General features: G+C 63.5%; 92 protein-coding genes, 1 tRNA gene and 1 riboswitch (1 of these 94 only partly in view). Of the genes, 44 read left to right on the top strand and 49 right to left on the bottom strand.

Translation table 11 applies throughout. The features are described 5' to 3' along the window. On the bottom strand, positions 1-19 hold the beginning of the coding sequence (locus tag NKH02_RS12400) for a hypothetical protein (protein ID WP_352867760.1). 278 nt of this gene lie to the left of the window's left edge; 19 of the gene's 297 nt are visible here — the first part of the coding sequence; its start codon is at positions 17-19; the stop codon falls past the left edge of the window. Positions 20-307: 288 nt separating this feature from the next. On the opposite strand from NKH02_RS12400, the gene NKH02_RS12395 reads away from it, so the two are divergent. After that, positions 308-2,275: a M23 family metallopeptidase gene (locus NKH02_RS12395; RefSeq protein WP_352879056.1), complete on the top strand. Its 1,968-nt coding sequence runs from the start codon at positions 308-310 to the stop codon at positions 2,273-2,275. Between the two features lie 30 nt (positions 2,276-2,305). Here the strand turns inward: NKH02_RS12395 and NKH02_RS12390 are convergent, their stop codons facing one another. Beyond that, positions 2,306-3,865, bottom strand: a complete 1,560-nt coding sequence (locus NKH02_RS12390; protein WP_352879053.1) for an MFS transporter — start codon at positions 3,863-3,865, stop codon at positions 2,306-2,308. A 152-nt stretch (positions 3,866-4,017) separates the two neighbouring features. Here NKH02_RS12390 and NKH02_RS12385 point away from each other — a divergent pair, with 152 nt between their 5' ends. Next, the gene (locus tag NKH02_RS12385) at positions 4,018-4,650 is read left to right on the top strand and encodes a TMEM175 family protein (protein ID WP_352879050.1); all 633 of its coding nucleotides are present in this window, start codon (positions 4,018-4,020) and stop codon (positions 4,648-4,650) included. On the opposite strand, the gene NKH02_RS12380 is transcribed toward NKH02_RS12385, so the two are convergent. From NKH02_RS12380 to NKH02_RS12345, 8 genes are all read right to left on the bottom strand, one after another. Continuing rightward, positions 4,624-6,144 (bottom strand): L,D-transpeptidase family protein, encoded by a 1,521-nt coding sequence (locus tag NKH02_RS12380; RefSeq protein WP_352879120.1) that lies wholly within the window; start codon positions 6,142-6,144, stop codon positions 4,624-4,626. The two genes, NKH02_RS12385 and NKH02_RS12380, sit on opposite strands and share 27 nt — an antisense overlap. Before the next feature lie 150 nt (positions 6,145-6,294). Further along, a complete protein-coding gene (locus NKH02_RS12375) occupies positions 6,295-6,660 on the bottom strand; it encodes an MmcQ/YjbR family DNA-binding protein (RefSeq protein ID WP_352879048.1) in 366 nt (121 codons plus the stop codon). A 60-nt stretch (positions 6,661-6,720) separates the two neighbouring features. Next, positions 6,721-9,327, bottom strand: a complete 2,607-nt coding sequence (gene clpB, locus NKH02_RS12370) for an ATP-dependent chaperone ClpB (RefSeq protein WP_352879045.1) — start codon at positions 9,325-9,327, stop codon at positions 6,721-6,723. A gap of 222 nt (positions 9,328-9,549) precedes the next feature. Continuing rightward, on the bottom strand, positions 9,550-10,467 hold the full coding sequence (locus NKH02_RS12365; protein ID WP_352879042.1) for a DUF4167 domain-containing protein: 918 nt from the start codon (positions 10,465-10,467) through the stop codon (positions 9,550-9,552). 307 nt (positions 10,468-10,774) lie between these two features. Then, the gene (gene prmC / locus NKH02_RS12360; protein ID WP_352879040.1) at positions 10,775-11,653 is read right to left on the bottom strand and encodes a peptide chain release factor N(5)-glutamine methyltransferase; all 879 of its coding nucleotides are present in this window, start codon (positions 11,651-11,653) and stop codon (positions 10,775-10,777) included. Beyond that, entirely contained in the window at positions 11,646-12,725 is a 1,080-nt protein-coding gene (gene prfA / locus NKH02_RS12355) for a peptide chain release factor 1 (RefSeq protein WP_352867779.1), read from the bottom strand. Before prfA ends, prmC begins: the two co-directional genes overlap by 8 nt. A gap of 10 nt (positions 12,726-12,735) precedes the next feature. Continuing rightward, on the bottom strand, positions 12,736-15,006 hold the full coding sequence (ptsP, locus tag NKH02_RS12350; protein WP_352867781.1) for a phosphoenolpyruvate--protein phosphotransferase: 2,271 nt from the start codon (positions 15,004-15,006) through the stop codon (positions 12,736-12,738). Positions 15,007-15,089: 83 nt separating this feature from the next. After that, a complete protein-coding gene (locus NKH02_RS12345) occupies positions 15,090-16,343 on the bottom strand; it encodes an aspartate kinase (RefSeq protein WP_352867783.1) in 1,254 nt (417 codons plus the stop codon). Positions 16,344-16,602: 259 nt separating this feature from the next. On the opposite strand from NKH02_RS12345, the gene NKH02_RS12340 reads away from it, so the two are divergent. Beyond that, positions 16,603-18,444 (top strand): CHASE3 domain-containing protein, encoded by a 1,842-nt coding sequence (locus tag NKH02_RS12340; protein WP_352879038.1) that lies wholly within the window; start codon positions 16,603-16,605, stop codon positions 18,442-18,444. 27 nt (positions 18,445-18,471) lie between these two features. Here NKH02_RS12340 and NKH02_RS12335 read toward each other — a convergent pair whose 3' ends face one another. Continuing rightward, a complete protein-coding gene (locus tag NKH02_RS12335; RefSeq protein ID WP_352867788.1) occupies positions 18,472-18,708 on the bottom strand; it encodes a putative glycolipid-binding domain-containing protein in 237 nt (78 codons plus the stop codon). A gap of 256 nt (positions 18,709-18,964) precedes the next feature. On the opposite strand from NKH02_RS12335, the gene ubiG reads away from it, so the two are divergent. Continuing rightward, a complete protein-coding gene (gene ubiG, locus NKH02_RS12330) occupies positions 18,965-19,714 on the top strand; it encodes a bifunctional 2-polyprenyl-6-hydroxyphenol methylase/3-demethylubiquinol 3-O-methyltransferase UbiG (RefSeq protein WP_352867791.1) in 750 nt (249 codons plus the stop codon). A 115-nt stretch (positions 19,715-19,829) separates the two neighbouring features. Here the strand turns inward: ubiG and NKH02_RS12325 are convergent, their stop codons facing one another. Next, a complete protein-coding gene (locus tag NKH02_RS12325; RefSeq protein ID WP_352879035.1) occupies positions 19,830-20,744 on the bottom strand; it encodes a DMT family transporter in 915 nt (304 codons plus the stop codon). 97 nt (positions 20,745-20,841) lie between these two features. Here NKH02_RS12325 and NKH02_RS12320 point away from each other — a divergent pair, with 97 nt between their 5' ends. Continuing rightward, a complete protein-coding gene (locus NKH02_RS12320; protein WP_352867960.1) occupies positions 20,842-21,327 on the top strand; it encodes a MarR family winged helix-turn-helix transcriptional regulator in 486 nt (161 codons plus the stop codon). A gap of 4 nt (positions 21,328-21,331) precedes the next feature. On the opposite strand, the gene NKH02_RS12315 is transcribed toward NKH02_RS12320, so the two are convergent. Genes NKH02_RS12315 through NKH02_RS12300 form a run of 4 tightly spaced genes read right to left on the bottom strand, consistent with a single transcriptional unit; the run spans position 21,332 to position 23,729 of the window. Then, entirely contained in the window at positions 21,332-21,757 is a 426-nt protein-coding gene (locus NKH02_RS12315) for a DUF1178 family protein (RefSeq protein ID WP_352867796.1), read from the bottom strand. Further along, positions 21,754-22,620, bottom strand: coding sequence for a carbon-nitrogen hydrolase family protein (locus NKH02_RS12310; RefSeq protein WP_352879032.1), 867 nt, complete (start codon positions 22,618-22,620; stop codon positions 21,754-21,756). The genes NKH02_RS12315 and NKH02_RS12310 overlap by 4 nt, the downstream gene beginning before the upstream one ends. A gap of 11 nt (positions 22,621-22,631) precedes the next feature. Then, positions 22,632-22,901: a glutaredoxin 3 gene (grxC, locus tag NKH02_RS12305; protein ID WP_352879029.1), complete on the bottom strand. Its 270-nt coding sequence runs from the start codon at positions 22,899-22,901 to the stop codon at positions 22,632-22,634. Between the two features lie 27 nt (positions 22,902-22,928). Beyond that, entirely contained in the window at positions 22,929-23,729 is an 801-nt protein-coding gene (locus tag NKH02_RS12300) for a ComF family protein (protein WP_352879027.1), read from the bottom strand. A 64-nt stretch (positions 23,730-23,793) separates the two neighbouring features. On the opposite strand from NKH02_RS12300, the gene NKH02_RS12295 reads away from it, so the two are divergent. After that, positions 23,794-24,666 (top strand): methyltransferase domain-containing protein, encoded by an 873-nt coding sequence (locus NKH02_RS12295; RefSeq protein ID WP_352879024.1) that lies wholly within the window; start codon positions 23,794-23,796, stop codon positions 24,664-24,666. Between the two features lie 89 nt (positions 24,667-24,755). On the opposite strand, the gene NKH02_RS12290 is transcribed toward NKH02_RS12295, so the two are convergent. From NKH02_RS12290 to argJ, 5 genes are all read right to left on the bottom strand, one after another. After that, a complete protein-coding gene (locus NKH02_RS12290) occupies positions 24,756-24,935 on the bottom strand; it encodes a Flp family type IVb pilin (RefSeq protein ID WP_352867806.1) in 180 nt (59 codons plus the stop codon). Positions 24,936-25,044: 109 nt separating this feature from the next. After that, positions 25,045-25,359: a hypothetical protein gene (locus NKH02_RS12285; protein WP_352879021.1), complete on the bottom strand. Its 315-nt coding sequence runs from the start codon at positions 25,357-25,359 to the stop codon at positions 25,045-25,047. A 122-nt stretch (positions 25,360-25,481) separates the two neighbouring features. Beyond that, positions 25,482-25,904: a (deoxy)nucleoside triphosphate pyrophosphohydrolase gene (locus tag NKH02_RS12280; protein WP_352879019.1), complete on the bottom strand. Its 423-nt coding sequence runs from the start codon at positions 25,902-25,904 to the stop codon at positions 25,482-25,484. An 8-nt stretch (positions 25,905-25,912) separates the two neighbouring features. Beyond that, positions 25,913-26,665, bottom strand: a complete 753-nt coding sequence (locus NKH02_RS12275) for a GNAT family N-acetyltransferase (RefSeq protein ID WP_352867813.1) — start codon at positions 26,663-26,665, stop codon at positions 25,913-25,915. 29 nt (positions 26,666-26,694) lie between these two features. Then, positions 26,695-27,936, bottom strand: a complete 1,242-nt coding sequence (gene argJ / locus NKH02_RS12270; protein WP_352879017.1) for a bifunctional glutamate N-acetyltransferase/amino-acid acetyltransferase ArgJ — start codon at positions 27,934-27,936, stop codon at positions 26,695-26,697. A gap of 498 nt (positions 27,937-28,434) precedes the next feature. On the opposite strand from argJ, the gene NKH02_RS12265 reads away from it, so the two are divergent. Beyond that, positions 28,435-29,034 (top strand): TetR/AcrR family transcriptional regulator, encoded by a 600-nt coding sequence (locus NKH02_RS12265; protein ID WP_352867818.1) that lies wholly within the window; start codon positions 28,435-28,437, stop codon positions 29,032-29,034. 81 nt (positions 29,035-29,115) lie between these two features. Here the strand turns inward: NKH02_RS12265 and NKH02_RS12260 are convergent, their stop codons facing one another. Further along, positions 29,116-30,033 carry a peptidylprolyl isomerase gene (locus NKH02_RS12260; protein WP_352879014.1) on the bottom strand — a complete coding sequence of 306 codons (918 nt, stop codon included), beginning with the start codon at positions 30,031-30,033 and terminating at the stop codon, positions 29,116-29,118. 248 nt (positions 30,034-30,281) lie between these two features. Here NKH02_RS12260 and secA point away from each other — a divergent pair, with 248 nt between their 5' ends. Further along, entirely contained in the window at positions 30,282-33,014 is a 2,733-nt protein-coding gene (gene secA, locus NKH02_RS12255) for a preprotein translocase subunit SecA (RefSeq protein WP_352879011.1), read from the top strand. 366 nt (positions 33,015-33,380) lie between these two features. Here the strand turns inward: secA and NKH02_RS12250 are convergent, their stop codons facing one another. Beyond that, positions 33,381-33,635: a hypothetical protein gene (locus NKH02_RS12250; protein ID WP_352867824.1), complete on the bottom strand. Its 255-nt coding sequence runs from the start codon at positions 33,633-33,635 to the stop codon at positions 33,381-33,383. 94 nt (positions 33,636-33,729) lie between these two features. Between NKH02_RS12250 and NKH02_RS12245 the strand changes: the two genes are divergently transcribed. Then, positions 33,730-34,152 carry a hypothetical protein gene (locus tag NKH02_RS12245; protein ID WP_352867826.1) on the top strand — a complete coding sequence of 141 codons (423 nt, stop codon included), beginning with the start codon at positions 33,730-33,732 and terminating at the stop codon, positions 34,150-34,152. A 23-nt stretch (positions 34,153-34,175) separates the two neighbouring features. On the opposite strand, the gene NKH02_RS12240 is transcribed toward NKH02_RS12245, so the two are convergent. After that, positions 34,176-34,451, bottom strand: coding sequence for a DUF6471 domain-containing protein (locus NKH02_RS12240; protein ID WP_352867829.1), 276 nt, complete (start codon positions 34,449-34,451; stop codon positions 34,176-34,178). A 105-nt stretch (positions 34,452-34,556) separates the two neighbouring features. On the opposite strand from NKH02_RS12240, the gene NKH02_RS12235 reads away from it, so the two are divergent. After that, complete coding sequence (locus tag NKH02_RS12235) at positions 34,557-35,957, top strand: lipopolysaccharide biosynthesis protein (protein ID WP_352879008.1); 1,401 nt, start codon at positions 34,557-34,559, stop codon at positions 35,955-35,957. Next, the gene (locus tag NKH02_RS12230; RefSeq protein WP_352879005.1) at positions 35,957-37,237 is read left to right on the top strand and encodes a GNAT family N-acetyltransferase; all 1,281 of its coding nucleotides are present in this window, start codon (positions 35,957-35,959) and stop codon (positions 37,235-37,237) included. The genes NKH02_RS12235 and NKH02_RS12230 overlap by 1 nt, the downstream gene beginning before the upstream one ends. A 42-nt stretch (positions 37,238-37,279) precedes the next feature. On the opposite strand, the gene NKH02_RS12225 is transcribed toward NKH02_RS12230, so the two are convergent. Further along, positions 37,280-37,364: transfer RNA gene (locus NKH02_RS12225), tRNA-Leu, on the bottom strand. Positions 37,365-37,602: 238 nt separating this feature from the next. Here NKH02_RS12225 and NKH02_RS12220 point away from each other — a divergent pair. After that, complete coding sequence (locus NKH02_RS12220) at positions 37,603-38,190, top strand: YqaA family protein (protein WP_352867836.1); 588 nt, start codon at positions 37,603-37,605, stop codon at positions 38,188-38,190. 35 nt (positions 38,191-38,225) lie between these two features. Beyond that, entirely contained in the window at positions 38,226-38,744 is a 519-nt protein-coding gene (locus tag NKH02_RS12215; RefSeq protein ID WP_352867839.1) for a disulfide bond formation protein B, read from the top strand. A gap of 270 nt (positions 38,745-39,014) precedes the next feature. Here the strand turns inward: NKH02_RS12215 and NKH02_RS12210 are convergent, their stop codons facing one another. Next, positions 39,015-39,572 (bottom strand): HNH endonuclease, encoded by a 558-nt coding sequence (locus NKH02_RS12210; RefSeq protein ID WP_006328497.1) that lies wholly within the window; start codon positions 39,570-39,572, stop codon positions 39,015-39,017. Positions 39,573-39,700: 128 nt separating this feature from the next. Further along, complete coding sequence (locus NKH02_RS12205; RefSeq protein WP_352879003.1) at positions 39,701-40,342, bottom strand: DNA-3-methyladenine glycosylase family protein; 642 nt, start codon at positions 40,340-40,342, stop codon at positions 39,701-39,703. Positions 40,343-40,415: 73 nt separating this feature from the next. On the opposite strand from NKH02_RS12205, the gene gluQRS reads away from it, so the two are divergent. Further along, positions 40,416-41,291, top strand: a complete 876-nt coding sequence (gene gluQRS, locus NKH02_RS12200) for a tRNA glutamyl-Q(34) synthetase GluQRS (protein WP_352879118.1) — start codon at positions 40,416-40,418, stop codon at positions 41,289-41,291. A gap of 150 nt (positions 41,292-41,441) precedes the next feature. Next, on the top strand, positions 41,442-42,317 hold the full coding sequence (locus NKH02_RS12195) for a DMT family transporter (protein ID WP_352879000.1): 876 nt from the start codon (positions 41,442-41,444) through the stop codon (positions 42,315-42,317). Positions 42,318-42,414: 97 nt separating this feature from the next. On the opposite strand, the gene NKH02_RS12190 is transcribed toward NKH02_RS12195, so the two are convergent. Next, complete coding sequence (locus NKH02_RS12190; protein WP_032906951.1) at positions 42,415-43,266, bottom strand: YihY/virulence factor BrkB family protein; 852 nt, start codon at positions 43,264-43,266, stop codon at positions 42,415-42,417. 55 nt (positions 43,267-43,321) lie between these two features. On the opposite strand from NKH02_RS12190, the gene NKH02_RS12185 reads away from it, so the two are divergent. From NKH02_RS12185 to NKH02_RS12155, 7 genes are all read left to right on the top strand, one after another. Further along, the gene (locus tag NKH02_RS12185; RefSeq protein WP_352878997.1) at positions 43,322-44,188 is read left to right on the top strand and encodes an SDR family oxidoreductase; all 867 of its coding nucleotides are present in this window, start codon (positions 43,322-43,324) and stop codon (positions 44,186-44,188) included. 23 nt (positions 44,189-44,211) lie between these two features. Further along, complete coding sequence (locus tag NKH02_RS12180; protein WP_352878994.1) at positions 44,212-44,403, top strand: twin transmembrane helix small protein; 192 nt, start codon at positions 44,212-44,214, stop codon at positions 44,401-44,403. Positions 44,404-44,427: 24 nt separating this feature from the next. Next, positions 44,428-45,009, top strand: a complete 582-nt coding sequence (locus NKH02_RS12175; protein ID WP_352878991.1) for a cob(I)yrinic acid a,c-diamide adenosyltransferase — start codon at positions 44,428-44,430, stop codon at positions 45,007-45,009. 27 nt (positions 45,010-45,036) lie between these two features. Then, positions 45,037-45,837, top strand: coding sequence for a rhomboid family intramembrane serine protease (locus NKH02_RS12170; protein ID WP_352878988.1), 801 nt, complete (start codon positions 45,037-45,039; stop codon positions 45,835-45,837). A gap of 182 nt (positions 45,838-46,019) precedes the next feature. Next, entirely contained in the window at positions 46,020-46,769 is a 750-nt protein-coding gene (locus tag NKH02_RS12165; protein WP_352867864.1) for an electron transfer flavoprotein subunit beta/FixA family protein, read from the top strand. A gap of 157 nt (positions 46,770-46,926) precedes the next feature. Beyond that, positions 46,927-47,856, top strand: coding sequence for an electron transfer flavoprotein subunit alpha/FixB family protein (locus NKH02_RS12160; protein ID WP_352878986.1), 930 nt, complete (start codon positions 46,927-46,929; stop codon positions 47,854-47,856). Positions 47,857-47,972: 116 nt separating this feature from the next. Next, a complete protein-coding gene (locus NKH02_RS12155; protein WP_352867869.1) occupies positions 47,973-48,851 on the top strand; it encodes a 3-hydroxybutyryl-CoA dehydrogenase in 879 nt (292 codons plus the stop codon). Between the two features lie 301 nt (positions 48,852-49,152). On the opposite strand, the gene NKH02_RS12150 is transcribed toward NKH02_RS12155, so the two are convergent. Next, entirely contained in the window at positions 49,153-49,791 is a 639-nt protein-coding gene (locus tag NKH02_RS12150) for an NrsF family protein (protein ID WP_352867871.1), read from the bottom strand. Between the two features lies 1 nt (position 49,792). Next, a complete protein-coding gene (locus NKH02_RS12145; protein WP_352867873.1) occupies positions 49,793-50,344 on the bottom strand; it encodes a sigma-70 family RNA polymerase sigma factor in 552 nt (183 codons plus the stop codon). A 203-nt stretch (positions 50,345-50,547) separates the two neighbouring features. Here NKH02_RS12145 and NKH02_RS12140 point away from each other — a divergent pair, with 203 nt between their 5' ends. From NKH02_RS12140 to NKH02_RS12130, 3 genes are all read left to right on the top strand, one after another. Continuing rightward, the gene (locus NKH02_RS12140) at positions 50,548-51,555 is read left to right on the top strand and encodes an iron ABC transporter substrate-binding protein (protein ID WP_352878983.1); all 1,008 of its coding nucleotides are present in this window, start codon (positions 50,548-50,550) and stop codon (positions 51,553-51,555) included. A 172-nt stretch (positions 51,556-51,727) separates the two neighbouring features. Then, on the top strand, positions 51,728-53,308 hold the full coding sequence (locus tag NKH02_RS12135) for an ABC transporter permease (protein WP_352867964.1): 1,581 nt from the start codon (positions 51,728-51,730) through the stop codon (positions 53,306-53,308). Next, positions 53,305-54,387 (top strand): ABC transporter ATP-binding protein, encoded by a 1,083-nt coding sequence (locus NKH02_RS12130; protein WP_352878980.1) that lies wholly within the window; start codon positions 53,305-53,307, stop codon positions 54,385-54,387. Before NKH02_RS12135 ends, NKH02_RS12130 begins: the two co-directional genes overlap by 4 nt. Positions 54,388-54,425: 38 nt before the next feature. Here the strand turns inward: NKH02_RS12130 and NKH02_RS12125 are convergent, their stop codons facing one another. The 5 genes from NKH02_RS12125 to NKH02_RS12105 form a co-directional block, all read right to left on the bottom strand. After that, positions 54,426-55,235 (bottom strand): phosphodiesterase, encoded by an 810-nt coding sequence (locus tag NKH02_RS12125; RefSeq protein WP_352879116.1) that lies wholly within the window; start codon positions 55,233-55,235, stop codon positions 54,426-54,428. Positions 55,236-55,297: 62 nt separating this feature from the next. Beyond that, positions 55,298-56,398, bottom strand: coding sequence for a sn-glycerol-3-phosphate import ATP-binding protein UgpC (locus tag NKH02_RS12120; RefSeq protein WP_352878977.1), 1,101 nt, complete (start codon positions 56,396-56,398; stop codon positions 55,298-55,300). Positions 56,399-56,416: 18 nt separating this feature from the next. After that, positions 56,417-57,331: an ABC transporter permease subunit gene (locus NKH02_RS12115; protein ID WP_352878974.1), complete on the bottom strand. Its 915-nt coding sequence runs from the start codon at positions 57,329-57,331 to the stop codon at positions 56,417-56,419. A gap of 7 nt (positions 57,332-57,338) precedes the next feature. Then, positions 57,339-58,223 (bottom strand): carbohydrate ABC transporter permease, encoded by an 885-nt coding sequence (locus NKH02_RS12110; protein ID WP_352878972.1) that lies wholly within the window; start codon positions 58,221-58,223, stop codon positions 57,339-57,341. Positions 58,224-58,334: 111 nt separating this feature from the next. Further along, positions 58,335-59,687: an extracellular solute-binding protein gene (locus NKH02_RS12105; RefSeq protein ID WP_352878969.1), complete on the bottom strand. Its 1,353-nt coding sequence runs from the start codon at positions 59,685-59,687 to the stop codon at positions 58,335-58,337. Positions 59,688-59,931: 244 nt separating this feature from the next. Here NKH02_RS12105 and NKH02_RS12100 point away from each other — a divergent pair, with 244 nt between their 5' ends. Next, positions 59,932-60,972 carry an endonuclease/exonuclease/phosphatase family protein gene (locus tag NKH02_RS12100; RefSeq protein WP_352878967.1) on the top strand — a complete coding sequence of 347 codons (1,041 nt, stop codon included), beginning with the start codon at positions 59,932-59,934 and terminating at the stop codon, positions 60,970-60,972. A gap of 63 nt (positions 60,973-61,035) precedes the next feature. On the opposite strand, the gene tlpA is transcribed toward NKH02_RS12100, so the two are convergent. Next, positions 61,036-61,725 (bottom strand): thiol:disulfide interchange protein TlpA, encoded by a 690-nt coding sequence (tlpA, locus tag NKH02_RS12095; RefSeq protein WP_352878964.1) that lies wholly within the window; start codon positions 61,723-61,725, stop codon positions 61,036-61,038. Positions 61,726-61,760: 35 nt separating this feature from the next. On the opposite strand from tlpA, the gene argH reads away from it, so the two are divergent. From argH to lysA, 3 genes are all read left to right on the top strand, one after another. Beyond that, a complete protein-coding gene (gene argH, locus NKH02_RS12090) occupies positions 61,761-63,161 on the top strand; it encodes an argininosuccinate lyase (protein ID WP_352878961.1) in 1,401 nt (466 codons plus the stop codon). A gap of 117 nt (positions 63,162-63,278) precedes the next feature. Beyond that, positions 63,279-63,485: a lipoprotein gene (locus NKH02_RS12085; protein WP_352878959.1), complete on the top strand. Its 207-nt coding sequence runs from the start codon at positions 63,279-63,281 to the stop codon at positions 63,483-63,485. Between the two features lie 72 nt (positions 63,486-63,557). Further along, on the top strand, positions 63,558-64,826 hold the full coding sequence (gene lysA, locus NKH02_RS12080; protein WP_352878956.1) for a diaminopimelate decarboxylase: 1,269 nt from the start codon (positions 63,558-63,560) through the stop codon (positions 64,824-64,826). Between the two features lie 32 nt (positions 64,827-64,858). Here lysA and NKH02_RS12075 read toward each other — a convergent pair whose 3' ends face one another. Next, the gene (locus NKH02_RS12075) at positions 64,859-65,161 is read right to left on the bottom strand and encodes an ArsR/SmtB family transcription factor (RefSeq protein ID WP_352659115.1); all 303 of its coding nucleotides are present in this window, start codon (positions 65,159-65,161) and stop codon (positions 64,859-64,861) included. Positions 65,162-65,211: 50 nt separating this feature from the next. Here NKH02_RS12075 and NKH02_RS12070 point away from each other — a divergent pair, with 50 nt between their 5' ends. The 3 genes from NKH02_RS12070 (at position 65,212) to NKH02_RS12060 (ending at position 69,386) form a co-directional block, all read left to right on the top strand. Next, on the top strand, positions 65,212-66,153 hold the full coding sequence (locus tag NKH02_RS12070; RefSeq protein WP_352878953.1) for a threonine/serine dehydratase: 942 nt from the start codon (positions 65,212-65,214) through the stop codon (positions 66,151-66,153). A gap of 219 nt (positions 66,154-66,372) precedes the next feature. Beyond that, positions 66,373-68,961, top strand: coding sequence for a TIGR02302 family protein (locus tag NKH02_RS12065; protein ID WP_352878950.1), 2,589 nt, complete (start codon positions 66,373-66,375; stop codon positions 68,959-68,961). A 206-nt stretch (positions 68,962-69,167) separates the two neighbouring features. Next, positions 69,168-69,386 carry a glyoxalase superfamily protein gene (locus tag NKH02_RS12060; RefSeq protein WP_352878948.1) on the top strand — a complete coding sequence of 73 codons (219 nt, stop codon included), beginning with the start codon at positions 69,168-69,170 and terminating at the stop codon, positions 69,384-69,386. Here the strand turns inward: NKH02_RS12060 and NKH02_RS12055 are convergent. Further along, positions 69,365-70,246 carry a LysR family transcriptional regulator gene (locus NKH02_RS12055; RefSeq protein ID WP_352878945.1) on the bottom strand — a complete coding sequence of 294 codons (882 nt, stop codon included), beginning with the start codon at positions 70,244-70,246 and terminating at the stop codon, positions 69,365-69,367. The genes NKH02_RS12060 and NKH02_RS12055 overlap by 22 nt on opposite strands. A gap of 223 nt (positions 70,247-70,469) precedes the next feature. Between NKH02_RS12055 and NKH02_RS12050 the strand changes: the two genes are divergently transcribed. Further along, positions 70,470-71,417 carry a DMT family transporter gene (locus tag NKH02_RS12050; RefSeq protein ID WP_352878943.1) on the top strand — a complete coding sequence of 316 codons (948 nt, stop codon included), beginning with the start codon at positions 70,470-70,472 and terminating at the stop codon, positions 71,415-71,417. Here NKH02_RS12050 and NKH02_RS12045 read toward each other — a convergent pair whose 3' ends face one another. The 3 genes from NKH02_RS12045 to NKH02_RS12035 form a co-directional block, all read right to left on the bottom strand. Continuing rightward, positions 71,418-71,789, bottom strand: a complete 372-nt coding sequence (locus tag NKH02_RS12045) for a response regulator (protein ID WP_352878940.1) — start codon at positions 71,787-71,789, stop codon at positions 71,418-71,420. 74 nt (positions 71,790-71,863) lie between these two features. Continuing rightward, positions 71,864-72,406: a hypoxanthine phosphoribosyltransferase gene (gene hpt, locus NKH02_RS12040; protein WP_352867923.1), complete on the bottom strand. Its 543-nt coding sequence runs from the start codon at positions 72,404-72,406 to the stop codon at positions 71,864-71,866. A 20-nt stretch (positions 72,407-72,426) separates the two neighbouring features. Then, positions 72,427-73,068 (bottom strand): hypothetical protein, encoded by a 642-nt coding sequence (locus NKH02_RS12035; protein WP_352878938.1) that lies wholly within the window; start codon positions 73,066-73,068, stop codon positions 72,427-72,429. A 195-nt stretch (positions 73,069-73,263) separates the two neighbouring features. On the opposite strand from NKH02_RS12035, the gene ftsE reads away from it, so the two are divergent. The 3 genes from ftsE (at position 73,264) to NKH02_RS12020 (ending at position 75,723) form a co-directional block, all read left to right on the top strand. Beyond that, on the top strand, positions 73,264-73,923 hold the full coding sequence (gene ftsE / locus NKH02_RS12030) for a cell division ATP-binding protein FtsE (RefSeq protein WP_010911739.1): 660 nt from the start codon (positions 73,264-73,266) through the stop codon (positions 73,921-73,923). After that, the gene (locus NKH02_RS12025; RefSeq protein WP_352878936.1) at positions 73,916-74,911 is read left to right on the top strand and encodes a cell division protein FtsX; all 996 of its coding nucleotides are present in this window, start codon (positions 73,916-73,918) and stop codon (positions 74,909-74,911) included. The genes ftsE and NKH02_RS12025 overlap by 8 nt, the downstream gene beginning before the upstream one ends. 86 nt (positions 74,912-74,997) lie before the next feature. Beyond that, positions 74,998-75,723 (top strand): YdcF family protein, encoded by a 726-nt coding sequence (locus NKH02_RS12020; RefSeq protein WP_352867930.1) that lies wholly within the window; start codon positions 74,998-75,000, stop codon positions 75,721-75,723. Between the two features lie 4 nt (positions 75,724-75,727). On the opposite strand, the gene NKH02_RS12015 is transcribed toward NKH02_RS12020, so the two are convergent. Beyond that, positions 75,728-76,378: a pyridoxamine 5'-phosphate oxidase family protein gene (locus NKH02_RS12015; protein ID WP_352878933.1), complete on the bottom strand. Its 651-nt coding sequence runs from the start codon at positions 76,376-76,378 to the stop codon at positions 75,728-75,730. A 21-nt stretch (positions 76,379-76,399) separates the two neighbouring features. Continuing rightward, positions 76,400-76,870 carry a nuclear transport factor 2 family protein gene (locus NKH02_RS12010; RefSeq protein WP_352878930.1) on the bottom strand — a complete coding sequence of 157 codons (471 nt, stop codon included), beginning with the start codon at positions 76,868-76,870 and terminating at the stop codon, positions 76,400-76,402. Positions 76,871-76,992: 122 nt separating this feature from the next. On the opposite strand from NKH02_RS12010, the gene NKH02_RS12005 reads away from it, so the two are divergent. Beyond that, on the top strand, positions 76,993-77,895 hold the full coding sequence (locus tag NKH02_RS12005; protein WP_352878927.1) for a LysR family transcriptional regulator: 903 nt from the start codon (positions 76,993-76,995) through the stop codon (positions 77,893-77,895). 116 nt (positions 77,896-78,011) lie between these two features. Next, entirely contained in the window at positions 78,012-78,800 is a 789-nt protein-coding gene (locus NKH02_RS12000) for a lysophospholipid acyltransferase family protein (RefSeq protein ID WP_352867935.1), read from the top strand. A 22-nt stretch (positions 78,801-78,822) separates the two neighbouring features. On the opposite strand, the gene NKH02_RS11995 is transcribed toward NKH02_RS12000, so the two are convergent. The 3 genes from NKH02_RS11995 to NKH02_RS11985 all read right to left on the bottom strand — a co-directional run bounded on the left by NKH02_RS11995 (position 78,823) and on the right by NKH02_RS11985 (position 81,130). Then, a complete protein-coding gene (locus NKH02_RS11995) occupies positions 78,823-79,449 on the bottom strand; it encodes a LysE family translocator (protein ID WP_352878924.1) in 627 nt (208 codons plus the stop codon). A gap of 90 nt (positions 79,450-79,539) precedes the next feature. After that, positions 79,540-80,487 (bottom strand): aldo/keto reductase, encoded by a 948-nt coding sequence (locus NKH02_RS11990; RefSeq protein WP_352878922.1) that lies wholly within the window; start codon positions 80,485-80,487, stop codon positions 79,540-79,542. A 121-nt stretch (positions 80,488-80,608) separates the two neighbouring features. Continuing rightward, entirely contained in the window at positions 80,609-81,130 is a 522-nt protein-coding gene (locus NKH02_RS11985) for a gamma-glutamylcyclotransferase (RefSeq protein ID WP_352867940.1), read from the bottom strand. A 151-nt stretch (positions 81,131-81,281) separates the two neighbouring features. Between NKH02_RS11985 and NKH02_RS11980 the strand changes: the two genes are divergently transcribed. Continuing rightward, a complete protein-coding gene (locus tag NKH02_RS11980; RefSeq protein ID WP_352867943.1) occupies positions 81,282-82,280 on the top strand; it encodes a DUF2125 domain-containing protein in 999 nt (332 codons plus the stop codon). 10 nt (positions 82,281-82,290) lie between these two features. Next, a complete protein-coding gene (locus NKH02_RS11975) occupies positions 82,291-83,214 on the top strand; it encodes a sugar kinase (RefSeq protein ID WP_352867945.1) in 924 nt (307 codons plus the stop codon). Positions 83,215-83,221: 7 nt separating this feature from the next. Here NKH02_RS11975 and NKH02_RS11970 read toward each other — a convergent pair whose 3' ends face one another. After that, positions 83,222-84,157, bottom strand: a complete 936-nt coding sequence (locus tag NKH02_RS11970; RefSeq protein WP_352867948.1) for a prephenate/arogenate dehydrogenase family protein — start codon at positions 84,155-84,157, stop codon at positions 83,222-83,224. Positions 84,158-84,163: 6 nt separating this feature from the next. Next, the gene (gene hisC, locus NKH02_RS11965; protein ID WP_352867949.1) at positions 84,164-85,273 is read right to left on the bottom strand and encodes a histidinol-phosphate transaminase; all 1,110 of its coding nucleotides are present in this window, start codon (positions 85,271-85,273) and stop codon (positions 84,164-84,166) included. Between the two features lie 135 nt (positions 85,274-85,408). Further along, a riboswitch (SAM riboswitch) is annotated at positions 85,409-85,486 on the top strand. 112 nt (positions 85,487-85,598) lie between these two features. On the opposite strand from hisC, the gene metX reads away from it, so the two are divergent. From metX to NKH02_RS11945, 4 genes are all read left to right on the top strand, one after another. After that, positions 85,599-86,768, top strand: coding sequence for a homoserine O-acetyltransferase MetX (gene metX, locus NKH02_RS11960; protein WP_352867951.1), 1,170 nt, complete (start codon positions 85,599-85,601; stop codon positions 86,766-86,768). Continuing rightward, the gene (gene metW, locus NKH02_RS11955; RefSeq protein ID WP_352867954.1) at positions 86,765-87,379 is read left to right on the top strand and encodes a methionine biosynthesis protein MetW; all 615 of its coding nucleotides are present in this window, start codon (positions 86,765-86,767) and stop codon (positions 87,377-87,379) included. The genes metX and metW overlap by 4 nt, the downstream gene beginning before the upstream one ends. Before the next feature lie 11 nt (positions 87,380-87,390). Continuing rightward, positions 87,391-88,191 carry a Stf0 family sulfotransferase gene (locus NKH02_RS11950; protein WP_352879114.1) on the top strand — a complete coding sequence of 267 codons (801 nt, stop codon included), beginning with the start codon at positions 87,391-87,393 and terminating at the stop codon, positions 88,189-88,191. A 136-nt stretch (positions 88,192-88,327) separates the two neighbouring features. Further along, positions 88,328-89,320, top strand: coding sequence for a glycosyltransferase (locus tag NKH02_RS11945; protein ID WP_352878919.1), 993 nt, complete (start codon positions 88,328-88,330; stop codon positions 89,318-89,320). Between the two features lie 62 nt (positions 89,321-89,382). Here NKH02_RS11945 and NKH02_RS11940 read toward each other — a convergent pair whose 3' ends face one another. After that, positions 89,383-89,697, bottom strand: coding sequence for a DUF1330 domain-containing protein (locus tag NKH02_RS11940; protein WP_502913804.1), 315 nt, complete (start codon positions 89,695-89,697; stop codon positions 89,383-89,385). Positions 89,698-90,000 lie beyond the last annotated feature (303 nt).

The following is a 90,000-nucleotide window of genomic DNA, read 5'->3' as shown; positions in this document are numbered from 1 at the left end:
GCACGGGTTGGACGGCCACGAAGGAGCCCTATTGCCGCCGCATTGCCGTTCGACACCAAGGCCAACGAAGTGGGCGCCGCGCCAACCGCGCGGTGCCTCTTCAAGAGCCTCATAGAGGCGTGCGCGATGAGCCTTGCAATAGAGGGTGCATCGCCGCCCTTTGTAGAGCGCTCTATAAGAGAAGTGCGCGAGGGGGAATTCGGTCGAAGCCTGGCGCTTCGTTGACTTCACCTGCCATGACAGGCAAATGTCACGGCCACAACAAAGCGACAAGCCGTTCCGCCCGGGGAAGAAGCAGCCTTTCTGGATGCCAGACACGGAAGATGTCATAGCCAAACTCGGCAACGAGCCGCCGCTTATCGCGGACGGCCGCAGCGGCCCGCCCGACCGGCGCGAGGTTTCTGCACGCTGGCTGTCGGGAACCTTTCTCACCGGCGTGACCTCGAGCGTGCTGATGGGCGTGGCGCTGTTTGCCGCCCTTGACGGCCGCCAGCAGCTGGCCACCCCACCCGAGATCGCCGAGTTGATCAGTCTTGCCGGCAACGGCGATTCCGGCGAGGTCGCCAAGACGACCAGGCTGGTGGCGCCGCGTCAGATCGCCAAGGCCAAGGACCGCCGGCGCATGGAAGTGTCGATGGTGACAAAGGTCGGCGACCGCGACGTCATCCACACCATGCCTTTCGTGCAGATCAAGATGGCACTCGCCGCGGGCCACACCACCAGCCGCGCCTACCCGCCCTTCGATCCGATGCAGGTGTTCGGCGACGATGGCGACGACGGTGCTCAGCCGGCGTCAGCCTCGGCCGCCTCCGGCCAGATCTACGGCGCCAAGGTCGAAAGCGAGATGAGCCTGAAGACCGTCGATTTCCCGGTCGAGACGGCTTCCTTCGACGAAAAGAGCGACCTGTCTGCCGACGAGGTGGAAAAAGTGGTGCGCGAGGCCGGCACCGATCTCAGCGACGGCGCCGTGCAGGTTGCTTCGCTTCACTATGTCGACCCGCAGCGGTTCGGCGAGGCCTTTGCCGAGAGCATGGCGGGCTCCTATGACGTCAAGATCGTGCCGGAGAACGTCTCGGTGGCGCCGCGCGCCGCCGCCGACGACCAGGCGCCGGCTTTCGCCGAGGAAATCATCCCCTTCACCAAGGATCTCGATGTCACCGAGGCTTTTGCTGATTCGGGCTACACGGGTGAAGACGCCACCGGCATGGCCGAAGCGATCGCCAAGCTGTTGAACGCGACAGCGCTCAAGGCCGGAACCGTGCTGCGTGTCGGGCTTGAGGTTCATGGCGATACCGCCAAGGTCGTGCGCACCAGCGTCTACGACAGAACACAGCACATCGTCACCATCGCGCTCGACGATCGCGGCCAGTATGTGCCGGCGCAGGAACCCGATCCGAATCCCGAATTGCTGACGGCCTTCGATGATTCGTCGGCTCCGGTGGTGGTGCGCGGCAACCTGCCCAACATCTATGACGGCATCTACCGCACAGCCTATTCGTACGGCATGTCCAAGGCGATGACCAAGCAGCTGATCAAGCTGCTGGCGTCTGGCGTCGACTTCCAGTCCCGGCTCAACCCCGCCGACCGCATCGAAGTGCTGTTTTCGCAGCCCGATGGCGACGACCAGACCTCGGACAGCTCCGAGCTTCTCTACGTCTCGGCGACGTTCGGCGGCCAGACGCGCAACTTCTACCGCTTCCAGATGCAGGACGGCAGCACCGACTATTTCGACGAGAACGGCTCGAGCTCCGAGCAGTTCCTGCTGCGCAACCCGTTGCCCAACGGCAGATTTACCTCCGGGTTTGGTGCCCGCAGACATCCGATCCTTGGCTATGTCCGCATGCACACCGGCACCGATTGGGCCGCTCCCATCGGATCGCCGATCATCGCCGCTGGCAATGGTGTCGTCGAGAAGGCGGGTTGGTCCGGCGGCTATGGCAAGCAGATCATCCTGCGCCATGCCAACGGCTACGAGACATCATACAATCACCAAAGCGCCTTCGCCAAAGGCATCGAACCCGGCGTGCGCGTGCGCCAGGGGCAGATCATTGGTTATCTCGGCCAGACCGGTCTCTCCACCGGTCCGCACCTCCACTACGAGCTGATCGTCAACGGCACCAAGGTCGATTCGATGCGCGTCCGGCTGCCGGTCGGCAAGGTGCTGAAAGGCGATGACCTCGTCGCCTTCAAGCGCGAGCGCGAGCGCATCGACGATCTGCTGAAGCAGGAAGACAGTGACTCGCTGAAGGTTGCGAGCGCCAAGATCGACGGTTGATCCCGTCGGCCTCCATCCTTGCTGAATTTCTCAGCCTTGCGGATTTTCGGCATCCCGCGGCCATGGCAGCGGTTGCCCGGAAATGGTCGTCCAGGCGATGACAGCCGAAAGCAGGCAAAGCAGCGCTGTCACCGCGGAGACAGCGGCAAACGCAGCGTCGCTCGCGGCAAGCCTTGCCGCGTCGACGGCGGGTGCAAGCGCTACCGTTGCCGGTTCGCCAAAGCCTGGCACGCCGGGCGTTTCATTGCCATCCAGCGCATGCGCGTAGACCCAGGCGGCGAGCGAGCCCATTGCCGCCACCGCGATCAGGCCGCCGATGCGCGAGACGGCATTGTTGATGCCGGAGGCCGCACCCGTATCCTTGTCTTCCACCGCCGTCATGATCGCGGTCGACAATGGCGACACGACCAGCGCCATGCCCAGCCCCATCAGCGCCATCAGCGGAAATGTCCCCGTCCAGAAATTGTGGATGCCGGCATGGGCGAGCAAGGCAAGTCCGGCAAAGGCGAAAGCCACGACGAGGCTGCCGCAGGCGATCGGAAAACGCGGGCCGATCCGGTCCGACAACTGGCCGACCGGCCCTGACAAAAGCGCGATCGATGCCGACAGCGGCAGGAAGATGAAGCCGACCTCGGCCGTACTCAGTCCCCAGCCGGCGATCAGCAGCATCGGCAGATAAAAAAGATTGGCTGACAGCGCGAAATAGAGGAAGAACGTCGCGACATTGGCGCCGGCGAAAGCGCCGACGCGAAACAGCGACAGGTCGATCATCGGCTCGCGCTGCCGAAGTTCGAAAAAGACAAAGACGACAAGCAGCGCGACACCGGCTGCAATGCTCGGCCCCGACATGTGGTCCTCGCCGCTGGCACTTATCGAGGTTAGTCCATAGGCGAGCGCGCCGAAGGCCAATGTGGCGAGCGCGGCACCGCCAAGGTCCAGGCTGCGTTTCTCCGTCGCCGCATCGGCTGGAACCTTGGCCAGCAGGAGATAGATCGAGATCAGCCCGAGCGGCAGGTTGATGGCGAAGATCGCCCGCCAGATGCCGTCGCCGAAGGCCGACAGCACGAAGCCGCCAAACACCGGGCCAAGCGCCGTGGTCAGTGCCGACGCCGCCGCCCAGATGCCGATGGCGCGGCCGCGTTCTTTCTTCGGATAGGCCTTGGCGATGATGGCGAGACTGCCCGGCACCATGATGGCCGCACCGATGCCCTGCACCGCGCGAAATCCAATCAGCACAATTGCATTCGGCGCCAGCGCACAGGCAAGCGAAGCGGTAACGAACAGCGCAATGCCTGCCACGAAGGCGCGGCGCAGCCCGAATCGGTCGCCGGCGGCACCCCCGGCAAGGATCAGCGCCGAGAGCGTCAGCGCATAGGCATTGGAAATCCACTGCGCTTGCGCCAGGCTGGCGCCGAGGTTGACGCGGATCGCCGGCGTGGCGATGGCGAGGATCGAGCCATCGATGAAGCCGAGCGCCGAGGCCAGGATGGCCGCTATCAGCACAAATCGCCGCTGCGCTTGCGGGCAGAAGGTTCGATTCGTGCCCGGACTGGTCAGCGGGACGGCGGCGGCGGCACTTGGTGAATGCATGAAACCTTGCTTAGACCTCCAGTGCATCGGCAACAACCAGCCAGTGGCTTGCTGTTGTTGAAACCAGCCACATTGCCGGGATTGTGCCTGTTCTGATGCAAACGGCGGCAGCCATGTTAGGTTTCCTGGGAATTTGCAACGGGGAGAAATCGATGAAGCGGCCACTTGAAGCATCGGCGGAAGGACGCGGCCGTATCGTCGGCATCACCGACGGGGTGTTTGCCATCGCGCTTACCCTGATCGTTCTCGAAATCAGGGTGCCGGCGCACGAGGCGATCCATTCCGAAGGCGAGCTGCTTGCCGCGATCGCGGCACTGGCGCCACGCTTCCTGACTTACGCCTTGAGTTTCCTGACGCTGACCATCTTCTGGTTCGGCCAACAGGCGCAGCATGGTCTGATCGCCAGATCCGACCGACGGCTTGCGACGTTGAACCTCTGCTTTCTCGCCTTCATCGCCCTGCTGCCGTTCTCGACCGACCTTCTGGCCGACTTCCTCGAGTTCAGAACCGCCGCGCTGGTCTACTGGCTCAATCTGCTGATGCTCGGCGTCACCCTGTTCGCCAGCTGGCGCTATGCGGAGAAGAACGGCTTCCTGGCAGAGGGCATCGACGCGGAAACGAAACGCACGGTCTATCTGCGCATCGTCAAGGCGCAAATCCTGTGGGCGATCGGCGCCGCACTGTCATTCGTCAATCCCTTGCTCGGCATCGGCTTCATCCTGGTCGTGCAGTTGATCTATGCCGCCGCACTTCGGAGTTCACTGCTGCGCAAAGTCATCGGCTGAAGGTCCGCCGACAAACTCCACCGTCACGCCCGGCGAAACCAGCTTGGCCAGCTCACGGGCATCCCAGTTGGTCAGGCGCACGCAGCCATGGCTTTCAGTCTTGCCGATCTTCGATGGGTCCGGTGTGCCATGAATGCCGTAGGTCGGCTTGTCCAGCGCGATCCAAACCGAGCCGACAGGACCGTTCGGGCCTGGCGGAATGGTCAGGACCTTGTTGTTTTGACCCTGCTTGAAATTGATGCTGGGGTTGTAGGTGTAGTTCGGATCGAGCGCGACGCGCGACACCGCATGCGTGCCGGACGGTGACGGCGTATCCGACGAGCCTATGGTGGCGGGATAGGCTGCCACCAGCTTGCCGCCGGCATCATAGGCGAAAACCTCTTTCTTGTCCTTGTCGGCGACGATGCGAGCCACCGGCGTCGACACCAGCCTGCCGAAATTGGCGACCTTGATGATCGTGCCGGGACGATTGAAGTTGAGGTCCGGGTTGAGCGCCTTGAGATAATTCTCGTCCATGTGGAAGCGCTCCGCCAGCGCTTCGGTCACCGACGTATAGCCCATCCGGTCGAGCTGCGCCTTTTGGCTGTAGTCTTCCGGGATCGAGGCGACATACGGGCCGGCCGCATCCTCCGGCGTGATCGTGTAGTTGGCGAAAGCGTCGCCGCCGGATTGCGCCAGTGCCGACTGGATGCCGACAGCATCCGTCGATCGCAGATTGCTGCCGGTGATCTGGTTGTAGGCGGCGAGTGCCTTGTCGACATTCGAACCGAATCGCCCGTCGATGACGCCAGGCGAAGCGCCACCCCGGTCGAGCAGCGCCTGCAGCGCCGCGACGTCCTGGCGTGCTCCCAGCGAAAGCGACGGGTCGATGGTCTTGCCGCCGATCTTCGGCGGCAGTCCCGCCTGATCCTCGGGCATGGCCTGTTCGGTGGGTGCCGCGGGCTCGACAGAGTCTATCGAGGCCTCGTCCAGCGGCTGACGCGTGATGGTGCGCGGCTCTGCCGGCTGCGGTGCATCGGGAAAATTGTTGTCGTAGCTGCCATCGTCCTGCAGTGGCGGCGGATAGGCTTCCACGGAATTGTCACCGTTAGGATCGTATTCGTCCGCCGGCGGCGGGATGACCCGGCCTTCCTCTTCCAGTTGCTTGCGGCGGAACCGCGCCATGTCTTCCGGATCGTCGAGATAGTAGCGGTCATTGTCATCGGGGGCGCGGCCCAGTTCGCGCAGCCGTGTCTCGCGACGCAGCACTCGACGGTCGAGCCGCGTCTGCGGCGGTTGGATGGCGATGACCTTGCCGGTATCGGCATCGACAATGACGCGGTTGCCCCTGGCGTCGTAATAAATGTCCACATTGCCGTCCTGCGCGAGCAGGACGCCACCGTTATTGGCGGCACGGACAATCGGTGGTGCGCTGTCCTGCGTCGGCGCGGCAAGGGCATTGGAAGATAAAAACCCGCCGGCAAGTACCGAGAGGGTGAAGATCGTGCGCAGCATGGTGGCGAAGCTCTCCGGTCCGTAATTGCCGCCGCCCGGCAGTGTCCCTGTAAGGCGAACCCCTTCGCCAGCAAACCAGTTAGTCACCATATGGTTCCAATATGAACCGGGCATGAAGATGGCGGTTTCCGGCGCATCGGCGAATATTATCTAGCTTGCGGCAAGTCCCAATTCCTTGCGCACCTGCTTGGTCAGCTTCAGGGCGACAAGGCGATGGCTCTCGCGCAGATAGTCCTTCAGCGCACTATCATCCATGCTCTGGCTTGTCCGACGCTGGATCCATGTCATGCCGCGCGAGGCAAGATAGGGCGCGGGCCGCAGACCCGGCTGCTCCTTGAGCACATCATAGGCGATATCGGAGCATTTGAAGGTCACGAAAAGTTGGTCGCCCTGGTCCCAGCCGCCGATCGCAAAGACCTTGGCTCCGACCTTCCAGACATGGGCACCGCCCCACTGGACGACATGGGTCGTCGAGGGCAGCGAGGCGCAGAAGCTGTTGTAGTCGTCCAGCGTCATCAGTGCTCTCGTTTTTCGTATGAAAACGCCGCGCGTCCAGAATGGACGCGCGGCGTTGGATCAGGCCGCCGCTTCCGCCGCGACGATCGTCGGCTTCGAGCGGAAGTTCAGCCGGTCGGAACCGGCTGTCGCCTTGACGGTCGAGCCGTCGAGAATGTCGCCAAGCAGTATCTTCTCCGCCAGCGGATCCTGCAACTCCTTCTGCATCACTCGCTTCAGCGGCCGCGCGCCATAGGACGGGTCGTAACCCTTGGCTGCCAGCCAGTCGATCGCCTCCTGATCCAGCGAAAGCGTGATCTTGCGGTCGACAAGCAGGCTCTCCAGCCGCTTGAGCTGGATCTCGACGATGCGGCCCATATCCTGCCGGCGCAGCCGGTGGAACAGGATCACCTCGTCGACGCGGTTGAGGAATTCCGGCCGGAACGATGCCCTCACCACGCCCATCACCTCGTCTCGCACGGCGTCGACATCCTGGTCCTCGCCGAGATTGACGAGATATTCAGCACCGAGGTTCGAGGTCATGATGATCAGCGTGTTGCGGAAGTCGACCGTGCGGCCCTGCCCGTCGGTCAGGCGGCCGTCATCGAGCACCTGCAACAGCACGTTGAAGACATCGGGATGCGCCTTCTCGATCTCGTCGAACAGCACGACCTGATAGGGCCGGCGCCGCACCGCTTCGGTCAGCGCGCCGCCTTCCTCATAGCCGACATAGCCGGGAGGCGCGCCGATCAGCCGGGCAACCGAGTGCTTCTCCATGAACTCCGACATGTCGATGCGCACCATGGCGCTCTCGTCGTCGAACAGGAAGCTCGCCAGCGCCTTGGTCAGTTCGGTCTTGCCGACGCCTGTCGGCCCGAGGAACATGAACGAGCCGATCGGCCGGTTCGGATCCTGCAGGCCCGCACGCGCCCGACGCACGGCTTTCGAGACGGACTGCACCGCTTCGCCCTGGCCGACGACGCGCTTGCCGATCTCGTCTTCCATGCGCAGCAGCTTGTCGCGCTCGCCCTGCAGCATCTTGTCGACCGGAATGCCGGTCCAGCGCGAGACGATATGGGCTACGTGGTCGGGAGTGACCACCTCTTCGACCATGCCGACCTTGCCGTCCTGGGCCTCGGCCTCCTTCAGCTTCTTTTCCAGTTCCGGGATCTTGCCATAGGCAAGCTCGCCGGCGCGCTGGAATTCACCCTTGCGCTGGGCGATGGCAAGGTCGTTGCGCGCCTCGTCGAGCTGCTTCTTGAGGTCAGCGGCGAGCCCGAGTTTCTGCTTCTCGGCCTGCCACTTGGCGGTGATCTCGGCCGATTCCTCCTCGAGGCCGACGAGTTCCTTTTCCAGGCGGGCGAGCCGGTCCTTCGAGGCATCGTCCGTCTCGACCTTCAGCGCTTCGCGCTCGATCTTGAGCTGCATGATGCGGCGATCGATCTCATCCAGTGCTTCGGGCTTGGAATCGACCTGCATACGCAGTCGCGATGCGGCTTCGTCGACGAGATCGATCGCCTTGTCCGGCAGGAAGCGGTCGGCGATGTAGCGGTTGGACAGCGTCGCCGCCGCCACCAGCGCCGAATCCGAGATACGCACCTTGTGGTGCTGCTCGTATTTTTCCTTCAGGCCGCGCAGGATCGAAACGGTGTCTTCCACCGTCGGCTCATCGACGAACACCGGCTGGAAGCGGCGGGCAAGGGCTGCATCTTTCTCGACATGCTTGCGGTACTCGTCGAGCGTGGTGGCGCCGACACAGTGTAGTTCACCGCGCGCAAGCGCGGGTTTCAACAGGTTCGACGCATCCATGGCGCCGTCCGCCTTGCCGGCGCCGACCAGCGTGTGCATCTCGTCGATGAACAGGATGATGTTGCCGCTGGCCGAGGTGACTTCGGAGAGCACGGCCTTCAGCCGCTCCTCGAACTCGCCGCGGTATTTGGCGCCGGCAATCAGCGCGCCCATGTCGAGCGCCATCAATTGTTTGTCCTTCAGCGATTCCGGCACGTCGCCATTGACGATGCGCAGCGCCAGGCCTTCGGCGATCGCCGTCTTGCCGACGCCCGGTTCACCGATCAGCACCGGATTGTTCTTGGTGCGGCGCGACAGCACCTGAATGGTGCGTCGGATCTCGTCGTCACGGCCAATCACCGGATCGAGCTTGCCGGCACGCCCATCCGCGGTCAGGTCGCGCGCATATTTCTTCAGCGCGTCGTAGCCCTGTTCGGCACTCGCTGAATCGGCGGTGCGGCCCTTGCGGACGTCGTTGATGACCTGGTTGAGCGCCTGCGCGGTGACACCAGCCTTGGCCAGGATGTTGGCGGTCTTGGCCGATTTCTCCATGGCGAGCGCCTGCAGCAGCCGCTCGACGGTGACAAAACTGTCGCCGGCCTTCTTGGCCAGTTCCTCGGCAGTCGAGAACACTTTTGCCAGCGGCTGCGCCAGATAGAGCTGGCCATTGCCGCCCTCGACCTTGGGCATCGCCTCGAGCGCCGTCTCGACGCCAAGCTTGACGTCGCGGACGTTGCCGCCGGCGCGCTCGATCAGCGATGCGGCCAGGCCCTCGTCATCGTCGACGAGCACTTTCAGGATGTGTTCAGGCGTGAACTGCTGGTGGTTGCGGGAGAGCGCCATGGTCTGCGCGGACTGGATGAAGCCTCGCACGCGCTCGGAGTACTTCTCAAGGTTCATATCTGTCTCCTTCCATCACCGGCCCGCTTTGCGGCACCGGATCAGATTGCGGTGACGAATCCGCCCATTCGAGCCGGATCCTGTTCAGCCGAGATATGGTGCATAGGCCATGCTGTCTCAAGGCGCCTTGATGTCGGTCAACGCATAATATTCCATCGCGGCACAAAACAAAAACGGCGGGGATTTCTCCCCGCCGCTCAAAGTGTTTGAAATGTCGTTCGATCAGTTGTCGATGTCGACAATGGCCGGTTCAGCGTTGCCGCCGTCGGCCGGGGCCGCAGCCACCTCGCCAGCTTCGGCATTGTCGCCACCGCCCTCGACCTGATTGGCGTTGACGCGCGGACGGCGCGGACGCCTCGGGCGACGGGCAGCACCGCTTTCGGCGGCCGCCTCATTGAGCTCGGCCCGGGCGGCAAGGCCCGCTGGCGAAAGGTTCTCGAACAACGGAGCAGGTTCGGCCGCCGCAACGGACTCGGTCGGCGAAGCGGCTTCGCCCTGAATTGCGGGCTCGTTGCTCTGGGGCTGACCACCTTGCTCGGCGGACGATGAATAGTCGCGCTGGCCGCTCTGGCCGTAACCGCCATTGGGGCGACGATCGCGATGGCGTCCACCATTGTTGTCGCGGCCACCAATGTTGCGCCCGCTATTGTCGCGGCCACCTTCCCGGTTGAGCGCAACCTCGGCCGGCATGCCTTCGATGACCGGCTGCGGGCCGGCGCCATGGTTGATCACCGGCACCTGGGCGTCGGAAACAGTGTTGTTGTTGCCGGTATTGTCGAAATCGTCGCGATCCTCGTCGCCGTCATCATCGAAATCATCGCGATTCTGCTGCGTGTTCTGGATCGGCATCTGCGCCTGCGCGGCCGCGATGATGCGATTGTAATGTTCGGCGTGCTGGAGATAATTCTCCGCCATGACCCGATCGCCGGAGCTTTGCGCGTCGCGGGCAAGGGTGGCGTATTTTTCGGCGATCTGCTGAGCCGAACCGCGGATCTTGACGTCCGGGCCATTGCTCTCGTAGTTGCGCGTCAGGGGGTTCGGCCCCTTGCGGTTGTTGTTGTTATTGTTGTTATTGTTGCTACCGCCGCCGCCACTGTTGTTGCGACCGCGCATGCGCCTGTTCTGCTGTTGTGGCCTCATCAAACTCTCTTCATTGTCATCTTGAAATTTTCGAAAACTCTTCACGAACGGAGGCGCTCATGCAGCCAGCCGCTTCGTCTCTTCACCGGCGTTCGCCCGCATCAATTGCGTTGGCGCCACGTGCCATCCTGTTCCGGTTACATCACTTGCCGGACGATTCCCGCACGAAGCTTGGGCATCGGTTGCGCAAGAAGGCAGCTATTTCCAAGGAAAACCGAATCGCTAAGAGCACTGCCTGCTTCGTCTCATCCGGTTAAGGCGACCCTAGCCGCATTCCCCGGCATTGCCAAGCGCTTTTTGCACTGCGTCAAGGCTTTATCCTTTCAAAGACAAGAACCCTGTCGTTTCCGCCAAAATCCCGAAAAGCACCGCCCGGCACGTAGCCGGCAGCAGTGAATATCTCCGAGACTTGGTCGTGCTGCGTGTGGCCGATCTCGACCGCAATCCTGCCTTCAGTTTCCAAAAATCTCGCCGCCTCCGCAGCGATGATCCTATAGGGGTTCAGACCGTCCGCGCCGCCATCCAAGGCAAGGCGCGGGTCGAAATTGCGGACTTCGTCCTGCAGATTTCCAATGTCTTCGGAGGGTATATAGGGAGGGTTTGCGGCAATTACATGGTACCGGCCCGAAACTTTTTCGAACCAGTCCGACTGGAGCGCTGTGAACCGCCCTGCAAGGCCCAGTTGCCCGGCATTGCGGGTCGCCGTCGCCAGCGCGCCCGCGGACAGATCGACACCGGTGGCGATCGCGGCCGGCACGGCGCTGAGCAGCGCCAGCGCGATGGCGCCGGTACCGGTGCCTAGATCGAGGATGCGGCATGCGCCATCCCGGACCGCAATTGCCTTGACGAAAGGCAGCATCGCGTCGACCAGCGTTTCGGTATCCGGCCGCGGCTCCAGCGTTTCCGGCGACAGCGACAGGCGCAAACCATAGAATTCGCGATAGCCTAGGATGCGATGCACCGGCTCGCCGCCGGCGCGGCGCCTTAAGGCGGCATCGATTTGGGCAACGACGCCAGCGTCGACCTTGCGTTCGGGGTCCGCGATGGCTTGCGTACGCGTGGTGCCGGAAAAATGCTCGACGATCAGCCGCGCATCGAGCGCCGGATCATCGGTAGCGGCAGCGGCAAGCCGAGCCTGCGCTTCCCGCAGCAGCGGCCCGAGCGTCTCGGGCAGTTGATCAGCCATCGATACCGATGTCGGCAAGCAGCTTCGACTGGTGATCGGCGATCAGCGCGTTGATGATCTCGTCGAGCTCGCCCATCATCACCCGGTCGAGCTTGTAGAGCGTCAGGTTGATGCGGTGGTCGGTGACGCGGCCTTGAGGGAAATTGTAGGTGCGGATGCGCTCGGAGCGGTCGCCGGAGCCAACCTGCGACTTGCGTGATTCGGAGCGCTCCTCGTCGGCCTTGCCACGCTCGAGGTCATAGAGGCGGGCGCGCAGGATCTGCATGGCCTTCGCCCGGTTCTGATGCTGCGACTTCTCCGCCTGCACCACCATGATGCCAGTCGGCAAATGAGTGATGCGCACAGCCGAATCGGTGGTGTTGACGTGCTGGCCGCCCGAACCCGAGGCGCGCATCGTGTCGATGCGGATGTCTTCGGGCCTGATATCTATGTCGACCTCCTCGGCTTCCGGCAGCACGGCGACGGTGGCGGCCGACGTGTGGATGCGCCCGCTCGCCTCGGTCGCCGGCACGCGCTGCACGCGGTGCACGCCGGATTCGAATTTCAGATGCGCAAAGACGCCCTTGCCCGACACCGTGGCGATGATTTCCTTGTAGCCGCCGGCGTCGCCGTCGCTGGCCGAGGCCGTCTCGAAACGCCAGCCGCGTTCGGCGGCGTAGCGCTCATACATGCGAAACAGGTCGCCGGCGAAAAGCGCTGCCTCATCGCCGCCGGTGCCGGCGCGGATTTCGAGAATGGCGTTCTTGTCGTCGGCGGCATCCTTGGGCAACAGCAGGATCTGGATGTCCTTCTGCAGCGCCTCGATACGTTCCTCGACCTCCGGCAGGTCGGCCTCGGCGAGCGCCCGCATCTCGGCATCGGTGCCCTTGTCGGCAAGCATGGCTTCGAGGTCGGCCTGCTCATGCTCGGCCAAGCGCAGTGCCCTGACCTTGGCCACCATGTCCTGGATTTCAGCATATTCGGACGCCATCCGCACATAGGCATCCGGGGCCGGGCCAGCCGACATCTGCGCTTCGAGCATCTCGAAACGCTTGACGACTTGATCCATACGATCGCGGGGCAGGTTGACCATGATGAGGCTGCTACAATGGAATCGAACGGTCGTCGGCAAAGGCCTGCAGCAGCGCCCGCATCGGCAAACCCTGTGCCGGCGCCATCAGATTGTCGTCGAAGAATGCCTCCAACTCATCCAGCGGCAGTTCCGTCAGCATCGCCTTGACCGGGCCGATCGAGGCCGGCGACATCGAGATCGAGCGGAAGCCGAGGCCGATCAGCGCCATCGCCGAGATAGGTTTTCCGGCGAGTTCGCCGCACAGGGTTACCGGCGTGTGGTTGCGGACACCGGCATCGGCGATCTGCTTCAGGACGCGCAGGAACGGCGCCGACAGCGTGTCGAAGCGGTTCGCCAGTTGCGTGTTGCCGCGGTCGACAGCCATGACGAACTGGAACAGGTCGTTCGAACCGACCGAGACGAAATCGACCGCTTTCATCAATTCGTCGAGCTGGAACAAGAGCGACGGCACTTCCAGCATCGCCCCCAGCTTCAGGCTGGTCGGCAAATGATGGGCAAAGCGTGACAAATGCCGCACTTCGCGGTCGATGATCTCGCGTGCCTGGGCGATCTCGCCAAGCTCGGTCACCATCGGCAGCATCAGCTTGAGCTCACGCCCGCCGCTGGCTTTGAGCAAGGCGCGGATCTGGGTGCGCAGCAGCCCCGGCCGGTCAAGCGTCAGGCGGATCGCCCGCCAGCCAAGCGCCGGATTCTCTTCCTGGATGGAGCCCTTGAAGTAGGGCAGCACCTTGTCGCCGCCAATATCGATGGTGCGGAAGGTGACAGGCTTGCCGCGCGCCGCCTCCAGCACGTCGCGGTAGAGTTTTTCCTGGGCCTCGGCCCGGGGAAATGTCGAGGCGACCATGAACTGCAGCTCGGTGCGAAACAGGCCGATGCCGGCCGCACCCGATTCGACGAGCTGCGGCAGGTCGACGGCAAGGCCGGCATTCATCAAAAGATCGACCTGGACACCGTCCCTGGTCGTCGACGGCTTCTTGCGCAGCTCGCGATAGACCTCTTGCCGGCGCGCCCGGAACCGCACCTTTTCGGCATAGGCGGCTTCGAGATCGGCCTGCGGCCGCAAATGGATCACGCCCTCTTCGCCATCGACGATAATGGCGTCGCCGTTTTCCGCCATGGAAACGGCGCCCTTCATCTGGCCGGCGACAGGGATGCCCATGGCGCGCGCGACGATGACGACGTGGCTGGTCGCGGCACCGTCCTCGAGCACCAGCCCGCGCATCTTGTCCCTGGGATAGTCGAGCAGTTCGGCGGCTCCCATGGAGCGGGCGACGATGATGGCGTCCTTCGGCAGCGATGCGGCGACATCCTCCGGACCACGCCCCATCAACTGGCGCAGCAGCCGGTTGGCGAGGTCGTCGAAATCACTCATCCGTTCGCGCAGATACGGATCGGTCATGTGCAGCATGCGGGCGCGCATGTCGCTCTGCACCTTTTCCACGGCAGCCTCGGCGGTCAGGCCGTTGCGGATCGCCTCCTCCAGCCGGCGCACCCAGCCGCGATCGTTGGCGAACATGCGATAGGCTTCCAGAACCTGGCGATGCTCTCCCTCGAAGGCGACGTCGCGGCGTTCCAGCATGTCGTCGATGGAGAGCCTTAGCGAGCCGAGCGAGGTTTCGAGCCGGCGGACCTCTTCCTCGCTGTCCTCGTTGAACAAATTGGTGACGACGATGCGCGGCTCGTGCAGCACGACATGGCCAAGCCCGACGCCTTCATTGAAGGACAGGCCAGTGAAGCTGACCGGGCGGCGCAGATCAAGTTCGAGGCCTGGCCTGGTCAGCCGCGCCAGATCGCCGGTGGCGATCATCTCGGCGATCACCATCGCCGTCGTTTCCAGCGCCTCGACCTCGTCGTCGCGGTAATGGCGCATGGTCTTGTTCTGCACCACCAGCACGCCCAGCGTGCGCCCTGCCCGCAGCACCGGCACGCCGAGGAAGGAGTTGTAGATCTCTTCCCCGGTCTCCGGCAGGTAGGCAAATGCCGGGTGTTCCTGCGCATTGGAAAGGTTGAGCGGCCGCGCACTGGCCGCGATCGTGCCGACCAGGCCTTGCCCCAATCGCAACTGCGCCAGATGGACGGCGTTCGGGTTCAAACCCTCGGTGGCGTAGAGTTCGAGCACCGAATCGGAGCGCAGCACATAGAGCGAGCAGACTTCGGCGACCATATTGGAGGCGATGTCGCGCACGATCCGGTCAAGCCGCTCCTGCGGCTCCAGCGGCTCTTGCATGAGCTCGCGGAGCCGTTTCAGCAAAACGCGCGGGCCACTGGCCTGATCACGCATCGCGGCTTGTTCTCCAATGGGCATTCTGCCCGACGCAGTTTCCACCGCGACCGGCGCACACGCAACAACTCAAATCGTTCTCGCTACTGCTTATCCAGACCGTAGACGGAATGCAAAGTACGAACCGCAAGTTCGGTGTACGGACCGTCGATCAGGATCGAAATCTTGATCTCCGAAGTCGTGATGGCACGGATGTTGATCGACTTGTCTGCCAGCGCCTTGAAAGCGGTGGCGGCGACGCCGGCATGGCTCCTCATGCCGATGCCGATAACCGAAACCTTCGACATGCCCGCCTCCGACTGCACGACATCGTAGCCGATCTCGGCTTTCAGCCGCTCAAGCACGGCCAGCGCCTTGTCGACATCGCCCGACGGCACGGTGAATGTCATGTCGGTAGACTTTCCGTCCTCGGATATGTTCTGGACGATCATATCGACATTGATGTTGGCCTCGGCCAGCGGTCCGAAGATGCCGGCGGCAACGCCCGGCCGGTCGCCGACCCGGCGCAGCGAAATCTGCGCTTCGTCCTTGGCATAGGCAATTCCGGTGACGACCTGCTGTTCCACGATCTCTTCCTCGTCGCAAATGAGCGTTCCGGGCGGATTGAGCAAATCCCCCATTCCGGGCGCGTCGGGATCGTCGAAGGACGACCGCACGAAGGTACGCACCCTGTGCACCATGGCAAGCTCGACCGAACGCACCTGCAGAACCTTGGCACCGAGCGAGGCCATTTCAAGCATTTCCTCGAACGATATCTTGGCCAGACGCCGCGCCTTGGGCTCGATGCGCGGATCGGTGGTGTAGACCCCGTCGACGTCGGTGTAGATGTCGCAGCGATCGGCCTTGACCGCCGCCGCGATGGCAACCGCGCTGGTATCGGAGCCGCCGCGGCCTAGCGTGGCGATGCGATTGTCCGGGCCAATGCCCTGGAATCCGGCGATCACCGCCACCTGGCCCTCGCCGAAGCGCTTGATCAGGAACGCGCCGTCGATATCGAGGATGCGCGCCGCGCCATGCGCATTGTCGGTCTTGATCGGGATCTGCCAGCCCTGCCAGGAGCGTGCATGCACGCCCATGTTCTGCAAGGTGATTGCCAGAAGGCCGGCCGTGACCTGTTCGCCGGACGCGACGACCGCGTCATATTCGCGTGCGTCGTGCATCGGCGAGGCCTCGCGCGTCCAGCCGACCAGTTCATTGGTCTTGCCGGCCATCGCCGAGACGACCACCGCCACCTGATGGCCGGCGTCGACCTCGCGTTTGACGTGACGCGCCACATTGCGGATGCGGGCGATGTCTGCGACGGAGGTTCCGCCGAATTTCATCACGATGCGCGCCATGGAAGCGAAATGCCTTTGACTGAAACCGGACCCCAGCCCAAAAGCGGAATCCCGAAAAGCGGAAGACCGGCTGACGCCGGCCGCTGAATGCGCGCCTCCTTAGCCAAATGACGAAGGTTTCGCAAGGCTGGCGGCGGATTGCCGGCTTCAAGAAGGTTGGCATATTGCGTTCCGCCGCCGCGCCGCTTACGAAATACTGCCCTTTGGGGGAATTCCTGTTGGCTCGGTCTGGCAAATGATTGCTCGTCTTCGACGCGCCATGCGATGGCAATCGCTCCCGCTCTTCACTGGCTTCGCGGTGTTGGCGCTGATCGTCGGCAGCCGCGCCATGCTGGTCGAGGGCCAAAGGGCCAATCGCGCCGCCGCGCGAGAGGCAAGCGAGTATCAGGAATTGCTTTCCGGCCTGCTTTCGCTGGCGCAAGACGCGGAGGGCGGCCAGCGCGGCTATCTGCTGACCGGCGAGAAATCCTATCTCGAACCCTATCGGCGGGCTGTCGGCGCAATTCCGGGGCAACTTGCACGCATCGACAGCATGACGGCCCCGGACGACCAGGTCGTCCAGCAGATCAACCATATCAAGGACGCGCTTTCGCAAAAGCAGGCTGAACTGGCCGAGACGATTGCGCTGTACGACCAGGGCAATGCGACGAAGGCGCTGGATCTGGTCCGCAGCGGCCAGGGCAAGGCCGTCATGAACGAAATCCGGACCAGCATGGATACGATCCGACGCATCGGCGCCGCCGCCGTCGCCGCGCGCGACAGCCGTACCGACCAGGTCGAAGCCTGGCTGCGCATCGTTTCATTGGCGGCGCTGCTGGCGATCTTCCTGCTTGGCGCCTACACGATCAGGCAATCGCGCCGCCGCTTCCGCGAGGTGGTCCTCGCCCAGGAAGAACTGATGCGTAAGAACATCGCGCTCGGCCATGAGATCCAGACACGCGAAAAGGCCGAATCCCAGATACGCCAGATGCAGAAGATGGAAGCGGTCGGCCAGCTGACGGGCGGAATCGCCCACGATTTCAACAACATGCTGGCTGTGATCATCAGTGCCATGAACCTCGCCCAGCGCAAGCTCGCGCGCGGCGAACACGACATCGAAAAATTCATCGAAGCGGCGGTCGACGCGGCAAACCGTGCCGCCAATCTGACGGCCCGGCTTCTCGCCTTCTCGCGCCAGCAGCCGCTGGCGCCGCAGATCGTCGACGCCAACCGTCTGCTGACCGGAATGTCGGACCTGATCCGGCGGGCGCTCGGCGAAACCATCCGCATCGAAACCGTGCTGGCGGGCGGCTTATGGAAGATCCATGCCGACCCGAGTCAGATCGAGAACGCCATTCTCAACCTCGCCGTCAACGCGCGTGACGCCATGGGCGATGGCGGCAGGCTGACCATCGAGACCGCCAACAGCCATCTCGACGACAGCTACGCCGCCACCCATGCCGATGTCGAGGCGGGCCAGTATGTGATGATCGCCGTCAGCGACACCGGTTCGGGCATGGCCCCCGAAATCATAGCCAAGGCTTTCGAGCCCTTTTTCACCACCAAACCGGTCAACAAGGGAACCGGCCTGGGACTGAGCCAGGTGTTCGGTTTCGTCAAACAGTCGGGTGGCCACGTCAAGATCTATTCCGAACCCGGCGAAGGCACGACGGTCAAGATCTACTTGCCGCGATTCTTCGACCCGGAGGAGCCTGTCATGCCGAGCGGGCGCGGCGAGAACCCTGCGGCTCCGATCACCGAAACGATCCTTGTCGTCGAGGACGATGCCCGCGTGCGCGCCTCCACCACGGATGCCTTGCGCGAACTCGGCTACACCGTCATCCATGCCGCAAGTGGCCAGGAGGCGTTGCAGAAGCTGGCGGAAAACCCCGGCATCGCACTTCTGTTCACCGATATCGTCATGCCGGTCATGAACGGCCGCAAGCTGGCGGAAGAAGCGGTCGCGCGCATGCCGCGGCTCAAGGTCATCTTCACCACCGGCTTCACCAGGAACGCCGTGGTCCACAATGGTGTGCTCGACCATGACGTGCACTTCCTGGCCAAGCCCTTCACCATCGAACAGTTGGCGGCGAAACTGCGCGACGTGCTGGACACGAATTAGGCCGTATCGGAAATGATCCTGGTCGCTTCAGCCTGACGCAGCCGAGCTTGTCCACAGGCCGGGATAATCGACTACGAACCCGCGCGGCGAAACCTCGAGGACCTTGTCATAGCCGAACATGGGCGCGGCATAGGCGTAGCGAGCCTCATCGAGACGGCGGTAACTCTGTTCGAGGCGCACCAGCTTGATCTCGGGGAAGGTCAGGTAGGCGGCCGGGGCGGGCGTCGCCTCGCCGATGCCGAGGTCGAACCGGCGGATCGCCAACAGCTTCGATGCGCCCGGCGGGCCAATTGTGTTTCGATGAGGTTCCCGACAGGTGACATGTCCTGACTGAACCTGTTGCTTTGGCCGCATCGAAAAATGCTGCCTTGACATTCGCGGTGTCACGCCCGACTTCCTAGCGCATGACCCGAAATCGGAGTCGATTTCGAAAAGGATCATGCGCAGAATCTAAAGTGCTACAGCGTCCTTTGCGCATCCAAAAGGACGCGCGGCGCTATAGTGTCGAGGAGACCAACCGATGCCAGAGCCCCGACGATCGACGATCGATGCCGGAGAAGTGGAACGCTTTTCCGCTCTTGCCGCCGAATGGTGGAACCCGAACGGCAAGTTCCGTCCGCTGCACAAATTCAATCCGGTCCGGCTGTCCTATATCCGCGACCAGATAGCGACGCGCTTTGGCCGCGATCCGCGCGCGGCAAGACCATTCGAGGGCCTGCGCATCCTCGACATCGGCTGCGGCGGCGGCCTGTTATGCGAGCCGATGGCGCGTCTTGGCGCCGAGGTGGTGGGCGCGGATGCCTCCGAAACAAACATCGAAGTGGCGAAGCTGCACGCGGCCGAGGGCAATGTCAGCGTCGACTACCGCGCCACGACGGCCGAGGACCTTGCCGACGCCGGTGAGAAATTCGACGTCATCCTCAACATGGAAGTGGTCGAGCATGTCGCCGACATCGATCTGTTCGTCGCCAAATGCGGCGAGATGGTCCGGCCGGGCGGCATCATGTTCGTGGCCACCATCAACCGCACGCTGAAGGCGCTCGGTCTGGCTATCATCGGCGCCGAATACGTGCTGCGCTGGCTGCCGCGCGGCACCCACCAGTTCGGCAAGCTGGTGCGCCCGGAAGAGCTTGAGAAGGCACTTGGCAGGGCTGGCCTCACCGTCATCGACCGCACCGGAGTCACCTACAATCCGCTCGCCGACCGTTGGGCGCGCTCGAAGGACATGGACGTCAACTACATGGTGCTGGCGGAAAAAAGTTCGGTCTGACCCTATTCAGAATCGAGCGGCCGATAGCCGCCGCGCCAGTAGATCACCTTGGGCGGCTCGGCCGACACCGGTGGCGAAGAGAACGAAACCGGCGCCGGCTGAGGCGCGAAGGCGCTCACGCCGCCTGGCTTTGCGCCTTCGTGCTGATCTGATTTTGTGCACTGGTGGTGATGAAAACGCCGGCGGTGATGATGACTGCGCCCGCCCAGGTCAGCAGCTGATAGTGCTCGCCCAGAAAGATCGTGCCGGCAAACAAGCCGACGGCCGCCGCCACGTAGCCGATCTGGCTGAGGTAGACCGGACCGCCGACCGCCTGCAGCCGGAAGAAGAAGGCGAACATCGCCGACGCCGACGCAGCCTGCGCGACGACCACCATCGGCACGCCGCTCAGGGGAGCGAAGGCCTCGACGCCGAACAGAGCAAGAATTCCGACAAGCAGTATCGCCGCCGATGCCAGATGGCTGCCGACGGCAAGCTCGATGGGGCCGGTGCCTTCAGGCCAGTCGACCGTGCGGTAGATGTTGCCGGCGGCAAGGCTGACCGGAATCAGCAGCCCCATCACCACCCAGAACAAATCGGCCGGCTCGCCGGCCTCGCCGCGCGTCACCGCCACCATGATGGCGCCGACAAAGCCGACGGCAATGCCGACAATGCCCAGCACGTTCGGGCGCCGGACACGCAGCAGGATCGAGAACACCAGCGTGATGACCGGCGACAGCGTGAACATGATGCCGGTGTAGCCGGCGCCAAGATGCGGGATGGCCGAGAACATCAGGAGATTGGGCACGGCATAGGAGACCGTCGCGGTGACGAAGAAATAGCGCAATTTGTGCGCGGTGAGTTGGACACGCTGGCCGCGCAGCAGCAAGGAGCACAACAGCACGCCGCCGGCGCCAAGTGAGATAACGAAAGCCCAGACCATGGCCGGCACGCCGGCCGCCGTGGCGAGCTTGCCGAAGGGCAGCGTCAGGCCGAGCAGGCCGCCGGTGACGACCAGCAGGCCGAGCGCCGAATCCCAAAGAAATTTCATAATCGAACCCTGTCGCGAGCGGCCCTTGGCCAGCATTGCATCTTGCGGTAAGATAATGGAAAGATTCTTAACGTCAAGATATATGATGGTGAGACTGTTGGACAGGGCGGCAAGAGCGATCGAGCAATGGAAGCGGGAGCGGCCCGATCTGGACGTCTCGCCGATGGCCGTGCTCGGGCGGCTGAACGAGGCCTCCTCGCTGATCGCCCGCGAGCGGCTGGCGCCGTTGTTTGCCCGTTACGGACTGCAGTCCGGGGAATTCGATGTGCTGGCGACGCTGCGCCGCTCGGGATCACCTTACGCGCTGACGCCGACCGCCCTCTATGAAGCGACGATGGTGACGTCCGGCGCCATGACCAACCGGCTCGACCGGCTCGAAACGTCCGGATTGATCCTGCGCGGACCACATCCCAACGATCGGCGCGGCATTGTCGTGCGGTTGACCGAAAAGGGTCTCGCTTTGATCGACGAGGCAGTTACCGCCCACGTTGCCAACGAGCACGAGATTCTAGCGAGCCTGACACATGCAGAAAAGGAAACGCTCTCTCGGCTGCTTGAGAAATTGATCGGCAGCGTGAGCTAGCCGGTCAATTTCGATCATCCGGGAACACCGGAATCGGCATGAACTCGACGCCGTCCTCGGCCAGGCTCTTGGCCTCGTCCAGCGTCGCCTCGCCATAGATGCCGCGCGCGTCGCTTTCGCCGAAATGGATTTTTCGGGCTTCCTCGGCGAATTTGTCACCGACATAGTCGGCATTCTCGCGCACCTTCTCGGCCATCGCCTTCAGCTGCGCCAAAGCCTGCTTCTGCGCCTCGCCCATGGCGAGCGCGATCGTTTCCTGCTTGCGCGCCGTGGAGACGGCCGGCGCCATCAGCGCTTTCCGCACCTTGTGCGAGCCGCAGGTCGGGCAATCGACAAAGCCGCGCTTCTTCTGGGTGTCGAAATCGTCGTTGCTGCGAAACCAGCCTTCGAATTCGTGCTCATGCTCGCAGATCAGGGCAAAACGGATCAAGAGGCCGCTCCCCTGAGACGCGGCGCCTCGCCCAGGCCGGCATTGACAGCAAAATCCCGCGCATTTTTCAAATTGGGGATCTTCTTGCGCGCGGCAAGCGACTGCGCCGGGTCGATCTCCGCGACGATCACCGCCGGCTCGTCATGCGCGGCTTCCGCGATGATACGGCCCCACGGATCGACGATCAGCGAATGACCGTAGGTCTCGCGGCCGTCTTCATGCAGGCCGCCTTGCGCGGCGGCAACGACATAGGCGCCGTTCTCGATGGCGCGCGCCCTGAGCAGCACATGCCAGTGCGCCTCGCCCGTCTGGCGGGTGAAGGCGGCAGGCACGGAAAGCAGGTCGGCGCCAGCCAGTGCCTCGGCGCGGAACAATTGCGGAAAGCGCAAATCGTAGCAGACCGCGAAACCCAGTTTCGCGCCGTCGATCTCGGTGACGACGGCCTCGGTGCCCGGCTCGTAGGCGGCGGATTCGCGCCAGCTCTCGCCATTGTCGAGATCGACGTCGAACATATGGATCTTGTCGTAGGTGGCGAGCGTGGCGCCATCCGGGCCGAACAGCAGCGCCCGGTTGGCGAGCTTGCCATCGGCGCGCAGGATGGCGGTCGAGCCGATATGCAGGAAGACGCCGAACTCCTTGGCCAGCTTGCGCGCGGTCGCGACGACGACATCTTTGTCCTCGGACGTGAAGGACGCGGCTCGCGCTTGCCTGTCGCGGATCAGCGCGCCGGTCATTTCCGGCGTCTGGATATAGATGGCGCCTTGGCTTGCCGCTTCACGTACCAGCCGTTCGAGATCGACCGCGTTGCGCTCGGGGCTTTCGCCTGAACGCATCTGGATTGCAGCCGCCTTGAAAACACCCATCTCAATCTTCCTCAATTCGTCGCGCCGTTGGCGAGCAGTTTGTCCAGCCGGCCTTCGGCTTCCAACTCGTGGAGGTCGTCGCAACCGCCGACATGCGTATCGCCGACGAAAATCTGCGGAAAGGTCGAGCGGCCGTGGGCGCGGGAGATCATCTCCTGGCGCAGCTCCGGCGAGAAGGAGGCATCGTGTTCGGTGAAGGCGACGCCTTTGCGTTCGAGCAGCCGCTTGGCTGCCGTGCAATAGCCGCACATCATGCGGGTATAGATGGTGACATCGGTCATGACGAAATTCCGCTGTTCGTTGCCGACTTATATAGTCGTGGACTCGTCCGCCCGGAAGTCCCCCGGCAACACGCGCGCGAAGGTCAGCACGTCGACGGCGGCCGCACCTCCTCTTTTCAGCGCCTTGGTGGCGGAACGCACGGTGGCGCCGGTGGTGTAGACATCGTCGATCAAAAGCACTCGGCGGCCGGCGATCTCGATTTCCGCCTCGGCGGGCACGCGAAAGGCGGCCCGCACATTCTCCTCGCGCTCAGCCCGCTCCAGCCCGACCTGCTGGCGGGTGAGTTTTACGCGCCGCACCGCCGAGGGCGCGAAGGGCAATTCGCTGAGCGCCGAGACCGCCCTTGCCAGTTCCGCCGACTGATTGAACCGTCGCCTGAAAAAGCGCCGCCAGTGCAGAGGCACCGGCACCACCACATCCGCCTGCGCGATGAGATCGGCACCGGCGCGCACCATCCAGCGCGCCATCCATGGCGCGAGATCGGTGCGATCCTGGTATTTCAGCCCCTGCACCATCTGGCGGGCGACGCCGGAATAAGCGACCGCCGCCCGCGCCCGCTCGAAAGGCGGCGGATCGGCAATGGCCTCGGCGGACAGAAAGCCTTCGCCCATATGGTGGGTGAACGGCGTGCCCATCACCGGGCACCATGGCCGTTCCAGCAGCCTGAGCTTCGGCCAGCAGGCGCCGCAGAGCACGCCGGGCTGCGAGACATGCCGCCGGCAGCCGGCGCACACCGGCGGAAATAGGATGCGAGCCGGCCAGCCGAGAGCCGATCGGGCGAGACTGCGGATCTCGATGGACTTGATCTTGGGCATCGGATCGGCCACGTGGTTGGTCCTGCGCGTCACTATATCCACTATCTTAGAGCATGGACAAACAAGGATCCGCCCGTTGCAACCGATAATGGATACCTCTCTGTGGCTGGTGCACAAGCGGCGCGCGCTTGCCCAGCCGGCCGACGGCGCGGACTTCCTCATGCGCCGCACCGCCGAGGATCTTGCCGACCGGCTGGGTGCCGTCGAGCGCCGGTTCGGCAAGGCGGCTGTGCTGTTTTGCCAGACGTCGGCGGCAGCCGAAATACTCGCCGAGAGCGGCAAGGTCGCCGACATTGTTCGCGTCGAGACGGACACGGCTTTCCTGAACGGCGGCGCCGGCTTGATCGCACCGCTCGAAACCGTGCCGTTCGAGCCGGAGAGCCTCGATCTGGCGGTCTCGCTTCTGTCGCTGCAGGCGATGAACGACGTTCCCGGCATGCTGATCCAGATCCGCCGAGCGTTGCGGCCGGACGGGCTTTTCCTCGGCGCCTTTGCCGGCTCCGGCACGCTTTTCGAGTTGCGCGAAAGCCTGCTTGCGGCGGAGACCGAGCTTTATGGCGGCGCCAGCCCGCGTGTCATCCCGTTCACCGACGTGCGCGAGGCCGGTGCGCTTCTGCAGCGCGCCGGTCTCGCTCTGCCGGTCGCCGATGTCGAGACGGTGACGGTGCGCTATGCCAGCCTGTTTAACCTGATGGCGGACCTGCGGGCCATGGGCGAGACCAATGCGCTCACCGATCGCAGCCGGCGGCCGGGCTCGCGCAAGCTGTTTGCCCGTGCGGCGGAAATCTACGCAGAGCGGTTTTCCGACCCCGATGGCCGCGTGAGGGCAAGTTTCTCGATTGTCTGGATGTCCGGCTGGGCGCCCGACGCATCGCAGCAAAAACCGCTGAAGCCGGGTTCGGCCAAGGTTTCGCTGAAGGCAATCCTGGAGGCGCCAGACGGGCAATGATCCTGCCCGCGGGCGCTAGAGCATGATGCCGAAAAGTGTGAAGCGGTTTTCGGACGACATCATGCTCTATCTCTTTGAATTAGTCCGGATCAAGGTGTGAAAGCGTTCGCAAGCCTGCTGCTGTTGTCGCTGAACAGCCAGATGATCCCGTCGCGGACCTGACCGATACCGCCGACGATGGCCAATGACAGCACGGCGATGATCACGCCATATTCGACGGCCGTGGCGCCCGTCTCGTCTTTCAGAAAACGCAGCAGCACTGCTTTCATGGCCTGAACCCCTCTCGTCCGGACCTTACCGCCGACCTGTTAAGAAAGGTTAACGGCAAAGGCTTAACAGGCGGTGAAACCGCCGCCTTTGCGAAAACTATTAACCATGTCAGCAGTCGCCGCTGCTTCTGCCATTGGACCTGATGATGCAGACCGAACCGGGCTGCGGCTGCAGCACACTGCGGCGCAGCGTATAGGTTTCGCGATGGCTCACCGAGCCGGTGGCCGTCATGTCGAGCCCGGCAAGACCGTCGCGAGCAGACAGCGGGCGTGTCTGGTTGTCGAGGAAAGAGGTTGCGATCAGCGCCAGCGCCACAGCGGCCGAACCGAACAGCAGCGTGATGCGTAATATCCCCATGCCCGCGTCGGCGGCGCGAAAGCCACGCTCGGGCCGGATCGAGTCCCAATCCCTGTCTAGGCTCATGCTATCGCTCCCCAGCGTATCGGCGGCGCGGCCGCGAACGGCCATGCATCAATTTTTCACGATGAGATAAATCTTCCATTAACGCTGGCTGATACGACATCGGCAATCGGACGGGAGCGCCCTCAGAGAAGATCGATGAGGAACGGGATCAGCGGCGCATCGGCCGGCGGCATCGGGTAGTCGCGCATCTGCTTTGGCCGCACCCATTTCAGCGCCTGCCCTTCCCTCGGGTGGGCGATGCCGCGAAAGCGCCGGCAGATGAACAGCGGCATCAGCAGATGGAAGTCGTCATAGGAGTGGCTGGCGAAGGTGAGCGGCGCCAGGCACGGAATGTCGGTTTCGACGCCGATTTCCTCGTGCAGTTCGCGAATGATGCATTGTTCGGGCGTCTCGCCGGGCTCGACCTTGCCGCCGGGAAATTCCCACAGCCCTGCAAGCTGCTTGCCCTCGGGCCGCTGCGCCAGCAACACCCGGCCGTCGGCATCGACCAGCGCGCAGGCGGCGACCAGAAGCAGGCGCTTGCCGGCGATCGTCACATCAATCATGCCCAACTTCACTCATGCCCGGGCGGCCGGCGGTAGTGGTAGCGATAGACTTCGTCGAAGCCGAGCGAATGGTAGAGCGCCAGCGCCGGCACATTGCCGGCCTCGACCTGCAGCCAGGCTTCCCGCGCGCCACGCAGCCGCGCCCATTTCAGTGCCGACAGGATCAGGTTGCGGCCGTGGCCCTTGTTGCGCGCCGACTTGTCGGTGGCGATCTCGAACAGGCCGGCCAGATCGCCGTCATGCACGCAGATAAGCGTTGCCAGCGGCTCGGTTCCATCTTCGAGCGCGAACAATCCGGCCTCGGGCTGGATGGCACCGATGATCTCCGACAGCCCAGGCCGCAGCGAAACATCCGAACCGCTGACCTTGAGCGAGGCGCCGATAAAGCGGCTGATGTCCTTCAGCGGAATCTGGTCCATGGCGGCGTCGAGTTGCGCATCGGCCAGCGGCAGCCGCATCACCAGCGACTCGTCGAACCGGCTCCAGCCTTCCTTGTCGAGATGGCTGGCGAGATCGGGACCCGACAGCGGCGACATGCGGAACGTCAGCGGCCTGCCATAGGCATCGAAACGGCGGCTGGCCCGGCCGATACGGTCGGCAATGTGCTGGATGTCACCGGGATCGAGCGGATTGACCGAGTTCAGCCGCTTGGCCGGATGGCCGGCGGTCAGCCGCACCACCCAGGTGCCGTCATAGTGGACGGCGGCTGCCGGCCAGGCGCGAAAGCCGGCCGCCTCGTAGCGGCGCACGATCGCGAGCATGCTTGCCGGATGCCTGGAGCCCAAAACCATCAGCTCCGATAATCGCCATTGATGGCGACATATTCCTTGGTGAGATCGCAGGTCCACACCGTCGCCTTGCCGCGGCCGATGCCGATATCGGCGCGGATGCGGATATCGTCGCGCTTCATATAGGCCGACGTCGCCTGCTCGGAATAGGAAGGATCGCGCTCGCCTTCATGCGCCAGCCTGTTGTCGCCGAACCAGATCGACAGCCGGTCGCGATCGGCGGGCTCGCCGGCCTTGCCGACGGCCATGACGACGCGGCCCCAATTGGCGTCCTCGCCGGCGACCGCCGTCTTGACCAGCGGCGAATTGGCGATCGACAGCGCGATACGCTTGGCCGAGCGCGCCGATTTGGCGCCGGTGACGGTGACCTCGACCTGCTTGCGGGCACCCTCGCCGTCGCGCACCACTTGCAGCGCCAGCGATTTCAGCACCTTGCCGAGCGCCCGGCGGAACGCGCCAAGGCGGGCATCCTTAGGGTCGGTTATCTCAGGCGCGCCGCGCTTGGCGGCCTTGCCCGTGGCGAAGATCAGCAGCGTGTCGCTGGTCGAGGTGTCGCTGTCGACGGTGACCGCGTTGAAGGTCTTGGCCGTGCCGCGCGACAACAGATCCTGCAGGACGGGTGCCGCGATCGGCGCGTCGGTGGCGATGAAGGAGAGCATCGTTGCCATGTCGGGCGCGATCATGCCGGCGCCCTTGGAGATGCCGTTGATGGTGACGTCGGTGTCGCCGAGCTTGACGGTCGCTGTCGCCACTTTCGGATAGGTGTCCGTGGTCATGATCGCCTTTGCCGCTTCGGTCCACAGGTCAGGCTTGCCGTTGCTGACCAGACCGGCCAGCAGATGGCTGAACTTGCTGGTGTCGAGCGGCTCGCCGATGACGCCGGTCGACGCCAGGAAAACCTCGCTTGCCTTGCAGCCCGCCGCCTTCGCCGCCGCCTCGCCCGTCAGTGCGGTCGACTCGCGGCCCTTCTTGCCGGTAAAGGCGTTGGCGTTGCCGGAATTGACGACCAGCACCCGCGCCTTGCCGGACCCGAGATTCTGCCGGCAGAAATCGACCGGCGCCGAGGGGCATTTCGATTTCGTGAATACGCCGGCGACCGCGGTGCCTTCGTCGAAGACCATGGTCAGCAGATCGGTGCGGTTTTTGTACTTTATCCCCGCCTCGGCGGTGGCGATGCGCACCCCCTCGATGGCCGGCATTTTGGGGTACTTCTTCGGCGCAAGCGGCGAAATCGTCGTGGACATGCAGACCTCGGGCGGCAAAAATCGCAAGGGAAGGCCGGTTTGCCCGATACGCCGCGCGGGCGCAAGGGCGTTGTCTTCGCTTTGCAGGACGGGCCAACTCGGGATTAAACCTGCATTTCAAATCTGTTGGCGTCGCCGCGAGCTATAGCGTTATGAGGTCATCGAGGGCAATGACCTCGGCAAGCGTGAACTCGAACGCAGTATCGGCGAGTTCTCCCCATTCATGCCGATAGGAATTTCTTCCTTGACCCGTGAGGGCAGCTATGCTACATGTTCGACCATGGTGCTGATTGCGCCAGTGACCCGCCGCACAGGCGGGTTTTTGCGTTGGGGGCTTCGCCAACCAACACGCTGATAAAGGCTCCAAAGGAATTGATTATCGCGGACTCGTTGCCCGGCGCGACCATCACCGCCCTCCAGAAGCTTGAAAACGGTCCGTTTCGTTTCACCGGGGCCTCGCTTATACTGCCAGCAAACTTGTTGGCGAGGATGACAGAAATGACCGAGGACGCCGATCCGGCGCGCAGATCGATCGGTGCGCGGCGCAACCCCGACAGCGCCGATGCCATTCTCGAAGCCGCCGAGGCCGTGCTGGTCGAGGCCGGCTATGCCGGTTTCTCGATCGAGGCGGTGGCGCGGCGGGCGCGTGCCGGCAAACCCACCATCTATCGCTGGTGGCCGAGCAAGGCGGCATTGCTGCTCGAAGTCTACCAGCGCCAGAAACGCGTCGACGTTCCCGATACCGGGCGACTGGAGGAGGATCTCGTCGGCTTCCTGAAGAACCTGTTCTCGCACTGGCGCGAGACGTCGTCGGGCAGCGTGTTCAGGTCGCTGATCGCCGAGGCACAGTCGGATGATACGGCGGCGGCGGCCCTTGCCGACTATGCGCTGGGCCGACGGTCCCATACCGGCCAGATCATCGAACGCGCAAAGGCAAGAGGCGAAATCCCGGCCGACATCGATTCGGCTGTTGTTGCCGACCTGATCGCCTCCTTCGCCTGGAGGCATCTGTTGACCAACCGGCTCGACGAGGACGAAGCGACGATACGCAAGGCAGTCGGTTACGTGATGCGAGGCATAGCGGCGCCCGGAAGGTAAAAGGCGACCGATGCTGGCCAACGAAAAAGGGGCGCGGCAACCCTTGGCTGCCGCGCCCCTTTGCAAAGAATTCTTTCAGGCTTACTTGGCGCTTTCCAGCGTATCGACCGCCTTCTTCAGTTTCGCGTCGGGGATCTCGACCTTGGCGCCGGCGCGCAGCGACTTGACCAGCGCGAAATACTTGTCGCGGATGACCGCCTGCTTGGCCTGGTCCTTGACGTCGTCGAAGGCCGGCGGCTGCTTGGTGCGCTTGTCCTCGAGCTTGATGACATGCCAGCCGAACTGCGACTGCACCGGCTGCTCGGTGTACTTGCCGACCTCGAGCGCAAAGGCCGCCTTGTCGAACTCCGGCACCATCTGGCCAGGTCCGAACCAGCCGAGATCGCCGCCACTGGTCTTGCCCGAGGGATCGCTGGTGTGCTCGTTGGCGAGCTTCTGGAAATCGGCGCCGCCGTCGAGCTGCTTGATGATGGCCTCGGCCTCTTCCTTCGTCTTCACGAGGATGTGACGGGCGTGCACCTCGTTGGTGGGCGGCGTGTTGGCGATCTCCTGGTCGTAGCGGGCGCGAACCTCGGCGTCGGTGACCTTGTCGACAACGCCCTTCTCGACCATCTCGCCATGCAGCGCGCGCTGCTGCAGGAAGGCCATGCGGCGCTGGAAGTCGGGATCCTTGTCGAGCCCTGACGCGACGGCCTGGGCGGCCATGACGCGGATTTCGATGGCGGCCGAAAGGGCGGCGGCGCGGCGCTGCTCGGGCGGCAGCTGCGAGAATTGCTGTGACAATTCACCTTCGGCAAGTACCAGGTCGGCCTCGGTCAGGGGCTGGCCGTTGACCGTGGCGATCACCGTATTCGGATCGACCGGTGCCGCGGCCGGTGCTGTTGCATCCGCCGGAGCGGGAGCGGTTTGCTGCGCCATAAGCGGCGACAGCGAAAGGGCCGACAGGCCGAAGGCCAGACCAAGGCTGGCGAGCGACGCGCGGCGGAACAACAAGGACATAAGGTGACTCCGGTGGGGATTGTAAGGAGGGGGTGGCTTCCAGATCAGCCAGATCGTGGCGGAATTTGGCGCGCCCGGCAGGGCCAGCGCGGCGTTGACATCAGTTGAGCCCCCTCTTATCTGTCCAACGACTTTGCGTCCAGAACCGTTTTCCGGGCGCTTTTTGTGTTTGTCCACGTTCACGTGGAATTGATGGGGCCGGCCGGCGCCTATCTCAAGATTGAGAATTCTATCGAAAGGACCATTGGATGGTCAGTCTCGGCGGTCTCGCCCGTAAGGTTTTCGGTTCCTCCAACGACCGTCGGGTCAAATCGACCCGGCCTCGTGTCGAGGCGATCAACGCCATGGAAAACGAGATGCAGGCGCTCTCCGACGAGGAGTTGGTCGGCCGCACCGCGAAATTCCGCCAGGACATCGCCAACGGCGCCACGCTCGATGACCTTTTGGTGCCCGCCTTTGCTACTGCCCGCGAGGCAGCGCGCCGCGTGCTCGGCATGCGCCCCTTCGATGTCCAGCTGATCGGCGGCATGGTGCTGCACAATGGCGGCATTGCCGAGATGCGCACCGGCGAGGGCAAGACCCTGGTCGCGACGCTGCCGGTCTACCTCAACGCGCTCGCCGGCAAGGGCGTCCACGTCGTCACCGTCAACGACTATCTTGCCACCCGCGACTCCGAATGGATGGGCCGCGTCTACAAATTCCTCGGCCTCTCGGTCGGCGTCATCGTGCACGGCCTGTCCGACGAGGAGCGCAGCGCCGCTTACGCCGCCGACGTCACTTACGCGACCAACAACGAGCTCGGCTTCGACTATCTGCGCGACAACATGAAATACGAGCGCGCCCAGATGGTGCAGCGCGGTCACAATTACGCGATCGTCGACGAGGTCGATTCCATCCTGGTCGACGAGGCGCGCACGCCGCTGATCATTTCCGGTCCGCTCGAGGACCGTTCGGAAATGTACAACACCATCGACACCTTCATCATCCAGCTGCAGCCGCAGGATTATGAGATCGACGAGAAGCAGAAGACCTCGATCTTCACCGAGGAAGGCACCGAGAAGCTCGAAAACCTTTTGCGCGACGCCGACCTGCTCAAGGGCGAGTCGCTCTACGACGTCGAGAACGTCGCCATCGTCCACCATGTCAACAACGCGCTGAAGGCGCACCGGCTGTTCCAGAAGGACAAGGACTACATCGTCCGCAACGGCGAAATCGTCATCATCGACGAGTTCACCGGCCGCATGATGCCGGGCCGCCGCTATTCGGAAGGCCTGCACCAGGCGCTCGAAGCCAAGGAGCATGTGGCGATCCAGCCGGAGAACCAGACGCTCGCCTCCGTCACCTTCCAGAACTATTTCCGCCTCTACAAGAAGCTTTCCGGCATGACCGGCACGGCGCTGACCGAAGCCGAGGAATTCGGCAACATCTACAATCTCGACGTCACCGAGATCCCGACCAACCTGCCGGTCATCCGCATTGACGAGGACGACGAGGTCTACCGGACGGTCGAGGAGAAATACAAGGCGATCGTCAGGGAGATCCGCGAAGCCAGCGCCAAGGGTCAGCCGACGCTGGTCGGCACCACCTCCATTGAAAAATCCGAGCAGCTGGCCGAACGCCTGCGCAAGGAAGGCTTCAAGGACTTCGAGGTGCTGAACGCCCGCCACCACGAGCGCGAGGCGGCGATCGTCGCCCAGGCCGGCAAGCCCGGCGCCATCACCATCGCCACCAACATGGCTGGTCGCGGCACCGACATCCAGCTCGGCGGTAACGCCGACATGCGCATCGCCGACGAGCTGGGCGACATGCCGGAAGGCCCCGAGCGCGCGGCCATGGAAAAGGCCATCCGTGACGACGTCGAGCGCCTGAAGGAAAAGGCGCTCGCCGCCGGCGGCCTCTACGTGCTCGCCACCGAACGCCACGAATCGCGCCGCATCGACAATCAGCTGCGCGGCCGCTCCGGTCGTCAGGGCGACCCCGGCCGCTCGAAATTCTTCCTGTCGCTGCAAGATGATCTGATGCGCATCTTCGGCTCCGAGCGCATGGACGGCATGCTGCAGAAGCTCGGCCTCAAGGAAGACGAGGCCATCATCCATCCCTGGATCAACAAGGCGCTGGAAAAGGCGCAGAAGAAGGTCGAGGCGCGCAACTTCGACATCCGCAAGAACCTTTTGAAATACGACGACGTCTCCAACGACCAGCGCAAGGTGGTGTTCGAGCAGCGCATCGAGCTGATGGATGGTGAAGGCCTCTCTGAAACCATCGGCGAGATGCGCGAGGGCGTCATCGACGAGATCGTCGCCAAGGCCATTCCCGAAAACGCCTATGCCGAGCAGTGGGATGTCGCCGGCTTGAAGTCCGAGGTCGCCGAGTTCCTCAATCTCGACCTGCCGATCGACGAGTGGGCCAAGGAAGAGGGCATCGCCGAGGACGACATCCGCGAGCGCATCACGCAGGCCGCCGACGCCGCCGCCAGGGAGCGCGCCGAGCGCTTCGGCCCGGAGGTGATGAGCTATGTCGAACGTTCGGTGGTGCTGCAGACGCTCGACCATCTGTGGCGCGAGCACATCGTCAATCTCGACCATCTGCGTTCGGTCGTCGGCTTCCGCGGCTACGCCCAGCGCGATCCGCTGCAGGAGTACAAGAGCGAGGCGTTCGAGCTGTTCCAGGCGATGCTGGGCAATCTGCGGCAGGCCGTCACCGCACAGCTGATGCGCGTCGAACTGGTCCGCCAGGCCGCCGAAGCACCGCCTCCGGAAGCCCCCGACATGTTCGGCACCCACATCGACGGCACCACCGGCGAGAACGACTTCGAAGGCGGCGAGACCGCCCTCCTGGTCCGCCCGGAGACAACCGCCATCGTCGCCCCCGAAGACCGCGACCCCAACAATCCTGCCACCTGGGGCAAGGTCGGCCGCAATGAAGCCTGCCCGTGTGGGTCGGGGAAGAAATACAAGCATTGCCACGGCGCTTTCGCGTAAGCGCGGCGCCTCTTTCCCTTCTCCCCGTCACTATACGGGGAGAAGGTGCCCGAAGGGCGGATGAGGGGCGGCGCAAGCGTTTGCGACTAGCCAAGCCAATCTCCCCACCTGAGGGGGAGATGGCCGGCAGGCCAGAGGGGGGTGCTGTCCCGCCGCGCCTACGCTGCTTTCAGCCGCACCATCTCAGCCTCGAACTCGAACCTCAACTGCGCGGCTTTCCTCATTCGGTGTGGATAGGCTGTTGCGAACGGGCGATGGCCGCAGCGCAAATCTCCGGTCTAATGTAGCAAACGGACCAGAGGTGGCGCGGGGATCGCTAGCCGCATAGACCGCCCCCCTGCCCGAGCTTCTTTTGCCTTGTCGCGGCTAGGTCCGCTTGGCTGCCTGCTTTTCGCGGCGCTCTTTCTCGCGGGCGGACCGCATTGCGCGGCGGTAATCAACAATCCAGCCGGAACTGAACTGCGGCATGAGTTGCATAGGAAGCCGCAATCGCTTGCCGTCTTGGATTGCTTTTGCGATCTTTGCCCTGCTCGGCCCGAACAAGAACAGGAACGTCGATTCCATATCAGTGTTTCCCGTTTTCATATCGAAAACGGTTTGATATTCCAGAAGTCCGTCCAAATTGAATCCGAGGCCTCGTTCGTCAGTTTTCCCAAAAGCGCTAAGCAAATAGTCGCCCTCGCTATCCGGCTGTATGATCTTTGGAATTTTGGAAATGGGCAGTGACGTCGAAGGCCGGCGAGTTCCCGGCATTTCGCACCCTTATGAAAACCTGGGGATCGCTGCTGCCGTAATAAACAGCCGTTCCGCCGGTGACGGCAAGATACGCACGGGTCTCCAGTTCGCCCATTTCGCGAGTGGTGGCAACGGCATCTTCGGCGGCGGCGGTCGCTCGTTGATTGACAACCAGCGTGTTTCTGACCAGCCACACAGCCCAAGTGCTAACGCATACGCTGAAGAGAGCGGAGAACGCTGCGATCCACTGTGCGTACGTATCAGACGGCGTAGTGTAGGTTTTCCAGAAGCTGGGCGGCTGGACTGGCTTTTCGTCCCCGTCGGCTTTCTGCTCGTTGTGCTGCTGTCCGTTTTTGCTATCGGCTGGATCACGAAACCCCGGAACCGCCCAGACAAGAACTAAAAGGGCAATCCCGAGGCCTATGGCTAGGCCAAGTGCAGTGTCTGCGATCCTATCGCGCTGAGACATTGAAGTAAAAACGCCGCCGTGAATTTGCCCCTAGAGAGCTTATTGCGCACGTTTACCTCTTTCTCGTCAACGCCCATCGCATTCAGCTTTTCAACGAGCTGCGAATAGGTGACGCCCTTCCGCCGAAAGCCGCACCGCCTGCCGGCACCTAGCCCTTCGCTATCGCTCCGGGCGTTCGCCGTTCGAAAAGCCAAGCAATTGGCTTTTCGTCCGCTGCGCGGACCACGCCTCACCCCCGTATAGGGACGGGGCGAAGGAGAAGCTCACCCAACCGTTTCTTAATGTGTTTTCGCTACACCCAACCTCGAAAAAGAAGCGGAAAACGGAGAGAAATCGGGGTGCGCTTTTCCGCGGCCACGACTGCCGGGCGGTTCTTGCCGCAGCGTTGGGCGCTGCGCATGGGGCCGCTGCTTGGCCGCATCGATGCCGTGCTGTTCACCGCCGACGAGCGCGGCGAGGCCGGCCGCATGTCGGTCATCGCCTTCTCCATCCGCATCGTCAGCGCCGTCATCGCCTTCATCAGCCAGGTGCTGATGGCGCGCTGGATGGGCTCGTTCGAATACGGCATCTTCGTCCTCGTCTGGGTGACGATGGTCATCGTCGGCAACCTCGCCTGCCTCGGCTTCCACACCTCGGTCATCCGCTTCATTCCCGAATACCGCGAGCGCGGCCTGATGGACGAACTGCGCGGCATCGTGCTGGCCAGCCGTCTGTTCGTGCTGCTCGCCTCCACGCTCATCGCCGGGCTCGGTGCGCTCGGCGTCTGGCTGGCGGCACCCTGGATCGAAAGCTACTATGTGATCCCGTTCATCCTCGGCGTCATCTGCCTGCCGATGATCGCCATGTCCGACCTTCTGTCGGGACTGGCACGCGCCAACAGCTGGGCGCTGTTTGCCCTGTCGCCGACCTATCTGGTGCGACCTATCCTGATCCTGCTGTTCATGGCGCTGATGCTGCTGGCCGGCTACGCTCCTGACGCCAGGACGGCGATCTTCGCCTCGATCGCCGCCACCTACGCCACCACGCTTGGTCAGCTGATCGGTGTCACCCAGCGCATGGAACGGCAGATCCCGGCCGGGCCGATGAAGGTGCATTTCGCGCAATGGTTCGTCGTCTCGCTGCCGATCTTCCTGGTCGAGAGCTTCTTCTTCCTGCTCACCAATGCCGACGTGCTGATGGTCGGCGCCTATATGGATCCCAACGACGTCGCCGTCTATTTCGCCACGGTGAAGACGCTGGCGTTGGTGCATTTCGTCTATTTCGCCGTCAAGGCCGGCGTTGCCCAGCGCTATGCGCAGTTCACCCATGGCGACCCCCAAAGGCTCGCCACCTTTGCCCGCGAGACGGTGTCGTGGACGTTCTGGCCATCGCTGTTGATGGCGCTGCTGGTGCTGGCGCTCGGCGAGCCGATGCTGGTGCTGTTCGGCCCTGAGTTCAGCAGCGGCTATCCCTTGCTGTTCCTGCTCGTCTTCGGCGTCGTGGCCCGCGCCGCCGTCGGCCCCTGCGAAAGCCTGCTGACGATGAGCGGCAACCAGAACATCTGCGCCGCCGTCTATGCCATGACGCTGGCCTTCAACATCGCCCTCAACGTGGTGCTGATTCCGATGTTCGGCCTATGGGGCGCGGCCATGGCCACCGCCTTTGCCATGATCTTCGAAGCCGGCGCGCTGTCCTTCACGGTGTGGCGCAAGCTCGGCATCGTCATGCTCATCTTCGTGCCCGCGAAAGGAGCCGCGTGATGGCGGCCATCCCGTTGCTTGAGGAAACCAGCGGCGGCACCGCCGGCGCCATGGTGTCCGGCCTTGCCGGGCTGGCCCGCGACCCCGACCCCGCCCATATCGAGATCTTCGCCAACAACCGGCCCGAGCGCAAACTCGCCATCTACCCGGCATCGGCCGGCTTCGACCTGGTCGAGGAGCTGGATTACCTCTGCGCCCGCGCGATCGAGCCCAACGTCTTCTTCAATCCGCGCTTCCTGGCGCCGGCCATGCCCCGGCTGGAGGATCGCGAGGTGCGGCTGGCGGTCATCCGCGACGGCGACGAATACCGCAACCGGCTGCGCCTTCTGGTGCCGTTCTCGGTGGAACGGCCGGCCATGCCGCTCGGCGTGCCGGTCATGCGCACATGGTCGAGCCCGTTCGGGCCGCTCGGCACGCCGCTGGTCGACCGCGACGACCCGGTCGGCGTCGTCGAGGACTTCTTCTCGATGCTGTCGCGCCCTCACCTCAAGCTGCCGAAAGTGTTCGTCCTGCCCGATATCCGGCTCGATGGCCCGGTGGCGAGCCTGCTTGCCACCGTGGCCGAGACGCGCGGCCTGATGCTGGTCACCACCGGCCAGACCCAGCGCCCGGCGCTGGAGAGCGAAGCCGATGGCGACGAGTATCTGAAGGCTTCGCTGCGTTCGCACCATTACCGCGAGTTCCGCCGCCTGAAGCGGCGGCTTGGCGACCTCGGCAGGCTTGAGCATGTCGTGGCGCGCGGGCCTGAGGACATCCGCCACGCCATCGAAAGCTTCCTGACGCTGGAAGCGGCCGGCTGGAAAGGCCGCGAACGCACCGCCATGGCGATCGACCGCTACCGCGCCGCCTTCGCCCGCGAGGCCGTGCACCGGCTGGCCGAGCAGGACATGTGCCGCATCCATTCGCTGACGCTCGACGGCCGCACCATCGCCTGCCTGATCGTCTTCGTCGAAACCGGCATCGCCTACACCTGGAAGACGGCCTATGACGAGACGCTTGCCGCCTATTCGCCCGGCACGCTGCTGATGATCGAGGTGACCAGGCAGCATCTCGACGATCCCAACATCATGATGACCGATTCCTGCGCCGTGCCCGACCACCCGGTGATGAGCCGGCTGTGGGCCGAGCGCAAGCCGATGGGCACGCTGGTGATCGGCCTGACGCCGGACGCCGACCGCCTGACCCGCCAGGCCGCCTCGCAACTGCACCTCTACCGCGAAACCCGCAACATGGCCCGCCTGCTGCGCAACCGCATGAAGAGCCTGCTGGGACGGCGGTAGGAGCCTGTCCCAAAACACGGATTGGCTGCCGGGAGAAAAGTTTGGTGCCCCTAGCCGGGATCGAACCAGCACTCCTTGCGGAACTCGATTTTGAGTCGAGCGCGTCTACCAATTCCGCCATAGGGGCTCAGGCCGGGCGGCCTGGATGGCGCGGGACTATACGGTTGGGGGCCTGTTCGTCAACTGGCCAATTCTCCGGCATGAATTCTCCGGCATGCCGGATGCGACCAAACTGCGCCTTTCGATTTCGTGACGGCGCTGCCATTGTGCAGTGCGGAAAATCTTTCTAGACAGGCGGCGCGTCAAAGCGCGGCATGTTCGGAAAGATCGCCGCGCACCTTTGGGGCGACATGCTAGGAGTGGCGATGCTTCGCGGACTTTACGACTGGACCTTGTCGCTGGCGGCCCGCAAATCCGCCGAATGGTGGCTGGCCTTCATCGCCTTCGTCGAAAGCTCGGTGTTCCTGGTGCCGGCCGACGTGCTCTATCTGCCGATGGCGCTGTCGCGGCCGGATCGCGCCTACCGCTATGCGCTGATCGCCACCGTCGCCTCGGTGCTGGGCGGCATCGCCGGCTGGTTTATCGGCCATTACGCCTATGACGCAGTGGCGCGGCCGATCCTCGAATTCTATGGCAAGTACGACGAGTTCGAGACGCTGCGCGCGGGCGCGGGTGTCGGCTTCATCATCCTGATGCTGGTCACTTCGGGCGCCGCCCACTTGCCGCCGATCAAGGTGGTGACGATCTTGTCCGGCGTCATCGGCGTCAATTTGCTGCTGTTCATCGTGCTGGCGATCGTGGCGCGCGGCGGCCGCTTCCTGCTGCTCGCCTGGCTTTTGCGCCGCTATGGCGAGCCGATCCGCGAGTTCATCGAAAAGCGTCTCGGCCTGATCGCCGGTGGCGCGGCGGCTGCCCTGATTTTGCTCTATATAACAGTCAAATACGCCCTCTGAAGACAGCCATCGCGAGCCGGACGGAGCCGATTGAAATGACCGCGACGATGAATGCCGATCCCGCACGCCAGCGGACGCGCACGGCCCTGTTCCTCGCCGTCGCCATGGCCGCCACCGTCGGCTCGGCGCTCGGCTTCCAGTATCTCGGCGGCTACATCCCCTGCCACCTCTGCCTGGAGCAGCGCACACCCTACTACATCGGCGTGCCGCTGATGGTGCTGGCGGCGATTGCATCGATGCTGCACGCACCGGCTTGGCTGACGCGTGGCCTGCTGGCTGTCGGCGGCCTGCTGATGCTCTACGGCCTCTATCTCGGCGTCTATCACTCCGGCGTCGAATGGCAGTGGTGGGCCGGCCCGACCGATTGCACCGCGGGTGCCGGGCCGGTCGACACCGGCGGCAAGGGTGTGCTCGACGCGCTCGACAAATTCGTGCCGCCATCCTGCGACAAGGCCGCACTGCGCATCCTTGGCCTGTCGCTGGCCGGCTGGAACGCCATCGCCAGCCTGATCCTCGCCGCCGTCGCCTTCCGCGGCGCTTTCGCGCGCGACTGAGCCAGCGCGAGACAGAAACTCGCGCCGCCCGGCCTGCGGCTGGACTTGAGGTGTTGCCGCCGCCCCTTTGCCCTGCCGGGCATTTCTCCCGGTATGGCGACGGGGAGAAAGACGCTGTCATCACCGATTTCGCCAATCACCAACGTTGCGAGGCCGAGGGTGCCGCAGCTTCCCTTCTCCCCGTCACTATACGGGGAGAAGGTGGCGGCAGCCGGATGAGGGACAGCACCAACTTCGGCAGTTGCCTTGCCATAGCTGATGTGCCGAACTCTACGGCTCCAGCTCGACATCCCAGTAGAGGTAATCCATCCAGCTCTCATGCAGATGGTTGGGCGGGAACAGGCGGCCGTTATTGTGCAGATCATGCACTGTCGGCTGGAAGGGCTTCTGCAGCGGCCACATCTTGGCGTGCGCCGGCATCATGCCGCCCTTCCTCAGATTGCAGGGCGAGCAGGCGGCAACGACATTCTCCCACGTCGTGGCACCGCCGCGATGGCGGGGGATAACGTGATCGAAGGTCAGGTCCTCCGGCGTGCCGCAATACTGGCACTGGAAGCGGTCACGCAGGAAGACGTTGAAGCGGGTGAAGGCCGGATGCCTCGACGGCTTCACATAGGCCTTGAGGCTGACCACGCTCGGCAGCTTCATCGAGAAGGTCGGCGAGGAGACGGCGTGCTCGTATTCGGCGACGATGTTCACCCGATCGAGGAACACCGCCTTGATCGCGTCCTGCCAGGACCAGAGCGACAAGGGGTAATAGCTGAGCGGGCGGTAATCCGCATTCAGCACCAGTGCTGGAAGCCCATCCGGAGATACGGCAACCGTCACGTGTTTACCTCCTTGGTTCTAGAACCGAACGGCGAGGATACTGTAAGCCCGACATGACAGGGATGTGAAGCGGATTGTCGCGTCGTCGAAGCGGCAAAAAGACATGATTTTCAGGCTTTTTTGCGGTTTCAGGCCGGCGGTGCGGCGTCCCGCCCTCTGGTTTCGCGATAATAGGACCAGAAAAGCCGCGACGCGACACCTCGCCAGGGGCTCCATGATTCGGCGAGTTGGATCAGTGTTTTCTCCGGCGGACGCGGGTCGATGCCGAGCGCGTGGCCGACCGCGCTCTGCAAGGCGACGTCGCGCGCTGGGAAGATGTCGGGGTGCCCGGCGGCAAACAGCAGGTACACTTCCGCCGTCCATGGACCGATGCCGGACACCGCCGTCATTGTCGTGATCGCCTCCTGGGCATCGAGCGAACAGAGGTGATGCAGGTCGAGGCCGTCGATCACCGCCTGGGCAACAGCGATCAGGCCGCGCTGCTTCGGCCGCGACAGGCCGGCCTCGCGAAACATGTCTTCGCCGGCGGCCAGGATAGCCCGCGGCGTCAGCGGATCGACGAGTTTGGTCAGCCGGCCGAAGATCGCATCGGCGCTGGCGCGCGACACTTGCTGCGAAACGACAATCGAAGCCAGGCTTCGAAACCCCGGCTCGGAAAGCCGCAGCGGCACCTCGCCGGCCATGCCGCGCACCTTTTCCAGGCGCGGGTCGATCACGCAAAGCGCATCGAGCCCCCGGGCAATGTCGTCCGATGTCACGATACGCTGCATGCTTTCTTGTTCCTTGACCGTCGACAGGGTAGCAATTGGCGAAGCGCCGCAAAACATGATTGCCGCCCGAGAGATGACACTCCTGACATTCCGCTTCGCGCCCAGCCCCAACGGCGACCTGCATCTCGGCCACGCCTATTCGGCGCTGCTCAACCAGAAACTGGCGACGCAGGGTGACGGCCGGCTGCTGCTGCGCATCGAGGATATCGACACGGTGCGCTGCACGCCGCAATTCGAGGCCGGCGTGCTTGCCGACCTGAAATGGCTGGGACTCGCCTGGGAAGAGCCGGTGCGCCGCCAGTCAGAGCATTTCGCCGAGTACAAGGCGATGCTTGACCGGCTGATCGCGGAAGAACTCGTCTATCCCGCCTTCATGAGCCGAGGCGAGATCCGCGCCTTTATCACCGACAGCGAAAAGCACGGACGCGATTGGCCGCGCGATCCCGACGGCGTACCGCTCTATCCCGCCGCCGACAAGGCGCTGCCGATGAAGGAACGCAAGCGGCGGATCGCCGAGAATACGCCCTTCGCCTGGCGACTGGATGTCGGCGCCGCCATGGCGCGTGTCGGCAAGGCCCTGTCATGGACCGAGTATTCCGACGAGACGCTGCTTGCGACGCGCTCTGTCGAAGCCCGCCCGCGGGAGTGGGGCGACGTGATCGTGGCGCGCCGCGACATCCCGACCAGCTACCACCTCGCCGTCGTCATGGACGATGCGCTGCAAGGCATCAGCCACGTCGTGCGCGGGCAGGATCTGTTTTCCGCCACCGGCGTGCAGCGCCTGCTGCAGCAACTCCTCGGGCTGCCGCAGCCGGCCTATTTCCACCACCGCCTCATTCTCGGGCCCGATGGACGAAAGCTGTCCAAGAGCCTCGGCGACACCGGCCTTGCCGCCTTACGCAACGCCGGGGCATCGCCTGATGACGTCAGGCGGATGGTCGGGCTTTAAGCCGGGCGAGATCAGAGAAACCACCTGCCAAACGTCCCGGCCGTTGAATTCCGATGATGCATGGATCAATGGTTTCGCTTTGCGCGTCGGATTGAAGCGCAGTAGAGCAGCGTCACGGTCAACTCTCCCCAGCACGGCGGTCTCCGGAACATGCACAGCATAAAGCGGTTCATTCCCGCCACCTTCGTTGTCCTGTGGGCGACCGGCTTCATCGGCGCGCGCTACGCCATGCCGTGGGCGGAGCCCTTCACCTTCCTTGCCGCGCGTTTCGTCATCGCCGCCATTCTGCTGGCTGTTTTGATGCTTGTGCTGGGCTCCAAGAGAGCCACCCGCGAGGAAGCGCTGCATGCCACCGGCGCCGGCATCCTGATGCACGGCGTCTATCTCGGCGCCGTGTTCTGGGCCATCCACAGGGGCATGCCGGCCGGCTTTTCGGCCCTGATCGTCGGCCTGCAGCCGCTGATCACGGCGGTGCTCGCCGGCAAGTTTCTCGGCGAGGCGATTCTGCCGCGCCACTGGCTTGGCCTTGGCATCGGCCTCATCGGCATCGTCATCGTGCTGTGGCCGAAGCTCGGCGCGCTCGGCGGCGGCGTAACGGCGGCGACGCTGACCGCCTCGCTGGTCTCGGTGCTCGGCATGAGCGCCGGCACCATCTGGCAGAAGCGCTTTGCCTCCGGCGGCGACCTCGTCGCGGCGACCATGTGGCAATATGTCGGTGGTGCGTCGCTGATGCTCCTGGCCGCGCTGGCCTTCGAGACGCACACGGTCGTCATCAACGGCGAATTGATCTTCGCCATGGCCTGGCTGGTGCTGGTGCTGTCGCTCGGCGCCATCTTCCTGCTGATGGTGATGATCCGCGACGGCGAGATGTCGAAAGTGGCCTCGCTGTTCTATTTGGTGCCGGCGGTGACGGCCATCATCGCCTGGGCCTTGTTCGACGAGCAACTCAACGTGCTGCAGATTGCCGGCATGGCGATCACGACATTCGGCGTTGGCCTGGCAACAGCTCGGCCGAACAAGGGATGAATTGAGGAACTGAGGAACTGAGGAACCCAAGCGACAGCCCATTCTTCAATTCTTCAATTCTTCAATTCTTCAATTCCTCTATCCGCCCAGCACCGACTCATCCGACCCGCGCGCGTGCCTCAAGATAGCGGCTGATCGCTGCATTGAGCTCGCCGCCAAGGATGAAGATCGCCGAGACCATGTAGAGGAAGACCACGGCGATCATGATCGAGGCGAGGCCGGCGTAGGTCGTCACGTAGGACGAGAAATGGTCGAGATAGGTGGCGAAGACAGTCGAACCGACAAGCCATCCGGAAAGCGTGAAGATGATGCCCGGGACGATCGACACCAGGCGGCGCTTGCCCGCCGGCAGCCAGAAATGGACGGCAAACAATCCGCCGACGATGACCGCCGAGGCGATCACATAACGCCACAGCGTGATGGTGCCCATATAAGGCTTGATCCAGTCGATATGGGCTTCGGCGAGTCGCGCCAGCAGCGGCGCGAACACCAGGAGCACGCTGATCGCCAGAAACCCGGCCGTTGCGATGAGCACGAAGATGATGCTCTGGACCCGGCGGTAGATGATGCCGCGCGTTTCCGAGACGCGATAGGCGCGGTTGAGCGATGTGCGCAGCGCCTCGATGCCGTTCGAGGCGAAGTAGGCGGCAAGCAGCACGCCGTAGGTCAAGAGGTCGGTGCGCCTGACGGTCAGCACATTGAGCACTTCGCGCGCGATCGGCTTGGCGATCTGTTCGGGCCAGGTGTCGAACACCAGGTGCACGGCCGTGTCGGAGAACGCCTGCGCGCCGAGGAAGCTCGCCAGCGTCGTGGCGAAGATCAGGAACGGGAACAGCGCCATCAGCGATGTGATCGCCAGATGGCTGGCCATCGCCCAGCCATCATCGGTATTGAAATGGCCAAGCGCGTCGTAGAGGACCCGTTTGAGGGCAACGATCTTCCGCAACAAGAACCGTGCCCTCCAATTGTCTCCACGCCGGGAATATGGGAAGGGATTGCGGCAAATGGCAACCCTTGGCGAAACCACGAGCAGTCCGGCGCAAGAATTGCGCTCGATCATCGTCACCGGCGCATCCTCTGGAATAGGCGCGTACTGCGCCCGCGCGTTGAAGGCGGAAGGCTGGCGGGTGTTCGCGACGGCGCGCAAGCCCCGGGACATCGCCGCACTCGAGGCCGACGGCATCGAGGCCTTCTATCTCGATTATTGCGAGCCGGACTCCATCGCCGCGCTGGTTACGGCGGTGCTCGACCGCACGGGCGGCAGGCTCGATGCCCTGTTCAACAACGGCGCCTATGCGCAAGCCGGCGCCGTCGAGGATTTGCCGGTGGCAGCGCTCAAGGAGCAGTTCGAGGCGAATTTCTTCGGCTGGCATGACCTGACCCGCCGGCTGGTGCCGGTGATGCGCCGCCAGGGTTACGGCCGCATCGTCCACTGCTCGTCGATCCTCGGCCTGACGCCAGTGCGTTTTCGCGGCGCCTATTCGGCGTCGAAACACGCGCTGGAAGGTCTGATGCTGTGCCTGCATCAGGAAGTTGGGGGCAGCGGCATCCATGTCTCGCTGATCGAGCCGGGGCCGGTAACGTCGAAGATCGCCAGCAATGCGCTTCCCTGGTTCTTGAAGAACATCGATCACGAGACTTCGGTCCACCGCCTCGATTATGCGGCGCAACTGGAGCGGCTGCGGGCTGGCGGCAGCCAATCGGCCTTGAAGCCCGGGCCGGAAGTGGTTCACGCGGCGCTGCGCCATGCACTTCTGTCGCGGCGCCCGCGCGCCCACTATGTGGTAACGGTGCCGGCCAGGATCGGTGCGGTGCTCAAACGCATCCTGCCCGCATCGATGCTCTACCGCATCCTTGCCAAACGCGCCTGAATCAACTGAACTGGGAACACACCATGGCAACCGCCTTCAACATCCTCGCCATTCTGGTCATGGTCGCCGTGGTGATCGTGCTTGTTCGCGGCCTCATCAACGTGATGCGCGGCGGCTCCGGCGTCACCTCGAACAAGCTGATGCAAGCACGCGTTCTGTTGCAGGCCGTGGCGCTGGCGCTGATCCTGCTTGCGGTGTATTTCACCCGCAAGTGAGGATATCGGCGGCCGGGAGGCGACGTGGTCAAGCTCAACAAGATCTACACCCGCACCGGCGATGATGGCACCACGGGTCTCGGCACCGGCGAACGGCGGCTGAAATCCGATCTGCGGGTGGACGCCTACGGCACGGTCGACGAGGCCAATGCCTGCATCGGCATCGCCCGGGTGCATACGGCATCGGCTCACCCCGCGATCGACGCCATGCTTTCCCGCATCCAGAACGATCTATTCGACCTCGGCGCCGATCTCGCCGTGCCCGACGACGGCAAGCCGCTCGGCTATGAGCCGCTTCGCATCGTCGCCGTGCAGACCGACCGGGTCGAGAAGGAGATCGACCTGCTCAACAAGGAGCTTCAGCCGCTCAAATCCTTCGTGCTCAATGGCGGCACACCGGCGGCCGCCGCCCTTCACCTTGCCCGCACCGTGGCGCGGCGAGCTGAACGGCTGATGGTGGCCCTGGCCCAGGACCCGAACGAACACGTCAACCGCGACGGGCTGAAATACATCAACCGCGTCTCGGATTTCCTGTTTGTCGCCGCCCGGGCGGTCAATGACAACGGAAACGCCGACGTGCTATGGGTTCCCGGCAAGAACCGCTGATGGTCGAAAGCGGAAGAGGGCCTGGGCATGTTCATCCCGCTTTACGACACCAACAGGCTGCGGCACATCCGCCTGCAATATGTGACGATCGGGCTGATCGTGGCCAACGCCCTGGTCTATTTCGCCACCGCGCTAGGCGGCGAGAGTTTCACCAATGCCGCCGTGCTTGGCCTCGGCTTCATTCCGTCGGTCGTGCATGACACAGCCGAGCTTGACCCTCGCTTTATCGTCATCCCCGAAAGCCTGAGCTATCTCAGCTATTCCTTCCTGCACGCCGACATCTTCCACCTCGGCGGCAACATGCTGTTCCTGTGGGTGTTCGGCGACAATGTCGAGGATGCGCTCGGCCACATCCGCTACCTCATCTTCTACCTGTTATGCGCTATTGCGGGAGCGGCCTTCCAGGGGCTCGTCGCCTGGGATTCGCAAGTGCCGCTGATCGGCGCGTCCGGGGCCATCGCCGGCGTGGTCGTCGCCTATCTGATCCTTTATCCCAGGGTGAAGGTCTGGGTGCTGGCCTTTGCCCGCATCCCGCTGCGCATTCCAGCGTTCATCCCGCTCATTCTGTGGGTGCTGTTCCAGGTGGTGATGTTTGCCGCCGGCGGCGAGGACCAGATCTCCTGGGCCTGCCACATAGGCGGCATCATCGCCGGCGCCATTCTGGTGCTCATATTGCGCAGCCGCGGTGTGCCGCTGTTTGCAGGCCCTGACGAAGACGTCGCGCCCACCGCTCCCAACCAACAGCACGTTGCCACGGAACCGCTGATCCCAGATCCACCCGCCGCGACGCCGCGCTGGGGGCGAGGAAGCGCTCCCAGTTCGGACTGAACCGATTTGGCTGCTTGCAGCGTATTGACGTGCAGGGTTGCCGCAACTACGGAAACGTCTCCGCCGCGGCCTAAGGCGGTCAAAGACCAGAATTTCCATCCGGAATGTCGGCTTTCGACAACTCAGCAGGGGCGCAGGCTGCTATAGGCGCGCCCAACTATCTCAAGAGAGGTGACAGGCAAATGAAGATCCTTGTGCCCGTGAAGCGGGTTGTGGATGCGAACGTCAAGGTTCGCGTGAAAGCTGATGGTTCGGCGGTGGAACTCGCCAACGTCAAGATGGCGATGAACCCGTTCGACGAGATCGCGGTGGAAGAAGCGATCCGGCTGAAGGAAGCCGGCAAGGCGGAAGAAATCATCGTCGTTTCGATCGGCCCGCAGCAGGCGCAGGAAACCCTGCGCACCGCGCTCGCCATGGGCGCCGACCGCGCCATCCTGGTCAAGACCGACGAACAGACCGAGCCGCTCGGCGTCGCCAAGGTGCTGAAGGGCGTCGTCGACGCCGAACAGCCCGGCCTCGTCATCCTCGGCAAGCAGGCGATCGACGACGACAGCAACCAGACCGGCCAGATGCTGGCGGCGCTGCTGGGCTGGGCGCAGGGCACCTTCGCTTCCAAGATCGTGCTCGAGGGCGACAAGGCCAAGGTGACGCGCGAGGTCGACGGCGGCCTGCAGACGGTGGAACTGAAGATGCCGGCGATCGTCACCGCCGACCTTCGCCTCAACCAGCCGCGCTATGCCTCGCTGCCCAACATCATGAAGGCCAAGAAGAAGCAGCTCGACGAGAAGAGCCCGGCCGACTACGGCGCCGACGTCAAGCCGCGGCTGAAAGTCATCAGGACCGAGGAGCCGAGTGGCCGCAAGGCGGGCGTCAAGGTCAAGAGCGTCGCCGAGCTGATCGACAAGCTCAAGAACGAAGCCGGCGTGCTCTAGGAAATCCGATGAGGCCGGCCTGCAAACGGTCGGTTTCTCCGCTTCCGGTGCTCACGTACTGAAGTACGCTCCGCTCCGGTTCTCGAAACCAACCGTTTTCGACTCGGCCTGACCGGATTTCAGGGAGCCGCGAAAACGAAAGTCAGGAATATCATCAATGGCTATTCTTCTGATTGCAGAACACGACAACGCCACCCTTTCCGACCAGACCGCCAAGGCGCTGTCGGCGGCGCTGCGGATCGGTTCGGACGTGCATGTGCTGGTTGCCGGCAAGGGCGCCAAGCCGGCGGCCGACGCTGCCTCCAAGCTGAAGGGCGTGAGCAAGGTGCTCTTGGCCGAAGCCGACGAACTCGCCGAGCGCCTCGCCGAACCGACGGCGGCACTGGTTGTGTCGCTGGCGGGCGCCTACGACACCATCATCGCGCCGGCGACCTCGTCGGGCAAGAATGTCGCGCCACGCGTGGCTGCCCTGCTCGACGTCGCGCAGGTGTCCGAGATCATCGAAGTCGTCTCGCCCGACACCTTCAAGCGGCCGATCTATGCCGGCAACGCCATCCAGACGGTGCAGTCGACCGACGCCAAGAAGGTGATCACGGTCCGCACGGCCTCTTTCCAGGCCGCGTCCGAGGGCGGTTCGGCCTCCATCGAGACCGTCAAGGCCGCGGCCAATCCGGGCCTGTCCTCCTTCGTCGAGAACAAGCTCTCGGAGACCGACCGTCCGGAACTGACCTCGGCCAAGATCATCATCTCGGGCGGCCGCGCGCTGGGTTCGGCGGAGAAGTTCCAGGAAGTCATCCTGCCGGTCGCCGACAAGCTCGGTGCAGCCGTCGGCGCTTCCCGCGCCGCCGTCGATGCCGGCTATGCGCCGAACGACTGGCAGGTCGGCCAGACCGGCAAGGTCGTCGCCCCTGATCTCTACATCGCGGTGGGCATCTCCGGCGCCATCCAGCACCTTGCCGGCATGAAGGATTCGAAGGTCATCGTCGCCATCAACAAGGACGAGGAGGCGCCGATTTTCCAGGTTGCCGACTACGGCCTCGTCGGCGATCTCTTCGTCATTTTGCCGGAGCTGCAAAAGGCGCTTTGACGCTTTCTGCCAAAGCGTATTAAATGGTGAGGGTGGGGTAGACGAAGTCGCCCCGCCCTTTTAGTTTGCACCGCACAAAAAGCAGGCCGCAAAGGCCTTTTGACGGGATCGGTGTAATGAGCAAGATCGAGACGATCGGCATCATCGGCGCGGGCCAGATGGGCGGCGGCATCGCCCATGTCTCCGCGCTTTCGGGCTACAAGGTGCTGATCCACGATATATCCCCCGACCGCATCGAGAAGGGCATCGCCACCATCAGCGGCAACATGGCCCGGCAAGTGGGGTCCGGCAAGCTCGAGGAGAAGGTGCGCAACGACGCGATGGCGCGCATCTCTTCCGCGCCGGCGATGGCGGATCTTGCCGGCGCCGATCTGGTGATCGAGGCGGCGACCGAGGACGAGACGGTCAAGCGCAAGATCTACGCCCAGCTTTGTCCGCAGCTCAATCCCGAAGCTATCCTGGCGACCAACACCTCGTCGATCTCGATCACGCGGCTTGCCGCGCAGACCGACCGGCCGGAGCGGTTCATCGGCATACATTTCATGAACCCGGTGCCGCTGATGAAGCTGGTCGAGCTGGTGCGCGGCATCGCCACCGAGGACCAGACCTTCGAGGCGGCCAAGACCTATGTGAAGCAGCTCGATAAGACGATCACGGTCTCGGAGGATTTTCCGGCCTTCATCGTCAACCGCATCCTGCTGCCGATGATCAACGAAGCGATCTACACGCTCTATGAGGGTGTCGGCTCGGTCGATGCCATCGACACCGCCATGCGGCTCGGCGCCAACCATCCGATGGGGCCGCTGCAGTTGGCTGACTTCATCGGGCTCGATACCTGTCTGTCGATCATGCAGGTGCTGCATGACGGCCTGTCGGACTCGAAGTACCGCCCTTGCCCGCTGCTGGTGAAATATGTCGAAGCCGGGTGGCTCGGCCGCAAGACCGGGCGCGGCTTCTACGACTATCGCGGCGAGCATCCCGTTCCGACGCGCTGATCAAACCGCGTCAGCAGCAGACTCTTTTCGGGACCGGTTCTGATCAAGACGCCACGGCCAGTGGCGCGGGCGGTTCTTCCCGATCGGCCCTGCTTTCGCCGTCCGGCGCCAAGGAAACGCAGCCATGGCCGGCCGCCTCGCCGCAATTGGCGTTGATCGCAGCCAGCCCATGCTGGCGCCGATCACGTGAGTGCGGTCGTCCCAGGTGAAGTCCAGTCCATAGCGGTGCTGTCGCTAACCGACAAACGGTTGCCGGCATGATTAAGGATCGGCGAGCACGGATCGTGATCGCCGTGGCGCACTACCAGCGCACGAAGAATCGCCCGCCAAGCGCGCCAAGCAGCGCGAGCGCCGCGATCGCCAGCGAGTACCAGGTGGCGACGAAAAGCGGCGAGTCGTCGAAGCAGTGCGCGGCGTAGAAGGTCGCCGCGAGCCCGCCGGCGAGCAGGCCCGCAGCCGCGCCGGCAAGCACCGGCCGTGTCGGTGCGCCATAGCGCAGCATCCACAGGAAAATGGCAAGCGGACCGATGCCGATCAAAGGGATGAATGCCATGCAGATCATCATGTTGGAGCCGACCATCCTTGTGCCCCACAGCGCCTCCGGCACCATGAAAAGCTCCAGAACCACCGCCACGGCTATCAACACCGGCGCAGCGGCCATCCAGGCCATTGCCCGGCCCGTCGAGGCTCCCGGCGTCGACAAGGCGCGGACCAGGGCAAAGGCACTGACGGCAAGCACGATGGTGAAGACGAATTTGGAAAGAAAGCGTATCGTGTGGGCGGCCGCCATGAAGTCCGGGCGCGGACCGATGGTCAGCAGGAAAACGACGGCCGCGATCACCGCGGCCGCACCGGCGGCCACCCACCAGGCCGATTGCAACGGCATCGCCTTGCTCCGGGCATCGGCATCCAGCGCCTTGATGAGATCGTCCGTCCTCATGTCATTCCCGCCCGAATCGCCCCTGCCCGAACCGCTTGGCTATCGCGGCAAGTCCCCGATGCAGCGACACACGCACCGCCGTCTCGCTGATACCGAACTTTGCCGCCGTCTCTCCAATGGAGCGGCCTTCCACCGAAACGGCTGAGACCACCGAGCGCTGTGCCGGCGACAGGCCGTCCAAAGCCCGGGTGATGTCGCGCTCGCTGACGGTTTCCGTTTCCGGCTCGGCGAACGTCTCGGCGATATCGTCGACATCGATCTCGATGCGCCGTCCACGCCGCCGGAACGCGTCGATGAGCTTGAAGCGGGCGATTGCATAGATCCACGGCAACACCGGCGCATCCTGGCGCCAGGTATGTCGTTTCACATGAATGGCCAGCAAGGTTTCCTGCACGACATCCTCGGGATCGACCCCGCCCCGCACGATCTTGCGCCTGACAAAACCGCGCACCAGCGCGGCAATCCGGTGCAGAAAGTCGGCATAGGCCCTTTCATCTCCCGCGATCGCGGCCCGCATCAGCCGGGAAAGCTCGGCCTCGTCCTTGCCGCTCACAAGAGTTCACTCCCCCGATTTTCGCGTCTCGGCGCTGATTTGTTACGTGGCCGGCGAAATAATGTCCAAGCCAAACTAGCGGCAAATCACGAAAGTTTGCAGGCGCTCGATCAAAATCAGCAAAGCAATGTTGACTATCCTGGTCAGGTATCGATAGGTGCGGCCCTGAAAGACCGAAGACCCCGGAGATCGAGGACAGTGACATGAAATACGCTCTTTCCACCCTCGTCGGCGCCACCGTGCTGGCAATCACCCTGCTCGCCGGTCCGGCCATGGCGGAGGATGATGGCATCATTGTCTACAATGCGCAGCACGAGAGCCTGACCAAGGCATGGGCCGAAGGCTTCACCAAGGAGACCGGCATCAAGGTCACCGTGCGCAATGGCGGCGACAGCGATTTCTCGAACCAGATCGTCGCCGAGGGCGCTGCTTCGCCCGCGGACGTGTTCCTGACGGAAAACTCGCCGGCCATGGTGCTGGTCGAAAATGCCGGCCTGTTCGCGCCGGTCGAAGCCGACACACTGGCCCAGGTTCCTCAGGACTATCAGCCGGCCAGCGGCAAATGGGTCGGCGTCGCGGCGCGCAGCACGGTGTTTGCCTATAACAAGACCAAGCTGACCGCCGACCAGCTGCCCAAGTCGATGCTTGACCTCGCCGATCCGAGCTGGAAGGGCCGTTGGGCGGCCTCCCCCTCGGGCGCCGATTTCCAGGCCATCGTCAGTGCGCTGCTTCAGCTCAAGGGCGAGGCCGCCACGGCGGACTGGCTGAAAGCGATGAAGACCAATTTCACCGCCTACAAGGGCAACAGCACGGTGATGAAGGCGGTCAACGCCGGCGAAATCGAAGGCGGCGTGATCTACCATTATTACTATTTCGGCGATCAGGCCAAGACCGGCGAAAACAGCAAGAATGTCGAGTTGCACTATTTCAAGAACCAGGATCCGGGCGCGTTCGTCTCGGTTTCCGGCGGCGGTGTGCTGGCTTCGAGCAAGCATCCGAAGGAAGCCCAGGCCTTCCTGAAATGGGTGACCGGCAAGGGCGGCCAGGACGTGCTGAAGACCGGCGATTCCTTCGAATACGCGGTCGGCAAGGGTGCGGAGTCCAACCCGAAGCTGGTGCCGCTCGCCGATCTGCAGGCGCCGAAAGTCGATGCCACGACGCTGAACTCCAAGAAGGTCACCGACCTGATGACGGCAGCCGGCTTGCTTTAGTTGCCATTCCTCCTAAAAGGACAACCGACCACGCTCCCGCGGGAATTCGCCTTCCGCGGGAGTGATTTTGCTTTTCGAGATGGCATTCGTCGATGACGACACGCTGTGTTCCCGACCGATCGCGGTCCTTCAATTGCTGCCGCTGGACGGCAACGGCGCGGCGTCTGACCTGATGCAGTCTGCGGTCGATCTCGCGCGCTCGGGCCTGCCTTCGGGCACAGGCCGAAGGGCTCGGCGACGCGCACCGCTTTGGCTGGTCATCGCCGCCGTCTTCGTTGCGCTGCTGGCGCTGCTGCCGCTTGCCTTCATCATCTGGATCGCGGTGCGGACCGGCTGGGAAACCGTCTCGGCGCTGGTCTTCCGGCCACGTGTCGGCGAGCTTCTGGTCAATACTATCCTGCTGGTCGCGCTCTGCGTGCCGATCACCATCGTGCTGTCGGTTGCCCTGGCCTGGCTGACCGAGCGCAGCGACTTGCCGGGCGCCCGGTTCTGGGCCTGGCTGTGCGTGGCGCCGCTCGCCATCCCCGCTTTCGTGCACAGCTATGCCTGGATCACCATGGTGCCAGGACTGCACGGCCTGTGGGCCGGCGTCCTGATTTCCGTGATCGCCTACTTCCCGTTCCTGTATCTGCCGGTGTCGGCGGCGTTGCGCCGTCTCGATCCCGCTCTCGAGGACGCCGCCGCCGCACTCGGCCTTGGGCCCCGGCGCGTGTTCTGGCGTGTCGTGCTGCCGCAATTGCGGCTCGCCATCTGCGGCGGTTCGCTGCTGGTCGGGCTGCATCTGCTGGCCGAGTACGGCCTCTATGTCTTCATCCGCTTCGACACCTTCACCACGGCGATCGTCGACCAATTCCAGTCGACCTTCAACGGCCCGGCCGCCAACATGCTGGCCGGCGTGCTGGTGAGCTGCTGCTTCGTGCTGCTCGGCCTCGAAGTGCTGGTGCGCGGCGAGGAGCGCTATGCCCGCGTCGGCTCCGGCGCCGCGCGCTATCAGCAGCGCACAAGCCTCGGACGGGCCACCGTCCCTTGCCTCGCCTTGCTTGTCGTCACCACGCTGCTGGCGCTTGGCGTGCCGTTCGTCACCATCGGCGGCTGGCTTGCCGCCGGCGGCGCGGCTGTCTGGCGCTTCGACGAGATCGGGCTGGCGCTTGGCCAAACGCTGTTCCTGGCGCTCGCCGGCGCATTGCTCGCCACGGTCGCCGCCATGCCGATGGCCTGGATCTCGATCCGCGCGCCGGGGCCATTGCAGCGTCTGCTGGAGGGCTGCAACTACATCGTCGGCTCGTTGCCGGGGGTCGTCATCGCGCTGGCGCTGGTCACCATCACCGTGCGCATCGCGCTTCCGCTCTACCAGACCCTGTTTACCATCCTGATGGCCTATGCGCTGATGTTCCTGCCGCGCGCTCTGGTCAGCCTGCGGGCCTCGATCGCGCAGGCGCCGGTCGAACTCGAACGCGCCGCTTCCAGCCTCGGACGGCCGCCGCTGCAGGCGCTGTGGTCGACCACGATCCGCCTGTCGGCGCCAGGTGCCGCGGCCGGCATGGCGCTGGTGGCGCTCGGCATCATGAACGAACTGACCGCCACCCAGATGCTGGCGCCGAACGGCACCCGCACGCTGGCGATGGCGTTCTGGTCCTACAGCGGCGAGATTGATTATGCCTCCGCGGCCCCTTACGCCTTCATCATGGTGGCCATGTCGCTTCCCTTGACCTGGCTGCTTTACGTCCAGTCGAAACGGATGGCCGGACGATGAGCTTTCTCGAAATCAGCGGCCTGCACAAGCATTACGGCCCGGTGGCGGCGCTTGCCGGCGTCGACCTGAGCGTCGCCAGTGGCAGCCGCACGGCAATCGTCGGCCCGTCCGGCTGCGGCAAGACGACCCTGCTGCGGCTGATCGCCGGCTTCGAGGCCCCGGACCAGGGCCGCATCACGCTCGACGGCGAGGTGCTGGCCAATGGCGGCGCGGCGGTGCCGGCATATCGCCGCGGGATCGGCGTGGTGGCGCAGGATGGCGCCCTGTTCCCGCATCTGACCATTGGCGACAATATCGGCTTCGGCATGGCCCGCGGCGAAGACAAGCGCACCGAGCGCATCGTCGAACTCGCCTATATCGTCGGGCTCGACAAGGCGATCCTCAAACGCCGCCCGCACGAGCTCTCCGGCGGCCAGCAGCAGCGTGTGGCACTGGCCCGCGCCATGGCGATGAAGCCGAGACTGATGCTTCTCGACGAGCCGTTCTCGGCGCTCGATACCGGCCTGCGCGCCTCGATGCGCAAGGCGGTGGCCGAGCTTCTGGAAACCGCTGGCATCACCACCATCCTGGTGACGCACGACCAGGCCGAGGCGCTGTCCTTCGCCAGTCAGGTCGCGGTGATGCGCGACGGCAAGTTCTCGCAGATCGGTACGCCGCGCGAACTCTATTTCAAGCCGAAGGACAGGATGATCGCCGAGTTCCTCGGCGACGCCATCATCCTGCCGGCAAAGATATCGGGCGGCTTCGGCAATTCTCCACTCGGCCGCATCGCGGTCGACACCAACGATAGCCGCGACATTGCCCGCATCATGCTGCGGCCGGAGCAGATCGCGCTGAAAAGAACGTCGCGCGAGGGCATGTCGGGCACTTCGGACATGCTGTTCGGCGAAGTCACGGAATCGGAATTCGCCGGCTCGATGTGCACGATCGCGGTGCGGCTCTTGAACAATGCGGATCCGCCCGATGCGGCCGCCATCGGCAACACGCCGCTGGTGCTGCGCAAACCGGGCATGGACGCGCCGGCGGTCGGCGAGATCGTCCGGCTGACCGTGTCGGGAAAGGCGCATGTCTTCGCCTGAACGGTCGAAAGCTTTTCGGCGCTGCGCCTCAATCCGACTCACACGGTGATGCGTTCGCCGGTCTCGCCGGAATAGATCGGCCACTGTTCGAGAAAATCGCAGCCGTGCACGACCACGTGATCGTTGGCGCTGTCGACGAGGACGACCGCGTAGGAGGGCGGCGCTTGCTCGACAATCTCGCTCGATCGGTCGAGGGCAAGCTCGAACCTGGCATGCAGGCCGCGCTGCGCCGAGAACGGAATGCCGGCGACCGTGCCTGCGATGTCGCGATGGACGTGGCCGAAGAAGATGTGGCGGACGTTACCATGACCCCGAAGCAGGCCCAGCAACCGTTCGGGTTGCTCAAGGGCGAGCGGATCGAGTTGCGGCAGGCCGAGCGTGACCGGCGGATGATGCATGAAGACATAGGCGGGCCGGCCTGCCGCTTCTTCGAGCCGGGCTTCCAACCAGGCAAACCGCTTGTCGCACAATTCGCCTTCGACACGGCCCTCCGCCAGGCAATCGAGGAACAGCAGCACCTCGTCGGCTGTTTGGCGAGCCGACTGCACGAAGCCGTTCTCGTCGACCGGAATTTCAGGAAACGCCGCAACAAGATTGGCCCGCCGGTCATGGTTTCCCGGAAGCAGTTGAAAGGGCACCGACAGCTCGCTCAGAGCGGCGCGGAGATCGGCATAGCTTTCGGGCGCGCCGGTCTCGGTCAGGTCGCCGGTGAGGACGCAAAGCGCGGCATCGGCGTGATGCGCATTGATGTGCGCGATGCATGAAGCCAGCCGCTGATGCAGGTCGGCGCCATAGCGGCGCTCGCCTTGCCGGCCAAGATGGACGTCGGTGACCTGGATGATTTTCATTGCGGACTTCTTCGCCTTGCCGGTGGTGCCGGTCCAGTCATCGGCGACAATGGCTTCAGAAATCAAAATGCCGGTTCCGGTACCGAAGCCTTGAAGACCTCGAGACGGGTTCCCGCGTCCGACGAGAAGAAATGCAGATCATCGGGCGAAAACCGCAGACCCACCGCGCTGCCGGGTTCCGGGTGGACGGCCTCCGAGGTCATGACGGAAAACGGCGCGCCGTCTAGATCGACATAGATGACGCGGCCCGCGCCCAGTTCCTCGACCAGGTCGACGGTCGCATTGAGCGCGCCTGCGGTGCCCGGCGCCACCAGCCGCACGGCTTCCGGCCGGATACCGACCGCCACCCGCGTGCCGACCGCCAGGCCGGCGCGTGGAACGGCAAGATGCCGGCTGCCGGCGAGCAGCGAGACCCCGTCGAGGTCCACCGTGCCTTCAAGAATGTTCATGGCCGGCGCACCGACGAAGGTGGCGACGAAACGGCTGGCCGGACGGCTGTAGATCTGGGCTGGCGTGCCGACCTGTTCGACGCGCCCGCCATTCATCACCACCAGCCGGTCGGCAAGCGTCATCGCCTCGACCTGGTCATGGGTTACGAAGACAGACGTCGCTTTCAGCCGGCGATGCAGCTTGCGGATCTCCGAGCGCATCTGGACGCGCAGTTTCGCGTCAAGATTGGACAGCGGTTCGTCAAAGAGAAAAACCTTGGGCTCGCGGATCATCGCCCGGCCCATGGCGACGCGCTGCCTTTGGCCGCCGGACAGCGCCATCGGCTTGCGGTCGAGCAGATGTTCGAGCTCCAGCGTGCGGGCGACCGCCTGGATGCGCAGCTGGCGCTCGGCGGCGGCAACGCCCGCGACCTTGAGCGAATAGCCGATGTTCTGCGCTACGCTCATATGCGGATAGAGCGCGTAGTTCTGGAACACCATGGCGCAGCCGCGCTCACGCGGCTCCAAATTGTTGACCACGGTGTCATCGATAGCGATCTCGCCGCCGGATATGTCCTCCAGTCCCGCGATCATCCGAAGCAGCGTGGACTTTCCGCAGCCTGATGGCCCGAGGATGACGACGAATTCGCCCGATGCGATGTCGAGGTCGACGCCATGCACGACCTGCATTTTGGCGTAGCTTTTCTTGACGTCGCGAATGGTGATGGAGGCCATCTTTCGTCTCCTTTCAGGTCACTTTTCGGTGGCGATCAGGCCGCGCACGAACCAGCGCTGCATGGCCACGACAACGATCAGCGGCGGCAACATGACGATAAGCGTTCCGGCCATGGCGATGTTCCATTCCGGAATGCCGCCGACATTGGGGATGAGCTGCTTGAGTTCCGTGACCGCCGTCGCATGCGACTGGTCGGTGGTGATCAGCAACGGCCACAGATACTGGTTCCACGCCCACAGGAACATGATGGTCCCAAGCGCGGCCATGTTGTTGCGCGACAGCGGCAGCAGGATGTCGATGAAGAAACGCAGCGCGCCGGCGCCGTCCATGCGCGCGGCCTCGGTCAGTTCATCCGGAACGGTGAGGAAGAACTGCCGGTACAGGAAGGTCCCGGTGGCGGTCGCGACCAGCGGCAGGATCAGGCCGGTATAGGAATTGAGAAGGCCGAGGTTGAGCGAAACCTGGACGCCCGATACCTTCTCGATCAGCCAGCTGATTCCGGTCAGGTCGAGGATGGTCTGATAGGGCGACAGCACATTGGCGACGACCGCGTAGGTCGGCACGATGCGCACTTCCAGCGGCAGCATCAGCGTCACGAAGATCAGCCAGAATATGAAGGTGCGGCCGGGATAGCGGAAATAGACGATCGAGAAGGCGGTGAGCGCCGATATGATCACTTTGCCCGCCGCGACGCCGACGGCCATGATGAAACTGTTCAGAAGCTTGGGGCCGAGGTCGGCCGTCGTCCAGGCCGTCTTGATGTTCAGCCAGAAGTCGCTGCCCGGCAGCAGCGACATCGGTACGTCGTTGACATCCCTGAGATTGTGCGACGCCGCGATGGCGACGATCACGAACGGCGCGACGCACAAGACGAAGCCGATGAACAGGATCAGATGCGTGAAGAAATTGAGGAAGGGGGTGCGCTCTACCATATCGGCATCACCTGTAGTGCACGCGCCGCTCGATGAAGCGGAACTGGAAAATGGTCAGCACGACGATGAGCACCATCAGGATGATGCTCTGCGCGGCGGCGCCCGAATAATCGAGGCCTTTGAAGCCGTCGGAATAGATCTTGTAGACCATCAGATTGGTGGCGTTCGCAGGGCCGCCGGCGGTCATGATGTCAACGATGCCGAAGGAATCCTGGAAGCTCTCGGTGATGTTGATGACCAGCAGGAAGAAGATCGTCGGCGTGATCAGCGGGAACTGGATGTCACAGAAGCGCCTGACGACGCCGGAGCCGTCCATTGCGGCTGCCTCTATCAGCGAACGCGGAATGGCCTGGAACGCGGCGAGGAAGAAGATGAAGTTGTAGCCGACATACTTCCAGGAAAAGGCGATGATGATCGAGGCCATGGCATCTGTGCCGTCAAGGCCGGGATCCCAGAAGCCGGGCCAGACCTGGTTGACGACGGCCATGAAGCCGGCTTCCGGCGCAAGGATGAAGCGGAACGCCATTGCCAGCGCCGGCGCCGCGATGCCGTAAGGCCAGATCAGCACCACGCGATAGAAGCGCGATCCGGCAAGTTGCCGATCGGTCAAGGCGGCCAGCAAGAGGCCAATGAACATCGCAAGCCCGGTGCTGACGGCGGCAAAGACAACACTGGCGATGATCGAGTTCCAGTAGTCGGTATTGGAGAGGATCGAGCGGAAATTGTCGAGCCCGACCCAGATGTTGCCGCCGCCCCAAGGCTGCTGCAGCGTCAGCGACCAGTACACGGCCTGACCGGCGGGCCAGTAGAAGAAGGTGAAGATCAAGAGGAGCTGAGGCACCGCGAAAAGGATGCCGATCGTCCAGCTGCCAAAGGTAACGCGTTTTTCCATCGGTCCGCCGATGCCGCTCAACGGCCAGTCACGTGTGCATTAGATACGCGAAACACCCGCCCGTCGACTCAAGCATGAGGCTCGACGGGCGGCCTGAAAATCGCCTGTGGGTCAGGGCAGGGTCTTGCCCGGATAGGTCTGCTGGAAGCGGTCGAGGATGGCGTCGCCATTCTTGACCAGCGTGTCGAGGCCTTCCTGGACACTGACCTTGTTGGCGAAGATCGCCTGCATCTGGGTGCCGAACTCGGCGCGGATCTGGGTGAAATTGCCCAGCCGCACGCCGCGGGTGATTTCGGTCGGCTCGGACGCGGTCAGGCTGGCGATCGCGACTTCGCGGCCCTTGTAGGGCGCCTTGTCGTAGAAGCCGGTGGACTTCATGTAGTCGAAGCCCGACTTGGTCACCGGGATGTAGCCGGTGTTGGTCGACCAGAACAGGGCGGTCTTGGGGTCATGGATGAAGTTGAGGAACGCGGCCGCGCCCTTGTATTCGGCATCCGACTTGCCGGAGAGAACCCAAAGCGAAGCGCCGCCGACGAGTGAATTCTTGCGCTCGGTGCCGGCATAGACGGGCAATTCGGCGACATCCCAGTTCATGCCTGCCTTCTGCGTCTTGCCGACCGTGCCGTGGTCGCCGACCGAAGTCATGATGACTTGGCAGGTGCCGGAGGCGAAGGCCTGGACCATGTCCTGGCCGAGGTCCTTCGACTTGATCTTGATCAGGCCGGCATCATACCACTTCCTTAGGTCGGTCACGTATTGGACGAACTTGGTCTTGTTGACTTCCAGACGCGCGTCGAGGCCGTCATAGCCATTGTTCCTGGTGGCGATCGGCTGATTGTGGATGGCCGAGAACTGCTCCATCAGCTGCCAGCTTTCGTTGGCCGAGATATTGATCGCCATCGGGCATTCATAGCCGGCGTCCTTCATTGCCTGAAGATCGGTGCCAACGTCTTCCCAGGTCTTCGGCGCTTCGGTCTTGCCAATCTCGGCGAAGGCGTCCTTGTTCCAGTACATCAGCGCGGTCGAGGAATTGAACGGGAAGGACAGCATCTCGCCCTTCGAGGTCGCGTAGTAGCGGGCGATGCCGGGGAAATAGTCGGCGTAGTCGATCTTGTAGCCGTTTTCTTCCATCAGCTTGTCGGCCGGCTTGTAGGCGCCCGACAGCATCATGGTGGCAGTGCCGACATCATAGACCTGGACGACGGCCGGCTGCTTGCCGGCGCGGAAGGCGGCGATCGTGTTCTGCAGCGTGGCGTCGTAGTTGCCCTGGCTGGTGCAGACGACTTCATAGTCGGCCTGCGAGGCGTTGAAGTTCTTGCACAGAGTGTCGACGACGCGGGCAAGGTCGCCCGAAAGGCCGAACCAGAAATCGAATTTCACCGGCTCTGCGACGGCGGGCATGGCAAGCGCGATGCTGAGCGCGCCTACGGCAAGGGCGGCAAAGCCCCGCTTGATGATGGTCATGATTTCTTCCCTCTTGAGTGGCTGTTGACAAGGGTCTTACGCAAGTCCTTGCCCGCTCTCTTAGAGAAGGTATGTGACAGTTCTGCTGTGGCCCCTCAGGCCTGTGGACAGCCTGTCTCTCCTCCCTCCAGCGGTTGCGCCGGCATGAAAATGTCATGCCGGCGCTCTAGGTAGCTAGGGCGGCTGTCAAGGACGTAAAGACCTGAAGAGCAGTCATGATTATCCGGCTAAAGGGATCAATGAAATGCTGGTGCCACAGCTGACACATGTTCCACTCGCCGAGCGCCAGGCCATGCGCGACGGTCCCCGTGATAGCGCCACCCATCTTCGTTTGGCCGGCGCCACACCGGCACTTGGCCAGATCGAGATCGGCGGTAAGGCTTCACGCGAAGGCACGGGCGAAACGCTCACCGTCGTGGCCTGGAACGTCGAACGGCTGCGCCATGGCGATGCCATCGCGGCAACGCTTGCCGACCAGTCACCGGATGTCGTGCTGCTGTCCGAGGTCGACGAAGGCATGGCGCGCTCAGGCAACGGCCATCCCTTGCGCGCCCTTGCCGACCGTCTCGGTCATGCCTTCGCCTATGGCGTCGAATTCGTCGAGCTCGGCGGCGGCAATGAGACTGAGCAGGCTGCAACCGGCGCCGTCCCGAATACGGAAGGCTTCCACGGCAATGCCGTGACCAGCGCCATCCCGCTGCTTCGCCCTTTCCTGGTCCGCCTCGACGCGGCTGGCGGCTGGTTCCGGCCGGAGCAGGGCCAGCCGCGAATCGGCGGGCGCATGGCCATCGGTGGCCAGGTGCAGATCGGCGACCGCAGGGTGACGGTCGTCTCGGTGCATCTGGAAAACCGCACCGATCCCGCCGGCCGGGCCATCCAGGTCAGCCATCTTCTCGATGCCATCGACAGATATGATCCAGAGGCGCCGGTGCTGCTCGGCGGCGACTTCAACACGCTGACATCGAGCCATGAGGACCGCCACGACGATCCCGACGCCTGGGCGGCGCGCATCGCGGCCGAGCCTGATCGGCTGATCGATGTCGAACGCCATGAACCGCTGTTCGCGGTCTTCGCCGGGCGCGGTTACGACTGGAAGGCCGCCAACAGGCTCGACCTGCCCACGCAGCGGCGCGAGTTCGGCGATCCTACCCCGACCGGCCACATCGACTGGTTCTTCACGCGCGGCCTTGTCGCAACAGCCCCCGCCGTCCTTCCGGCTGTGCTTGCGGACGGCAGCCCGAGCTCCGATCATGAAGCAATTGTCGTGACGGTTCGCATCGCCTGACTAGCGCGGCCAGCCGGCTACACCAGAGAAGTAGTCAGTCGCCCTTCTCCGGAAAACCCGACGCTAGAAGCTTTCGGGCTTGAGCGCCGTCTCGACCAGTCTCCTGGCGTCCGGTCCCGACCATTCGGCCGGGCCGTTCATATGGGCGAGCAGGCAGCCCTCGCCGTCGATCAGCATGGTGACGGGAAGGCCGAGCGCCAAGCCGCGCTTCTTGAGGTCATTGAACAGCGCCATCGTCGAATCCCGGTAATAGCCGAGCGTCGTGACGCCGGTATCGCTGAGGAATTTCTTCGGCTTCACATCGTCGCCGGCATCGACATTGACGGCGACCACCTGAAAGGCGTCGCTGCCCATTTCCTTCTGCAGCGCATCGAGCGCCGGCATCTCGGCGCGGCACGGCGCGCACCATGTCGCCCACAAATTAAGCAGCACCGTCTTGCCGGCATGGTCGGCAAGCGTCATCGGCTTGCCGTCCGGACCATTGAAGGCGAGGCTCTTCAAGGATTGCGGCGGATCGGCCGGCAACAGTGCAGCGACCTGACCGGTGGCCGAGGCCGCGACCTTCTTGGCTCGATCGCTCTTGGCGGCGCAGGCGACATCGTCCTTGCTGTCGTCAACGACAGCTTGTGCCGGTGCATTGTTGCCAGACCGGCTCTCGCTGACATATACCGCGACCGCGCCGGCCAGCGCGCCCGCCACCAAGGCGGCGAGGATCAGGCGCGAGGCCGGGAAGAATCTATTGCCGTCTGCCATTTTCTCAAAACTGCTCCGAAGCACGGGTTATAGCCATGAGCGACAAGAAAACCAGCAACCAGATGTGGGGCGGACGTTTTGCCTCGGGTCCGGCCGCGATCATGGAAGCGATCAACGCGTCGATCTCCTTCGACCGCAAACTCTATGCGCAGGACATCAAAGGCTCGATCGCCCATAGCGAGATGCTGGCGCAAACGGGCATTATTTCGGCGGCCGATCAAGAAAAAATCGCTCACGGGCTGAACACGATCCTGAAAGAGATCGAGGCCGGCAGCTTCGAGTTCTCGACCCGGCTGGAAGACATCCACATGAATATCGAGGCGCGCCTTGCCGATCTGATCGGTCCGGCGGCCGGCCGGCTGCACACCGCCCGCTCGCGCAACGACCAGGTGGCGGTCGACTTGAGACTGTGGGTCAAGGATGAGTGCTTTCGCGTCGCCGAGGCGTTGAAAGGGCTGATCAAGGCACTGCTGGAGCGGGCCGAGGAGCATGCGGCGACGGTGATGCCGGGCTTTACCCATATGCAGGCGGCCCAACCGGTGACCTTCGGCCATCACTGCATGGCCTATGTCGAAATGTTTTCGCGCGACCTGTCGCGTGCGCGCGATGCAATCGAGCGGATGGACGAAAGCCCGCTCGGTGCCGCGGCCCTCGCCGGCACCAGTTTCCCGATCGACCGCCACCGCACCGCCAAGGCGCTCGGCTTCCGCGAGCCGATGCGCAATTCGCTCGACAGCGTTTCGGATCGCGATTTCGCGCTGGAGTTCCTCGGCATGGCGGCGATCTGCGCCACGCATCTGTCGCGGCTGGCCGAGGAGATCATCATCTGGTCGACGCCGCAGTTCGGCTTCGTCAGGCTGTCGGACTCGTTTTCCACCGGCTCCTCGATCATGCCGCAGAAGAAGAACCCCGATGCCGCCGAATTGGTGCGCGGCAAGACCGGCCGCGTCACCGGCCATCTGGTCGGCCTGCTGACGGTGATGAAGGGCATGCCTTTGACCTATGGCAAGGACATGCAGGAAGACAAGGAATCGGTGTTCGATGCCGCCGAGACGCTGGACCTGATGCTGGCCGCGATGACCGGCATGGTTTCGGACATGACGGTCAACGCGGCCGCGATGAAGAAGGCCGCCGGCGCCGGCCATGCGACCGCGACCGACCTCGCCGACTGGCTGGTGCGCACGCTCGGCCTGCCGTTCCGCGAGGCACATCATGTCACCGGCCGGGCGGTGGCTCTGGCCGAAGAGAAGAAGGTCGGGCTGGAGAAGCTCTCGCTGGAGGATCTGCAGTCGATCAGTCCCGGCATCACGGCGGACATATTTTCGGTGCTGGCGGTGCAGAACTCGGTCAAGAGCCGCACCAGTTTCGGCGGCACCGCGCCGTCGGAAGTGAGGAAACAGATCCGCACCTGGAAAAAGCGACTGGCGAAAGCGTGATTCCGGCTGCTGCGACCAGCAATATCCCTGATATTGCGACCAGCAATATCCGGGGTGCAATACGCCGAGAACTCGGCTAAAAGCGGCGGCTGGCAAACGTTTCGGACGGATGGATCGATGACCGGAAGCAGGATTTTGGTGACTCTGACGCTTCTGGCGGCGATCGCGGCCGTTTCGGCCTGCGGCAGGAGGGGCGGTCTCGACACGCCCTATGAGGCAGCCGTGCAAGCGCGCAAGGATGCCTCGAAGGCGCACCAGCCAGTACCGCCGGAGCCGGAAAAACCGGTCGAGGACAAGAAGTTCATCCTCGACCCGCTGATCTAGAGCAGCCATGCGACTGGGTTTTGGTCCTTCTAAACCCGATCTCATCGTGCTCCAACTTCCGGAACCACTCTCGTGAACCATTTCGACTACCGCGACGGCGTGCTCCATGCCGAGGACGTGGCGATCCCCGATATCGCCGCGCAGGTCGGCACGCCGTTCTACTGCTATTCGACGGCCACGTTGACCAGGCACTACCGGGTGTTCGCGCAGGCCTTTGCCGGGCTCGAAACGCTGGTCTGCTACGCCATGAAGGCCAATTCCAACCAAGCCGTTCTGCGGACGCTGGCGAAGCTCGGTGCCGGCGCCGACGTGGTTTCGGAAGGGGAGTTGCGCCGGGCGCTGGCCGCCGGCATCCCGGCAAGCAAGATCCTGTTTTCGGGCGTCGGCAAGACCGCACGGGAAATGGACTTTGCCCTTGCCGCCGGCATCCTCTGTTTCAACGTTGAATCCGAGCCTGAACTCGAGCTCCTGTCGGCGCGAGCCGTGGCGCTCGGCAAGGTGGCGCCGATCTCGCTGCGCATCAATCCCGATGTCGACGCCAGGACCCACAAGAAGATTTCCACCGGCAAGGCCGAGAACAAGTTCGGCGTTCCGTGGCAAAAGGCGCGTCAGGTCTATGCCCGCGCGGCAAAGCTTCCCGGCATCAAGATCACCGGCATCGACACCCATATCGGCAGCCAGATCACCGAGCTGCAGCCTTTCGACGACGCCTTCGCCCTGCTTGTCGATCTGGTCGGCGCGTTGCGAACTGACGGCCATGTCATCGAGCATATCGATCTCGGCGGAGGCCTCGGCATTCCCTACCGCATCGACAACAATCCGCCGCCCCTCCCCGATGCTTATGCCCAGATCGTCAGGAAGCATGTCGGCAAGCTCGGATTGAAGGTGATGTTCGAGCCGGGCCGGCTGATATCAGGCAATGCCGGGATCCTCGTCTCGGAAGTGATCTTCGTGAAGGAAGGCGACGCCAAGAACTTCCTGGTCGTCGACGCCGCCATGAACGATCTCATCCGACCGACGCTCTACGATGCTTTCCACGACATCCGTCCGGTCGTGCAGCCGCCGGCCGACACGCCGCGCATGATGGTCGACGTTGTCGGCCCGGTCTGCGAGACCGGCGATTATATCGGCCTCGACCGCGATCTGCCCAGGCTGAAGTCCGGCGACCTGATTGCCGTCTTCACCGCCGGCGCCTATGGCGCGGTGCAGGCAGGCACCTACAACACCCGCCTGCTGGTGCCGGAAGTTCTGGTCGACGGGGACCGCTTCCACGTCGTGCGTCCGCGCCTGTCCTATGACGACCTGATCGGGCTGGATTCCGTACCCGATTGGCTCGCATAGAGGCCACATCGTCTCGAACGCCGACGGTAGCGCTATAGCCGGTTCTGGATGAGCGCCCTTGTTTCGGCGATCCTATCCTCGTCGCGGCGATAGAATGTCCATTGCTTGATGCGCCTGGCACGCAACAAGCCGGCTTGGGTGAGCACGCGCATATGCTCGCTGAGCGTCGCCTGCGTGATGCCGAGCTTCTCGGCGATCAGCAGCGCGCAGACGCCGTCCTCGACCAGATCGCCATCCGCCTGGGGTGGGAAATGCGCGCGCGGATCCTTCAGCCAGTCGAGGATCTGCAGCCTGCGTTCGTTGGCAATCGCCTTGAAGACATCGACCTCTTGCATTTAGCCATTTTGCCAAGTTACTAATTACTGTCAATCCCGAGGAGATCACCATGTTACAGGGCAACACCGTCACACGCGAGCGCATTGCCGCGATGGAACCGCGCATCCGCCCCTACGTGCGCCACACACCGGTGCTGCGCGTCGACATGGCCGACTTCGGCCGGCCGCCGCTGACGATCGACCTGAAGCTCGAATGCCTGCAGCATTCCGGCTCGTTCAAGGCGCGCGGCGCCTTCACCAATCTCCTGGAACGGCCGGTTCCCGAGGCCGGTGTCGTCGCCGCGTCGGGCGGCAACCATGGTGCTGCCGTCGCCTATGCCGCCATGCGGCTTGGCCACAAGGCGACCATTTTCGTGCCCGAAGTGAGCCCGCCGGCCAAGCTCGAGCGGATCCGCTCCTACGGCGCCGATCTGATCGTCGGCGGCGCCCGCTATGCCGAGGCACTGGCCGCCAGCGAACGGTTCGCCGAGGAAACCGGCGCCTTGCAGATCCATGCCTTCAACCAGCAGGAGACGCTGATCGGCCAGGGCACGCTTGGGCTGGAAATCGAGAGCGATTTGCCTGAGATCGACACATTGCTGGTCGCCGTCGGCGGCGGCGGCCTGATCGGCGGCATCGCTGCCTGGTTTGCCGGCCGCATCCGCATCATCGCCGTCGAGCCGGAAGGGGCACCAACGCTTTACCGCGCCTTTGAGGCCGGACACCCCGTCGATGCGCCGGCCGAGGGCATCGCCGCCGATTCGCTGGCGCCAAAGCGTGTCGGCGAGATGATGTTCGCGATCGCCGAGGCCTTTGTCGAACGCTCGATCCTGGTCAGCGACGACGACATCATCGCCGCGCAAAAGGCGTTGTGGAACCGGGTTCGCATCATTTCCGAGCCGGGTGGCGCCGCCGCCTTTGCCGCGATCCTGTCCGGCCGCTATTCGCCAGCGCCGGGCGAACGCGTCGCCGTGCTGGTCTGCGGGGCAAATGCGAACCCCGCAACCTTCTGACTGCAGCATGGAACTATAATAGCGGCCTTCACGTTTTTCCAAACCGCCTCGCCTTTGCCGTGTTTGCTGGTATTCTTCGAGTCGTGAGGCTTGGGCTATCCTGCCCGCCCACAGCATGATCCCCGAAAAGTGGAATCCGGTTTTCGGAACAGATCATGCTCAAGGAGACAGAGCCCCGTCCCGGTTCTTTCGGATGGAATAGGGCTCGAGGAAGGGCCGATGACGCGACGACCCACCTTCAACAGCGATCGCGGCCTGGCCGGGCGCCTTGCCCTGAGCCGGCTGGCGACGCGGGTCTCGATTATGGTCGAGCGTGGCTGGCCGTTGATGCTTCCGCTCGTCATCGTCGCCAGCCTGTTTCTCAGCGTCTCCTGGCTCGGCCTCTTCTCCCGGCTGCCGGATATGGCGCGTATCGGCCTTGTCGCCGCCTTCGCCATCGCGGCGCTGGCCGCGCTCTATCCCCTGCGCTTCTTCCGCCTGCCGGGCGCCGCCGAAATCGACCGCCGCATCGAGGCGGCCAATCAATTGCTGCACAGCCCGGTGCTGGTGCAGACCGACCGGCCTAGCGGTAGGGAAAGCAGCTTCTCGCAAGCGCTCTGGCGCGAGCACCAGAAGCGCATGGCCGGAAAGCTCGACAGCCTCGGCGCCGACCTGCCGCGTACACGGGTGCCGGAGCGCGACCCCTGGGGACTGCGCGCGGTGGCGGCACTTTTGCTCGTTACCGCCTTCGCCTTCTCCTTCGGGCCGACGGGCGGCAGAGTCAGCGACGGGTTCAATGCCCGTGGCGCGCAGGATACCGTGCCGCCGCGCATCGACGCCTGGGTGACGCCACCGGCCTACACCGGCAAGCCGCCGATCTTCCTGACCGCCGACGCCAACCAGGCGACGCCGACCTTCACCGTTCCCGAAGGCAGCGATGTGTCGTTGCGCGTGACCGGCGGTTCGGGCGAGGAAACGCTTGCCTACGCCGACAAGAGTGGCAATTCCCGCGCCATCGAGCCGGCCGGTCCGCAGGCCGCCACAGCCAAGCCAGCGGCAAGCCCGGCGACGCCGTCCAAGATACGCCAGTTCACCGGCAAGCTGACCGGCGACGGCACGCTGACGCTGACATCGGGCGAGGATCAGCTCGGCCGCTGGGCCTTCGCGGTCATAACCGACAAGCCGCCGCGGATCCGCTTCGTCGGCGAGCCGAAGCGGGCCGCCAACGGCGCCTTCGAACTCAACTACCAGATCGACGACGACTATGGCGCCGCGACCGCCAAGACGGTGTTCACGCTCGCCGATCCGCAGGCACCGAATGCGCATCCGCTCTATGGTCCGCCTGAAATGCCGCTTTCGCTGCCGCGACGCGGCGGCAAGTCGAATGCGGCCAAGACCTCCAAGGACCTGACCGAGCATGTCTGGGCCGGCAGCAACATCAAGCTGACGCTGGTTGCCACCGACGATGCCGGGCACACCGCATCAAGCGAAACCAAGACGCTGATGATGCCGGAGCGGCCGTTCGCCAATCCGCTGGCGCGAGCCGTGATCGAGCAGCGCCGCCTGCTCGCGCTCGACGCCAATGCCAAGCCGCGCGTGCTCGACCTGATGGACGCCATCACGCTGCGGCCGGAAGACACGTTCGACAACATGTCCCACTACCTCGCCATCATGAGCGCCCGCAGCCGGTTGAAGATGGCCGACAGCGACGATCAATTGCGCAGCGAGGTCTCCTATCTCTGGGAAATCGCGCTCGGCATCGAGGAAGGCAATCTCTCGGCCGCGGAAAAGCGGCTGCGCCAGGCGCAGCAGGCATTGCAGGACGCCATCAAGAATGGCGCCAGCGACGCCGAAATCGAAAAGGCGATGAAGGAACTGCGCGAGGCGATGAACCAGTTCCTGCAGGAATTCGCGGAGCGCGCCAAGCAGAATCCCAGCGCCCCGCAGATGCAGCAGAATGGCCAGGAACTGCGCCAAAGCGATATCGACCGCATGATGGATCAGATCGAGAACCTGGCAAAGTCGGGCGACCGCGACAAGGCGCAGCAATTGCTGTCGCAACTTCAGGACATGATGAACAATCTGCAGGCCGGCCGTCAGCAGCAAGGCGGCCAGCAGGATAGCGAGATGCGCCAGCAGATGGACAAGCTCGGCGATATCCTGCGCCGCCAGCAGGAGATGATGAACGACACCTTCCGCATGGACCAGATGCAGCGCGGCGAACGCCAGCGCGGAGAGAACCGTGACGAACAGCTCGGCCAGGACGAGCAACAAGGTCAATCAGGCGAAAACGGCAAGCCGAACGAGGGCGGCCAGCCGAAGCCGATGACGCCGCAGGAATTCGCCGATGCGCTGAAGCAGCTGCAGCAAGGTCAGGGCCAGCTGAAAAGCGACCTCGAGCAGTTGAAGAAGGGGCTCGAGGGCATGGGCATGGAGCCCAATGAAGGATTTGGCGAGGCCGGCAAATCCATGGGCAATGCCGAACAGGCGCTCGGCGAGGGCGAAGGCGATGAGGCCGTGGGCCATCAGGGCCGGGCGCTGGAAGCGCTGCGCAAGGGCGCCAAGGACATGATGAAGCAGATGCAGGCCATGCAGGGCGACCAGGGCGGCAGCGAACAAGGCGGCCGCCAGCAGAATGCCGATCGTGACCCGCTCGGCCGGCCACGCGCCAGCCAGGGGCCCGATTTCGGTGATTCGGTGAAGGTGCCCGACGAGATCGATGTGCAGCGCGCCCGTCAGATTCTGGAAGCGATCCGCAAGCGGCTCGGCAACGCGCTGAGTCCCGACATCGAACGCAGCTATCTGGAACGGCTGCTTGAGCTGAAATAGAGCAATTCCAGGAAAAGTGTGAAGCGGTTTTCCGTCCGGAATTGCGATAAAACAACAAAGGGATTGCCGCCCCGCCTCGACCACACCCGAAAACCCTCCCGGACGGTTGCACTACAATGCCCAAACTTGGCGCTGTCACGCCCATCCTGCGCATCTTCGATATTGCCAAGGCGCGTGAATTCTAAGTCGGCTTCCTCGGCTTCGAAGTGCGTTGGGGCATAGCTTTGACGACAACGCGGCGACGGTGCCTCGGCATTGCCGTGCGCATCAGGGTCGAGGATATCGCGGCGCTGCATGGCGAATTGATCAGCAAGAAATACCACTTCGCTAGGCCCGGCCTGGAAGAAAACGCCATGGATGACCCACGAGGTATCGGTCTCCCGTTCGGCAACCGCCTGCATTTCTACGAGGATGCCGCCGGCTGATTCAGCCTGTTGACGAACGCCTCGCGGATTGCCTCCTGCATGCCGTCGATCGCCTCGCCTGACGCATTCGGGTTGCGGTGCATCACCACATTCGAGGAATCGATGGCGCCGAACCCGTCCGCGGTCGTCAGTTCGCGACAGCCGCTTGGGATGTTGCTGCGCGAAATCGGCGCGATCGCCAGTCCGGAGGTGACGGCGAGCTTGAGGCCGCCGGTGGTGTCGCTGGTATAGGCGACACGATAGGCAAGACCGCGCTGCTCCAGTGATTTGATGGCGAAGTCCTTGCACCAGCCGGCCCGGTTGTAGAGCGCGATCGGCACCGGCTGTTCCTCATGCATGTGATGCAGGGTCGACGTCACCCACACGGTAGGATCGTGCATCAGCACTTCGCCGCCCGCAGGATCCTGCCATTCGAACACCACGCACAGATCGAGTTCGCCCGCAGCAAGCGCCGCTATCTGTGCCCCCGAATGCGCATAGCGCACGGTGACCTCGACCTGCGTGTGGCGCTTCGAAAAGGCGCCGAGCGCGCGCGACAGGATGGCGTGGCCATACTCCTCCGGAATGCCGATGCGCACCGGCCCGCCAAGCGGCGCCGCCGCCATCGACGCCGCCGTCTCGTCGAGCAGCGAGACGATGCGGCGGGCATTGACGATGAGTTCGCCGCCGCGCCGCGTCAGCGCGACGCCGCGCGAGCCGCGCTCGAACAGGCTGTCGCCGATCAGCTCTTCGAGCTTCTTCATCTGCATCGACACCGCCGACTGGGTGCGGCCGGCCTGCTCCGCCGCCTTGGTGAAATTGCCGGTCTCGGCAATCGCGACGAAGGTGCGCAGGAGGTCGCTGTCGAGGGTCGGTCGCATGAAATCCGCCATAAGGAAATTTGATCGCTGGTATCATCCCAATTCGTTTGCAACATGTCAAACGCAGGATGATAGTGGCCACTCCCATTGGATATGCGGCTGCGAAATCAGCCGCGGACCAATCAAGAGTCCTCACTCGTGCCCGCTGCCCGAAACGGTGGCGGGTTCTTTTTAGCTTGCGGCAAGCGTGCTTGCGGTCGCGGTACTGGAGCCTGGAATCGTCATGCGGAACCGGATGGTGCGCGGCATCCTGAGCCTGTGTCTCGGCGTGCTGGTCTTCTCGTTGCAGGACCCGCTCGTCAAAGCCGTGTCGGGCGGTTATCCGGTGACCGAGGTGATGGCGATCCGATCGATCGTCGCCTTGCCGATCCTGATTGTTCTGGTCCATGCCGATGTCGGCCTGCCGGCGATCCTGTCGAAGCGATTCGGCATGCTGACGATGCGCGCCTTCATCCAGTTCACCTCCTATACGATGTACTATCTCGCCATCGCCGCTTTGCCGCTCGCCGACGCGGTGGCGCTCTACTTCATGGCGCCGCTGTTCATCATGGCGCTGGCCGGGCCGTATCTTGGCGAGCGCGTCTCCTGGCAAACGATGGCAACCGTGCTGATCGGGCTGTTCGGCGTCCTTGTGATGCTGCGCCCGGGCGCTGGGCTGTTCGACTGGGCGGCACTGCTGTCGCTGGGCTCGGCGGCGCTCTACGGTTTTTCGCAGTTGATGGCCCGCAAGATCGGCGATACCGAATCGTCCACCGTCATGGCCTTCTATCAGAACGGCGCCTATCTGGTAGGCGCCGCCGTGGTTGCCGGCGCGTTTCACCTGGCCGGCATCACCCACGCCGCCCACCCGAGCCTGGAATTCCTGGTGCGGCCCTGGCTTTGGCCGACCCTGCCGGATTTTCTCAAGATGGCGGCCTGCGGTTTCGTCGCTTCCGCCGGCATGATCCTGCTGTCGCAGGCCTACCGGATGGCGCCGGCCAACCGCGTTGCCACCTTCGAATACACCGGCATTCTGTGGTCGCCGCTGTGGGGTTTCCTGTTCTTCGCCGAAGTGCCGCGATCGACGACCGTGATCGGAGCGGCCCTCATAATCGGCGCCGGCCTGCTGGCGCTCAACACCGAACGGCGCAAGAGCGCTCCACCCGCGCTCACTGCTGCCGATCCCGCCTGATCAGGCGAAGCAGATCAGAGCCCGTTCGACGCGCGAGCGGATTTCTGCCAGCGTGAAGGGCTTCTGCACGACATCGAGGATGATGCCGTCCAATTCCTCGGCGCGCTCGCGCTGGTCGGCATAGCCGGTCATCAGCATGATCTTCATCGCCGGAAAGAGCGCTGCCGCCGTGATCGCCATCTCGATGCCGTCCATCTCCGGCATGCGGATGTCGGAGACGACGAGATCGTAGCCGCCACGCGCGGCCTGGATCAGCGAAAGCCCTTGCGCGCCGTCCGCCGCGATATCGATTGTATGCCCGGCGCGTTCAAGGGCGCGGGCGGCCAGGGTGCGTACGGACTCATCGTCCTCGACGATCAGAAGCTTTGCCATGACCGGCATACTTGGCGCTGAAAAGTTGACTTTTTCTGAAAGCGCGGAGGATCAACAAACCTTTTTGAAGTCGCTCACGCGTCCCCTTTCACGACGCCGACAAACGGCAGTTCGCGAAAAGCGTGCGCGACATCCATGCCGTAGCCGACGACGAAATAGTCGGGGCAGTCGAAGCCGACATAGTCGGCATTGAGCGCGGTCTGGCGGCGCATGCGCTTGTCGAGCAGCACGGCGACGGAACAGCTCTTGGCGCCACGCGACAGCATCAGGTCGCGGGTGAAGCTCAGCGTCTTGCCCGATTCGAGAATGTCGTCGATCAACAGCACGTCGCGGCCGGCGACCTCATTGTCGATGTCGCGCAGCACCTTCACCTCGCCGCTGGTGGTGCCAGCGCCATAGCTGGAGATGAAGATGAACTCGACCTCCGGCGACAGGCCGACATCGTGCATGGCGCGGATAAGGTCAGCGGCGAAGATGAACGAGCCCTTCAGCACCGAAATCACCAGCAGATCGTGATAGTCGTGGCCGGCGATCTCCTTGGCGAGCTCAAGGTTGCGCCGGGCGATCGCCGATGCTGAAAACAGGACTTCGATGTCCTTGCCGCGTACGATTGGCATTGGTGTTCCTCGATAGTCGCCTATTGAGCGAAAGTGACTAAAACGGTTCTTACGCCGTTCTTAGGCACGTCGAGCCGGCTGGCAAAGCCGAATCTTTCGCGCGGCGCCAGCGCGCGGCCGGATGTCCCCAACGTATAGCGGGTTGTACGCCCGTCATTGCTCGTCACCCGAATTTCGAGCGGCGGCAGCCGCACCGGTTTCGCACCATCGTTGGCGGCCTCGCCACCGACGAACAGCGCGGGGTTCGGCCCCGACGCGTCGATGCGAGACGTGACGCCTGAAATGCTGAGCGCCGACGCCTGCGCGCCGGACAGGAACGGCGCCTGGCGCACCAGCGCATGCCCACCCGAGACCCAGAAGGCGGCAAGGGCGGCCCCTAGGCCGGCGACCCAGAAGATCGGCCCGCCGCGCGAGGCCGGTGGCCGCTCCGCCGGGGCCTCGGGCTTGCGCAGCATGTCCATGCCCTCGATGGCCGGTGTGACGGTCGCACGCGGCAGCGGCAAAACGCTTTCCACGACAGGGACAAGACGCGGCATCACCACATAGTCGGCATCGACGATGTCGGCCGCCGAACCACGCATGAACCGGTCCGCTACGGCAATTGCCGCCGGATCGGTCATGATTTCGCCGGAAACCGGGCGCGCGGTTCGATCGTCAGCCATATGGCCCCAGCATTGCAGAACGTGTTCGCTTTTCGTTTCTTTTTGCGTAAACACAAATGGTTAACGCTTCCCCACCGGAGCCCTCGTGACGAACCGAAAGAACGCAGGAATTAACCGCCGGTTAACCATGCCGGCCGATGGTCTTTACCCAGAACAGGCCGGCTCGCCGCCGTGCCGAATTTCAGGTCGCCGAAATTGATTCGCTTCGAAAATGTCGGCCTTCGTTATGGCATGGGTCCGGAAATCCTCCGCGACATCTCCCTGCACATTCCGGAGCGCTCCTTCCAGTTCCTGAGCGGGCCTTCGGGCGCCGGCAAGACGACGTTGCTGCGCCTGCTGTTCATGTCGCTGAAGCCGACGCGCGGGCTGATCACCATCTTCGGCAAGGACCGCTCGCGCATCTCGCGCACCGAGTTGCCGCATCTGCGGCGCCGCATCGGCGTGGTGTTCCAGGACTTTCGCCTGCTCGACCACATGACCACCTACGAGAATGTCGCGCTGCCGCTGCGCGTGCGCGGGCGCGAGGAGGCGAGCTACCGCACCGATGTCACCGAATTGTTGAAGTGGGTTGGACTGGGCGAGCGCATGCATGTGCTGCCGCCGGTTCTGTCCGGCGGCGAGAAGCAGCGCGCCGCGATCGCCCGCGCGCTGATCGAGCAGCCGGAGATCCTGCTGGCCGATGAGCCGACCGGCAATGTCGATCCGCCGCTGGCGCGACGCCTGCTGCGGCTGTTCATCGAACTCAACCGTCTCGGCACCGCCGTGGTGATTGCCACCCACGATCTCGGCCTGATGGAACAGGTCGACGCGCGCCGCATGATCCTGGCCGGCGGAAGGCTGGACATTTATGACTGAACTGTCCGCCGAACATCTTGTCGAACGAGCGCAGAACGCCGAGGCGACCGAGGCAAGGCCGCGCGCCCAGCGCAGGATGGCACCGATCGTGCCGGCGCAGAACATCGCCGGCCGGGCGCTGGTGCTGGTCATCGCCATCATGACCTTCCTTTCCTGCCTGACCTTCGGTGCGGTGACGCTGGTGCGCGACACGGCTTCCGTCTGGGAGAACCAGATCTCGCGTGAGGCGACGATCCAGGTTAAGCCGGTCGACGGCCTCGACATGGAGACAGCACTTGCCCAGGCTTCGCAGATCGCCGGCGAATTTCCCGGCGTCAAGGCGACCCGGATTATCGATCGCGAGGCGACCGCCAGGCTGTTGGAGCCGTGGCTCGGTTCGGGCCTTAACATCGACGAGCTGCCGGTGCCGCGCCTGATCATCGTCACCATCGACGAGAGCAGCCCACCCGATTTCGCAGCCATGCGCGCCGCGATCACGCCGAAACTGCCGAGCGCCTCGCTCGACGATCACCGCACCTGGGTCGACCGGCTGGTGGCCATGGCCCGCACGACGGTGACCATCGGCATCGCCGTGCTGGCGCTGATGTTGTCGGCGACCGTGCTGACCGTGGTGTTCGCCACACGCGGCGCCATGGCCGGCAACGGCCACATCATCGAAGTGCTGCATTTCGTCGGCGCCGAAGCGCGCTTCATCGCACGCGAGTTTCGCCGGCATTTCCTGGTCACCGGCATGAAAGGCGCGGCAGCCGGGGGCGCGGCCGCTGTGCTCGTCTTCATCGTCTTTTCCTGGTGGTCGTCGCGCAACATGGCAACGCCGCAGGCCGACCAGGCGACCGCCCTGTTCGGCAATTTCGCCATCGGCTCGGCGGGCTATCTCGGTGTCGTCTTGATGGTGCTGGTGATCGGCGGACTGACGGCGGCAACCTCGCACGCCACCGTCGTTGCCTATCTCAGCGACATCGACGTCCGCCAACCGGACGCGGGCTAACGACATGGACAGATCACGGATGGAGAATTCACGTAACGCAAAGTGCGTCTTTTAACTACCCAAGGTCGCATTTCAGGATTAACCATATGGCGATGGACGCGCGGGATTCAACCGGTACGGCTGGGCAGATGCCAGTGGTGGTTGCCCGTTCGCATGACCGCCGCACAGTGAGCCGGATAAGGGCCGCGTTGCGTATGTCCGCTCTCTCCTTGCTCGTCCTCGCGACTTTGTTTGCCGGCGGCTTCGGCTGGTTCGCCAACAAGGTCAGTCACCTGACGACCCCTGCCAATCCAGCCAGGGCCGATGCGATTATCGTGTTGACCGGCGGCCAGTCCCGCCTTGACGCGGCGATGGACCTGCTTGCGTCAGGCAAGGGCGAGCGGCTGCTGATCAGCGGCGTGCATCCTTCCGCCAGCCGTCGTCAGTTGCAGGCGGCGACCGGTGGCGACAAGCGATTGTTCTCCTGCTGCGTCGACATCGACCGTGCCGCGCTCGACACGATCGGCAATGCCGAGGAAAGCGCCAAATGGGTGGAGAGCCATGCCTATGGCACGGTGATCCTCGTCACCAATAATTATCATATGCCGCGCAGCCTGCTGGAAATGGGCCGGCTGCTGCATGGCGCCAAGCTTGAGCCCTATCCGGTGGTCAATTCCAACCTCGACAATGGCGGCTGGCTGACCAAGCCGCGGGCATTGCGCGTTCTGTTCACCGAGTACAACAAATATTTGCTGGCGCTGGCGCGTGGCATCGTGCCGGTGAAGCCAACTCCAGCCGGTATAGCGCTGGCCGAAACCGCGGCCGGCGGCTGAACCATTATTCCCCGGCGGCCGCGCCTGCCCTGGAGGCAGCGCCCGACATCCCCTTGAGCCGCGCGACCTCCTGTTCAAGGCGCTCGATCCGCTTGTCTCTCTCGCCGAGTGCGGCCGCCACTTCGGCCGCCTCGAAACGCTGCGGAATATGTTGTGGGCAATTGGCATCCCAGGCCGAGACCGTGAACAGAATCACCTGCTCGGGGCGGGCCTTGTAGTCCTGAGGCATCAGCTTCGCCATCAGCACGGCATCGTTCTCGACAACGCGCGCCGTACCCCAGAGCTTGATACGCTGGCGGTGCATATAGTCGATCAGGAACAGGAAGGCCTGCGGATTGTCGGCCAGATTGCCCTGCGTGATGAACTGCCGGTTGCCGGCAAAATCCGCGAAGCCGATCGTGTGTTCATCCAGCACCTTGAGGAAGCCGGCTGGTCCGCCGCGATGCTGGATGTAGGGCTGGCTATCGCCATTGGCCGTCGCCAGGAAGACGCTGGTCTGCATCTCGATGAAGGCGGCAAGGTCAGGGGTGATCACGGCTTGCCAGCCGCCACGCTCCTCGACGCGGGCATAGGACTGGCGTGAACCCTTGCGTGCCTGGATCGCCTTGACGGTCGGCGTGAAGGCGACGTCGCTGGTGAAAGCATGCGCGTTCATCGAAAGCCTCCTGGAATTGCTCTAAAGCCCGAGTTCCGACAGTGTTGGGTGATCGTCCGGCCGCCGGCCGAGCGGCCAGTGATACTTACGATCAGCCGCGCCGATCGGCAGGTCGTTGATGCTGGCGATACGCAGGCGCATCAGGCCGTGGTCGTCGAATTCCCAGTTCTCGTTGCCGTAGCTGCGGAACCATGAACCGCTGTCGTCGTGCCATTCATAGGCGAAGCGCACGGCAATACGGTTGCCGTGGAAGGCCCAGACCTCCTTGATCAGCCGGTAGTCGAACTCGCGGCTCCATTTGCGCGCCAGGAACGCCTGGATTGCATCGCGGCCCTGCAGGAATTCGGCCCGGTTGCGCCAGCGGCTGTCCGTCGTATAGGCAAGCGCGACCCGTGCCGGATCGCGGGAGTTCCAGGCATCCTCGGCCATGCGCGCCTTTTGCGCTGATGTCTCGGCTGTGAACGGCGGCAGCGGTGGCCGGGCTTCGGACATGATTGCTCCTTGCAGGTTGTGGCCATGCTACAGGCAGGCCGACAACAACAATATAAAGCCTTCCATCGTTCCGATGCAGATGACATATTTGCAACTCGTCCTTCCATTTTCCGGAAGAAGCTGTGGATCGTCTCGAAGCAATGTCTCTCTTTGTCGCCGCGGTGGAGGCCGGCAGCCTGTCCGCGGCAAGCCGCCGTTTCGGCATTCCGCTGGCGACGGTCAGCCGCAAGGTTTCCGATCTGGAACGCCATCTCAACACACGCCTCTTGAACCGCTCGACGCGCCGGCTGACGCCGACCGATGCCGGCCAGGCCTATCTTGCCGCCTGCCGCCGCATCCTCGACGACGTCGGTGAGGCCGAACGCACGGCTGCCGGAGAATACAGCGCTCCAACCGGCGAACTGGCTATCACCGCGCCGGTCGTCTTTGGCCGTCTGCACGTGCTGCCGGTCGTCACCGGCTTTCTCGCAGCCTACCCCGACGTGGACATCCGCCTGACATTGGCAGACCGCATAATCCAGCTGGTCGAGGACCATTTCGACCTCGCCATACGCATCGGGCAGTTGCCCGATTCGAGCCTGGTCGCCATGGGCGTCGGCGCGATCCGCCGCGTCGTTTGCGCCAGCCCGGCCTATCTGGCCGAACACGGCACGCCGACCACCCCGGAGGACCTCGAAACACACGATTGCATCACCTTCGAGGGACTTGCTTCCGCCGCCACCTGGAGCTTCACCAAGGGCAAGGCCGAAATCCCGGTCCAGGTCCGTTCACGGCTTCAGGTCAACAGCGCCGAAGCGGCCATCGACGCGGCGATCGCCGGCGTCGGGCTGACCAAAGTGCTCTCCTACCAGATCGAGGCCGCGCTGCGGTCCGGCTCGCTGCGCGTCCTGTTGGAGGAGTTCGAGCCGGCGCCATGGCCGGTAAGCCTGGTGCATGCGGGCCACGGCCTGTTGCCGGTGAAGCTGCGTGCCTTCCTCGATTTTGCCGCGCCGCGCCTGAAGGAGCGGTTGGCGCGGTTGATGTAGCGGAACCTGGACCGTCGACGGATCGCTCTTCATCGCCGATCGGAGCGCCCGTCGGCCATTTCCTTTTTCCCCGCGCTTGGTGTAACCAACGCTCACCTCCTCACCGGGCCTCCCCCATGCTCTATGCCAGATCGCTGACGTTCAATTTCGTCTTCTACGTCAACCTGATCGTCCAGATGATCCTCTGGACCCCCTATTATTTCCTGTCGCCCCGTCACCGCGCCTGGTTCGTGCCGAAATTCTGGTCGCGCACCTCGATGTGGCTCTTTGACAAGATCGCCGGAACGAAGAATGACATCACCGGCCAGGAAAACCTGCCGGCAGGCTCGTTCATCCTGGCGCCCAAGCACCAGTCGTTCTGGGACGCGATCGCCTTCTTTCCCTTCCTCCAGGACCCGCTCTACATTTTGAAACGAGAGCTGACCTGGATCCCGTTCTTCGGCTGGTACATCATGAAGATGCGGATGATCCCGGTTAACCGCGGCAGCCGCTCGAAGGCGCTGAAGGCCGTGGTCGCCGCGACCAAGGAGGAGATGGCGCGCAACCCTCGCCAGCTGATCATCTATCCCGAGGGCACGCGCCGGGCGCCGGGCGACGAGCCGGCCTACAAATACGGCATCGTCGAAATCTATGCGCAGCTTGGCGTTCCGGTGGTGCCGGTTGCCCATGTCGCCGGCCTTTATTGGCCGCGGCGGAAATTCCTGCGCTACCCCGGCACGATCAAGGCGCGCTTCCTGCCGCCGATTCCACCGGGACTGAGCAAGGACGAATTCATGGCCCGGCTGATCGGGGAAACGGAAGCTGCCTGCGACCAGTTCCTGATTGATGCGGCGCGCGGCCCGAACCCACCCGCCTTGCCGCCGACAGCGGTGAAGCGGTTGCGGGAACTCGGCGCTAAAGCCTGAGCGAAAACTCCGGGGCCAGTTTTCAGCGGAACACGGCCAGCGCGGTGGTCAACACCAGCGTCCCGGCAAAGACCAAATTGACGATCCGCGAGGTTGCCGGCTGGCGCAGGAACCGCGCGAACGCTGCTCCCGCGACGAGCCACACCGCATGGATGGCGACAATCATCAGGGCGAGAACCGTCAGCCCAAGCCATGGACCGATCTCAGCGACGCCTTGTTTCGACGAAGCGCCGGCGAACACGGCGGCGATCGCCACATAGGCCTTTGGGTTGGCGACAGCGAGAAGAAACCCGGCCACCAATGTCGGGCGCGAAGCCTCGGCGGCGCGTGCCGCCAAGGGTGGTGCCGTGGCGATCTTAAAGGCGAGATAGAGAATGTAGGCCGCGGACGCGACAGCCAGCAGCGGCGCCAGCTTCGGCATCGAGGTGAGCACAGCCATGACCCCGGTCGCGACAACCAAAAGCACGGCGATCGTGCCCAGGATGATCCCGCAGGCATAACCCAGCGAGTGGCGCAGGCCGAAGGCGGCACCGACGGCTGTGACGCTTATCGTTGCCGGCCCCGGGCTGCCCATGACGACCGTGGCGGCAAGCACCAGCGCGAGCAGCTGACGCCAAAGGTCCGGCTGCGAAAGCAGCGGCTCAGTCATCTCACCCTCTGCCTTGCCCCTGCGAAAAACGGTATGGCAAGACAAGAGGGTGGTCTTGGACGTTCGTGCGAGGAGCGGTCGCCGAAAGCTTCAGCCGCTCGCCTTGTCGAGTTCGGCCATGTCGTTGCCGCTCAGTTTCAGCGACGCCGCCTTGATCAGGCTGTCCATCTGCTCGGGCTTGGTGGCGCTGGCGATCGGCGCGGTCACACCGGGCCGCGCGATCACCCAGGCAAGTGCGACTTCCGCTTGCTTGGCCGAATGCCTGGCCGAGACCGCGTCCAGTGCCGCGAGGATGCGATATCCGCGCGCATTGAGATAGTCCTTCACCCCGCCGCCACGCGGGCTTTGGCCAAGATCGGCCTCGCGGCGGTATTTGCCGCTGAGAAAGCCCTTGGCCAGGCTGAAATAGGTGATGACGCCGATGTCCTCGGCCACGCACATATCGCGCAATGGCCCATCGAAGGACGAGCGATCGTAAAGATTGTATTCCGGCTGCAGCACTTCGTAGCGTGGCAGGCTGCGCAGGCTCGCCACATCGAGTGCGGCGCGCAACTGAGCGGCGTCGAGGTTCGAGCAGCCGGCATAGCGGATCTTGCCCTTGGCGAGCAGCTTTTCATAGGCGCCAAGAGTTTCCTCGTAGGGCGTCGTCGGGTCCGGCCAGTGCGACAGATAGAGGTCGATTGTGTCGGTCTGCAGCCGCTTCAACGATGCGTCGACGGCCTTTTCGATGTATGCGGCGGACAGATCCTTGTGGCCCTGCCCCATATCCGAACCGACCTTGGTGACCACGATGACCTTGTCACGATTGCCACGGTCCTTCATCCACTTGCCGATGATGGTTTCCGACTCTCCCCCTTTGTGGCCGGAGACCCAGCGCGAATAAGCGTCCGCCGTATCGATGGTGTTGAGGCCGGCGCCGACGAAGCGGTCGAGCAGGTCGAACGAGGTTTTCTCGTCGGCGGTCCAGCCGAAGACATTGCCGCCCAGAACCAGCGGCGCGATGGAAAGGTCGGTGCGACCGAGACGGCGTTTCTGCAAGGCGTATCTCCGGGATGACTGGGGCGGGCGAATGGCGCCCGCGGGCTGAGGTTCGGAGCCTAACCTAGGTCTTGACCGATCGAGGTCAAAAGCCTGGCCGCCTTTTTCCGCAGCGCCAGCTTCACAAAGGCGCGACCTGCCGCGCCACCTCTTCCAGCCAGTGGTCGCGAATGCCCAGCGCCTCGAGGTGCTCCAGAGTGCTCAGCACATAGTCCTCGTTGATGCCGGACTGGCCGGCCGCACCGCGCACCACGGCCGCCGCCTCCGCCGCGTCGAGGGCGCCGGCATATTGCTCGTGCTGGCGGTCGACGATATAGGCCACCGCCTCGACCGTCCGGCCTCCGTCGAGACGAATCTTGAGCAAGCGCTCGAGATAGACGTTGGTGACCAATTCGCGCTCGCGCAGATAGGCGATGACCTCGTCGCGCAAGTCGCCGGGAACGCGGAACGCCAAGCCGATGCAGGAGCCGCCACGATCTAGGCCGAGCACCAGCCCCGGCCGTTCACGCGTGCCGCGATGCACGAAGGAATAGACGCAAAGCGAGCGCCGGTAGCCATGCAGGCGGGCACGCTGTGTCTCGACATGCGCGAAACCCGGCCGCCAGATCAGCGAACCATAGCCAAACACCCAAAAATCGCCCATATCGCCGCGCCTGATTGCAAAAGATGCCAACACCGCACCGGGACCGGTGTCTTTTCCGCCTGTCCCCGTCTACCTATTCGTCTCTGTCTACCTATTGTTGGCGGGATCGACTGTCCGTCCGCAACACCCATGCGTTAACGAGAGCCAAAGCATGACGTCAAGTGACGAACGCCAGCCGAGTAAACGTCGCCGCCTGTTGTGGCTTGCCGCGCTCGTCGTGGTGCTGTTTGCCATCTACAGCGGCGGCTGGTTTTATCTGGCTGACCGGGTCAGGAGCGAGGCCGACAAGGCGGTTGCCACGCTGAACAAAACTGGCGTCGAAGCCGGCTGCGCCAACCTCCAGGTCAGCGGCTATCCCCTGAGCTTTACCGTCTCCTGCGACAATTTGGCTTACGAGGACGATGCCAGGAACATCGCCGCTTCGGCCGGCAGCTTCAACGCAGCCGCCCAGATCATCCAGCCTCTGTCACCGGTTGCCAATCTGCGCGGCCCGCTCAGGACTTCCGTTCCAGGCATGGCGCCGCTGTGGATCGACTGGGACAATCTGCAGGCCAACGTCAAATTGTGGTGGCCGCTACCGCAGCGGATTGCCCTGGAGGCGGAGGGCCTGTCCGGCCAGACCGATCCGGCCGACGATACCGACCCGGTGCAATTGTTCAGCGCCGGCAAGGCGGCCGGCCAACTGCGGCCGAATGGGTCGGACATCGACTATCTCGGCAGTTTCGGCGATCTCGAGATCGACCCCGGCGCGATCGGCGGGCGCGTGCTGCCGGCGCTCGATGCCAGCGGCGACGCAACGCTGAAGAACGGCGTCGCGTTGATTGGCACGCAGGTGAAAAGCCTGCGCGGCCAGGCGATCGAAATCCGCAACCTCGACCTGTCGTCGGGGACGGCGCGCATCACTGTTTCGGGACCGCTCTCGGTCGATGCCGAGGGCCTGGTCAACGCCGATCTGATGATCAGGCTGAAGGACCCGAAGGCGGTGGCGGCCATCCTCGGTGCCGCCATACCCGAGCAGAAAAGCCAGATCGAGCAGGGCTTTTCTGCCCTGGCGGTGCTCGGCAACGAACCGTCGATGCCGCTCAAGGTGGTCAAGGGCAAGGCCTCGTTCGGCTTCATCCCACTGGGCAAGATCAAGCCGCTCAATTAAGCATCCCAGTATGAACAGACCGGCAAAACTTCTAAGCGTCGGCGCGCTGACGCTCGACACCATCCTGCGTGTCGAGACATTGCCCGTGCATCAGGGCAAGTTCATCGCCTCCGACGGCGTCCAGATCGCCTCGGGCATGGCCACCAGCGCTGCCTGCGCCGCCCATCGCCTGGGCGCCGAGGTATCGCTGTGGGCGAGCGCCGGCGACGATGTCATCGCCGACCAGCTCATCGCCAGCGTCGAGGCCGAAGGCGTCGATTGCACCTTTGTGCGCCGCGTCAGAGGCGCCCGCTCGGCGCTGGCCTCGATTCTGGTCGACGCGCATGGCGAGCGCATCATCGTGCCGTTCTATGACAGGCTTGCCCAGGCCGATCCCGAAGCCTTGCCGGTCGCCGACCTCTCCGCATTCGATGCCGTACTGGTCGATGTCCGCTGGCCAGGTGCGGCAGCACTTGCCCTGAAGGCGGCGCGCGCCGATGGCCGGCCGGCGATCCTCGATGCCGACACCGCGCCGCTGGAGGTCCTGGAACAGCTGTTGCCGCTCGCCACGCACATCGTTGCATCGGAGCCGGCGGCGCGCATTGTCTGCGGCCAGGCGCTCGATCCGGAAACGGCTTGCGCCGATCTCGCCAGCCGCACCGACGCCTTTGTCGCGGTGACTGGCGGCGCGGCGGGGAGTTGGTGGCACGACCGTTCCGCAGGCTGTGTGCGCCACGTCGCGGCGCCGAGAATCAAAGCGGTCGACACATTGGCCGCCGGCGATGTCTTTCACGGCGCCTTCGCCGTGGGGATGGCCGAAGCCATGCCGGTCGAGCAGGCGCTGCGCTTTGCCAGTGCGGCCGCCGCGCTCAAATGCCTACACTTCGGCGGCAGGCTTGGTGCCCCGGACCGCGCCGAGACTTTGGCCATGGTTGCCGCGACCTGGCCCGCCTGAAACAGACTTAGGTCTTTGCCGGGTGTTCGACCGCCTGGCGGCCAAAATCGGGCACGTCGATGTCCTGGCCGGCCTCGATGATCGAGCGGCGCACGGCGCGGGTGCGGGTGAACAGGTCGAAGAGTTTTTCGCCGTCACCCCAGCGGATCGCGCGTTGCAGCGACGCCAGATCTTCCGAGAACCTCGCCAGCATTTCGAGGATGGCATCCTTGTTGTGCAGGCACACATCCCGCCACATCGTCGGGTCGGAGGCGGCAAGACGCGTGAAGTCACGAAAGCCGGAAGCCGAATATTTGATCACCTCGGACTTGGTTACCGACTGCAGATCATCGGCGGTGCCAACGATGTTGTAGGCGATGATGTGCGGCAGATGCGAGACGATGGCCAGCGTCATGTCGTGATGCTGGGGATCCATCGTGTCGATGTTGGCGCCGCAGCGGCGCCAGAATTCCGACAGCCGTGCCAGCGCGTCCGGGTCGGTATCGGGCAGCGGCGTGAAGATACACCAGCGATTGTCGAACAGGTCGGCGAACCCGGCATCGGGGCCGGATTTTTCCGTGCCCGCCAGCGGATGACCGGGAATGAAGTGGACGCCGGCCGGCACATAAGGCTGCATCTGCGCGATGACGGATGCCTTGGTCGAGCCGACATCGGTCAGGATCGCGCCCGGCTTCAGCGCCGGTGCGATTTCCTCGGCCACGGTGCCGGACGAGCCGACCGGCACCGAGACGATGACCAGATCGGCATCGCGAACCGCCTCCTTCGCATCGGTGGTGTAGCTATCGCCCAGCCCAAGTTCTTTCGCTCGCGCCAGCGTCGCGGCACTGCGGGTCGAGATAGCGACGTGGTGGGCCAGACCCTCGCGGCGGATGACGCGGGCCAGCGACGAGCCGATCAGGCCGATGCCGACCAGCGCGATCTTTTCAAACATCGGTGATGTCATGGTGTTCTAGCTTTTCAGGAATGTCGTGAGTGCGGCGACAACGCCGCGATTGGCCTCTTCGGTGCCGACGGTCATGCGCAGCGCGTTGGGAAAGCCGTAGCCGGAAACGCGCCTCAATATATAGCCGCGCGCCGTTAGATACTCGTCCGCCGCAGCTGCGGAATGTTTGTTGTCCTCGGGAAAATGAACGAGGACGAAATTGCCGACGCTCGGCGTCACCCGCAGTCCAAGCTTTGTGAACTCCTCGCTCAGCCATGCCAGCCAGGTCTCGTTGTGCGCGATGCTGCGCTCGATATGGGCGCGGTCGCGGATCGCCGCGATGCCGGCCTCGATCGCCGTTGCATTGACGTTGAAGGGGCCACGCACGCGGTTGATTGCGTCGACGATGTGCATCGGCCCGTACATCCAGCCGATCCGCGCCCCGCCAAGGCCGATCTTGGAGAAAGTGCGGGTCATCACCACGTTCTCGGCGCTGCCGACGAGCTCGATGCCGGCTTCGTAGTCGTTGCGGCGGACATATTCTGCATAGGCCGCGTCTAACACCAGAAGCACGTGCTTGGGCAGACCTGAGTGCAGCCGGCGCACCTCCTGGAACGGCACATAGGTGCCGGTCGGGTTGTTGGGATTGGCGAGGAACACGATCTTGGTGCGCGGCGTGACGGCGGCCAGGATGGCGTCGATGTCGGCGCGCTCGTCTTTTTCCTTGATCGTCACCGGAACGGCACCCGCCGACTGGATGTAGATCTTGTAGACCATGAAGGCGTGTTCGGTGATGACAGCCTCGTCGCCGGGCGCCAGATAAGTCTGCGCCAGCAGGCCGAGGATCTCGTCGGAGCCGTTCGAGCAGATGATGTTGGCCGGGTTCAGGCCATGCACTTCGGCGATCGCTTCGCGCAGCCGCCTGGCGGTGCCGTCGGGATAGATATCGAGCTTTCCGGCAATCTCGCGCGCGGCTTCGATCGCCTTTGGCGACGGACCGAGCGGGTTCTCGTTCGATGACAGCTTGTAGACCTTGGCGATGCCGGCGGGCGCCGTGCTCTTGCCCGGCACATAGGCATCGATGTCCATGATGCCCGCGCGCGGGGTTGGACGTGCCTTGTCCGGTGTCTGGCTCATGTCGTAAAATCCGTCGAGAACGCTCCTCAGGGAAGCCGCAGCGGAAATACAAGCCGTGGCCCGCAATGTCGAGAGGTGACCGCCTCGGGACAAAGGCTGGCCGTTGACGCCAGCACGCCACGGGCCTAGAAGGGTGCGAACTTCCGTGGTGATTTGGCCGGTCGGCTTGCAGCCACGTTAAACAACTTGCTAAAGGGCCGTTTGCATCCTGTAACCGGCTTTGCGACTGCAATGCCGGTTTTTTGTTGTCCGCGCCGGCCGGATACCGCATCGGCATCGATTTTCGAAAAGCACGGTGCAGGGATCAAGGTGTGAGATGGATGCAATGGCCGCTCTGCGTGCTCGCAAAACCAACAACGAGGCCGACCAGCCATCGAGCCCGGTTTTGCGTTTTGGGCCTGACAAACCGCTCAAGCTGGACGCCGGTACGCTGCTGTCGCCGTTCCAGATCGCCTACCAGACCTATGGCACGCTGAACGACGCCCGCTCCAACGCCATCCTCGTCTGCCATGCGCTTACCGGCGACCAGCACGTCGCCAGCACCAATCCGGTGACCGGCAAGCCGGGCTGGTGGGAGGTGCTGATCGGCCCCGGCAAGATCATCGACACCAGCCGCTTCTTCGTCATCTGCTCCAACGTCATCGGCGGTTGTCTGGGTTCCACCGGACCGGCCTCGACCAATCCCGCCACCGGCAAACCCTATGGGCTCGACCTGCCGATCATCACCATCCGCGACATGGTGCGCGCGCAGCAGATGCTGATCGACCATTTCGGCATCGAAAAGCTGTTCTGCGTGCTTGGCGGCTCGATGGGCGGCATGCAGGTGCTGGAATGGGCGTCGAGCTACCCGGAGCGCGTCTTCTCGGCGCTGCCGATCGCCACCGGTGCGCGCCATTCCTCGCAGAACATCGCCTTCCACGAGGTCGGCCGGCAAGCTGTCATGGCCGATCCGGACTGGCATGGCGGCAAATATTTCGAACACGGCAAACGCCCGGAAAAGGGCTTGGCGGTGGCGCGCATGGCCGCCCACATCACCTATCTGTCGGAGGCCGCCCTGCACCGGAAATTCGGCCGCAACCTGCAGGATCGCGAAGCTCTGACCTTCGGCTTCGACGCCGACTTCCAGATCGAGAGCTATCTGCGCCACCAGGGCATGACCTTCGTCGATCGCTTCGACGCCAATTCCTACCTCTACATGACCCGGTCGATGGACTATTTCGACCTCGCCGCCGACCATGGCGGCCGGTTGGCCGACGCCTTTGCCGGCACCAAAACCCGCTTCTGCCTGGTGTCCTTCACCTCGGACTGGCTGTTTCCGACCGAGGAGAGCCGCTCGATCGTGCATGCGCTCAACGCGGCCGGCGCGTCGGTATCCTTCGTCGAGATCGAGACCGATCGCGGCCACGATGCTTTCCTGCTCGACGAGCCGGAACTGTTTGCCGCCATCAATGGCTTCATCGGCTCGGCGGCCCGGGCGAGAGGATTGAGCCAATGAGCGTCAACCGCGACCAGCGTGTCGACCTCGAGGTCGTCGCCAATCTCATCCCGCCGCGGTCCCGCGTGCTCGATGTCGGCTCGGGCGACGGCTCGCTGCTCGAATTGCTGCAAGACAGCAAGCAGGTCGATGGCCGGGGATTGGAGCTGTCGCAGCGCGGCGTCAACGAATGCGTGGCGCGCGGCCTCTCGGTCATCCAGGGCGATGCCGACAAGGACCTCGAATTCTATCCCGACAAGGGCTTTGACTTCGTCGTCCTGTCGCAGACGCTGCAGGCCACCCGCAACCCGAAGCTGGTGCTCGACGAATTGCTCAGGATCGGCAACCGGGCGATCGTGTCCTTCCCCAATTTCGGCCATTGGCGCGTGCGCCTTTCGCTGTTTCTCAACGGCCGCATGCCGGTGACCAAGGACCTGCCCTATTCCTGGTACGACACGCCCAATATCCATTTCTGCACCATCCGCGACTTCGTCAATCTGTGCGACGAACTCGGCGCGACGGTTGAAAAAGCAACCGCACTCGACGCCAATGGCCAGAAGATCGGCCTGTCGATGCCGTGGTGGTTCTGGAATTTCTTCGGCCAGCAGGCTGTGTTCTTGCTGAAGCGGTAGTCTTGATCGCCATGCATCTTTTTCGTAGGCGCCCTCTGCCAGTTGAAATCCCGCCGGAAATGCTGGCTGGGTTGAAAGCCGGAATTCTCATCTGCACCTCACCGCGCAGCGGCAGCAATCATCTGGCCGGATTGATGGCAGCCACCGAGCTTGGCAACCCCCTCGAGTGGTTCGGTGGCCGCCGTGTTCTCGCAATGCCGAACTATCCTCGCGATCCCCGTGCCCAGGTTTTGCGTGCATTGAAAGATGGGCGGTCTCCCTCTGGAATTTACGCTGCCAAACTGTTTGCAAGCCAGTTTTTGCAGGTGGCCGAGACTGTGGATCTCCCAGCCAGCCTTCCAGGACTGCACTACGTGCGCTTGACTCGCCGCGATCTCCTTGGTCAGGCAATCTCTTGGTCACGCGCTCGTCAGACCGGTCGGTTTCGCTCTACTGAGGCTGTTCAGAACTCACCACGCTATGACGGCGCATCGATAGCGGAGGCCCTTGAAAAAATCGTGCTGGAGAATCTGTCGTGGGACATCTGGCTTGCAAAAAACGGATTGTCTTTCCTGTCCTTGACATACGAGGAACTCTTGGCAAATCCACAGGCCAGCCTTGAGAAAGTCGCGGGTCTGGTAGGCGCGCAACTCACATTTGAATCTGCTGAATCTGCACCAGCCCCCAGTTCAGGTCTCGAAATCCAACGAGACAACGTCAATAGGGAGTGGAGGGAGCGCTTCTTGTCGCAATACTCGGACCCCTCAAAATTCAACCTCAGCAATCATCGCGCTTTCGGCACTCTTAGAAACCTGGGCCAGCGTCCGATCTGATCGAAAAGGCGATGTGAAGATCATAGGTGGCAAGGAGCGCTTTGCGAATCTACTGCCGCTTGATCCGTAGGGTTGTCTTTACATTGGGTTGCGGCGACGATAGCCACCTAGACGCTGATAAATGGTCGGTGCAGAGATGGTTGAGGAACGCGCAACATACTCGCTCGTCTTGGAAATGGAGAACGCCAAATCCATAGATTGGGGCGAAGTCGGCGTTGGACTGAAGGCGCTGGCGCGTGAAATCACTTCGGTTTCCTCAGCCGGCTTGGCCAGACCGAAGGTTGTCATCTCCCACGGCGGAACAGAGGCGGATGCAAAAACGCTTCGTAGCGACATCACAGCGGAAGCGCCGCAACTGGAACGAGTTGCCGACGTCATCTTTGCCGCTTGCCCAGGAGGGCGATATTACGACCTGAAGAATAATGGAATCTTGAAAGCCGATGGGGACGTAATTGTCTTATCCGACTCAGATACCGTAGCTGACCCCGGATGGCTATCAACTTTACTTGAGCCGTTCGCACAATCTGAAATTGTTTGCGTGAACGGATATACCTACCTATTGCATGATGACTTCTTTTCTAGAACATTTGCTTTGATTTGGTTTTTTCCAATGGCACATGGAGACGGGAGATTTGCTTCAAAGAGGGCAATTAATGCCAATAATATAGCTTTTCGGCGCGACTGGATTACAAAAAATCCTTTTCCAAAACATAATGGGTTCAAAGTCTCCTGCACATTGCTGATGCGCAAGCTAAAACTTGAAGGTCACAAGATCTATAATGTCAATGCACGCGCTTACCATTACTCGCCACGTGGCTGGAAATTCTTTTACTGGCGTGCACTGGTAACCGGTCGCGATGCCGACCGCAAATATGTGGAGCTTAGTGCGCCTAGCCGCACGCAACGGGTGGCGAAGTCGTTCAGCCGATGGTTCACCATGTCGTGGCGCACAACACGACGTATCGTTGGCCATGCCCGAGAAGCAGGGATGCCGCTTTGGCAAATTCCATTTTCCCTGATTGTCGGTCAGGCATTTTATGGCTTGGCGTTTTGGGGCCAGTTCAGTTTCGCTGCCGGCATGGTTCGCGACGAAATCGAGACCGTGCCTGACTATGTCGGGCACAGCTAGGCGATTTGTCGCGATCCCTTGAGCCACGCCCGCAACGTTGCATTGATCTGGGACCAGTCAACTCAGAACATCCGTGGCCTTGTGCGGATGTTCGACGCCGTCGGCGAACACCACGTCGGACTCTGAATGTCCGTACGCAGCGCCAATATCGCCTGGTAGGCCGGCGAGCTGCACCAGTTGCGCGCATGCTGCCTGTCGGGAAATTCGATGATGATCAGATGACCAGGCCAGTCGTTCTCAATCACCTCCACATCGCCGCCATGAATCAGAAAACGGCCGCCGAAAGGCTCCAGCGTGGCATCGATCTTGTGCAGATATTCGACGATCTGCGGGCCGATCGTGGCCTGGCGCATATGGGCAACGGCGTAAGCGGTCATGATTTGTATTCCCTTTGTATCGAAGCCGACCAGCTGGCCTCGCAACAGCAATCTGCTCAAACGTTGAGCGCAAAGCGATTACGTCCGAGGTAATGGAATACGCGCTATCGGTCGCGCGTGTCGCTTCCGTGGTGATTCGCAAATGCTCTGTCCGGCAGTGCTGTTGCAATTGGAGCGCTAACAATGGGAATTCGTTATCTCGCGCGGGCCATGGACCGCAGGGGAATCGGGTGAGTTAATTATCGTGAGATGACGCTTACGAGGAATTCGTCGTCCCAGGCCGCCACTTTTCGTTTCAATCGC

This window comes from Mesorhizobium sp. M1396, assembly GCF_040317725.1.
Taxonomy (GTDB): domain Bacteria; phylum Pseudomonadota; class Alphaproteobacteria; order Rhizobiales; family Rhizobiaceae; genus Mesorhizobium.
Note: the sequence above shows the minus strand (reverse complement) of the source record. Positions and strands in the feature narration are given on the sequence as shown.

Excerpts from the sequence above, each read along its gene's own strand:
- NKH02_RS12395 (WP_352879056.1), top strand. The coding sequence starts at position 308 with ATGCCAGACACGGAAGATGTCATAGCCAAACTCGGCAACGAGCCGCCG.
- NKH02_RS12390 (WP_352879053.1), bottom strand. The coding sequence starts at position 3,865 with ATGCATTCACCAAGTGCCGCCGCCGCCGTCCCGCTGACCAGTCCGGGC.
- NKH02_RS12385 (WP_352879050.1), top strand. The coding sequence starts at position 4,018 with ATGAAGCGGCCACTTGAAGCATCGGCGGAAGGACGCGGCCGTATCGTC.
- NKH02_RS12380 (WP_352879120.1), bottom strand. The coding sequence starts at position 6,144 with ATGCTGCGCACGATCTTCACCCTCTCGGTACTTGCCGGCGGGTTTTTA.
- NKH02_RS12375 (WP_352879048.1), bottom strand. The coding sequence starts at position 6,660 with ATGACGCTGGACGACTACAACAGCTTCTGCGCCTCGCTGCCCTCGACG.
- clpB (WP_352879045.1), bottom strand. The coding sequence starts at position 9,327 with ATGAACCTTGAGAAGTACTCCGAGCGCGTGCGAGGCTTCATCCAGTCC.
- NKH02_RS12365 (WP_352879042.1), bottom strand. The coding sequence starts at position 10,467 with ATGAGGCCACAACAGCAGAACAGGCGCATGCGCGGTCGCAACAACAGT.
- prmC (WP_352879040.1), bottom strand. The coding sequence starts at position 11,653 with ATGGCTGATCAACTGCCCGAGACGCTCGGGCCGCTGCTGCGGGAAGCG.
- prfA (WP_352867779.1), bottom strand. The coding sequence starts at position 12,725 with ATGGTCAACCTGCCCCGCGATCGTATGGATCAAGTCGTCAAGCGTTTC.
- ptsP (WP_352867781.1), bottom strand. The coding sequence starts at position 15,006 with ATGCGTGATCAGGCCAGTGGCCCGCGCGTTTTGCTGAAACGGCTCCGC.
- NKH02_RS12345 (WP_352867783.1), bottom strand. The coding sequence starts at position 16,343 with ATGGCGCGCATCGTGATGAAATTCGGCGGAACCTCCGTCGCAGACATC.
- NKH02_RS12340 (WP_352879038.1), top strand. The coding sequence starts at position 16,603 with ATGCGATGGCAATCGCTCCCGCTCTTCACTGGCTTCGCGGTGTTGGCG.
- ubiG (WP_352867791.1), top strand. The coding sequence starts at position 18,965 with ATGCCAGAGCCCCGACGATCGACGATCGATGCCGGAGAAGTGGAACGC.
- NKH02_RS12325 (WP_352879035.1), bottom strand. The coding sequence starts at position 20,744 with ATGAAATTTCTTTGGGATTCGGCGCTCGGCCTGCTGGTCGTCACCGGC.
- NKH02_RS12310 (WP_352879032.1), bottom strand. The coding sequence starts at position 22,620 with ATGGGTGTTTTCAAGGCGGCTGCAATCCAGATGCGTTCAGGCGAAAGC.
- grxC (WP_352879029.1), bottom strand. The coding sequence starts at position 22,901 with ATGACCGATGTCACCATCTATACCCGCATGATGTGCGGCTATTGCACG.
- NKH02_RS12290 (WP_352867806.1), bottom strand. The coding sequence starts at position 24,935 with ATGAAAGCAGTGCTGCTGCGTTTTCTGAAAGACGAGACGGGCGCCACG.
- NKH02_RS12285 (WP_352879021.1), bottom strand. The coding sequence starts at position 25,359 with ATGAGCCTAGACAGGGATTGGGACTCGATCCGGCCCGAGCGTGGCTTT.
- NKH02_RS12280 (WP_352879019.1), bottom strand. The coding sequence starts at position 25,904 with ATGATTGATGTGACGATCGCCGGCAAGCGCCTGCTTCTGGTCGCCGCC.
- NKH02_RS12275 (WP_352867813.1), bottom strand. The coding sequence starts at position 26,665 with ATGCTCGCGATCGTGCGCCGCTACGAGGCGGCCGGCTTTCGCGCCTGG.
- argJ (WP_352879017.1), bottom strand. The coding sequence starts at position 27,936 with ATGTCCACGACGATTTCGCCGCTTGCGCCGAAGAAGTACCCCAAAATG.
- NKH02_RS12265 (WP_352867818.1), top strand. The coding sequence starts at position 28,435 with ATGACCGAGGACGCCGATCCGGCGCGCAGATCGATCGGTGCGCGGCGC.
- NKH02_RS12260 (WP_352879014.1), bottom strand. The coding sequence starts at position 30,033 with ATGTCCTTGTTGTTCCGCCGCGCGTCGCTCGCCAGCCTTGGTCTGGCC.
- secA (WP_352879011.1), top strand. The coding sequence starts at position 30,282 with ATGGTCAGTCTCGGCGGTCTCGCCCGTAAGGTTTTCGGTTCCTCCAAC.
- NKH02_RS12245 (WP_352867826.1), top strand. The coding sequence starts at position 33,730 with ATGGGCAGTGACGTCGAAGGCCGGCGAGTTCCCGGCATTTCGCACCCT.
- NKH02_RS12230 (WP_352879005.1), top strand. The coding sequence starts at position 35,957 with ATGGCGGCCATCCCGTTGCTTGAGGAAACCAGCGGCGGCACCGCCGGC.
- NKH02_RS12220 (WP_352867836.1), top strand. The coding sequence starts at position 37,603 with ATGCTTCGCGGACTTTACGACTGGACCTTGTCGCTGGCGGCCCGCAAA.
- NKH02_RS12215 (WP_352867839.1), top strand. The coding sequence starts at position 38,226 with ATGACCGCGACGATGAATGCCGATCCCGCACGCCAGCGGACGCGCACG.
- NKH02_RS12205 (WP_352879003.1), bottom strand. The coding sequence starts at position 40,342 with ATGCAGCGTATCGTGACATCGGACGACATTGCCCGGGGGCTCGATGCG.
- gluQRS (WP_352879118.1), top strand. The coding sequence starts at position 40,416 with ATGACACTCCTGACATTCCGCTTCGCGCCCAGCCCCAACGGCGACCTG.
- NKH02_RS12195 (WP_352879000.1), top strand. The coding sequence starts at position 41,442 with ATGCACAGCATAAAGCGGTTCATTCCCGCCACCTTCGTTGTCCTGTGG.
- NKH02_RS12185 (WP_352878997.1), top strand. The coding sequence starts at position 43,322 with ATGGCAACCCTTGGCGAAACCACGAGCAGTCCGGCGCAAGAATTGCGC.
- NKH02_RS12180 (WP_352878994.1), top strand. The coding sequence starts at position 44,212 with ATGGCAACCGCCTTCAACATCCTCGCCATTCTGGTCATGGTCGCCGTG.
- NKH02_RS12170 (WP_352878988.1), top strand. The coding sequence starts at position 45,037 with ATGTTCATCCCGCTTTACGACACCAACAGGCTGCGGCACATCCGCCTG.
- NKH02_RS12165 (WP_352867864.1), top strand. The coding sequence starts at position 46,020 with ATGAAGATCCTTGTGCCCGTGAAGCGGGTTGTGGATGCGAACGTCAAG.
- NKH02_RS12160 (WP_352878986.1), top strand. The coding sequence starts at position 46,927 with ATGGCTATTCTTCTGATTGCAGAACACGACAACGCCACCCTTTCCGAC.
- NKH02_RS12155 (WP_352867869.1), top strand. The coding sequence starts at position 47,973 with ATGAGCAAGATCGAGACGATCGGCATCATCGGCGCGGGCCAGATGGGC.
- NKH02_RS12150 (WP_352867871.1), bottom strand. The coding sequence starts at position 49,791 with ATGAGGACGGACGATCTCATCAAGGCGCTGGATGCCGATGCCCGGAGC.
- NKH02_RS12140 (WP_352878983.1), top strand. The coding sequence starts at position 50,548 with ATGAAATACGCTCTTTCCACCCTCGTCGGCGCCACCGTGCTGGCAATC.
- NKH02_RS12135 (WP_352867964.1), top strand. The coding sequence starts at position 51,728 with ATGCAGTCTGCGGTCGATCTCGCGCGCTCGGGCCTGCCTTCGGGCACA.
- NKH02_RS12130 (WP_352878980.1), top strand. The coding sequence starts at position 53,305 with ATGAGCTTTCTCGAAATCAGCGGCCTGCACAAGCATTACGGCCCGGTG.
- NKH02_RS12125 (WP_352879116.1), bottom strand. The coding sequence starts at position 55,235 with ATGAAAATCATCCAGGTCACCGACGTCCATCTTGGCCGGCAAGGCGAG.
- NKH02_RS12120 (WP_352878977.1), bottom strand. The coding sequence starts at position 56,398 with ATGGCCTCCATCACCATTCGCGACGTCAAGAAAAGCTACGCCAAAATG.
- NKH02_RS12115 (WP_352878974.1), bottom strand. The coding sequence starts at position 57,331 with ATGGTAGAGCGCACCCCCTTCCTCAATTTCTTCACGCATCTGATCCTG.
- NKH02_RS12110 (WP_352878972.1), bottom strand. The coding sequence starts at position 58,223 with ATGGAAAAACGCGTTACCTTTGGCAGCTGGACGATCGGCATCCTTTTC.
- NKH02_RS12105 (WP_352878969.1), bottom strand. The coding sequence starts at position 59,687 with ATGACCATCATCAAGCGGGGCTTTGCCGCCCTTGCCGTAGGCGCGCTC.
- NKH02_RS12100 (WP_352878967.1), top strand. The coding sequence starts at position 59,932 with ATGCTGGTGCCACAGCTGACACATGTTCCACTCGCCGAGCGCCAGGCC.
- tlpA (WP_352878964.1), bottom strand. The coding sequence starts at position 61,725 with ATGGCAGACGGCAATAGATTCTTCCCGGCCTCGCGCCTGATCCTCGCC.
- argH (WP_352878961.1), top strand. The coding sequence starts at position 61,761 with ATGAGCGACAAGAAAACCAGCAACCAGATGTGGGGCGGACGTTTTGCC.
- NKH02_RS12085 (WP_352878959.1), top strand. The coding sequence starts at position 63,279 with ATGACCGGAAGCAGGATTTTGGTGACTCTGACGCTTCTGGCGGCGATC.
- NKH02_RS12075 (WP_352659115.1), bottom strand. The coding sequence starts at position 65,161 with ATGCAAGAGGTCGATGTCTTCAAGGCGATTGCCAACGAACGCAGGCTG.
- NKH02_RS12070 (WP_352878953.1), top strand. The coding sequence starts at position 65,212 with ATGTTACAGGGCAACACCGTCACACGCGAGCGCATTGCCGCGATGGAA.
- NKH02_RS12065 (WP_352878950.1), top strand. The coding sequence starts at position 66,373 with ATGACGCGACGACCCACCTTCAACAGCGATCGCGGCCTGGCCGGGCGC.
- NKH02_RS12055 (WP_352878945.1), bottom strand. The coding sequence starts at position 70,246 with ATGCGACCGACCCTCGACAGCGACCTCCTGCGCACCTTCGTCGCGATT.
- NKH02_RS12050 (WP_352878943.1), top strand. The coding sequence starts at position 70,470 with ATGCGGAACCGGATGGTGCGCGGCATCCTGAGCCTGTGTCTCGGCGTG.
- NKH02_RS12045 (WP_352878940.1), bottom strand. The coding sequence starts at position 71,789 with ATGGCAAAGCTTCTGATCGTCGAGGACGATGAGTCCGTACGCACCCTG.
- hpt (WP_352867923.1), bottom strand. The coding sequence starts at position 72,406 with ATGCCAATCGTACGCGGCAAGGACATCGAAGTCCTGTTTTCAGCATCG.
- NKH02_RS12035 (WP_352878938.1), bottom strand. The coding sequence starts at position 73,068 with ATGGCTGACGATCGAACCGCGCGCCCGGTTTCCGGCGAAATCATGACC.
- NKH02_RS12025 (WP_352878936.1), top strand. The coding sequence starts at position 73,916 with ATGACTGAACTGTCCGCCGAACATCTTGTCGAACGAGCGCAGAACGCC.
- NKH02_RS12020 (WP_352867930.1), top strand. The coding sequence starts at position 74,998 with ATGGCGATGGACGCGCGGGATTCAACCGGTACGGCTGGGCAGATGCCA.
- NKH02_RS12015 (WP_352878933.1), bottom strand. The coding sequence starts at position 76,378 with ATGAACGCGCATGCTTTCACCAGCGACGTCGCCTTCACGCCGACCGTC.
- NKH02_RS12010 (WP_352878930.1), bottom strand. The coding sequence starts at position 76,870 with ATGTCCGAAGCCCGGCCACCGCTGCCGCCGTTCACAGCCGAGACATCA.
- NKH02_RS12000 (WP_352867935.1), top strand. The coding sequence starts at position 78,012 with ATGCTCTATGCCAGATCGCTGACGTTCAATTTCGTCTTCTACGTCAAC.
- NKH02_RS11995 (WP_352878924.1), bottom strand. The coding sequence starts at position 79,449 with ATGACTGAGCCGCTGCTTTCGCAGCCGGACCTTTGGCGTCAGCTGCTC.
- NKH02_RS11985 (WP_352867940.1), bottom strand. The coding sequence starts at position 81,130 with ATGGGCGATTTTTGGGTGTTTGGCTATGGTTCGCTGATCTGGCGGCCG.
- NKH02_RS11980 (WP_352867943.1), top strand. The coding sequence starts at position 81,282 with ATGACGTCAAGTGACGAACGCCAGCCGAGTAAACGTCGCCGCCTGTTG.
- NKH02_RS11975 (WP_352867945.1), top strand. The coding sequence starts at position 82,291 with ATGAACAGACCGGCAAAACTTCTAAGCGTCGGCGCGCTGACGCTCGAC.
- NKH02_RS11970 (WP_352867948.1), bottom strand. The coding sequence starts at position 84,157 with ATGACATCACCGATGTTTGAAAAGATCGCGCTGGTCGGCATCGGCCTG.
- hisC (WP_352867949.1), bottom strand. The coding sequence starts at position 85,273 with ATGAGCCAGACACCGGACAAGGCACGTCCAACCCCGCGCGCGGGCATC.
- metX (WP_352867951.1), top strand. The coding sequence starts at position 85,599 with ATGGCCGCTCTGCGTGCTCGCAAAACCAACAACGAGGCCGACCAGCCA.
- metW (WP_352867954.1), top strand. The coding sequence starts at position 86,765 with ATGAGCGTCAACCGCGACCAGCGTGTCGACCTCGAGGTCGTCGCCAAT.
- NKH02_RS11950 (WP_352879114.1), top strand. The coding sequence starts at position 87,391 with ATGCATCTTTTTCGTAGGCGCCCTCTGCCAGTTGAAATCCCGCCGGAA.
- NKH02_RS11945 (WP_352878919.1), top strand. The coding sequence starts at position 88,328 with ATGGTTGAGGAACGCGCAACATACTCGCTCGTCTTGGAAATGGAGAAC.
- NKH02_RS11940 (WP_502913804.1), bottom strand. The coding sequence starts at position 89,697 with ATGACCGCTTACGCCGTTGCCCATATGCGCCAGGCCACGATCGGCCCG.